This is a genomic window from Streptomyces sp. NBC_00249 (genome assembly GCF_026342355.1).
Classification (GTDB): domain Bacteria; phylum Actinomycetota; class Actinomycetes; order Streptomycetales; family Streptomycetaceae; genus Streptomyces.
This window is the reverse complement of sequence record NZ_JAPEMV010000001.1, coordinates 1,021,449-1,133,606: the sequence shown is the minus strand read 5'-3', so window position 1 is coordinate 1,133,606 and position 112,158 is coordinate 1,021,449. Positions and strand designations below refer to the sequence as shown.

Here is a 112,158-nt window from a genome sequence, read left to right as displayed (position 1 = left end):
AGTCCGACGGCGTCGGCACCCTCGGCCAGTTCATCTACTACGACGCCATCGTCATGCACGGCGACGGCAGCGACTCCACCAGCTTCCGCAACATCCGCAAGCGGGCCCTGTCCAAGGCCAAGCCCCCGGCCCAGGGCGGCAACGAGACCGCCTGGCTGAACGCCTTCCTCGACGCCCGCGTCTGGGCGATGAAGCAGGAGGAGGCGCACAGCGACACCAGCCGCGTCGACACCGCCCAGCGGGTCTTCCTGAAGAAGGGCAACCTGAACCTCGACACCCCGCTCGACTGGAAGGTCTACGGGGACTCCTTCCACATCGGCTGAGCCCGCCCCACGCGCCCGGGACGGCCCCCTTCGCCGTCCCGGGCACCGGCGCGGCGGCGCACCGCCCAGCCCGCGAGCACCGCCGCGCCCGCCAGCCCGTACGCCACCTCCACCGTCGCACCGCCCAGCGCCCGCCCCGACACGTACGCCGCCGCGCCCGCGACCGCCACGCCCAGCCACTCGGCGCGCCCGTCCAGCGCCACCAGCGCGATCAGCAGCAGCGCGTACCAGGAGTACCCCGGGGTCGTCAGCAGGAAGGCCGTCCCCGTCACCAGCAGGGCCCCGCTCCACGGACGCAGCGGATCCCCGCGCCGCCACACGTACGCCACCACCGCGAGCACCCCCACCGCCACCGCCGGCACCGACCAGGAGTCGGGCAGCACCAGGCGCAGCAGCGCGTAGCGGCCGCCCGCGCCCGGATCCTCGTACCCCTCCTCCTCGGCGTAGCCCCCGAGGTAGCCGAACACCGAGGAACGGGAGGCCAGGACGTACGGCAGGTACGTCAGGCCCACCACCGCGGCCGCCGGCAGCAGCAGCGCCGCCGCGTCCCGCCACCGCCGGACGCCGGCCAGCGCGCCCGGCAGCAGCACGGCGGGCAGCAGCTTCGCCGCGACCGCCAGCCCGAACAGGGCGCCGCCCAGCGCCCGGCGGCGCACCACCACCCCCAGTGCGGCCACCGACAGCAGCACCGCGAGCACGTCCACGTGCGCGTTGCCGACCGCCTCCACCGCCACCGCCGGACACCAAGCCCAGTACGCGACCGTACGGGGATCCGCCCGCCGCCGCTGCACCAGCAGCAGCGCCCCGGTCACCCCCAGCGCGAGGAGGGCGCCGCCGGTCTGGAAGGCCTTGTGGCGCACCCCGGGCGGCGAGATCCGGTGAACGACGGCGAAGTACGCCTCCGCGACGGGCGGGTAGACGGTGTGCACGGTCGGCCGGTTGATCCGCGTGCACACCCCCGGTTCGACGGCGACCCGGTCCTGCCCCGCGCACTCGGCCGCGGTGCGCGGGAACAGCCAGTCGTCGCGCAGGCCGCGCAGCGCCGGATCCGCCGGGGCGTGGTCGTACGGGGAGATCCCGGCGGCCTGCACCCGGCCGTCCCAGGCGTAGCGGAAGGAGTCGGTGCTGGTCAGCGGCGGCCCCGCCAGCCCGGCGGCGGCCACCGCCAGCGCCCCCGCGAGGACCAGCGGTGTGACGTACCGCCCCGGGACCCGGCGCAGGGCCAGCGCCGCCGCGCCGAACAGCACCCACACGGCTACGTACCACGAGGTCAGCCCGCCGGGATCGGTGAAGTACCCCGGATGGCGCACGGTCGGTACGAGCGCGGCCGACAGTGCGGCGAGCAGCAGCAGGGTCACGGCGACGGACCACCCGGGGCGGTGCGTCCCGGGCGGGGGCGGGGCCGGGTTCTCGGACGAGGCCGCGGGCGGGACCGCAGCCGGAGTCACGGACGGGTTCTCGGGCGGGGGCGGGGTCGCCGGCCGGGCCTCGGGTTGGAGCTCTTCCATGGCCGCCAGCCTGGCAGCGCACGGCGCCGTCACCGCCCCGACCCGGCCCGGCGTCCGCGTTTCGTAAGGTGTCGGACGGCCCGCCCGGCGCCGCACAGCGGTGAGATGGGGAGCATGACTCCCGACCCCCCACCCCAGGACCGCCCCCGGCGCGGACCCTTGCCCCGGCTCCCGAGACCGTCCCTGCGGCCGCCCGCCTTCTCCGGCCGGCTGCACGACGCCCGCACCGCCACCGCCGTCGGGCGCTGGCTGGGCGCCGCCTTCGCCGTGTGCTTCGTGACCGGGCTGATCAGCCACTACCTCCAGCACCCGCCGTCCTGGGCCGCCGACGCGCTGCCCGCCCGGCCCGTCTGGGGCTACCGCCTCAGCCAGGGCCTGCACGTCGCCACCGGACTCGCCGCGATCGTGCTGCTCCTCGCCAAACTGTGGACGGTCTACCCGAGGCTCTTCGTGTGGCCGCCCGTGCGCGGGATCCGGCACGCCCTGGAGCGGCTCTCCGTGGCCGTGCTCGTCGCCGCCGCCGTCCTGCAGGTGTTCACCGGGCTCCTCAACATCGCCCAGTGGTACCCTGGCCCTTCGGGTTCATCCAGACCCACTTCGCGCTCGCCTGGGTGGTGGCCGGGTCGATCCTGCTGCACATCGCCGTCAAAGCCCCTGAGATCAGGGCGCATTGGAGCCGGTCCTCGCCCGGCACCCTGGAACTGCCCGCCGAGGACGGCCCCGACCGGCGCGCCCTCCTCCTCGGGGTGGGCGCGGCCGTCGGCGCGGTCACGCTGACGACCGTCGGACAGTCCTTCACCCCCCTCAAGGCCTTCGACCTGCTCGCCCCGCGCCACCCCGACCACGGGCAGCAGGGCCTGCCCGTGAACCGCACCGCCGCCGCGGCCGGCGTCGGCCCCGACCGGCTGCGGGACTGGCGCCTGGAGGTGCGCGGCCCGGCCCCGTACTCCCTGACGCTCCCTCAACTCCGTGCCATGCCCCAGCGGACGGCCCGGCTGCCGATCGCCTGCGTGGAGGGCTGGAGCAAGACCGCCGACTGGAGGGGCGTACGGATCCGGGACCTCCTGGAGCGGGCCGGCGCCCCGCCCGGCGCCGCGCTGCGCGTCACCTCCCTGGAAGTGGGGGGCGCGTACCGGGTCATGGAGATGGGCCGCGAGTACGCCGAGGACCCGCTCACCCTGCTCGCGCTGGAGCTCGGCGGGCAGGTGCTCTCGCCCGACCACGGCTACCCGGCGCGGATCATCGCCCCGAACCGGCCCGGGGTGCTCCAGACCAAATGGGTCACGCTGCTGGAGGTGCTGTGAGGGTCTTCCGTTACGCCGTGGGCGCGCTCGGCCTGCTGCTGATCGCCGTCGGTGCCCGCCTGGTGGCGGGCCTGCCCGACCCGCTGGACGTGCTCGTCTGGCTCGGCGGGGCCCTCGTCCTGCACGACGGGATCCTCGCCCCGCTGGTCCTGGCCGCCGGTCTGCTGATCGCGGCCGTGCCCGCGCGGGGACTCCTGCGCGGGGCGCTGGTCACCGGCGGGGCGCTGGTCCTCGTGACCCTGCCGGCGCTGCTGCGGCCCGGCGCTCCGGTCAACCCCTCGGCCCTGCCGCTGCCTTACGGACGGAACCTGCTGATCGTCCTCGCCGTGGTCGCGGCCGTCACCGCCGCCGTGTGGCTCGCCAAGACCCGGCCGCGCGGCCGTCCGCGCCGGTAAAGAGCGGGCGGCCGAGGGCGCCGGCCGCCTACGCTCGCTCCATGCCGAGTAGTGAACTGACCGCCGTCAAAGCCTTCTTGGTGTCCTTCGCGCGCCGCCAGGCCGCCCGAACCGTCGACTTCCCGGGCGGATTCGCCGCCCTCGACGACGAGTTCGCCCAGGCGTGGTCCGCGAACCAGGTCGTCGTCGAGCGCGCCGCCGACCCCGAGGCGCTGCCCGCCCTCGTCGACCGGCTCCTCGGACACCTGGACCACCGGACGGTCTCCGTCTTCGACGAGGGCGCCGCAGCGGCCTGCGCCGGGCCGCTGACCCGCGCCGGATACACCCACTGCGCCTACCTGGTCATGCTGCACACCGGCCCGGTCCCCACGGGCGGCGGCGCCGGGCCGGTGGACCTCGACGCCCTGCGGGCACCGCTCACCCAGCGCTGGCGGGGTTTCCTGCCGGAAGCGGGGGAGGACACCGTGCGCATCCTCGTCGACCAGCGCGGGACCCGACGCCGCGGCGCCGCCCTCGTCGAGTTCGTCGCGGCCCGCACCGGCGACGGCGAGATCGCCTCCTGGGCCGACCTCTACGCGGACCCCGCCACGGGGACGGCCCAGATCGAGGACCTGGTCACCGCCGAGTCCCGGGTGCGGCGCGGCCACGCCTCCGCGGTCCTGGACGCGGCGCTGCGCCGGGCCGCCGACGCCGGCTGCGGCACGCGCTTCCTGATCGCCGACACGCAGGACTGGCCGCGGTACTGGTACGAGCGGCGCGGCTTCACCGCCGTCGGCCGTGTCCACGGGTTCGAACGCGTGTGAAGGGGTGCGGACGGGTGGCAACGGGTGGGAACGCGGCCCGGGTTCAGGCCCGCCGCAGCTCCACGAAGACCCGCCCGGACGCCGTCCACCGGTCCGCGCGGACCCAGCCGGACTCCCGCGCGTACGCGGTCAGCGCGCCGGCCCCGACACGGGCCCAGGTGAAGGGGGCGCCGAGCCCGCCGCGGCCGTCGGCCACCCGGACCTCGCAGCGTTCGTCCAGCTCCACGTCCGCGCACTCCACCACCAGCGCACCCGACACGGCGAGCACCTGCGCCATCCGCCCGAGCAGCGCGGCCGGGTCACCACCGATGCCGATGTTCCCGTCGATCAGCAGGGCCGTCTCCCAACGCCCCTCACCCGGAAGGGAGTCGAAGACCGACCGGTGCAGGGCGCTGCCGCCCGAGCGGGCCGTACGCGCCACCGCCTCCGGGCTGACGTCGATGCCCAGCGCCCGGTGCCCCCGCGCGGCCAGCGCCGCGACGAACCGCCCGGGACCGCAGCCGATGTCCAGCACCGTGCCCCGGCAGCGACCCAGCACCGTCCAGTCCGCGCTGTCCGGCGCCTCGCACCAGCGCTCCACGTCCAGCGGCAGCAGCCAGCCGTCGCCGCGCCGCAGGTAGAGGGGGCCCCGGCCGCGGCGCAGGGCCACGGTGTACGGGTCGGCCGTCCAGGCCGGGGCGGCGGTCACCGCCGTACCGCCGTCGCCAGCGCGGCCAGCCGCGCAGCGAACGCCCCCTCGGGCGCCCCGGCCGCCACCAGCCGGGCGTCCTCGGCGGTGTCCACGTCCCGCAGCGCCGGCAGCCGGCCGATCCGCAGCCCGGCCGAGCTCAGCCGCCCGTACTGCGCGGCCCCCGTCGTGGGCAGCGACATCGGGACCCCGCGCAGCAGCTCCGGGTCCGGCTCGGCGAGGCCCAGCGCCCAGAAACCCCCGTCGACGGCGGGCCCGAACCAGGCGTCGTACCCGTCCCAGCCGACCGTCAGCAGCTCCGGCGTGACCTGCGGGGTGTCCATCCCGATCAGCAGCGCGGGCCCGGCGCACGCCCCGAAGGCCGCCGCGAGCCGCTCGTCCAGGGTGCCGGCCGACTGCGGCAGCACCTCGAAGCCCGGCGGCAGCCAGGGCCCGGGCCGCCCGTCCAGGACCAGGACCCGCCGCTCGGCGGGGGCCGCGGCGACGGCGGCCAGGGTGTCGGCGAGCGCCGCCTCGGCGAGCGCGGCCGCCTCGACGGGGGTGAACGGCGGGGTGAGCCGGGTCTTGACCCGGCCCGGCAGCGGCTCCTTCGCGATCACGAGCAGGGTGGTCACCGGGCGCCCCCGGTCCCGGCCCGGCCCTGGCCGGCGGGCGGGGCGGGCTCCGCCGGCTCCGCGAGGACCCGGCTCATGTCGCGCACCGCCTGCCAGGTGCCCCGCCAGGTGCCGGTCACCTTCGACTTCCCCGCGCGCGGCAGGTACGGCACGTCCACCTCCCGTACCCGCCAGCCCGCGTCCGCCGCGCGCACCACCATCTGGAGCGGGTACCCGGAGCGCCGGTCGGTCAGCTCCAGCCCCAGCAGATCGCTGCGGCGGGCCGCCCGCAGCGGGCCCAGGTCGCGCAGCGCCAGCCCGGTGCGGCGGCGCAGCAGCCGGGCCAGCGCCAGGTTCCCGGCGCGGGCGTGCGCGGGCCAGCCGCCCCGGCCGCGCGGCCTGCGCCGGCCCAGGACCAGATCGGCCTCACCGGCGGCCACCGCGGCCACGAAGCCGGTCAGCAGCCCCGGGTCCAGGGAGGCGTCGCAGTCGCAGAAACAGACCACGTCCGCGTCGGAGGCGAGCAGTCCGGCGTGGCAGGCGGCCCCGAACCCGCGACGGGACTCCGGCACCACCGTGGCGCCCAGCGCGCGGGCGATCCCGGCGGAACCGTCGGTGGACCCGTTGTCCACGACCAGGGCCCGCCAGCCGGCCGGGATGCGGGCGAGCACCCAGGGCAGGGCCTCCGCCTCGTTCAGACAGGGGAGGACGACATCAACACTCACGGTCACGGTCACGGGATTCACCGTAGGAATCACGGGCGCGGAAAAGGGGCCCGGACTCCTTACGAAACGCGGACGTCGACCCCGACGGCCCCGGCGCGGGGATCCGCCCGACGCCGGGAAATGGGAGGCTGGAGGGCATGAGCAGCAGTGTGGAAGCACCCCCCGCGCGGATCCTCGTCGTCGACGACGACCCGACCGTCTCCGAGGTCGTCACCGGATACCTGCGGCGCGCCGGCTTCGCCGTGGAGGAGGCCGCCGACGGCCCCGCGGCCCTCGCCGCCGCCGGGCGCGCCCGGCCCGACCTGGTGGTGCTCGACCTGATGCTGCCCGGCATCGACGGCCTGGAGGTGTGCCGGCGGCTGCGCGCGGCCGGCCCCGTCCCGGTGATCATGCTGACCGCGCGGGGCGACGAGGACGACCGGATCACCGGCCTGGAGGTCGGCGCCGACGACTACGTCACCAAACCCTTCAGCCCCCGCGAGCTGGTCCTGCGCGTCACCTCCGTACTGCGGCGCAGCCGGGCGGTGGCAGGCGTCCCCGTACCGCGGCAACTGACCGGCGCCGGGCTCTCGCTCGACCCCGCGACGCACCGCGCCACCCGTGACGGCCGCGAACTGTCCCTCACCCTGCGGGAGTTCGACCTCCTCGCCCACTTCCTGCGGCATCCCGGACGGGCTCACGGGCGGGAGGACCTGATGCGGGAGGTGTGGGGCTGGGACTTCGGGGACCTCTCCACGGTGACGGTGCACGTACGCAGGCTGCGCGCCAAGATCGAGGAGGACCCCGGCCGGCCGCGGCTGATCCAGACGGTGTGGGGCGTCGGCTACCGCTTCGAGCCGACCGGGACGGAGGAGTCCGCGTGAAGGACGTCCTGCTCATCGCCCTCTTCGCGCTCGGCGGGGCCGCCTGCGCCGGGCTGCTCGGGGCGCTCGTACTGCGCCAGGTCCGCCACCGCTCCGTGGCGCTGTCCCTCACGGTGATCGCCGCCGTCACCGTCACGGCCATGCTGGCCGGCACCCTCGCCGTGGCCCAGGCCATGTTCCTGTCCGCGCACGACCTCGGCGTGGTCACCCTCGTCGTCGCGATGGCGGCGGTGGTCTCCCTGGCGACCGCGCTGCTCCTCGGCCGGTGGGTGGTCGCCCGCAGCCGCGAACTCTCCCGCGCCGCACGTGACTTCGGCGACGGCGGCAGCTTCGCGGCGCCGCCCGGCCAGACCACCGCCGAACTCGACGCGCTGTCCCGGGAACTCGCCGCCACCAGCGACAGACTGGCCGCCTCACGGGAACGCGAACGGGCCCTGGAGGCCTCCCGGCGCGAGCTCGTCGCCTGGATCTCCCACGACCTGCGGACCCCGCTCGCCGGGCTGCGCGCGATGTCGGAGGCACTGGAGGACGGGGTCGCCGCCGACCCCGGCCGCTACCACCGGCAGATCCGCACCGAGGTGGAACGCCTCGACACGATGGTCGGCGACCTCTTCGAACTCTCCCGCATCCACGCCGGGGCGCTCGCGCTCAGCCCGAGCCGGATGTCGCTGTACGACCTGGTCGGGGACGCGCTCTCCGGGGTCGACCCGCTCGCCCGCGAGCACGGGGTGCGGCTGGTGGGGGAGGGGGTCGAACGGGTCCCCGTGGAGGTCGACGGCAAGGAGATGACCCGGGTCCTCGCCAACCTCCTCGTCAACGCGATCCGGCACACCCCGGCCGACGGGACGGTCGCCATCGCGGCCGCCGCCGAACAGCCCGCCGGGGTGGTCGTCCTGTCCGTGACGGACGGCTGCGGGGGCATCCCGGCGGACGACCTCCCGAGGGTCTTCGACACCGGGTGGCGGGGGGCGGCGGCCCGCACCCCCGTCCCCTTGGCCGCCGGTGCCGGGGCGGGCCTCGGCCTCGCGATCGTCCGGGGCATCGTGGAGGCCCACGCCGGCCGCACCGCCGTCCACAACGTCCCGGGCGGCTGCCGCTTCGAGGTCACCCTCCCGCTGCCGGCCATTTCTTGACGCGCCGCAGACGCCGAGCGGCGCGTCACAAGGGGGTGCGGCGCGTCAAGAAGCAATGGCGGGGCGCTGGGGGGCGTGGGCGAATTCGCGCATGCCCGTCGGGAAGTCCGTGCGGGGGTGCCAGCCGAGGTCGTGGCGCAGGCGCGCGGAGTCGGCCGTGATGTGCCGGACGTCGCCCAGGCGGAACTCGCCGGTGACGACCGGGGCCGGGCCGCCGTGGGCGGTGGACAGGGCCGCGGCCATCTCCCCGATGGTGCGCGGGTCACCGCTGCCCGTGTTGTACGGGGTGCAGATCCCCGGCTCCAGGCCCCCGAGGGCCTCCAGTGCGGTCACGTTGGCCTCCGCCACGTCCCGGACGTGGACGAAGTCCCGCCGTTGCCTCCCGTCCTCGTAGACCCGCGGGGCCTCGCCCCGGGCGAGTGAGGAGCGGAAGAAGGAGGCCACCCCCGCGTACGGGGTGTCGCGCGGCATGCCCGGCCCGTACACGTTGTGGTAGCGCAGCGACACCGCCCGGCCCTCCGTGCAGCGGGCCCACGCGGCGGCCAGGTGTTCCTGGGTGAGCTTCGTCGTCGCGTACACGTTGCGCGGGTCGGTGGGGGCGTCCTCGGTGACCAGCCCCGGGGACAGCTGCGCCCCGCAGTCGGGGCAGCGCGGTTCGAACCGGCCCGCCTCCAGGTCGTCCCGGCGGCGCGGCCCGGGGCGGACCACCCCGTGGCGGGGGCACTCGTAGCGGCCCTCCCCGTACACGACCATCGAGCCGGCCAGGACGAGCCCGCGCACCCCCGCCGAGGCCATCTCGGCGAGCAGGACGGCCGTCCCGAGGTCGTTCGCGGCGACGTACCGCGGCGCGTCCGCGAAGTCCTTGCCGAGCCCGACCATCGCGGCCTGGTGGCAGACGGCGTCCACCCCGCGCAGGGCGGCCCGTACGGTTTCGGGGTCCCGGACGTCGCCGCGCAGGAAACCGCTGTCCGGCGGTCCGGGCGGCGGGGTCGGGTGGGCGGCCGGGAGCAGGGCGTCGAGCACGAGCGGGTCGTGGCCGCGGCCGCGCAGGGCGGTGACGATGTGGGAGCCGATGAACCCGGCCCCTCCGGTGACGAGTACGCGCATGCACCGGACGCTACGGACCCGCGCCGCCGGCCGGGGCCGGCCACGCCCTTCCGTAAGACTTCCGTCATCCCCTGCCCCCGCCTTCTCTCTGGCCCCAGGAGCGCTCAACTCCCTTTGAAACCAAGGCTGATGGCCCAATTCAGGCACTCGGAAGTGGCTTGAGGCCGACCCGCCGAGGGCATAAGTCCGGCCCGGCCCCTTTCTGGCCGAAGGGCCGTCGATGCCGTCCTTAGGGGGACTCGTGCACTACTACGTCGACGTCATCAAGCGCTACGCCGACTTCTCCGGCCGCGCGCGCCGCCAGGAGTACTGGATGTTCGTCCTGTGCAGCATCCCGATCATGGTGCTGCTGCTCGTGCTGGACTTCGCGCTCGGGAGCTACCCGGTCCTCTTCTACGTCTACAACCTCGCCGTCTTCCTCCCGACCCTGGGCCTCAGCGTCCGCCGCCTGCACGACACCGGCAGGTCCGGCTGGTGGTACCTGGTCAGCATCATCCCGTTCGTCGGCTGGATCGCGATGATCGTCCTGATGGCCATCGAGGGCGACGCCGGCCCCAACGCGTACGGACCGAGCCCCAAGCAGCAGCTCGCCGCCTGAGCGGCCGAGCACGCGACACCGGCGACACCGCCGGCGACCCCACCAGCAGCATCAGCGCCGCCGTCGGCCCTCGTGGCCGGCGGCGGCGTTTTCGCGTTCCCGGCGCCCGCCGGGGGTGACACGTGTCTCGTAGGACTTGCGGCAGGGGGCTGTCCAGAGTGGTCCGATCACGAGATATCTTGATGTCGAGCAATGTTGCAGACGAGAGACGCAGACTGTGGAGCGGAGCATCCGGTGACTGACTCGACCATCATCTACACGCACACTGACGAGGCCCCGGCCCTCGCGACGTATTCCTTCCTGCCTGTCATCCAGGCGTACGCGTCGACGGCCGGTGTGAATGTCGAGACCCGTGACATCTCCCTGGCCGGTCGGATCATCGCCAGCTTCCCGGAGCACCTGGAAGAGGGCCAGCGGATCGCGGACGCCCTCGCCGAGCTCGGCGAGCTGGCGAAGACCCCCGAAGCCAACATCATCAAGCTGCCCAACGTCTCGGCCTCGATCCCGCAGCTCAAGGCCGCGGTCGCCGAGCTCCAGGGCCAGGGCTACGCCCTCCCGGACTACCCGGACGACCCGAAGTCGGACGAGGAGCGCGAGATCCGCGCCCGCTACGACAAGATCAAGGGCAGCGCCGTCAACCCGGTCCTGCGCGAGGGCAACTCCGACCGCCGCGCCCCCGCCTCGGTGAAGAACTACGCCAAGGCCCACCCGCACCGCATGGGCGCCTGGTCCCCCGAGTCGAAGACGAACGTCGCCACCATGGGCGCGAACGACTTCCGCTCCACCGAGAAGTCCGTCGTGATCGCCGAGGCCGGCACCCTGCGCATCGAGCACGTCGACGCCGACGGTGCCACCACCGTCCTGCGCCCGTCCGTACCGGTGCTCGCCGGTGAGGTCGTGGACGCGTCCGTCCTGCACGTCGACGCCCTGCGCACCTTCCTGAACGACCAGATCGAGCGCGCCAAGGCCGAGGACGTCCTGTTCTCCGTGCACCTCAAGGCCACGATGATGAAGGTCTCCGACCCGATCGTCTTCGGCCACGTGGTCCGCGCCTTCCTCCCGAAGACCTTCGCGCGCTACGGCGAGACCCTCGCCGCCGCCGGCCTGTCCCCCAACGACGGCCTCGGCACGGTCCTGAACGGCCTGGGCGCCCTCGCCGACGGCGACGCGATCAAGGCCTCGATCGACGCCGAGATCGCCGAGGGCCCGGCCCTCGCGATGGTCGACTCCGACAAGGGCATCACCAACCTGCACGTGCCGTCCGACGTCATCGTCGACGCCTCGATGCCGGCCATGATCCGCACCTCCGGCCACATGTGGGGCCCGGACGGCGCCGAGGCCGACACCCTCGCCGTCCTCCCGGACAGCAGCTACGCCGGTGTCTACCAGGTCGTCGTCGACGACTGCCGCGCGCACGGCGCCTTCGACCCCTCCACCATGGGCTCGGTGCCGAACGTCGGCCTCATGGCCCAGAAGGCCGAGGAGTACGGCAGCCACGACAAGACCTTCGAGATCGCGACCGCGGGCACCGTCCGCCTCGTCGACGCCGCGGGCAACACGGTCCTGGAGCAGGAGGTCGCCGCCGGCGACATCTTCCGCGCCTGCCAGACCAAGGACCTGCCGATCCAGGACTGGGTCAAGCTCGCCGTCACCCGCGCCCGCGCCACCGGCGTCCCGGCCGTCTTCTGGCTGGACGAGGGCCGCGCGCACGACGCGCAGCTCATCGCGAAGGTCAAGACGTACCTCGCCGACCACGACACCGAGGGTCTGACCATCAAGATCCTCTCCCCGGTCGAGGCCACCGCCTTCTCCCTGGAGCGCATCCGCCGCGGCGAGGACACCATCTCGGTGACCGGCAACGTGCTGCGCGACTACCTGACCGACCTCTTCCCCATCCTGGAGCTGGGCACCAGCGCCAAGATGCTGTCGGTCGTCCCGCTGATGAACGGCGGCGGCCTCTTCGAGACCGGCGCCGGCGGCTCCGCCCCGAAGCACGTCCAGCAGCTCGTCAAGGAGAACTACCTCCGCTGGGACTCCCTCGGTGAGTTCCTCGCGCTGGCCGTCTCCTTCGAGCACCTCGCGACCACCACCGGCAACGCCCGCGCCCAGGTGCTGGCCGACACCCTGGACCGCGCGACCGGCAGCTTCCTCAACGAGGACAAGTCGCCGAGCCGCAAGCTGGGCGGCATCGACAACCGCGGCAGCCACTTCTACCTCGCCCTGTACTGGGCGCAGGAGCTGTCCCGCCAGACCGACGACCCGAAGCTGGCCGCGGCCTTCGAGCCGCTCGCCAAGACGCTGGCCGAGTCCGAGGAGACCATCGTCCGCGAGCTCATCGCGGTCCAGGGCTCCCCGGCCGAGATCGGCGGCTACTACCAGCCCGACCCGGCCAAGGCCGCCGCGGTGATGCGTCCGTCCGCGACGCTGAACCAGGCGCTCCAGCTCCTGGGCTGATCCACCCGCGCATCGCGCCCCGCGATGCACGCTCCGCGATCAGCGGCTCCGCCCCGGCCGGCCTCGTGCCCGGCCGGGGCGGAGCCGTGTCCGGCGGCGGAAACCCGGTTGTCGGCGGCGCGGGCAGCGGCTAGGAAGGCCCGGTGATCCTAGGACCCCTGACCGGGCTGCGCGCCCGGCTCCCCGAAGACGTACCCGTACTGCACGGCGAGCTGTACGAGGACGTGGCCACCCGCTCGCGCGCCGACTCCCGGCCCTGGCGGCCGCTGAGCCCCGCCGGCGGGCACTCCCCGTACGAGCCGTCCGCGCCCGCCGAGGACGCGGCGCTCTTCTCCGTCGTCGACCGGGCCACCGGCGAACTGGCGGGCGAGGCCCTGCTGTGGGGCATCGACACGCACAACCGCTGCGCCCACCTCGGGATCTCCCTGCGCCCCGGCTGCCGGGGCCGCGGCTTCGGCGCGGAAGTCGTCCAACTGCTGTGCCACTACGGGTTCACCGTGCGCGGGCTGCAGCGCCTCCAGGTGGACACCCTCGCCGACAACACGGCGATGACCGGCGCCGCACGCCGCGCCGGGTTCGTCCTGGAGGGCACCCTGCGCGGTTCCGCATGGGTGAGCGGGGCCTTCGCCGACGAGGTGATCCTCGGGCTGCGGGCCGCCGAGTGGAACCGGCCCGACTGGCAGGACTGAGCGCTGGCACGGGTGTTGACGGTGCGTTAGCCTTCGCGCGGTGTCCTTCGGGGGGAGAGCGGATGGCAGGTCGTGGCGCGGGGTACGGCGGGGGACGCCGACATGAGCGACGCGGGAACGCCCGCCGGGGCAACAGGTCCTGCGCGGGCCTCGGCTGTCTGGGCTACCTGCTGCTCAACGCCCTCCTGATCACCGGCATGCTGCTGGCCGCCCCCGTGGTGCTGCCCGACCTGATGGCCGGGCAGACCCCGCCCGTCCGGGTGGAGGGCGCCGGGCAGTGGGCGGTGCTCTACGGCATCCCGGTGGTGGCGGCGCTCGGCGTGGCCGCCGTGGCGGGGCGCCGCCAGAGGTTCGTCCTGTGGCTGCTGCTCGTCAGGGCCGCCGCGCTGCTCGCCGCCGTGGCCGTCGTCGTCCCGTGGACCAGGAGCGCGGTCGCCGGGGACGGGGCGGGGAACGTCCGGCTCTTCGCCGGGAGCGGTACGGCGGCCGTCGTGGTGCTCGCCGCGTACGGGGCGATCCGCTGGTGGGACGACCGGCGCGGGGCCCGGCCCCGCGCGGGGGAGATCTGGCTGGCGATGGTCCCGCTGCGCGAGGACCCCTCGCAGGAGCTGCGGCACTACTGCGTGGTGCTGGCCACCCGCCCCGGGCACGCCGAGGTCGCGCAGATCACCAGCAAGGACAAGGACGGACGCCGCGACCACCTGCGGATCCCGAACGACGGCTGGGACGAGGTCTCGGGGCGCTCCCACTGGGTGGAGGCGGGCCGCGAACCCCGGGCCGTGCGCTACCGGTCCTTCCTCAGGCCCCGCCCCCAGGGCCGCTGTCCGCGGGAGGTCTGGGCGCAGCTCCAGGAACGCCGGCCGGGCTCGTAGGGCTCAGGCCGGGTGGGTACCGGGTGCCGGTCCGGCCGCCACCCGGAAGCCGATGTTGCCCGCGGAGCTGTCCGGGGTGTTGCGGGTGCGGGCCGCGACCCGGTAGCGGTTGCAGTACGAGTCGTGGCACATGTGGGAGCCGCCGCGCATCGCCCGTTCCGGGCCGGCCGGCCCGAAGCGGTCCGCGCACCACTCCCACACGTTGCCGACGGTGTTGTAGAGGCCGTAGCCGTTGGGCCGGAAGGACGTGGCCGGAGCGGTGCCCGCGTATCCGTCGGCCCGGGTGTTGTGGCGGGGGAAGTCCCCGTTCCAGATGTTGCACATGTACCGTCCGTCCGGCCGCAGTTCGTCGCCCCAGGGGTAGCGCCGCTGCTCCAGGCCGCCGCGCGCGGCGTACTCCCACTCGGCCTCCGTGGGGAGCCGGGTCCCCGACCAGGCGCAGTAGGCCTGGGCGTCGTTCCAGGACACGTGCACCACGGGATGGTTCTGGCGGTCGGCGAAGGAGGAGCCCGGCCCTTCGGGCCGGCGCCAGTCGGCGCCGGAGACCGCCCGCCACCACGGTGTCCCGGCCACCGCCGGTGAGACGGCGGCGAGTCGGGCCTCCAGGAACCCGGCGAAGACGAAGCTGAAGCCGAAGGACTCCGCCTCCGTGACATGGCCGGTGGCCTTCACGAAGGAGGCGAACCGGGCGTTCGTCACGGTGGTCGGGGCGATGCGGAACGCCCCGACCACCGCTTCGCGTACCGGCCCCTCCCCGTCGGCCGGGAACCCGTCCGCGTCCTCGGTCCCCATCAGGAACCGGCCGCCCGCGACGGGGATCAGGTCGCGTGCGGCCCGCCCGGCCGCCGGGTCCGCCGGCGCCGGCGGGGGCGTCGGCGGGGCCGGGGTCAGCAGGACCGGCGCGGTCTCCCGGACGGGGGTGCAGCAGGCCTTCTGCTTCGGCTTCGGTGACACGGGTCTCTCCTGGGGTGGGGGCCGGTACGGGGATCAGCCGGCGCGGTCTGCGGCCAGCTGGGCGGCCAACGCCGGTATGCCGAGGGCCTGTTCCTGCGCCGGGGTGGCCTGGTGCAGCAGGTTCCGCAGCTGGTAGGGGTCGCTGACCAGGTCGTAGTACTCGCGGAAGGCGACCTGGCCGGTGCCGGAGACCGCGCCCGTGGCGTCGGTGTGCAGGTCGTAGTACTCGGTGTACTGCTTGTCCTTCGCCACGTACGAGGCCCAGGTCTTCGGCCCGGTGCCGCCGGTGCCCTGCTTCCACCACTGCACCAGCAGGTGGTCGCGGGAGGCGGCGCCGAGCAGCGACTGGCCGTCCTGCCCGGCGGGCCGGGGGATCCCGGCCGCGTCGAGGATCGTCGGGGCGATGTCGATGTTCGCGACGATCCGGCCGTCGGTGGTGCCGGAGGCGAGGCCGCCGGCCGGCCAGGACAGGTAGAAGGGCACCTCGTGGGCGGGGGAGTAGGGCACCGACTTCTTCAGCCAGCCGTGGTCGGCCCAGGTGTAGCCGTTGTCCCCGGTGAAGATGACGAGGGTGTTCTCCAGCTGGCCGAGGGCCGTGAGCTTCTCCCGGATGGCCGCGACGGCGTCGTCCACGGACAGCAGGCTGCGCAGCTGGCGGGTGCGCAGCTCCTGGGCGTCGGCGAGGGTGGCCGTGCCGTTGCGGATGTAGGCGGGCTTGTCCGAGCGGTCGGCCTCCGGGACGGAGGGGCGGCCGTTCCAGGGCGGTACGGGGGTCTCCGCGTACTTGGGGGCCGGTGTGTTCGGCTCGTGGGAGGCGTACGGGGTGACGTAGGCGAACCACGGGCGGGTGTCGGTGGCCGCCTTGTCGAGGAAGGCCAGCGTCTTGTTCTTGATGATGTTGGTGGTGTAGCCGGGGAGTTCCTGGACCGTGCCGTCGATGTTCCAGCGGGCCGCGTTGAAGGCGGGCTGGAGCAGCGCCCACTCCTCGAAGTGCGGCGGATTGTCCTCCAGCGTCCAGGAGTTGAGGTACTTGCCGAAGAGCCCGGTGCGGTAGCCGGCCTGCTTGAGGTGGCGCTGCACGGTCGTGGACTGGTCGAGGCTGTGCGAGGCGGCGTTGTTGCGCACGCCGTGGTGGTGCGCGTGCCGGCCGGAGAAGACCGAGGAGCGCGAGGGCGCGCACAGCGGGGTCGCGGAGTGCCCGTGGGTGAAGGTGACGCCGTGGGCGCCGAGCCAGTCGATGGTCTGCGGGAGGGCCCAGTCGGTGTGCTTGGGCTGGTCGTCGGTGACGATGAGCAGGATGTTGGGCCGGGAGGCGGCTGCGGAGGTGCTCGCCGAGGCGGCCTGGGCGAGGGCCGGGGTGGCGGCCGCGGCCGCCACCGCCGCCGCGCCGGTGAGGAAGCCGCGTCTGCCGACGGAGCCGGCGCGGGACGTGCTGGGGTGCTCGCTCACGAGAGGTCTCCTGTACGTGCGGGGAAGGTGACGTACGTACCGGGGCCCGGGGCCTGCTCAGGAGGCCGTCGAAACCCGCAGGTCAGACCCTAGGAGGCGGGACCGCGTCACTCAATGACCCGCGGATGGCAGTGCCGTGGCAGTGCTGTGGCGCGCGTGTACCGGGTCTGTGAACGGCGCGGGAGCGGCCCGCGGCCGCTCGGCGGCGGCCCGTGGCGGCGGCCCGTGGCGGCGGCTCATGGCGGCGGATCGTGGCGGCGGCCCGTGGCCGGTGTCAGAGCCGGTGCACCCGGCCCTGGCCCACGGGCAGGGGGTGCCGGCCGGCGGCCAGGATGCGCAGTCCGGGAGCGGCGCGGAGCAGCCCGCACAGCCACTCCAGGGCGGCCGCGCCGAGCCGGTCGCTGTCGTCGAGGACGAGCAGCATGTCCCGTTCGGCGAGCCAGGAGGCGGCGTTCGCGGTGCCGGCGGGCAGGAAGGGCATGCCGGGTACGCCGCCCAGCGCGGACACCAGCTCGCGCACGCTCCCCTCGGGACCGACGGTGACCACCGCCGTGCCGTCGCAGAAGTTGGAGGAGAGCCGCCGGGCGATGTCCCGTACGAGCAGGCTCCGGGGCTCGCGGAAGCGTCCGGTGACGGTGAGGACGCGGCCCCGGCGGACGGCGGTGAGCAGCGTCGACAGTTCGGTGGACGTGGCAGGCAGTGTTCGGGTCGGTCGGGAGTCCCCCGTCATCACGATGCCCCCCTGCATGCGTGACCAAGTGCGGCGCCAGGGTTGTTTCGGGCCGCATGACGACGATTATGCGCCAATTCCCCTGCATGACCAGGGGAATGTCGCATTCCGGCGAAAGGCCCGTACTGCCCGGTGATCACCCCAGGTCAGGCCGGCCGTTGCGGTTCAGCCGATGCCCTGCCGGTCGGGCTGCAGGGCGAAGGCCGCGCGCTGCGGGGTCGGCGCGGTGGCCCGTACGGCCTCTTCGAGCAGGTCCCGGTGGCGGCGGACCGGTTCGCGCCGGTCCGCCGGGGCCAGCCGCTCCAGGTCGTCCAGGCAGGCCGCGAGGCGCCGGGTGACCTGCACCGAACCGATCCCGTAGTCCCGGATCTCGGTCAGCCCGAGGTCCAGCAGCTCCGGCCAGCTCGGCAGGGTCTCCACCAGCCGTACGACGCCGTCCGCGTCCCGGTGGTGGGCCCGCCCCAGCGGCTGGTCGGCGAAGGCGGTCAGCAGCACCTGGATCCGGTCGAGGGCCTGCACCGCCGTGGTCGGGTCGTTGACCGCCGGGGACAGGGCGCGCGAGGAGATGTCGGCGAGCTGGCGGATCCCGAAGGCCAGGTCCTGTTCGGTGGTCCGCTCCACCCCCAGGTCCAGGGCCGCCTGGAGTTCCGCGTCCGAGGGGGTGGGCGCGCCCGAGACGCGGAACAGGGGGGTGTACGGGACCAGGTAGTCCCCGATCCGGGGGATCAGGTGCAGCACGAGGTCCTCCCGCCGGGCGAGCCCCACCAGCCGCCGTACGTCCACCGTCTGCAGGACGCCCGGCCGCCAGGTGTGCGGTACGAGGGTCCCGCCCGGGTCCGGCTGCGGATCCGGATCGGGGCCGCGCAGGCCCTCGGGGGCGGCGCTGTCGCGGATGAGTTGCAGGCTCTCCTCCCCGACCCGGTCCATGACGTACGTGACCCTCATCAGCCGGATGGTCGAGTGCACGTAGACGACGAACAGGACGAGGCTGAGCACGACGAAACCCATGGCCAGCGAAGCACCCAGGTAGGGCACCACCGCGTCCTGCTGGTCGGCGGCTCCCGTGTACTCCTTCTGCACCCGCAGGGTGTAGAGGAAGGTGCACAGGAACACCGCCAGCGTCAGCTTGGTGACCCGGCTCTCCACGTAGATGCGAAGGACGCGCGGGGAGAACTGGCCCGCCGCCATCTGGAGTGCGACCAGGGTGATCGAGAAGACCACACCGATGAAGGTCAGCATCGCCGAGCTGATCGCCGCGACCGCCGACTTCGCCGAAGCCCCGAAGTCCTTGGCGGTGCGCAGGAACCACAGGTCGGCGAGCTCCACCGACTCCCAGCGCGCGTCGAGGTCGTGGATGAAGGTGTCCGCCTGGACCACGACCGTGGCCAGCAGCCACCCCACCACCAGACCGGTCAGCGGTACGAAGAGGAAGGAGTTGCGCATGCGTTTGCGCAGTCTCGGGAAGAGCCCCCGGTCGCGCCGCACCACGGTCATCGCCATGCACGCCAAGTTAGGCCGTCCCCGCCGCATCCTGCCTGACCCGCGCCGCCGGGCCTGACCGGCAAGATGCGAAAGAGACGGCCCTAGGCCAATCCGGCCGGAGTGGTCCTTCCCGCGCGGCCGCGGCCCCTGCATCATCCGGAAGCGAAGCCGTCCGCGCGCGCCGCACCGCGCCGCCCACCCCGGAGGTCCCCGTGACCCAGCCGCCCGTCCCGTCCGCCCCGTCCGTGTTCCCCGGCGGAGCCGGCCTCTTCGGGCTGGACCCCGCCGTCGCCCACCTCAACAACGGCTCCTACGGGGCGGTCCCGATCCCCGTCCAGCAGGTCCAGGAGGTGCTGCGCGCCGAGGCGCACGCCGATCCGGACGCCTACTTCAACGGCGTCGCCGAGCGGCTCACCGCCGCCCGCGCCCGGATCGCCGCCCACCTCGGCGCGGACCCCGACGGCATCGGCTTCATCTCCAACGCCACCGAGGGAGCCAACCTCGCGCTCGACGCGATCCCCCTCGCCGACGGCGACGAGATCCTCGTCACCGACCACGGCTACGGCACCGTCACCGCGGCCGCCGCCCGCCGCGCCCGGGTCACCACCGTCGCCCTGGACCCGTTCCTGCCCGACGAGGACGCCGTCCGCGAGACCGTCCTCGCCGCCCTCACCCCCCGGACCAAGGTGGCCCTCCTCGACCAGGTCAGCTCACCCACCGCCCGGATCGTCGCCGGACCCCGGCTGCTCGCCGACCTCGCCGCCCGCGGGGTCACCACCGTCGTCGACGGCGCCCACACCCCCGGCATGCTCGCCGACCCGGTGCCGGCCGGCGCCGACTTCTGGTTCGGCAATCTCCACAAGTGGGGGTACGCCCCCTCCGGCAGCGCCCTGCTCGCCGTCGCCCCCGCCCACCGGGCCCGGGTGCGGGCGCTCGCCCCGTCCTGGGAGGACCACCACGGCTTCCCCCGCGCCGTCGAGTACCGGGCGACCACCGACTACACCGGCTGGCTGGCCGCCCCCGAGGGCCTCGACCTGCTGGAGCGCCTCGACGCGGCCAAGGTACGGGCCCACAACAGCGACCTCGCCGCCTACGGGGCCGGACTGCTCGCCGCGCTGCCCGGCCTGACGGCCCTCCCGCACACCCCCGGCCTGCCCCTGCGCTCCCTGCTGCTGCCGCCGGGCGTCGCCCGGACCCAGGAGGAGGCCCGGGTGCTGCGCGAGGAGATCGCCGCCACCCTGCGCACCCGCGTCCTGATCTGGCCGCGGCCGGGCGGCGGCGGCATCCGCGTCTGCGGCCAGATCTACAACCGGGCCGAGGAGTACGAGCGCCTCGCCGCCGCCCTGCCCGCCCTCCTGGGACGAACGGGCTGACGCAGCGGCTGAGGAAGGGGCCGAGGAAGGGGCCTCAGGGGCGCCTGAGCAGGTAGGTGTCCATGATCCAGCCCTTGCGGGCCCGCGCCTCGGTCCGCAGCTCCTCGATGCGCCCGGCCACCTCGGCGAGCTTCCCCGAGACCAGGATCTCGTCCGGGGTGCCCACGTAGGCGCCCCAGTAGATGAAGAGGTCCTGGTCGAGGTGGGCGGTGAAGGCGTGCCGCGCGTCCAGCATCACCACCACGTCGTCCACGCCCTCGGGCCAGCCCTCCGCGAGCCGCCGCCCCGTGGTGATCTGCACCGGCCGCCCGACCCGGTTCAGATTGGTGCGGTGCCGGGCCAGCAGCGCCGACACGCTGCTGATGCCCGGCACCACCTCGTGCTCGAACTCCACCCGCCCGCGCTCCAGGACCTCGTCGAGGATGGCCAGGGTGGAGTCGTAGAGCGAGGGGTCGCCCCAGACGAGGAAGGCACCCGTCTCGCCCTCCGCCAGGTCCTCGGCGACGAACCGCTCGAAGATCTCGGCGCGCGCACTGCGCCAGCCGTCCACGGTCGGCGCGTACTGGTCCGGAGTACGGTCCCGGTCCGGGTCGCGGCCCTCCACGAGCCGGTGACCGGGTCGGGCGTGCGCCTCGAGCATCGCCCGCCGCAGCCCCGTCAGGTCCGACTTCTCCTCCCCCTTCTCCAGGATGAGGAATGCGTCCGCCGCGCCGATCGCCTTGACCGCCTGGAGGGTCAGGTGGTCCGGGTCGCCCGCGCCTATGCCGATCACTGAGAACTTCTTCACCCCGCTATTCTGCCCGTCATGCGCGTCGCCCTGTTCGTCACCTGCGTCAACGACGCGCTGTACCCCCGGACGGGCATCGCCGTCGTACGCCTCCTGGAGCGGCTCGGCGTCGAGGTGGACTTCCCCGCCGCCCAGAGCTGCTGCGGCCAGCCGCAGTACAACACCGGCTACCGGCGCGAGAGCGAACCGCTGCTCCGGCGGACGGCCGAGGCCTTCGCCGGACACGAGTACGTCGTCACCCCGTCGGGTTCCTGCGCGGCCATGATCCGCGCCCACTACCCCCGGATCGGGCGGGCGGCCGAAGCGGAAGGGCGGGGCGCCGGCCTGGCCGCGCTGGCCGAAGGCCTCGTACCGCGCGTGTACGAGCTGACCGAGTTCCTGGTGGACGTCCTCGGGGTGACGGACGTGGGCGCGTACTTCCCGCACACCGTCACCTACCACCCCTCCTGCCACGGCCTACGGGCCCTCGGACTCGGAGACCGCCCCCGGCGACTCCTCGCAGCCGTGCGCGGACTGGAACTGCGCGAGCTGCCCGGAGCCGAGGAATGCTGCGGCTTCGGCGGCACCTTCGCCGTCAAGAACCCCGACGTGTCGGCCGCGATGGGCACCGACAAGATCGGCAACGCGGTGGCCACGGGCGCGGACGTGCTGTGCGGGGCCGACAACTCCTGCCTCGCCCACCTGGACGGCATCCTGCGCCGCGAGGCCGCTCCGCTGCGGGCGCTGCACCTCGCCGAGATCCTGGCCGCGACGGAGGAGGAACCCCTGCGATGACGGGCACGTATCTCGGAATGCCCGCCTTCCCCGACGCGGCCCGCGAGGCCGTACGGGACGAGGTGCTGCGCGCCAACCTCCGCCACGCCACGCACACGATCCGCGACAAGAGGGCCCGCGCGGTCGCCGAACTGGAGGACTGGGACCGGCTGCGCGCCGCCGGCAAGGCCGTCAAGGACCACACGCTGCGCCACCTCGACCGCTACCTGCTCGAGCTGGAGGCCTCCGTCACCGCCGCCGGCGGCACCGTCCACTGGGCGGCCGACGCCGACGAGGCCAACCGGATCGTCACCGGCCTGGTGCGCGCCACCGGCGAGCGGGAAGTGGTCAAGGTCAAGTCGATGGCCACCCAGGAGACCGGCCTCAACGAGGCACTCGAAGCCGCCGGGATCGCCGCCTACGAGACCGACCTCGCCGAGCTCATCGTCCAGCTCGGCCACGACCGGCCCTCCCACATCCTGGTCCCCGCCATCCACCGCAACCGTGGCGAGATCCGCGACATCTTCCGCTCCGAGATGGGCCGTTGGGGACGCCCGGCCCCCGAAGGCCTCGGCGACGACCCGCGCGAACTCGCCGAAGCCGCCCGCCTGCACCTGCGTGAGAAGTTCCTGCGCGCCAAGGTCGGCGTGTCCGGGGCGAACTTCATGGTCGCCGAGACCGGCACCATGGTCGTCCTCGAATCCGAGGGCAACGGCCGCATGTGCCTGACCCTCCCCGAGACCCTGATCTCGGTCGTCGGCATCGAGAAGGTCGTCCCCACCTTCCGCGACCTGGAGATCTTCCTCCAGACCCTGCCGCGCTCCTCCACGGCCGAACGGATGAACCCGTACACGAGCATGTGGACCGGCACCACTGAAGGGGACGGCCCCTCCGCCTTCCACCTCGTCCTCCTCGACAACGGCCGCACCGACACCCTCGCCGACGAGACCGGCCGCCAGGCCCTGCGCTGCATCCGCTGCTCCGCCTGCCTCAACGTCTGCCCCGTCTACGAACGCGCCGGCGGCCACGCCTACGGCTCCGTCTACCCCGGCCCGATCGGCGCCATCCTCAGCCCCCAACTACGCGGTACCGGCAGCGAGATCGACGCCACCCTGCCCTACGCCTCCACCCTCTGCGGGGCCTGCTACGAGGTCTGCCCCGTCGCCATCGACATCCCCGAGGTCCTCGTCCACCTGCGCGAACGGGTCGCCCAGGGCGGCCCCGTGACCCGGGACGGCATCCGCGTCCGCATCCGCCCCGCACACGGCCACACCGCCGAACGGGCCGCCATGCGCGCCGCCCGCCTCCTCCTCGACCACCCCGGAGCCCTGCGCGCGGGGGAGCGGCTGCTGTCCAGGGCCCGCCGGCTGCGCCCGCGCCGCCTGCCCGGACCCGGCCGGGCCTGGACCGACACCCGCGAGCTGCCCGACGTACCGGCGGAGTCCTTCCGCGACTGGTGGACCCGAGAACGGGGGACCCCGCAGTGAGCAGCAAGGACCGCATCCTGGCCCGGATCCGCCGGGCCGCCTCCGGCCCCGACGCCGAGATCCCGCGCGACTACCTCACCGTCCACGGCTCCCGCACCCCGGCCGAGAGCGCCGACCTGCTCGCCGCGAACCTCACCGAGTACCGGGCGACGGTCCACCGCACCGACGAGGACGGCCTCCCACTGCTGCTGGCCCGGCTGATCTCCCCGCACGACACGGTCCTCGTCCCGCCAGGCCTGCCCCCGCACTGGCTCTCCGCCGCCGACACGACCCGGATCCCCGACCGCGCCGCCTCCACCCCCGCCGAACTGGACCGCGTCGGCGCCGTGGTCACCGGCTGCGCGCTGGCCGTCGCCGAGACCGGCACGATCGTCCTCGACGGGAGCCCCGACCAGGGCCGCCGGCGCATCACCCTGGTCCCGGACCACCACGTCTGCGTGGTCCGCGTCCCCGGTCAGGTCGTGGACTCCGTCCCGCAGGCCCTCCTGCGCCTGGACCCGGCCCGCCCCCTCACCTGGATCTCGGGCCCCTCCGCCACCAGCGACATCGAACTGGACCGGGTGGAGGGCGTCCACGGCCCCCGCACCCTGGACGTGGTCCTCCTGCACACGGACGCACAATAGGGGGCATGCCCTCGCACATCGCCCTCACCGCCCTCGTGGTCCACGACTACGACGAGGCCATCGACTTCTACACCCGCGCCCTCGGCTTCGAGCTCGCCGAGGACACCGCCCGCCCCGACGGCTCCCGCTGGGTCGTCGTCCGCCCGCCGGGCGCCAAGGAGTCCGCGCTGCTGCTGGCCCGCGCCAAGGACGAGGCCCAGCGCGCCCGCGTCGGCGACCAGACCGGCGGCCGCGTCGGCTTCTTCCTCTACACCGCCGACTTCGCCGCCGACCACGCCCGGATGACCGCCGAGGGCGTCCGCTTCCTGGAGGAGCCGCGCCACGAGCCGTACGGCTCCGTCGCCGTCTTCGAGGACCTCTACGGCAACCGCTGGGACCTGCTCCAGCCCGCCTAGTGCTGTGACCGGAAAGGTTCACCGAGTCGCGGCGCCCGGCACGGCACCTCGCCGCGTTGTCGGGCCACCCGAGTACGTCCAGTACAAGCGGTGGCCCTCCGCCTTGCGAGGCACCGCACCGGACACCGCGACCCGGCAAACCTTTCCGGCCACAGCACTAGACCCGCCGAGGCCGGCCGTCGAGCAGGGGAGCCTCGGCCGCCGCGTCGACGTGCTCCCCGGCCTCCACCCGCCGGGCCAGTTCCCGGGCCCAGCCGACCAGCTCCGCCACGGCGATCCCGTACGCGTCCGCCCGCCCGGCCAGGGCATCGGCCCCGCGCCGCAGCAGCCGGGCCCCGCCGACGGCATTCCCCCGGGCGGCGTGCGTCAGCCCCACCGCCAGCTGCGCCAGCGCCCGCCACAGGGGCGCGTCCGCCGCGGGCCCGGACTTCCAGGCGTCCTCGAACACCTCGTGCGCGTGGAAGGGCATCCCGGCGTCCAGCAGCCGCTGCGCCTCCGCCACCGTCCCGGCCGGCTCGCGCACCACCCCCTCGGGCTGCCGCTCCACCCCCGCCGCCCCGTAGGGCAGCGGCCGCCCCAGCCCGTCCCGCGGCCGCGCACTGCGCGCCCGCCCCTCACCGTCCCGATCCCGTCCGTTCACCCGGCCATCCTCCCCCGCACCCCTCACCCGTGCACGCACACCCCTCGACGTGGGGTAATGTTCTGCATGTGCCCGGCGCGAGGGGGAAACCCCGCCGAGAAGCAACAGCGGCAGGCACAACGGGACGTGGCGCAGCTTGGTAGCGCACTTGACTGGGGGTCAAGGGGTCGCAGGTTCAAATCCTGTCGTCCCGACTCGAAAGAGTCGCAGGTCAGAGGCCGTTTTGGAGCAATCCGAAACGGCCTCTTGATCGTTTTTGGGGACCAGTTGGGGACCAGCGCGGTCAGTGCGGGTCAGACGGCGATAACGGCCGTGACTGGCAGCGAACGAGGTGCACGGAGCACCATGAGGTGCGCAGACAGCGCGGCACCAGCTGCGGTGATCTGGCCGGCGTCGGGGTGCAGGTAGCGCTGAGTGGTGGTCAGCGAGCCGTGTCCGGCGATCTTGCGGAGGACATGCAGGGGGACGCCTGCGTCGGCGAACCAGGTCAGGCCCGTGTGGCGCAGGTCGTGTCGGCGCAGGTGCTCGAAACCGAGCTCGGTGACGACGTTGTCCCAGTGAGTGGCGTCGCGCAGGACGGCGGTGGATATGCGTCCGCCGCGGGGGCCGAAGAAGATCCGGGCGTCGGGGCTGTTGCCGGCGGCGAGCAAACGTTGGGCCACCATCGGCCGTACCTCTTCGATGAGGGGTACCTTGCGGGCGCGCTTTCCCTTGGTGGCCTTGTCGACGAGCCCGCCTCGGGCGGGGGTGGTCTGCCGCCGTACGGTCCAGATCCAGTTGTCGGTGTCGATGTCCTTGACGCGGACTCCGGAGACCTCACCGATGCGGGCTGCCGTGGATGCGGCGAAAGTGACCACGTCGCCCCAGCCCTGGTACTGGCCGTATGAGCGAGCGACCAGAGCTTTGGCGAGGGCCTGCAGGGTCTCCCAGTCGGGTAGGGCGAGCGCACGCGGGTCGTTCAGCTCGTCCTCGACTTGCTGGTACTGGCGCTGCCAGCCGCTGACCCGGGCGGGGTTGACCTTGATGAGCCCGTCTCGAACGGCCTGCTCCATGACGCGAACGAGGACGGCGATGGTGTTCTTCACGGTGGAGCGGCTGTACTCGTCAGCGATCCACCGGTAGACGGTGCGGTCCACTGCACCGTTGGTGATCATCCGGACCGGTAGGTGCCCGAGGGAGGGCACTACGCGCAGACGCCAACCGGCCATATAGGGGTCGAGCGTCTTGAGTTCCAGCCCTCGAAGCGCGAGGTCCATGTTCGCGGTGCCGTAGTCGGCCAACGGCATGGTGGCAAGCGACGGGTTGATGCCGGCCTGGGCGGCCTCGACCAGGGCCGAGATCCACTCCTGGGCTTCGTCCTCGGTCTCCTTGGCCTCGGAGATGGACTTGCGGGACTTTGTCGCGGGGTCCCACCAGCGCACCCGAGCTCGGTAGGGCGAAGGCCGGTTGGGTCGGTATTCGACATCGGCGGTGAGGCGGACGCCAACCGGCACGGCTTCGACGGCGGAAGGGGGTGTCGCTATCGCCATGTCAGGCCGCCAGCGTGGGATCGACGCGGCGACTGCGGAGCCAGTGCTCGATGTCGACCGCGCTATAGAGGGTGACGCGATCGGACACCGGAACAAACGGCGGCCCTTGTGGAGGGCGAGCTGTGCGCCATCGTCGGAGCGTGGAGGGGTCGATGTTCAAGATGCCCGCGAGCTCGTCGGTCGTGAGCCATTGGCCCGTGACCAGTGTGGGCGAAACGTTTCGTCCGCTATTCGCGGATTCCTGGAGTGGCATGAGGTCCTTGCGGTGGCACACAGTGCCGATTGGGCGAGTCGGTGCAAGAGGCAGGTCGGTCACGCTCCCTGGCCGGAGTAGGGGTGGACGACGACCATAGGGGGAACGTGGGAAAAGTCCAGTGAAAGACCGTCGGATTCGCGCACGGAGAACAACCTCCCGGACGAGGTCGGCGAGCGGCCAGGCGCTCTGAACCACCGCTCCGCGCTCGGAATGCAGGTCACGTGGTCGCTATGTCTAACAAAGTCAACTCTCCCTCTAGTCAAAGTAGGTGAAGTGCGCAGATCGAGCTGTGACCCGATGGCTCGTCACGGGGAGTGGCGCGATGGGCTGGATGCGTGCCTTTCAACAAGCGGGCATTGGCGGTGGAGGTTCGATCATCCAGAGGATCCCCGGTTTCGGAAACCGGGAACGGGCGGCTATATTTCGCCCGATGACTAGGCTGTGGGTCGGTAGGCGCTGGGAGTTGGCGGACTCGAAATCGGCTGCTGGTTCCTGGGGAACCGTGACTCGGGCCCTGGTAGCTCGCTGCTTCCAGCTGGGCCGCACTGCCGCGGCCTCTCGGGATAGCTGGCCGTCCTTGCTGTGAAGATCGCCCCGTTATCGGAACGTTAATTCGAAGAGCTCCCACCCTGAGCCGGAAATAGTCGCGAGCTCTCCTGTGTTGAGTCAGTTCTACAGAGGGGGTGGCGGGGGCTGAAGCTGTTCAGCATAAAGGGCGGCGTAACGGAGGTTGCGCCGAGACTGGCCGACGAAGAGGCGGAGGTGCAGGGTCTCGTCGAGGCCCACATGGAGGCCATGCTCGGGGTGCGGTTCCTGGCGAGCGAGTACAGCACCGGCCCGGTGCACGGTGGCAGGATCGACTCCTTGGGCTTGGACGAGAACGGTGTGCCGGTGATCGTGGAGTACAAAAGGGCTACCGATCCAGGCGTGATCAACCAGGGCCTTTTCTACATGTCGTGGCTGGTGGACCATCGGGACGCGTTCCGGCGCCTTGTCCGCGACCGGCTTGGACGCGAGGCGGCTGCCGGAGTGCTGTGGAGCGCTCCGCGGCTGATCTGTGTGGCTGGCGACTTCACCCGCTACGACCTCCATGCCGTCCGTGAGCACCGGCATTTGATCGACCTGGTGCGCTATCGGATCTTCGGTGACGATCATTTCGGCCTGGAGACCATCGCGTCGGGCGGCGGAGGCCAGGCGTCGTCGAAGCCGTGGCGCCGGCGACCGGCCTCCGAACAGCGTGCCAGCGGACAGGAAAAGGTGACAGCTGAACTGGCCGCTGCTGCTGACGAGGTCCTGCTTGGGCTAGGCGAGGGCATCACCAAGGTCGAGAATCAGACCTATATCGCGTACCAGCGGCTCCAGAACTTCGCGTGCTTGGTGCCGCGGAAGGCCAGGCTGCTCGTCTATCTCAAGGTCAGCCCGGCCAAGGTCGACCTGATCCCCGGGTTCACCCGGGATGTGACAGGGCTCGGCCATCAAGGCACCGGCAACCTGGAGGTGCAACTGCGCTCCGTGCGCGACGTGGAACGGGCTCAGGAGCTGTTCCGGATGAGTTACGCCGCCGCGTAGCCATCAAGATCTCGCAGCATCGGTCTTGACTCGGTAGGGCGCCACCTGCACCGTGCCATGGGTGCCGGGATCAGCGGACTCGGGCGCGCGGCTGAGGAGGGGGCGGGGGAAGACGGGGAAGGGTAGGTGACCGCCGCGCTGCGGAAGGTGGAGGCGAAGCCAACTCGGCGGCTGCGGCGGCGAGCTGGATGAGGATGTCGTGGGGCGCGCCTGCGGAGAGGCGGATGGCCCAGGCGGGTCGGTTCGCGTCGTCGCCGCCGAAGGCGGTCCATCGGTCGTCGGCCGCGTGTGGCAGGTGCTCGAAGGCAAGGCTGCGGTTTGGGGCTTGCCACGTCGTGCGGGCCGGGTGGCTTGCCGCGGACCAGCCAGCCTCCTCCAGAGGAGTGTGGGGCTCCGCTGCGTCTATCGGGAGCGGAGTGTCGAGGTGGTCGATGATCGCGTGGATGAGGCGGACGGGGGTGCCGGCGGTGATGGTCGCCCGCCAGAGCCTCTCGCCCACGGGCCCGTCGTACTCGGCGATCGTCCAGGCGATGTCGGTGCGATGGCGGGCCTCGTGGTCGAACTCGGCCCGAACGGTGAGGCTCTCGTGCGCGGCGATGGTTGTCTCGTCACTCCAGGTACGGTACTTGGCCCACTGCTGCCTCGACTCGAAAAGGGCGTTGAGGAACTGCTCGTGTTCGCCGGGAGCGGCGACCGTCGGCAGGGCCGACTGCGCTTTCGTGAGCTGGAGCCTGGGCGACGGTGCGCTCTCGCCGCGTAGGGCTCGGTGGACGCTCTGTTCGACGTCTGTGAGCGGGGCGGGGCCGGGGCGGACGGCGACGGTGTACAGCCTGTGGAACTCTGCCACGGCCTCAGTCTCGTCCTCGTAGGCCATGGCGACTTGGCGGACGTGGTTCTCTCCGTGAAGGTGGACGTGGCGGCGAACGCCGCTGGCGTACGTGCCCACGGCGACGGTCGTGTGCCCGTCGTTGGCGTGGGCGTGGATGATCAGGCGGCCTTCGGCGATGTCGTCGTGGATGCGCTGGGCTTCGGCACTCACCTCGCGGACTTCGTCGCGGGTGCACCAGGGGAAGGGATAGTTGCCCCAGGTCCATTCCGTTTCGATCTCGTCCTGGAGGGCCGTCTCGATCTCGACGGTGAAGCCGTACCGACTCAGTTGCTCGGCTGCGGTGTTCGCGTAGTACGGCTCCTCATGGTCGATGCGGGCGAGGACCATGGCGTCCGGTCCGATGCTGCGGAAGCCGAGGTCGTGCAGGTGAGAGCGGGCGGCGTCACTCGTGGAGCCGGAGGTCGTGGCGATGACGGCCGGGTGGTGGTCTGGGCGGAGGGCGAAGCGGATGTGCGCGTCGGCGGGGGCGTGAGGCATGAGGGGCTTTCGGTCGCGGCGGGAATGGCTATCGGCCTGGCCGGGCTGGGGTTCGTGCGGCGGGGCCAGCTCGTACGGCCGGAGTTCGAGGGGCGGCTGACGGGCGGGACGGGGGCTTCTCGCCAGGGTCGTTGGTGGCGTGGTGCCAGCGGGTCCGGACGGAGGACAGTGCGGAGAGTGCCCGGCGGCTGCCGGTGGCCAGTTGGTGGACGGAGGTTGCCTCGTCCGACGTCAGCGTTGCGATCCGGGCAGCAACCGTGACGGCCTGACTGAGCAGGGCGCGCTGGAGGATCTTCTGGCCCCAGTGCTCGGGAGCCCCGGCGGGATGGGAGACCAGGCCGAGGACATCCTCAGGGCCGAACCCCGCGTGAAGCAGGCCGTGTTGCTGGGCCTCCCAAAGGAGGGTGACGGGGTCCACGGGCGCCCCTCTGCGGGCGAGGGCTGTCAGGCAGGCGAAGAGGGCGGCGTGCACGGGGACGGTGAAGTCGCTTTCGTGTAGCCAGCGCATCCGCGGCAGGTCGTCGGGGCGTGCGGTCGCTGCGGCCAGCAGCATCCGTTCCTCGTCTTCCGCCTCCGCCGACGTCTCGACTGCCGGGTCGGGTGCCGCCGGGGTTCGGGGCATCGACCCGGGGTGAGAGGGGAAGGCCGTGGCCAACTCGTCGAGGTAGACAGCGAGCTGGTCGGCGCGGGCCAGTACCGTTCCGGCCGGGTCGGGCCCCGGGGCGCGGGCGGCCTGGGAGAGGAGCCCGGCGTGCCGGCGCAGGAGGCGGCGGGCGTGTCCGGAGCGGACCATCTGGGCATAGGCCGGGGCATGGGCGTCTGTGGGGCAGTTGCTGATGAGGATGTGCAGGTAGGCGGCTGTCAGGGCGCGGGTTTGGGCGGCGGCGAGGAGCTGGTTGGGCCATACCGGGCTGGTGCGGTGGACCTCGGGCGTGGGCGGGGACACCGTGCGCATCGCCGCGAACAGGCTGCTGTGGGCGGCGCTGGCGAAGTGCTCGGGCTCGAGCAGGCCGATGGTCTTCAGGCGGTCGGGTACCAGGAGCAGGGCGCCGAGCAGGGCCTGCTCGGCGTAGTGGACCACAGGCAGTGGCGGCGGATCGCCGAGGGGCTCCTCCTCGGATGCGGCGTGGGCGTGGTCGACCATCACGCCGCCAGGACGAAGTCGTCGCGGTTGAGCGTGCGTTCCACGTGCGGGGCGATCAAGTGCCCTGCGAGCAACGGGGGGACGGCGTTGCCGATCTGGGAGAAGCGCTGGCCCTTGTTGCCCTGCCAGGGGTAGGCCGCCGGGAAGGATTGCAGGATCCCGGCTTCCTCGGCGGTGATCCGGATTGCCGGCGCCGCGGCGGAGCCCAGGGTCGTGGTGGAGCGGGTGGTCCAGATGCATTCGTTGGCGCGATTGCCGAAGAACAAGGTGGCGGCCGGCTCGGTCACGGGGCGGACGGACGCGTTCGCCTGGCTGTTGCTGCGCAGCACCCAGTCCGGTCCGGCCGTGCAGCGCGGCGACGGCCGGGCCCCTTCACGGCACCTGCACGGCGAGCCGGTCTTGGAGCTCCGGGAGGGGGCCGTGCGGGGCGGGGGGTTTTGCCAGGCGCCGCGGTCGCGGGCGTCGGACAGCGTCTTGCGTGAGCCGGACGGGAAGGGTTCGGGTCCGCCCCCGGGTCCGCCGCCGGCGCACACAGTGGGCACGGGCCCGTCCGTGCGGCCCCAGCCCAGGGCTTCGGCCATGGACACCCATCGCTGGCGGCCGGGCCCGAAGAGGGATTCCTGCTCGCCGAGCTTGGCGTGCGTGGGTTCGGGCGGGGCGGCCCGACGGGTGCGGGAGGCGATCAGGATCGCCCGCCTCCTGGTCTGCGGTACACCGTAGTCGGCCGCGTTCAGGATGCCGCTCCAGGTGGAGAACCCCCAGGTGCGCAGCACGGCGGCGTACTGCTTCCACAGCGGTGCGACGTCGGGCACCTCCTCCATCAGTACCCACTCCGGCTCGCCCACGGTGTGGAGGGCATGGAGGTATCGCATCGGCTCGGCGGCCAGTAGCGACCGCGGGTCCTGGCATGCGGCAAGTAGCTGGGGCCGGGTGTCGCGGCCGACCGCGAGGTCGGCGACCGCCTGGTGGACAAGGGGCTGGTCGACAAGCCCGAGGCGTTTGCCGGCCATGCTCCATGCCTGGCAGGGCGGGCTCGCTATCAGCCCGCGGGTCCGCCCCACGAAGGGCCGGACCGGGTAGAGCGCGATGTCGGTGCGGATCGTGGTCTGCCCGGCTGCGGCGCGGGTCTTGCAGGCCCATTCGTCCCACTCCAGGCCGACGTCGCGCACACCCAAGACGTGCAGGGCGTGCCCCCAGCCGCCCGGACCGGCGAAGAGGTCCACGATGAGGTCTCTCATACGGCCAGCCCGAAGTCGTCCTGGACCGGTTCGGGCTGCTCACCCCGGCAGGCCCACGGCGAGCATCCGTCCACGACACCGGCTTCGAGAGCCTCCGCGTCCGGAGCGTCGTTCTCCTGTTGGAGGGCGGCCCATTCTGCTGCGGTGACATGGTCGATCGGCGCCTCGGAAAGGGGTACCCGGGACCGGTGCAGAAAAGCCTGGCTGAGGAGCGGGTTGCCGCTCGCGGTCGCGCGGGCATTGCCCTGGCGGATGGCCGCATCGAAATCGACTACGTCATCCCATTCGCTGGGCGAGCTGTCCCTGATGCTGCGCCATTGCGCATTTCCGTGAAATGGGCAAGTTATTGAGAATCGAGACAGTGTTGTGACCTTTCTGGTGATGTGTGTAGGCCGCTCTATAGGGCCTGGGATTTCTGGGCTGTTGCTGGCCTCGCCGTGTGCGGTGCAGCCGTCGGGATCGCGACCGGACCGGGCCCGCTGAGGGGCTGCGGTCCGGCCACCCCTGCTGGACACCTTCTTCGGCTACCGTGCGCCGAGATCGACGGCTGGTGCAGTGAAGGAGCAAGTGATGAACACGGTGGGGGCCTCGACGGGCTCGGATGAGCTGAAGCGCCGCCTGGGGGTGTCCGACGCGGTGATGATCGGCTTGGGGTCGATGATCGGGGCCGGGATCTTCGCCGCGTTCGCCCCGGCAGCCGACGCCGCCGGATCCGGACTCCTGCTCGCCCTGGCGCTGGCCGCGATCGTGGCGTACTGCAACGCCACGTCATCGGCCCGGCTGGCGGCCTGCTACCCCGAGTCCGGTGGGACCTACGTCTACGGCCGTGAGCGCCTGGGCGACTTCTGGGGCTATCTGGCCGGCTGGGCGTTCGTGGTCGGCAAGACCGCCTCCTGCGCGGCGATGGCCCTGACCGTCGGCTTCTATGCGTGGCCGGACCAGGCGCACGCAGTCGCGGTCGCCGCCGTGGTGGCGCTGACAGCCCTCAACTACAGCGGCGTGCAGAAATCAGCGTTGCTGACTCGCGTCATCGTCGCTGTCGTTCTCGCGGTCCTGGCCGCCGTGGTGACCGCCTGCCTGACCAGTGACACCGCCGACTTCGCGCGCCTGGACATCGGCGCGGACATGACCGTCGGCGGGACACTCCAGGCGGCCGGCCTGCTGTTCTTCGCCTTCGCCGGATACGCCCGGATCGCCACACTCGGCGAAGAGGTCCGCGACCCCGCCCGCACCATTCCCCGGGCCATCCCTCTCGCGCTGGGCATCACCCTGGTCGTCTACGCGGCTGTCGCCGTGGGCGTCCTGGTGGTGCTGGGGCCAGAGCGCCTCGCTCAGAGTGCCGCGCCGCTCGCCGAGGCGGTGCGTGCCGCCGGTGTCCCGGAGCTGGCCCCGGTGGTGCGGGTCGGGGCGGCTGTCGCGGCGCTCGGGTCGCTTCTCGCGCTGATCCTCGGGGTCTCGCGCACCACCTTGGCCATGGCGCGTGACCGGCACCTGCCGCACGCGCTGGCGGCGGTGCACCCTCGATTCCAGGTTCCCCACCGTGCCGAACTGGTCGTCGGTGCCGTGGTCGCCCTGCTGGCCGCGACGGTGGATGTGCGGGGCGCGATCGGCTTCTCGTCCTTCGGGGTCCTGGCCTACTACGCCGTCGCCAACGCCGCCGCCTGGACTCTTACCCCTGGAGAGGGGCGTCCGCCTCGCCTCGTGCCGCTCGTCGGTCTCGCCGGGTGCGGGGCCCTCGCCTTCGCTCTGCCTGTGGTCTCGGTGATCTCCGGCGCCGCCGTCCTCGTACTCGGCGCTGCCGTGTACGGCGTGCGGAAGGCCGTGGCCAACGGCTCCCGCAGCTGAGGATCCTGCCCGAGGCTTCACTGCTCCCGCTCTTCGGTGCGTGCCGGGACCGTGCCCATGAGCGAGGTGAGGGGGATGAAGGCGTTGTCGGTCCCGAGCTCTTTCGGGGTCGGGCCGGCAGGGGTGGGGATGTCGGCGAGCCGCTGGGTGAGGGCCGTGACCGCGTCGCGGTCCCCCTCGAGGGCCTCGCGCTCGTCGTCGGTCAGGTCGAGCTGTTCGAGCATGGGGTTGATGCCGTCCTTGACGGCCAGGAGCTGGCCCTTGGTGGACTCCTTGGGGACGTAGAAGGGGCAGCGGGCGCAGGCCATGCGGTGGGGGCACTTGGCGAAGAAGTCGTAGCTGCAGTAGCCGTCGCCGAGGTCGTAGTACTTCCAGGGCTGTTCGCCGCCGGCGGCGGCACCGGTGAGGATGCTGTCGCGGTCGATGAGGACTTCGATGGTGCGCATGTTGCGGGCGAAGTAGTCGGCCTTCCGGTAGGCGGCGGTCAGGGTTCGTTGGAGGATCTGGGCGTAGTAGCGGGTGCTGGCGGGGTGCTTGTGGCCGAGCCATTGCTGCAGGTCGCCGAGGGTGAGGGGGGCGCGGGCGTTGAGGAGCTGGGTGGCGATGGTGCTGCGGGCCCGGTGGCTGGTGAGGGCGCCGCGGGAGTCCTCGGTGGGGATGCCGGCCTTCTGGCAGAGGGCTGGGATGATGTTCTCGTTGAGGTAGGCGTTGCCCACCAACTGGCCGCGGTGGCAGAACAGGTGCTGGCGGGGCAGGCCGGTCTTGCGGTCCGCGAGGTCGGGCTGGGGCGAGCGGACCAGTTTCCAGGCGTCGATCAGTTCTCCGACCAGCGGGTCGACGGGTTTGGCGAAGGGCCCGCTGGTCTTGTTCTGCGGGATGTGCAGCAGGCAGATCGGGTACGTCTCGCCGGTTCGTTCGTCGGTTCCTTCGTCCCAGGTGATGCATTCCAGGTCCAGGCGGCGTAGTTCGTCGATGCGGCAGCCGGCGAACAGCCAGACGCCGACCATGGCCCTGACCATCTCGAAGACACGCGAAGGATCGGAATTCCGGCCGGTGCGGCGATCTCGCGTCGATCAGGTCGGCGCTCGCGTACAGCTGCTGGTCCTGGACGGCCTTGACTGCCGCGAGGGACTCGTGTGCCAGCTGCGCCGCGGAGTTGGCGTGCGCACCCAGCTCTGGACCAGAGGCGTGGGTGGGCCGGAAGAGGGCGAGGGCGTCGTTGTGCCGGGTGTAGTTGCCAGCCAGGGAGAGGAGGAGTTCGACGGGTGTGCGGGGCTCGGGCACGTCGAACAACTGGCCGTCGGTGGGCTCGGTCATAGGCAGGGAGGGCCTTCGGGTGGGGCCGGGTGCCGAAATGCTCGGGACGCGGCGGGGCGGGAAGCCGGGAAATCCGGGAGGGGCGGGGCGGGCCTCAGCAATGCGCGGGAAGTGCCACGTTCAGTGCTGCCGCCGAGGTCGGCTTCAGAGCCGGGATCGTGCAGCTGATGCGGCAGGCGCAGGGAGGCTGGGTGCCGGCGCGGCGGGCGTGCCGGGCTGCGTGAAGGCAGGCGCCAACTGTTGGAGTTCGCTGGCCAGGTGCTGGGCGAGTGCCTGGCTGGTGACGAGACGGGCGTGCACCGTCTCTGGCAGCCGGTTCCAGCGGGCCTGGAGTCGGGCCCGTTCGATGAGCGCGGCGGCGGCCTCCAACTGGGCAGAGACCAGGCCGAGCACTGCCTCCTGGTCGTCGTCGTGACCGGTGGCCTGGAGCAGCTCGTCCAGTGCACCTGGCAGCGGCGGGCGTTCGAGCGGAAGGCCGTACAGCTGGGCGTGCAGTGTGTTGGCGAGGCCGAGCACGGGTCCGCCGGAGGAACGGAAGTCGTAGCGGGACTCGGCGCTGCGCAGCAGGCCGAAGCTGACGGTCACGACGTGCGGCGGAGGCGGCGGGTTGGTGGAGATGCGGGTGGCGAGGGCGCGTGCGATGTCGGCGGGGGTGGGTGCGCCGAAGTGGTTGGTGGGGGGCGTGAGATCTCCTTGGGTGGGTACGGGGCGGTGGTGTGGTCCGGCCGCTCAGCGGCGGGCAACCGCCGGGCCTGCTGAGTTCGTTCTTGCCGGAGCGGGGGTCGTGGCGGTGACGGAGCGGACCCGACGGGTGCTGGCTGCGAGCAGGGCCTGGACGCCGGTGGTGGTGAGCCGCAGACCGAATCGGTCCTGGTGTTCCGGGAGCGGTGTGACGGTGATGAGCTGTTTGGTGGCGAGGGTGTCGACTGTGGCCGGCAGGACGTGCGCGGACAGGGGGGATACGACCTCCCGGGTGCCGTAGCGCTCGCGGAATACGCCGTCGCCCCGCGCCAGGGAAGCGAGCCCTTTGCGTTGGGCGTCGCTGATCGTGACGGTCTTGCCTCCCGGGCTCAGGCCCGCCCGCGCGGCACGTATCTGGGCGCAGATGAGTCCTTCGTGCCGCAGCAGGGCGGCGCGGATCGGCTCGACGGCCGAGGGCGCTCGGGACAGCGGGGCGCGGGTCTGTTCCAGGAGGCCGCCGGCAGAGGCGGTGTCGTCGTGAGCGAGAGCCGAGATGGTGTCCGCCGCCCGTGCGGCGGCGGTCGTGGTGGCCTCGGTCAGCTGGCGCAGGAGGGCGACGGCCTCGCGGCCGTCGAGGGTGGTCGGCGCGTCGCTCAGCGCCGCCTTGGAGAGCAGCTTGCCGCAGAGCAGCGAAGTCCGGTGCAGGGTGCCGCTGATCCGCACCATCTTCTCCAGCTGTCCCTGGCCCGCGCTGCGCTGCTTCTTGAGGTCGTCGAACCCGTACGCGGCATCGAGCAGCAGGTTGGTGAGGAGCAGCAGTTCCTCGTTGCTCGGGCCGAGGGGGAAGGATTGGGGCAAGGGGTCTCCTGGGATAGGGGAAGGCGGATGCCTGATGGCGCAGGTGCGGGCGGTGGGGCGGCCCACCGTGGCGGTCGGTCGCCGTAGCCCGGTCTCGGCGGCGGCGCTGACGGCAAAGGCCATCCAGGCCGGTGGCGGGTGGCGGCGGCGTCAGGCACGGATGAAGGCATTCGTGTAGCGGAATCGCACGGGTGTGAGGTGCGGTATCACGCGGCCTTCTTGAAGTCGGCCTGCGTAGGGGCGGCTTTGGCGACGGCCCGCGCGGTGATCGCGTCCGAGGCTGCCTTGGACGCGGCGGCCAGGTCGCCCGCGCCCGGTTCGAGGTACCAGGGGCGCAGGTCGAGCGCGGCCGGGCGGAGCCCGGTGGCGAAGAGCAGGGCGGTGCCCTTGGGCAGCGCGCGGATCCGGTCCGCGGGCAGGATCCGCTCCTGCCGCATGCTGATCGAGGTGGACTTGCCCGAGTCGGAGATGGAGGTGGACTTCGTCTCGACGTCGTGGTCGCCGATCAGCCGGCTGAGCTTGTCCGCGAAATCGGGATCATCGATACCGGCACCGATGACCTTGATCGTTGCCGCCGACCACATGGCGTCCATGCCTGCGTCCGACCACACTTTCTGGCCCTGCCGGTAGCTCTGCAGGATCGTGATCGGGATGATCCCGCGGGAACCCAGGTGCGAATACAGGTCGGGCAAATCGCTGATCTTGCACACGTTTGCCGCCTCGTCGAGGATCGCGAGCATGGGCGGGTCGAGACGTCCGCCGCTGCGTTCGGCTCGGGAAGTCGCCGCCCGCATCACCGAGTCCGCGCACGCCGCGATCAGCGCGGAGGCTCCGCCGCCACCGTCCTTGGAGAGCAGGAACAGCGTGTCGGTGGAGGCCACGAAATCGGCCGGGCGGAACTCCGGGACGTCCTTCTGCGGGGTCACCCAGGTGGCGATGTCGGCGCTGAGCAGGGCGGACGCGTACTGTCTCGCGGTCTCATACACACCGTCTCTGGTTTCCGGCGGGCCCTCGACCGTTCCCTTCAACTGGGCCGCGACAGCGGTGAATCCGTGGTCGCGCAGGATGTCGAGGGGGCGCCGGTCGGCGGGGAAGGCCAGCCACTGCATCACGTCCGTGATCGGACGGTTGTCGAGGGCCGCGGCCAGGAACAGCTGGCTCAGGACGTTGCTGCCGGCCTTCGACCAGAAGTCCCCCTGCTGGCTCGCGTCCACGGACGCGGAGAGGAAGTGTCCCGCCAACCGCCCCGCGCCCTCCAGAGACTTCGCGTCCGCCAACGGGTTCCACCACATGGTGCGCGGTGCGTGGGCGATCTGCTGAGGGTCCATCGACCACACCCGCCCTACCTTGCTGCGGGCGTCGAAGCAGGTCGTATAGGCGTCACCGGCCGCTTTGTTGCTGGTGAGGAGTACGGCGCCGGGCGCGGCCAGGATGGAGGGAATCGCCAGCGAGGTGGTCTTGCCGGAGCGGGGGGCCATGATCGCGACCGCTACGTCCTCCCACCCCATCCGGACTTCGGTCTTGCTGCCCTGGAGATTGCCGAGGAGGATCCCGGTGTCGGACGGGGCGATGCGTTGGGCGTCCTTCAAGCTCGGGCGCAGGCTGCGGGCTTTGTCGGTGATTGCGGCGGCCAGGACAGGTGCGATGTCCTTGGCCTTCGCGGTGCCCTCGATGCGGCGCTTCCCGTTGCCGCCGAGCGTGCCCTTGTGGCGGCTCCACCACAGGCCGCTGGCGGCGGCAAGGGCGAGCATGGCCAGGACGGGCAGGATCCGCGCACCGATCAGCAGGGACGTTTCTCCCAGGCCGGGCCAGAGCTGGTCGGGGCGTATGAGGGCGTCGGCGGGCCGGTAGGCGGCCCAGGGGTTGCCGGTGGCCAGGGCGGTGATGTTCCCGCCGAGCCAGGCGAGGTGGGCGAGGGGGATGGCGACGGCGAAGGCCCCGAGGAGGGCCTTGAAGGCTATGTCGTAGCCGTCGGAGGAGGAGCTGGGCTGAGACAAGGGCGCGCGATTCCATGGAGGGGTCGGGGACGAAGGGGGTCAGCGGGAGCGGCGCGGCAGCGATCCGCCGGGTGGCTGCGGCGGCAGCGGTGTGCCGGTGCGGTGGGCGGCGAGGCGGTCGACCCGTTCCCACAGGGCGTACTCGGCCTGATGGGCGGGAACGCGTTCGCGGTCGATGCGGACGCTGTAGCGCAGGAAGGGGGATATCTCTTTCTCGTCACGCAGCAGCGGCTCGGTGGAGACCATGCCGGCGAGGACTGCGGCGGCCAGGTGGGGCGGGGTGTGGTCGGAGAAGTACGCCCGCCAGGCCGTACGGGCAGTGGGCTCGGAGGTCCAGGGGCCGTCGTGGGCGGTGACCTCGATGTGCAGCGCGCCGAGAGGGTGCCGGGAGACGGTGACGAATCCGTCGGGCGAGGAGATCTGGTGCTCCAGGACGGAGCGCTTCCAACCGGCCTGCTCCAGGACCTGCATCGGATCGGCCGCGCTGTCGGCCGGGCCGGTGGTGAGGGCGTCGGTGGCGGCGGCGATGATCTCGGCCGGGGTCCGGGCGCCGAAGCGCATGGTCCACGCCTTCTCGCCGGCGGTGGTCCCGGTGTGGTGCAGGGTCCACCAGTGTTCGTCCGGGTCCGGTGACAGCAGCAGCTCGGCCTGCCGGTCGCGGCGGGTGAGCCGTACGACCGGGCTGAGGGGGATGTGCGCGGGCTGCCAGCGGAATGCCTTCTGCAGCGGGGCTGTCACCCAGCGCGGGTCACCGCCGCCGGCCAGATACCGGGGGGTGACCTGGGCGAGTACCGGCGGCTTCTCGGGCTCGTTCACTCCCGCCCGCTGTCCGTGACGGTGACGGCTATGTGGTTCGCGGTGACCGTGCGGCGCGCGACGGCGAGTTCCAGGGTGTCGGCGTGGGTGGCGAACAGGCCGATGCGGGCGGAGTCGAGGTCGCCTGCGGGCGGCAGCAGGACCTCGTCGCCTTCCTCCATCAGCCAGGCCGGGCCGTGCACCCACCCGGCGGCCCCGGTGAACCCGCCGACGATGGCCCGCTCGGCGAGGGTGCCGGAGGCGGGGGCGTAGAGGACCTTGATGGCGACGGCCTGGTGCCGGGCGGGGGTGAGGTCGGGGGCCCAGCCGACGGCCAGGTCGGCGGCGATCCGCGGCAGGGACAGTCCCGTTGCCCGCCAGACCGCCCAGCCGATCCAGTCCCCGCCGATCCTCGCGTTGACCTCGATTACGCGCGGTCCGGAGGGGGTGAGCCGCAGTTCCACGTGCTGGATGCCGTTCATGGTGCCGGTGGCCTTGACCGCCGCCGAGGCGATGGGCGCGACGGTCTCCAGCAGCGGGTCGCTGGCGGTGAGGGTGTGGCCGATTTCCTCGAACAGCGGCTCGGCCCCGAGTTCCTTGCGGGTCACCGCGACCGCGGTGGTCACGCCCTGGTACGTCACGCACTCGACGCTGACTTCCTCGCCGGACAGGTACTCCTCGACCAGGACGACGGTGTTGTCTCCGCCGTGGAGCTGGACCCCGCGGGTGGCGAAGGCGTAGGCGTCGGCCAGGTCCTCTTGCGTCTCGGCCTTGATGACGCCGATGCTGCCGCCGACCGAGGCGGGCTTGACGACGACCGGATAGCCGATGGCAGATGCTGCCGAGAGGGCCTCGTCCAGGGAGTTCGCCGCGGTGGACCGGGCCGACGGAACACCGTGGGCAGCGAACGCGGCGCGGCTGGCGGCCTTGTCCCGGCAGGTGCGGACCGACTCCACGCTGGTAGTGGCGAGACCGAGGTGCTCGGCCAGCCGGGCCACCGCAGTCAGGTGGGCCTCGGCCCAGGTCACCACGCCCGCGATCGGTCGGCGCTCGGCAAGCGCCTCACCAGCAGCGAAGAGGCCGGCCTCATCCTCGATGTCGCTGACGATCTCATGGTCGACCACGTGGGGTCCTTCCCAGGTGATCGGACCGGTCGTGATGACGGCGACGTCGTAGGCATCGGCAACCTGGCGCAGGCAGTAACCGCGATAGATGTCGTCACCCGGGGCGACGACGAGGACGAACGGACGCAGGGACAAGCGGACTCCAAGGCAGAAGGGAAGAGAGGTTGGTTCAGCGGCGGGTCGTGCGACCGGCGGTGGCCGGCGGAGCAGGTGGCGGCGGGGTGGTGGCGTCGATCCGAGGGCCCGCGGCGCTGCCTACGGCGGAGGTGCGGATCTCCAGGACGGCACGACCGTGGACGAACCAGCCGTACAGGGCGTTCCACGCCTCCGCGTTACGGGCGTCAACTGCAGCGTGGCGGGCCTCCGCGCTCGCATGAGGATGGGCAGCGAGGAGGGTTCGGCACTCCGTCCTGATGGCCGCTATCTGGTCGAGCGCATCGCGCAGTTGAGTCAGTTGCCAGGCCCAACGGCTCTGGACGGAAGAGGAGGGGACCCGTTCGAGGTCGGCCTCGGCGGCGTCGAGCAGGACGCCGGCCTCCTCGCTGACCGGTTCGAACGCCTTCCACACCACGTGGTCCCGGACGGCCTTGCGGTCGTCGTAGCTCTCCGGGTCGTACGGCCAGCCATCGAGATCGGTCTGCTCGTCGGAGTACAGGTCCCAGGCGTCGACCGCCGCATCCGCCGCGCGCAGGAAGGTCGCGAGACGGCTGACCATCGCCTGAAGGCCGGGGACGCCAGTGCTGCCGGAGGGGGCGGATTGGGGCAAGGGCGGGCCTTCTCGGGTTTCAGGAGCGGGATGTACGGGAGTGCGCCGGACTTGCCGGGGCGGCGGCCGGGGCCGGTAGGCGGGTGGTGAGGTGGGTGCGGCGCTGGGAGCGGGCCTGTGCCCGGGCGGCGTCGATGCGGGTGAAGTGGGCTTCGACTGCCTGCTGGGGAGTGAGCGGGCTGGGGTTCTGCCGGGCGCTGTAGTGATCGAGGTCGTACATGCCACGCAGGACGGGGGCGGCCGAGACGAGCTGTTCGGCCAGGCCGGCCATGAGGTGCTCCGGGACCGGGCCGCTGATCCACATCTTCCAGATCGGCGCACCGATGTGGTCGGGCTGGACGATGCGCCAAGCCAGGTGGTCGGAGGAGTCGTTGAAGATCGGACGCAGTTCGGCGCGGATCGGCAGCTCCGGTGCAGGCGAGCGGGCCTGGCCGGTGCCGCCCGGCTGGCGCTCCACGGCCCAGCCGGCCTTCTGCATGTGCTCCCACGGACTGCTGTCGCCCCGGCGCGGTCCGTGGAGAAGGCCGTCGGTGAATCCGGCGATGATCTCCGCCGGCACCATCCGGTCGAAGGAGGCGTTCCACGTCCAGTCGACGGACTGGATCCGCCACGGCGAGCCGGAGGCGAACGGATCGATCACCATCTGGTGCCGGGCCTCGTCGGGGCCAGCCAGGGCGATCCGGAGGTCGCCGGGGGCGGAGGTGAGGGTCCAGCCGGCGGCGAGCAGGGCGTGGGTGACGTGGCGTGGGTCGCCGGGCCCGGCGAGGGGGCGGGGCGTGGTCTCGAAGGGGATCTTCGTGGCGTGGTCCTCGGCGTACGAGGCCCGCTGGGCGGGGCTTACCGCCACGGGACCGCCTGGGCGGGTGCCCTGCTGACGGAGGCAGTCCGCAGGGGTTCCAGGGTGAGGTCGAGCAGCCGCAGGTCCTGCAGGAGGGATGCGGCTTCGATGTACTCGCCTAGGGTCGCCTCGACGGTGTCGGTGCGGGGAACGGTGGTCTCCTGGGCGAGGTAGCGGGCGATGCCGCGCAGGGCTTCGCCGAGGCGGGCTGCGGTACCTGTATCGGCGTTGACGAGCGCGGCGATCAAGGGAAGGGCATCGGCCAGGCTGGGACCGGTCCGCAGGTGGGCGGCGAGGCGGTGCAGGGTCTGGGCGGACGCGCGGACCTCTTCCGCGGTCAGCTGGGTGGTGGGTTCGTCGGTCATCGAAAGCTCCGGGGAGAGGGGAAGGCGGTTCAGGAGCGTGGGGGTGTCAGGCCGTGACCGGGCGGTGGAGGCGCCGGGTGGCGGGCCGGGCCTGGTGGTCGGGGTGAGATGTCGCCCAAGGGCGCGGCCGAGGAGGGGCGACGATGGACCGGGCCGGTCATCGGGTTCTTGCATAGCCGGGTGCCTTGCTGGTCCGGGCACGGGATGAGACCCAGTTGCGGCCCCAGGTGGCGGCGCGGGCGGCGGAGAGGCGGGCCTGGTGCCAGGCGCCGAGCTGGTCGGGGCGCACGGACACGGAGGTCACGCGGATCCGGTTGCTGAGCGGGACGTGTCCGCGCGGGCGCATCACCGGCTCCGGGTCGGCCAGGGCCGTGGTCAGGGACTGCATCAGGTTCAGCGGGGTGCTCGCGGTGGCCTGCACGTTCCACACGGGCCCGTGCTCGTTACGGGCGCCGACCCACCAGTGGTCCTGGCTGCCGTCACCGCCGGCTTTGACGTACTGCACGACGGCGTGCCGGTCGGGGCTCTGGGCTACGAAGTAGTCGTCCTGCTGCATGCTCCACGACTTCTCGGTGAGCGGCGCCCACACGTTCGGGGCGTGCGCCGAGCGCGGCTTGGTGAGTGCGTCGGTCAGGCCCGCGACGATCTCCACCGGGGTCTGCGGGGTGAGGGCGACCTGCCAGGCCGGCTGATGTCCCTGGGCGGCGCCGTGGATCTGCCAGCCGCCCGGCGGCTGGTAGGCGACGCGCACCATCTGGTCGGGCGAGTCGAAGGCGAGCGTCGTGCCGGACTTGCGGGTGATGTCCTTCCAGCCCGAAGCGCGCAGGAACTCGCTGACATGCCGCAGGTCTCCGCCGCCGGCCAGGTAGCGCGGTTCGATCAGGTAGTGCTGCTCAGCTTGCTGGGCCTGACCCCAGCCGGTCCACTGCTGCTTTCGGCTCACCGGTGCCTCCCGCGCGCCACCAGGGCGGTGGCCTGAGTGGTCGGAGGCGACGTGGTCAGGGGGCGGCGCGTGGCGATCTCCTCGAAGACTTCCTGGTGTTCGTCCAGGTCGAGGGCGAGGTCGTACAACGTGTTGGCGGTGCGCCCGAGAGCCAGCCACATCTCCGCCGGGAAGACGCCGCTCTGGGCATGGTGCTTGGTCACGTAGGTACCGGTGCCGACCAGGGCTGACAGCCTGCCGAGGACGCCGCTGTCGGCATCCAGGACCTGCCGGAGGATCTGGGCGGCCTGCTGCGGCCCGGCCTGGGACAGCCGCTCGGAGAGCTGGTCGAGCTGCAGGGTGATGCCCGCCGTGAGGGCGTCGGCGGTGACGGGTGGGGTCATGGGCGGTCCAGGGGGCTGTGCGTTACCCACGACGGCGGTCAGCGGGTGTGGCGGTGGATGGAGGCGGCCGGTGCGCCAACGTGGCGCGTCGGTGACATCGCTGGCCGGGGCCGCTCGGTGCCTGCGGCTTTGACGACGACGGCGCGCAGGTAGCGGCGCAACAGGAAGCGGGCGAGCACCGGTCGGCGGGCCGCTGTGAGCAGCGGGACACGGGGCCGACCGTCAGGAGTGTCAGCCGATGGCTGGGGGCGGTTGGTCTGGCGAGGGTCGGGCACGGTCACCGGGTTCGGGCGGTGGTCCGGGCACCGGGCTGGGGCGTGGGCAGCGTGGCCTCCGCGGCCGGGCGGGCGGCGGCGCGCAGCACGGTGGCGACACCGAGGCGGGCGAGGCGGGCGCCGGCGGCCCGGACGGCGTGGGCCTGGGACCGGGTGTCGTCCCCGCCGAGCACGTACGCCTTCGCTGCGCTCTCCCAGACGAACCCTTCAGCGAGAAGGACCTCGGCTGAGGGACGGGTGGTGGTGACCGCGGCGAGGGAACCGTCCTCGAGCCAAGTCATCACCACCTGCTCCTGCTGCGCACCGGGCCCGGGCTGCGGGGGGTTCATCGCGTTGTGCCGGACCTGGGCCTGAGCGATGTCGTAGCGCGGCAGCAGATCTGCCGTGACGGCGCGGGCGGCGCGCTCGGCGTCGGCGGGCACGGCGATCCCGTCAGGCTCGCGTACCCCGGCGTACGCCTCGGGGGCGACGCCGGCCGGAGCGATGGCGGCGACGAGGAACTCCTCCTCATGCCGGGGGTGGACGGTGACGTACAGGCGCATCCCGTCGTCGCGGACGAGGTGGGCGTCGGCGCCCAGGGCGTACTCGGCGAGCGCGGCTGCTACCTCGTTGAGGTCCCATACGTTCTCGGCGTGAGTGAACTGCTCCTCGTGCCGGGCGTGCTGGTGGTACTGGATGGTCCAGTGGCCGGGGAGTTCCTCGGAGAGGACGGTGGCGAACGATTCGACGTCGCGGCTGTCGTCGGCGGGCAGGGTATGGGGGGCGGGCATGGGCTCCTCGAACTTGGGGCGGGGGTCATCGGGTCCGTCCGGAGGCGGTAGAGGCGGGTGAGGCTGGCAGGGCGGCAGCGGGGAGGGCTGTGCCAGGCCGGGCCGGGGCCGTGGTGCGGTCGGCGAGTTCGGCGCGGGTGTGCAGCAGGTCGGCGGTGATGGGACCGAGCCGGTGCTCGGCCAGGTAGCGCATCCGGGCCGCGACGTGCCGGTCCGCAGGTCCGCCGAGGCCGTCGTAGACGGAGGCAAGGGAGTGGAGAAGCTGACCCAGAGAGGCGAGGATGCCGTCGTGCGCGGCGGTCACCTCCTCCAGCCGGTCGGACACCTCGGCCGGGCTGCCCGCTTCGCGGATGGACTCTGCGAGGTTCGCGATCGACCGGCCCGTCGTCACGTAGCGGGGATCGGTCGTCGAGGTCGCGAACTGCGGGTCGGCCTGTACCCGGTATCCGGCGGCCTGGAGCCGGGCGACGGCGAGCTTGGCCACAGCCGCCTGGTCCGCCGACTCGACGGTCGGCGACATCCGGTGCCAGGTGCCCCCGCGAACCTCACGCAGGAAGAACGTGCGTTCCAGGATGCCCTGGGCCAGCCCGTCACCGCCGCGGGCGGTGATCCGTCCGGTGTCCGCGTCCCTGGTGACCGTGATGGGCGGCGCCTTGCGCGGGTTGGCAGGCTCGTTCACCGGGCCATCGCACGAGCCGAGGTGGCTGCCTGCACGGGCAGTGTCGGCGCAACGGGGGCCGGAGGTGCGGGAGGCTGGAGTCGCGAGGCGATCTCGCCCAGCTGCTCCTGCAGCCAGTACAGGCGGCGGGCTGCCCAGAACAAGTCCCGTGCGGCGGCGTCCGTTTGGTTGTCGGGCAGCGCGGCGGCCTGCCGACCGACCTCCTCCACGAGCTGGCGCACGGTGGCGATCGGGCCGGACTGCTCGGCGGCGAGCTGTCGCAGGATTCCCGCGAGCGGGCCGGTCGCGGTCGGCACCCGCGGGGAGACGGTGACCGCCGGACCGGCCGACGGGTCCTGGGGGCCGGAGCGCTGCTGGGGGCTGGAGTGCAGAAGGAGGTCGGCCGCGATGTTCCGCGCCTCGGCGACCAGGGCCTGCAGGAGCCGGTGGGGAGGGGCACTCCAAGTGCCGTCGGCACGGACCAGGTTGGCGATCACGTCCAGCCGGCCGGGCTGGCCCTGGACGGCGATCCACCGACCTGCCGCGTCGTCGCCGGGTGGCGCGATGCCGGCGACACGAGCGATCCGATAGCCGATCTCGGACCACTCGGCGTGGTTCAACTCCCGGTCCAGCGGATGCAGGTGTGCGGTGATGTGGAGGATCGCGCGCCGGTCGCCGTCGGGCCCGGAGGCGAGTGGGTGCTCCAGCGACGGGTCGGCGAGATGGTCGGCCCACGTCGCAGACCCCCATATCCGGTCGTCGTCGGTGTAGTGGTCCAGCCGGTTCCAGTGGGCCACCACCGTGCCGCCGGGCTCGGTGGTCAGGCCCTCGGCCATGCTGATCTCGCGGCCGAGCGCCTCGGCGAGGGCTTCGTCGGCGGTCACGTCACGGGAGTGGACTTCAATGATCATGATCTCGCTCGGGGTCGGGCTTTTCGAAGGGCGGCTGCGGGCCGGCGGCTTCGCGCAGTGGCAAGACGGCGGTGATCACCGGCCGGTGCGGGCGTCGGCGATGTGGAGGAGCTGGTTGGCGGCGGTCAGGGAGTACCAGCTGCAGTCCACGGCCTCCTCGGCGTCCCCGAGGCGCTTGACCAGGTATTCCCGCAACGCCTTCTGGTGCATCAGGCACTCCGGGCACCGCTTGGACAGGTGCACCAGGTAGCGGGGGTGGGCGGTGACGTAGGACCGGTCGCCGCCATTGGGGTCGAGCAGCCTCCATCCGTTCTCGTCGGTCGGGGTGTGCCAGGAGGGGACCACGATCTTCATCGCGTCGCCCCACAGCTCTCCGCCGGCGGCGCCCTTGAGGACCACGACGTGCTCGCCGGGGCGGAAGTGCTGATGGGTGATGTCCCGGTCGGGGGTGAGCGGGTCGGGCGGGAGGTAAACGGGGCGGGTCTCGGGCACGGAGGTCCTTCCACGAAGACGCTGGGCGGCGGTGGAAGACAAAGGGTCCGGAGAATCCCCGGTTTCCGAAACCGGGGGTCGGCGGCTATATTGCGCGCCGCCCGGCCTACCGGAACGGATTCTCCGTGGGCCGGTCGCGGTCATCGGCGGCCTCCAGCAGCTCGGGCAGATCGGTCCCTTCGGCCTCGCGCTGGTCGACCCACCACCCCGCCCTCGTCAGCAGCCGGACCTGCTCCTCCAGCTGGGCCCAGTCGGCTCCGTCCCAGGTGCCTTCGGTGACCAGCGCGGCGTACGCGCGGGTCACCAGCTGGTGGCGGGTGCGCTCGCCCCAGCCCAGGATCTTTTCGGGTCCCTCAAGGGGCGGCATGTCGAACTGGGTTGCCCAGTCCGCAGCGGCGGTCTGTTCTTCGGCGCGCTTGGCGGCCAGCCACTCGGCCGTGCTGGCGGCATCCGCCTGGTGATCGGCCCGCCAGCAGTCGGTGCACTGCCGGGCGGCGAGCCAGCGGGCGTATCCAGCGCGCTGGTCCGCCGAACGGCTCGACAGATCAACGGTGTTGCTATGTCCACAGCTGTGGACGATCTCGAAAGATATGGGTACGGGCATGGCGAACTCCTTGCGTAGCAAGAGGGATGGAGGTGGGTGGGGTGACGCGGCCGTGCGGCGGTGGAGGTGAGCATCTGCCGGTGGCGGCGGGGAGTGGATCCGGGACCCGGTGCAAGTCGGGACGGAGCAGGAGCCCGGCGGGTTTGTCACGGGCGGTGATCACCGGGCCGCCGCCGGGCATGGAGGGTTGAGCGACGTCACCGCTGCGGCGTGATCCGCCACCGGCTCGGCACTAGGGCTGAGGACTGGTATCGGGCTGGCGGTTCTGCCGTGAACGCTCTGGCGCGGTCGAGAGCGGTGCGCGGCGGTGAGGGTGAAGGTAAGCGTCCGGCGGTACGCAGGCGGCGGTCAAGAAGGGCACGTTCGCCCGTATTGTGATGCCAAGCAGAGCCGCGGGCTCTGCGGCGGGGGTTGCTACTGCCGTACTCGCGTTCAACGTGGTGGCCATAACCGATGCATCCATCAAGGCTGTGCAGGCCGAGGTCTCGGCATGGTCAGATCTTCAGGGCGTAGCCCTTGGTGACCTTGTCGACTTGATCAGCCAGAGTGCGGAGGTCGATCGAACCCGCCTCGCTCCAGTCCTTGATGGGGCACTTGAGATCAACTCCCAGGCTGGAGAGCTTTTCTACCTGCCGCCGCAACTGTTCGATGACCGCGCGGTGATGGTTGAACTTCTCGCGCTCGGCGTCGGCTTCGGAGCTGGACGCCAGGTTCGGGAAGCTCTGGCTCGCACCTGCCAGAAACCTGACAAAGTTGCTGGTTGTGTGGGTGTGCACTGCCTCGTTCGCGAGTGGGAGTGTCCTCGTTAGTTCCGAGTGCGCGCGGCGAACCCTCTTTCGCTCCGCCTCTAGGGTTGCGGCTTCTGCGGCGAGTTGCTGGTCAAGCTTCGCGTGATTGATCGCCTGCTTCTTGCGGCGGTCGGCCTTGCGTACCTTGACCCGATCGCGAAGATCCTCCAGCCAGGCATAGGCGGCCCCTTTGGCTACGATTCGCCATGCTGTCGTCAGCCCCGTTAGAAAGCCGACCGCTGCCCCGAGCAAGAGTTCCATCAGCACTGCCAGGCCCCCGACGTAACGTGTCCACGTGAGCGCAGAGTGTAGCCAAGGGGGGCTGTGGGGTGGGGGATGGACGTCAATTCGACTACGCGGTAGGGCGGATGGCAGGTGGGTGTCGCGTGGCGCGCTCAACTCTGGCCTGGGTTTGAGAGGGTGCTACTCAGCTGCACGAGGGCTTGGGTCAGTGCTTCTATTTGCTGCCGAGGCTGTGGCCCACTGGGTCGGGTGTCAGGCATGGCTACCGTGTTCGTGCGGCGGCCGGGGAATGGATAACGGCGGCGGTCGCGGGCGGGGTGGTGACTTGGGGGGTGCCAGTGCGGTGCTGAGGAGGCCGGGAGGCGGCGGCCTGAGCAATCCGAGCCCGCCGGTCTGTCAGGCTGTTGTGCTGGGCTGGACTAACCGGTGTGGCGGGTTCTTCCGGATCGATGGAGTGGTCCGCGTGCACTGTGAAGCCGTGACGGCGGAGGTCGTGGACGGTCTGCCGGGCCCGGCGCCGCGGGTTCTGGTCAGGATGGGTGAGCTGGTACAAGTCCGGTCGGCCGGGGACGGGCTCGAACTGTTCGTGCTGGAGGTACCAGTCGGCGAGGTGGGGTGTGATGGCCGCGGTAGCGCGGGCGACCACCCCGTGCTCGGGGTGCACCCCGAAGTGGAAGTGCGGTTGCATGGGTGTCCTGGTGGTCGGGGGAGGTCATCGGCTGCGCGGCGCCCGCCCGAGGGCGGATGGCGGGGCTTTGCCGACGGCGGGAATCGCAGGCCAGACCGTGGACGCAGGGCCGATGGGTCGGGCGGCGCGGGCCTGCCGCAGCAGGGCCGGCGCGTCGGTGCGCCATCGGCGGAGGGTCTCGGCCGTGCCGGGTGGCAGGGCGGCAGGCGAGGACGGTGCCGCCGGCCACGAGGGTTCCGCCGCGTCCGGGTGAAGGAGCTGGTGCAGGCGGTCCAGGGAGGCGGAGTCCTCGGCGCCCGACACTGGGCGCACATGGGAGAGGAGCTCAGCGGCGTGGGGTCGCAGGCGGCGCCACTCCACGGAGCTCTCTTCGAGGTACTGCTGCTCGGTGTGTCCGAGCGTGGCCGGGTCCAGGAGCGTGCCGTCGCTGTAGCGGCCGGACTGCTGGATTGCCGTCCACTCTGCATGGAGTTCCTCGAGCCTGCCGTGCGCCGCTTCGATGGCGGCCAACAGCCGTTCGTGGACGGCCCGCTCGTACGAGGGCAGGAACGTGCCGGTGACTAGGCCGGCGGCGTGGGCCGCTTCGGACGGCAGCACGACCGAGCTGGGGGCGAGCGGGTCGGCGTAGTTGTCGTCGAAGGGGGTGCTCGCGAAGCAGCCGAGCAGGTATTCGTGTGCGCTGCCGGGCCGTTCGACGAGGAGGAGTTCGATGCCCGCGCCGTTGGTGAGGTTGGCGGCGTACGGGATGCGGCTGTGCTCCACGGCGCCGATGAGTTCGCCCGAGTCCCAGAGGAGGGGGACGAGGTCTCCCTGCCACACCGGGTGGGCGTAGACCTCGACCTTCACTGTCCATGCGCCGGGCAGGCCGTCGGCCAGCGCGGTGGCGTAGTCGCCCAGGTACGGGCGGGCGCCGCCGAAGAGGTGGACGCGGTGTCGGCGCGCGTTCTCTGCGAGAGCAAGCAGGTTGGGCTTTGCGGTGTCTACCTCGTGCAGGGCGTACGTGCCGTCGGGGCGCCGCTCGAATCCGGGCGTGAGCCGCAGGGCGGTGTCGGCCCACCGGTACTGCTCGCCCACGGGGACGGCGACCAGGCCGTCGGCCGGGCTGAGGGCGAGGATGATCTGTGCCAGGCCCCTGGGGCGGGGCGTCGTGCGGTCGTCCATGCTCACGCCCGGCTGGCGAGGGCGTTGCGCAGGCCGTGCCCGAACGCGTGGGCATGGCGGCGGGCGGCCAGCTCCAGCTCCTCGTACTGCTCGCCGCGGGTCATCTGACCGTCGTGCTTGCGGTACCGGTAGACGGGCAGCGGGAGCAGCACGCCGGGGGCCAGGGCGGTGACGCCGACGGCCGCCATGTAGTCCTCGCCCTGGACGAGTCCGCCCATGCCGCCCGCCGCGCGGACCAGGCGGGTGCGGGCCAGGATGGTCGTCGGCCCGACGGGGATGGTGTCTTGCGGCCGGGGCCAGTACGTCACCACGTCGCCGGCGGCGTGATAGCCGGGCGGGGCCGGGCATTCCCACAGGCGCCGGGAGCCGTCCGGCAGCCAGTCTTCGCTGTATCCGGCGACCCACCCGAGCTCGTCGGTGAAGGCCTCCAGACGTATGCCCAGGCTCCAGTCGGGGAAGACATCGTCGTCGTCGGCCCAGTTCACGAACTCGGTGCGCACCTCGTTCAGGCCGAGGTTGCGGGCGCAGGCGGCGCCGACCGGGCGGGGCAGGGCGACGGTACGGATGCGCGGGTCGGCGGTGATCGGGGCAGGCACGAGGGCGGGGTCGGCGCCGTCGAGGACGAGGACTGCCTCCCAGGGCACTGTCTGCCGGGTGAGGCTGGCGTGCATCTCCTGCAGGTAGGGCAGGCGTTCGGGGCGGAGCTGGGTGGCGATGACGACGGTGATCTGCGCGGCGGACAGAGAGTTCTCCGGTGTGGGGTCCATGGGTGGGGCGTTCAGCGGGTGATCCGCGGTCGGGCGGGTGCGGGTGCAGGGGCGACCGGCTTGGTGATCTTCAGTGGGGCGGCGGGGGCCTGGATGGGCGCGGGCCGGTTCGAGTCCCACAGGGAGGGGGTGCCGGAGATCCGGGAGAGGGGGTCGGTGTCCCAGGGCACGATGGGGCCGATGTCGTACCAGGTCAGGGCTATGACCTCGATGCCGTGGTCGTGCAGGACGTAGCCCCATTCCAGGCCCATGGCATCAGCGTTGGCGTTGGTGACCGGGATCGGCTTCGCGGGGGTGCCGTCAACGTTGAACACGTTGTCGAAGGGTGCGCTCGGGCCGCGGTCGCCGTCAGGGTCGAGCCGCTCCCGGACGTTGTCGGGGGCCCTGTCCAGGAGGTCCATGCCGAGCTGCTTCCAGTCGTGGGGGCCATCGATGAGGTGCCGACGCAGGGCGTCGAGGTCACCGCCGAAGCGGTAGCGGGCGGCACCGAGAAGGAGGGGAAGCTGGTTGTCGGGATAGCCGTCGTAATGGCAGTAGATGCCCTCGTAGCCGGTACCGGTGGGGCGGGCGATGAAGCTGCGGGTGCTGATAGCGGTTTCCTTCTTGCAGGTGGTCAGCGGGCGCGGGCGGCAGGCGCTGCGGGCAGCGCGGGTACCGGCCGGGCCACGGCCGGTGGGCTGGGTCGCGTGGCGGTGGGCGTGGCGTGACGCAGGTTCACACCGATCCCGGCTGCGGCGAGCCGCAGTGCGACGGCCTGGATGCGTACGGCGCGGTCGGCCTCGCCGTAGGAGGTGGAGAGGAGGAACGCGGCCTGGTGGGGCACGTACTGGAATCCGTGGACATACAGCACTTCCCTGGCTTCCTCCAGGACGTCCTCGTACGGCGCCCCCACCACCCCGTCCTCGTACCAGGTCAGGGTGAGGGTTCGGTCGACCTGCGGCGGGGCCTTGCGGCGCGGGGGTTCGGGCCGGTCGACGAGGCTGCGGCCTACCGCGTCGTGGGCGGCTTCATATCGGGGGAGCAGCCGCCGGGTGATGCGGGCTGCGGCCCGGACGGGATCGTTGGGGACCGCGATCCCGTTGGGTTCCTCGATGCCCACGAAGTGGTGCGGTTCGACGTCGGGGCCAAACGGAGCAACGACGAACTGGCCTGGCCGCAGAGGCCGGTCGGTGACGTAGAGGCGCTGGCTGTCCGGGCCGTGGAGTACGGCCTCGTGGCCCAGGACGTACTGGCTGACGATGTACTCGACGTGGCCGCGGTCCCAGAGACGGTCGATGGTGGCGCACTGGTCTTCGTAGGTGAGGTGCTGCCGGTAGTTGCTCGTCCACTGCCCGGGGAGACGGGCGGCGAGCGCGGAGGCGAACAGGGACAGATCGGCGCGTGCTGAGGGCATGGGTTCCCGGGTTGCTTGAACGATTCTGTGGTCAATGCATGCGTGCGTCTGTGTCGAAAAGCTGCAGTTCATCGGGGTGTAGCTGGTGCTGGACCACGAAGCTGCGGCCTGCGACCTTCCACAGGCCGCGACCCCTGGTGAGGTGGGAGAGCGCTCCGGATTCGACGTTGGTCAGACCGAGGAGTCCGGCGGCGGCTGCGAGCTGGTCGGTCTCTTGGCGGTAGATCACGCGGGTGGAGCAGTCGGCCAGCAGGCCCTCGGCCAGGGCCCGGCTCTGGCTGCCGGCGTCGCCTGCGGTGAGCAGGTCGGACAGCCGGTGGATCACCATCAGGTTCGCGATGCCCAGGCCGCGGCTCAGCTTCCACTGGGCCTGCATGCGCATCAGGAGTGCCGGGTGCCTCATCAGTCTCCACGCCTCGTCGTAGACCACCCATCTCCGGCCGCCGTACGGGTCGGTGAGGGCCGCCTCCATCCAGGCGGAGGCGCAGGTCATGGCGAGCACGAGGGCGGCGTCGTCGGTGCCGCCCAGGCGTGAGAGGTCGATGGACAGCATGGGCCGGTACGGGTCGAAGGCAGTGGTGGAGGGAGCGTCGAACATCCCGGCCAGGTCACCGAAGACCAGTCGGCGCATGGCGTGGGCGAGGTCGCGGGCTGCGTCTCCGAGGCGCCCGGCGAGCAGGCCGCCGGCCAGGTCGAGACCCGGCCCGTCGGCGAGGGCGTGGGCGGCGTCGCCGAGTAGCGGGGGCCTGCCGGACGCCGCAGCCCGGGCGACGGCGGTGCCGAGCGCGACGTCCAGGACGGTGTGCTCCATCGGCAGCAGGTCGCGGCCGAGGACCGTACGCGCCAGGGAGCCGAGCAGCAGCAGGCGGCGCTTGCGCACCTCCCCCTCCCACTCCGCCTCCGGTACCGAGGGAGGCCGGGGAGGCGCGTCCAGCGGGTTCAGCCTGCCGGGGAGCCCGGGTCCGAGGGCGATGGACGCACCGCCCAACGCGTGGGCGACGGCCGTCCATTCCCCCTTCGGGTCGCACGGCACGTACACCCGGTACCCGAAGGCGACGCTGCGCAGCGCCAGGCTCTTGGCGAGCGCGGACTTCCCCTGCCCGATCACACCGGCCAGCAGCACGTTGGGATTGGTGAAGCCCTCGACCTTTCCGTACAGCTCGAAGGGGTCGAACGTGAAACTGCCCTCCGCGTGGAGGTCTTTGCCGATGTAGATGCCGTCGGCGCCGAGTCCGCCTTCGGCGAGGAAGGGGTAGGCGGCGCTCGCGACGGCGGTAGTCATGCGGTGGGCGGAGAGCTTGAGGCGGCTGCCGCGGGCGGAGGAGGGGCCCGGCCGCCCGGCGGGAGGGTAGACGGCCTCGGGGTAGACGGCCTCGGCGGGCTGCTGCTCGGAGCTGGGGCCGGCGGCGGCACGGGCGCGGGCCTCGGCTCGGGCGGTCTGCTTGCGCAGGGCGCGGCGCTGGGCCCGGCCGATGCCTTGTGGCGTGAACAGGGGGGTCGCGCTGGCTTCGCGGCGGTGGGACAAGAGGACGCTTCCGGGGTGGTGGCGGTCAGGACGCGAGGTCGGCGGGGGTGGTCTTGCGCCGCACTACGTGGGAGGCGGCGAGGTGCCGCTGGCAGATGGTCAGCACAGGCGGGCCGTCCGGGAGCCGCTCTGGGTGGCAGCCGGTGCCGTCAGACGCGGCGGGGAGCAGGTGGAAGGCGGCGTGGACGGCGTCGGCTGCCTGCCACAGGCGGGTGTGGGCCGTGGCCAGGTGCCGTCCAGAGGCGGGTCGTTCGGGCCGGGTGTGCTCGGCGAGCTGGTCCAGGAGGCGGTGCAGGTCGGTGAGGTGGGCGTGGAGGGTGTCGAGGTGGTGTCGGTCGCTTGGCTGACTGGCACGGGTGGCGAGGAGGCGGGTGTGGTGGCGAAGGCCGGCGGTGGCCGCCCGGAGGTACGGGTGGGCGTCGCCGACGGGGTGTTCGTCAGGGGACAAGGGGCTCCTCGTGGAGGGGGACGCCGGGGGCGGCGGGTGGATGGGACTAGAGGGTGTTGCGGGCGAGGGGGAGGGCGCAGGCGGTGAAGGCGTCGGTCTGCTGGAAGAGCAGGCGCCGCAGGTCGACCTGAGCACTGGCAGCGGCGGTCTCCAGCTGGGCGCAGGCGGCGTCCAGGGCCTGGTCGGTGTCCGCGGAGACGGTGAGCAGTCCGGTCAGGGCGACGTCGGCGTGTCCGGAGATCAGTTGCTTCTCGCGGGTCTTGACGTCGGCGTACTCGACGTTGTCGGCTTCGGACTCGACCTGGCCGCGGCGCCGTCGCTCGGAGGCGTCCGAGATGATCGCGGACTTGCGCCGCTGGACGTCCCGCAGGGCGGACTCGATGCCCTGCGGCGCGTATATAAGGGAGAAGCTGCGGCGGACGCCGGTGCTGAACATGATGCCGTGCAGGAAGCCCGAACTCGTCTCGGTCCTCGGCCAGTTCTCGATCCAGTACGTCGCGTGCCGGGCGCTGTCGGTGATGACCCGGTCGTTCTCCTCGACCTGGGCGACAGGGCCGGCGGCGGCCGGGTCGGCTTCGGCGCGGCCGGTGGAGGACCACTGCTGCAGCCGGGCTGTGGCGGCGGGGTCGTACGCGGTGCGCAGCACGGCGGCGATCTCGCGGGAGCCGAGCCAGCCGGTGACGGTGAGCCCGGCGCCGCGGGCGGCCTGGGCGACGGACGCGGTGGTCTGCCCCATGACGGTGAACGCGCCGTGGAGCCCTCCGCCTGCCTGGCCGATCAGGCGCTTGGCGGCCTTGAGGTCCAAGGCGATGGCCAGGTACGCCTCGTGGGGCGCGGCGGCGGGGCCGGCGGAGTCGACGAGCGCGGAGTAGATGTGTCCGGCCACGGGGGCCTGAGGATTGCCGTGCTCGGTCCAGTGCCGGGCAAGACTGTCGCCAGAGTCGGGCACGGTGCGTTCCAGGACTTGGACGGTGGCGACGTGCCCGGTGCGGGCGATGCCGGCGAGCGCCCTGCCCCAGGCGCTCACGTTGGCGTTCTGGGTGGCCGGATCGAGAAGTGCGAAGGCGCGGGAGCTGACCCGGGCGACGGCCGTCAGGGTCTGGCGGTGGGGGTCGTGGATCGCGGAGGCGCCGGAGCCGGCGGTGGCCACGCGCAGGGAGGCGGTGGTGCCGGGCAGGTGCAGCAGTCCCTCGACCTGGGGGCGGGAGACGGGCCGGGCCCGCCACATGGTCTGGCCGGTACGGCGGCGGTGGGCGTAGCGGGCCACCAGCGGCGCCCAGTCGATCAGGGACCGGCCTTCCCGGCGCACCCCGACCAGGACGGCGGTGGTGATCCAGACGGGGGCCAGTGCGACGGCGCCCATCAGGCCGACGGTCAGCACGGCCACCAGCAGCAATGCCAGGGTCGAGGAGACGAGGACGAGCTGCGGGAGGGAGAGGCCCAGCAGGATCCCGCGCCGTGACCGGGTGGGGAATTTGACGGTGAGGGGGAGGACTTCGGACAAGGACGGTTCCCGGGGCGGGTCGGCCCGGGGCAGGGAGTGTGGTGGCCCTGCCCCGGGGTGGGCTGGCGGAGGGACTACAGGCCGGTCGGCGAGCCGGACTGGGAGGCGCTGTCACCGTTGGCCGGAGCGCCGTGGGCCGAAGGCATCGGATCGGCGGGCGCACTGGTGCTCCACCCGCTCTGCTGGGACCCGGGGCCGCTCCAGCTCGGCGGACCGTCTGCCTGGCCGGTGTCCTGGCCGCCTCCGGTCCGGGCCTGCGGGGGCGCGGCCTGCTCCATCAGGTCGTGGAAGCCCCCGCCGGAGCTGCCGCCGGAGTCGCCCTTGCCCATGTCCATGCCGCCGGTCGGGTTGGACGCGATATCGCCGGGGAACCCCCCGCCGCTGCCCGCAGCCTCGGCACCACCACCGGCAGCACCGGCTCCGGCCGCCGCACCGCCGGTGGCCGCCGCAGCAGCCTTGCGCGCCGCGTTCTCGGCGTGCTGACGGGCAACCGTCGCGCCGGCGCCGCCAGCGCGGTGGAGGGACTCGCCGTCAGTTCCCTCAGCGGCCCAGTGCACGAACTTGAACGTCATGTACGGGCACAAAAGGATCATGAGCATGATCACCATGCCTGCGGCGACGTCCGCGAGGGCGGCAACGCCGTCCTTGGCTTCGGTCTTGCCCATGGCTGCGATGCCGAGCACGAAGATGATCGTCATCAGCAGCTTGGAGACGACGAGGGTGGCGGTGGCCTCGATCCAGCCGCGGCGCCACCGACGGGCGACCTCCCAGCCGCCGCCGGCTCCGGCGAAAATGGCCAAGGTGACGAGGATCAGGATGCCGACCTTGCGGACCATCATCACGCCCCAGAACAAGAACGCTCCGATCGCGCTGCCGAGGGCCGCGACGACTGCGACGAGCCAGCCCATTCCGGCGATGGAGCTGATCTGCTGGACCTTGACGATCCTGCGCACGGCGGAGGAGATGTCCGTCCCGGAAGCCGCGAACAGCCCGTTGGACAGGGCGTCGACGACTTCGATGGCGACGGTGGTGAAGGCGATGGCGCAGAAGGCGAACAAGACGCCGGAGGCCGTTCCGGTCACCGCTTGGGCGAGGGCTTGGCCGTCGCGTTTGATCGCGGCTCTCACCAGCTGCGCACAGAACGTCGCGACGAGCATCAGCAGGCCAATCGGCAGAATCGTCTCGTAGTTGTCGCGGAACCATCCCGCGCCGAGGTCGATGTTGGTGGTGCGGTCGATGGCCTTGGACGCGAGGTCCGCCGCGGCGGCGGCGACGTCACCGGCGCTTTCCGCCATCCACTTCCCGATCGCGCCGACGGGATCGGAGGCGAAGTCGATCACATCGCCGGCCTTGCAGAGGTAGCCGGCGACAGGCAGGTCACAAAAGCCCACGTCGGGCGTCCTTTCGGGAGGTACAGGCGGTGGCTACGGGGCGACGCGCGGGGCTATAGCGACCAGGCGGCAGTCCTTGCCGGGTCGGCACTGGACGGCGAGGGTGATCTGCCGGTCTTCGGCACCGCCTCCGCCTCCGTTCCAGGCGAGCTGGGTTTTGCCGCGCACCGTGACGGCGTAGATGTACGCCTCGGTGATGGCTTGCGGGTTGTCGGCCAGGGCCTGCTTGAACGCGGACGGAAAGTGCGCCTCCGACGTGGTGGCGCTGGCGTGCTGGCCGTTGTCCTTCAGCCGTGACCACAGCACCGGGTCGGGGATCTGGGCCTGGACGGAGTCCCAGTCCGCGTATGCGGACTCGCCGGTCAGCCAGCTGTGCATGCCGGCGAGCTGGGCGTCGCGGCTGGTAGTGCGGGCGTCGAAGGTCCACAGCATCACCGCGCTCGCCCGGGCGAACGCGAGCGGATCAGAGATCGGCGGCGGCCCGGCGACCGTGGACCCTCCTGCGGGCGCTGTCGGCACGGGAGCGGAGGAGGCCTTCGGTGCACCGGTCGGGCTGGTCTGCTTGCCGGATGCCTCGGGGCTCTGGTGGCTCCCGGTCCACCAGGCGACGGCGCCGGCGAGGACCAGCAGCGCGGCCAGTACACCGGCGAAAAGCAGGACGCGCCGGGGTGGCTGCCAGCCCAGGCCGAGCACGTCGAGGGAACGTTTCCTCATCGGACCTGCTGGCCGAGCGCGCTGAAGAACGCCACGATGCCGTTGGCCGCGCCCAGGCCGAGAGCCGAGGCCGCGGCTACGACCGCGCCCTTCTTGCCGTTGGCTTCGGCCTGGTGGCCGCCGGAGTGGTGGCCCCAGGCCCAGACGCCGAGGCTGACGGCCAGGGCGCCGACCACGGCCACGATCCCGAACAGGTTGATCGAGTTCACGACGGTGCGCAGGACGTCGAGGCCGGGCAGGCCGCCGCCCTTGGGCGAGACGCCCGGATCGTAGGCAAGCAGGGTGAGGCGTTCGGACAGGGGTGGAGTGAGATTGGCGGGGGAGATGGTGGTGCGCTCCTTGCATGCGCAGGACCCGACGGGCCCTGCCGGGGAACAGGAAGGAAAGGGGGGAGAGGGGAGGGGGAAGGGGCGCTCTGCGGCGCGAAGGTGGTCCGGTCCGCCCGGTGCCTCAAGGGCTGGCCGGGCGGACCGGTGTCACGGGAGACGGCGTGCGCTGTGGGCGGCGTAGTCGGCGAGGGTGCTGAAGCGGACCGGCTTTGTGGTGCGCGGGGCCTCGATGACGTAGCCGTGGCCGGCGTAGATGCCGACGTGCTCGGGGACCGCCGGGGTGCCGCGGCTGAACACCAGGTCGCCGGGGCGAAGTTGGTTCAGCGGGACGGCGTTGCCTTCCTTGACCTGGGTGTACGTTGTCCGGGTCAGGGTGATCCCGGCCTTCTTGTACGCCTGCTGGGTCAGCGAGCTGCAGTCGCACCGGCCCATGGGGTCCGGACCGTGCGGATCCAGGCACGAGCCGCCCCACTGGTAGAGGGTGCCGAGCTGGTTCATGGCCCAGGTGATGGCCGTCTTGGCGCGGGGGTCGGCGTCGGCGGGGATCGAGTACCCCTTGGGGACCGCCCCTTCGGGGATCGGTCCGGAGCCGCTGCCGTCTTCGCCCGGGGTACACGGGTCTGTCGCAGGGAGGCGCGGGGTCTGGCCGTCGGCGGGCGGCGCTGAGCCCTTCAGCGTCGGGGCGATGGCCTGCTGCAGAGCGCGGGCGAGAGGTTCCCACTGGGCGTAGGCGCCGGGGAATCCGCTCAGTTGGACGGCCTGCGCGGCTTGGGTGATCGTCATCTGCTGCCAGCCGGGGACCTTCAGCAGGCCCTGGTAGAACTTCGCGCTGGCGTAGACGGGGTCGCGGACCTGGGCGGGGGTACCCCATCCCTGGCTGGGTCGCTGCTGGAAGAGGCCCAGCGAGTCGCGGTCGCCGTAGCTGAGGTTGCGCAGCCGGGATTCCTGGATGGCGGTGGCCAGGGCCACGATCTGGCCGCGCTCGGGCACTTCGAGCGTGATGCCGGTGGCGACGATGGTCCGGGCGTGGGGAATCTGCTCGGCGGGGAGGTCCAGGCCCTCGACGTGGACGTTCTGAGCACCTGACCCGCCGAGGACGGCGGCGACCTGGCGCCGTACGGCGTCGGTGTCGACCGAGTCGGTGACGCAGGAGGTGCCCGGGCTCGAGGAGTGGCTCGCGGCTGCGGCGAGGACGGCTGTGCCAGCCAGCAGCGCGGGGGAGAGGCAGAGCACGCCGATCGCGGCGGCGATGCCTTTCACTCCCGGGCGGCCTCCGGCCGGCGGGCTGCGGGGATGTCACGTGGCGATGGAGAGGAAGGGGTCACGGGGAGGTCCTCGGGGTGGGCCCCGGCCGCACGGTGTGAAAGAGGAAGGGCCGTGCGGCCGGAGCGGTGGAGGTGGGCGAAGAGCCCCGGCTCGGGTGCGTGTTGCCTCACACACCCGGTGGGACGGGGGAGGTTACGGGCGGAACATGGGTGTACCTCCTGGGACGTTCAAGGAGTGGCCCGCAGCGGCGGGCTGGTGAAGAGCGGGACGGCGGGGCGTCTTACGGGCGGAACATCAGCGAACTCCTGGAGGGGTGCCGGGGCGGGTAACCCGGGATCGAACTGGGGTGCCTGGTGAGCGTTGCCTCGCCCACCAGGGCAGAAGGGGATTACGGGCGGAACATGAGCGGCACCTCCTCGGCAGGCGCAGTTGCGGGGAACATGGGCGAGGTCAGCAGGGGCGGTACATGGGCGGCCTCCCTGTCAGGGTCTGCGGCGGGCGGGCGGGCAGGGAATGGCGAGGTGGCAGCGATGGCTGCGTGCGGGGTCACGGACGGAACACAGGGGCCTCCTGCGGGAGAGGGGAAACGGGGAAGGGTCGCCATCAGCGGTGTCCGCCGGGCAGTGACAAGACAGTAAGCCCGAATCCCCGGTCACCGAAATCACGGGCGGAATCCGCTTGATTTCCGGGGTTCTTGGTCGGCGATGCGTCTCAACCGGGAATCGTCACCTACAGTTTGGGACCTCCCCGCGCCGCCTGCCCGCATGTCTTGCGATGGCCGCCGCACGGTCTGGAGCCTTCCCGTCTGCATCCCTCACCGAATTGGGGTTCCCCTTTGTCGTTTTCCCTTCACCAGGGCGACGCGCTCAGCGTGCTCGCGACTCTGCCCGACGGCTGCGCCGATTCCGTCATCACCGACCCGCCGTACAACAGCGGCGGCCGAACCGCCAAGGAGCGCACGAGCCGCTCTGCCCGCCAGAAGTACGTCTCCGCGGACGCCCAGCACGCGCTGCCGGACTTTGTCGGCGAGAACATGGACCAGCGCTCGTACACGCTCTGGCTGACCCAGATCATGACCGAGGCCCACCGGGCCACCAAGGTCGGGGGCACGGCGCTGCTGTTCACCGACTGGCGGCAGCTGCCGGCGACCACGGACGCGCTCCAGGCCGCCGGATGGCTGTGGCTGGGTGTCCTGACCTGGCACAAGCCGCAGGCCAGGCCGCAGAAGGGCAAGTTCCGGCAGGACTGCGAGTTCATCGTCTGGGGTGCGAAGGGCAAGATCGACGCCGCCGCAAACCCGGTCTACCTGCCGGGCCTGTACAGCGCCTCGCAGCCCTCAGGCAAGGCTCGCCGGCACATCACGCAGAAGCCGGTCGAGGTGATGCGGGAGCTGGTGAAGATCGCCCCGCCCGGCGGTACCGTGCTCGACTTCTGCGCCGGATCGGGCAGCACCGGCGTCGCCGCGCTGCTGGAGGGACGCGACTTCATCGGCATCGAGAAGACGAAGGAGTACGCGGCTGTTGCCTCCGAGCGCCTCACCGAGACCGCCCGTCAGGTGCATTCCCAGGACGATTTCGACCTGACCTCCTGACCGAGCTGCGCCACAGCCCGATCCCGTGGCAGGCGGAATATAGCGGCAGATCCCCGGTTTCCGAAACCGGGGATTCTCCGGACCATCAGGGCCATCGATTTCACGGCCCTGGCTGCAAGGAGAACCCTTTTCGTGTCCGAATCTGCTGAGCCTCGCCATGGCGGGGAAATAGAGCCGGTCCGTCTGCCGGACGCTGACCTCGAATCGATCGAGGCGTCCGTCCGCAAGCTGCTCGACCAGTCGGCCGAGCAGGCCCGCATGATCGACACGCTGGCCTCCGTGCCGCCTGCGGACCCGATGGCCGCGAGCATGCCCTTCGCCGGGTTCCCCGGCATGCCGTCGTTCACCGCCCCCGCCCCGCCGCCGGACCCCAAGCCGATCTTGGAGCTGGAAGGCGAGGAGTACGAGGACGAAGTCGCTGCGCTGACGGACTGGGTGGACGACCACCTCATGGACGTCTACGGCGCCGAGATCACCACCGCGGCGCCATGGTGCGAGCAGTGGCAGGAGCACCTCGACGTCGTCGCGTGGCTGCACGCGCTGTGGATGGCCTACCAGCAGCACAAGGACCCCGAGGCCGGCCCCAGTGGCATGTTCGTGTGGCACCGGGACTTCCTCACCCACTGCATGGCCTACGTCCGTGCCCCCGACGGCCCCCTGAGCGCCTGCCAGACCGACCCGGACCGTGCCGAGCATCGCCTGCTGCGCGGGCCGGGCCCCTCCACGCGGTCCGCCGCCCGCGAGTTGGAGGCCCAGAGGACCGGCGGCACCCTGGCCCCGGACGGGGCCGCGTTGTGACGCACCCACCGCAGCCTCCGCCAGCGTTCGGCCTCTCCTTTCACCCCGAAGCCCTCAACGACCTGCTCGCCGCTCCGGGCGACATGCGCGACCTCGGGCTCGCCCTCATCCAGGACGTCGTGCGCGCCCAGGTGAGAGGGCCTGAACTCACCGCCGAGCTGACCGGCTACCGCAAGCTCTACCTCGGCTCCCGGGTGCAGTACCGCATCGTCTACGACTACCGCCCGGCCCCGCCCGGCTCCAGCCACCGCACCAACGTCCACATCGTCGCCGTACGCCCCCGCGCCAAGCACGACATCTACGACACCGTCCGGGCCCGTGTCGGCCGCCCCCGCCCCGCAGCCGGGCCCCGCGCGTACGCGGCTCGCTCCCTCTCGCCACAAGTCCGGCCGCGCCCTGCCTGCACGCCGACGCCTCCAGCCGCAGCGTTCCCGGTCCCCGGACTCCCCGCACCCGCCCGCATCGCCACCACGAATTCCCCGAAGGGTCCTTCGCGATGACCAACCTCACCGCCCAGTCCTCCTCCCTGCTCCAGGCTCTGATAACGGCCCTCCTCGAGCCCAGGCCGGCTCCGCACCCGCGCCACCAGGCCCTGCTGGATGCTCGCGAGCGTCAGCTGGAGGTGGAGGCGGAACTGAGCGCCTGGTCCAGCCGACCGCAGCCCACCACCGAAGCCGCCCAGGACAAGGAACTCGACGACCTGAACAATCTGCTGGTTGAGCACGCCAAGGCGGGCCGGCAGGTCTCGCACCTCCTGGGCGCCGACACCTGCTGCCCGCCGTGGGCCGACTCCGAGCAGCCGCCGACCGTCCTGAGCCGCCCCGCCGAGAACGCGGTCTCCGCCTTCGTGGCCCCGTGCATCCTGGCCGCCTGCCTGGACGCCTTCGCCTTCCGCGGCAGTTCGGACGCGCTGTCCTCGGCCGACCTCGTCGCGGAGCTGCGCACCCTGCCCGGCATCGCCGAGGGGCGCTGGCCGTACGCGGAACTCACCCAGACCCGCCTGGCCACCCTGCTGCGCCCGTACGAGGTGGCCAGCCGCGACATCACCCACGGCGACGGCCGGCGCCGCAAGTCCTACCGCCGCTCGGCACTTCTGGCTGCCATCCCGGCCGACTGCGACTGCCGCCCGTCGTGACCGCCCGCGAATTCCCGGCAACCGCCCTGGACACCGTCATTGAGCAAGTCGTCGGCGACCTGACCGTCCTGCATCACGACCACCTCCGCGGGCTGCTCCTGGCGGAGCGGGCCGCGCTCGCTGCCGTACACCGGGAACTGATGAATGCAGAGGGCGCGGTCGCCTACCACCGCAACGTACTGAAGCGCCTGTCCTCCGGCAGCTACCCCGTGGATACCCCGCTCCTGGACCGCCTGCGCCGGACTGTGCACGACCTGGCCCAGGCCACGGCCGCCCGCGACCGGCTGCAGGAGGGTGTCGCTGCCGCCTTGGATGCGGTCAAGGCCGCAGCCCCGGCCCTCGTCCCCGCTGATGACGAGCTGACGGCGCACGACTTCGCGGCACTCCTCTCGCTCGCCGGCGGCGGCACGATGCGCGAGCACCTCCTCACCCACCGGGTCTCGGTCCGAACAGTCCAGGGCCGTCTCATCGACCTTCCGGCATTCCAGCGCCTGGAATCCCACGGACTCGTCACCCGGGACACGACCCGGACGCTAACCGTCGGCCAGCCGGTCGCCTTGACCGACACCGGCCGGACCGCGCTGCTCGGCACCCGCCGTCCACCGGCCATGGCCACGCCTGTGCCTGCCCGCCCGGCAGGGGCCTGGCCGGCACAAGCCCGACAGCACTGACCCAAGGTGCCCCGGGGTTCGTCCCCTTCCGCCCCTGAAGAAAGAAGCTCGCCACACGTGCCTCTTCACCAACCCGACTACGAACTGGACGGCTTCGAGCCCGCCGATGACGGCCATCAGCAGCACTACGAAGATCTCGACATCTCTTCCTTCAAGGTGCTCGGCGAGTACCGCACGTACACCGACGCCTACTTCGTCCTCCTCGACGAGGGAGCCACGTACGGCATTCCGGGAAGCCCGCAGCTCCGAGCCGTTCACGTTTCCCGTGACCTGCGCGCCCGCACCTTCGAGGTCGACTCCAAGGGACTCCCGCTGTACGCGATGGCACAGTCGTACCTGATAGCCCGAGGCTGTCCCTCGGACGCGCTCGACGCACCGGAGGGTGTGCACGATCCCGCAGACGACCGCACCAGGGCCCTGGAGGCGCGCGTCCGCGGAGATGGTGACCACTTCGCCCTGCTGGCCAGCTACACCGACGACATGCGCGACCCCGTACAGACGGTCGTGATGCTGCGCTCCCTTGACCCGCAGGCGGCGCCGGAATTCCGGATCCTGCTGGAGCAGTTCGACTGGGACTCCAACAGCCACACCCTCCGGGAAGGCGGGTTCGAGACCTACGCCGCAGCGGTCGATTGGTGGGAGGCATGGTCGGACGAGGAGGCCCCGGCGCTACCGCCGCCGGCTCCGACCGCACGCCGCAGCCCGGCCCAGACCGCCCCGGCGACACCCGTGCCGCCGGTCTCCCGTCGGCCTCAAGGACGCTGAACACGGCTTTCGCCGAGCCCGCTTCGGCGGACCGGCGGCGCGCAATATAGCCGCCGATCCCCGGTTTCGGAAACCGGGGAATCTCCGGACCCTTTGCAACACCACCGCCCCACTGAGGGCGGTCACTTCCTGTTGTTCTGCCTGGTCTGGAGCCATCCGCTGTGTGCCACACACCCGCGTCCATCACCGCCACCGTCCTGAGCGGCACCCCATCCCGTTCCGCCGCCACCGCCGTACTCAGCCCCGTCACGCCCCCTACGGCTCGGCGGGCCGAGCCGGTGCTCGCCGTCGCCGTCCATGCCCGTGCCGACGGTGACTCCACGGCTGTCGGTGTGCTGCGGCGCGGAGAGCCGTTCACGGCTTCGGTCACCGACGGCGCCTGGCTGCACATCACCACCGCCTCGGGCATCACCGGCTGGGTTGACGACGGTGACCTCCGTCGCGACGGCAGCCTTCGCCCCAACTGACCCACCCGTACGTTCCCTTTCTTCCAGGAGCCCCCTTTCGTGTCCGACATCCCCGACGTCTTCGACGGCGACGTGCTCGGCTTGTTCGCCGAGCGGATCGAGGCCCAGTTCAGCCTGGGTCTGCCCGAACTGGCCCAGGCCGTCCAGGCCGCTCCGCACGCCTACCCCAGTGCCACCCAGGTGGTCCGCTGGTACGCGCTGCTCACCGAGGCGCAGCAGGGAGTGGAGACGGCCGAGGACGCTCTGGTCTCCGCGCTGGAGACGGCGCCGGGGGACGTGCTGGACGACCCGGTGATGGAGTTGGCCCACCGTGTGAACTACGCGGTTGCCGCCCGTGACGGTCGGGCGCAGGTCCTCCGGTTCCTCTTGGAGTCCCCCGTCGAGCAGGCCCGCATCCAGCGGCGCTTCGGACCCCAGGTGACAACGACCCTGCCCACTGCCGTCCCGGCACAGCCCGCGCGGATCAGGGGCGGAGCCCGATGAGCGACGCTCGCAAGCCCAGTACCCAAGACGCCCGCCTGGAGCAGGTGTTCGGCGGACCCTTGGACCAGCTGCACCAGCGCGCGGTCCGCCCCGGCAGCTCGCCCGCCCTGGTCCGGGCCCTGGAACTGCGCGCCTTCCTCGCCTTGGCCGAGGCCCAGGTCGTACGTGTCCGCGACCGTGTCCACGCAGCCATGGCCCCCGACGCCGAGCTGGACTCGCTGTCCTCGGACACTCTCCGGTTCGACGCCGAGTGGCTGGAGGCCGCACTGGCCGGCCGCACCGGCTACCGCATCGCGCTGGAGAAGCTGCTCTCCGCGATGCCGCCGCCAGCCGCCCGTCCGCCGGCCGCCCCCCTCCAGGTCCGGTCCGCCGTCGTGGGCAGCGGCCTACGGCCCGCGCCCACCGGCGTCGAGGGCGTGGCGGCGGCCCGGGGGCGCTGAGTGCCCGATCCGTACGCCGCCTCCCGGGCGGCGGGCGCGCAGATCGAAGCGCTCTACGGCCGCCCGGTCACCGGCCTCGCCACGGACGCCGTGCCCGGCAGCATGCGCTACGCCCTGCTCAACAGCTTCGACGCCCTGCAGTACGCCGACCGCGCCGTCGCCTTCCACACCGAGCAGCTCCACCGGCTGACTCACCCCGACCGCACGATCGAATCCGTGGATGTCGGCCACATCTCCGATGCCACCCGCCGCCTGGCACACGCAGTCACCGTCCGCGACTCCCACGCCCAGGTTCTCGGCGACGTTCTGAACAGCCTGGCTCGTGTCCCCGACACCGAGTCCCCGGCGCCCGCCTCCCAGGCCGCGGCCGTCACACCGGCCATGCCGCCGGTCGCGTCTGACGGGCCCGCCCGCTCGCGCTGACCCCCTCCTTTCTCCTTTTTCTCGTCCACCCCGCGCCGTCTGGAGTCACCGCCTTGGCTGCTGCCCGCCTGCCTTCCAACGACCTGCCCCGCGTTGCCGAAGCGCTGGAGATGATCACGCCGCGCTGGAGCGTGTGGGTGCTGATGACGCTGGCCTCCCAGCCCGGCCCGCTGCGCTACACCAAGCTCAAGGAGCACCTGCCGTGGCTCGGCGACGGCCAGCTCCACCCGCGGCTGCGGGCGCTCTCGGATGCCGGGCTCGTCGAGCGCACTGCCCAGACCCGACTGCACGTCACCTATGGCCTGACCGCACGCGGACGGGAGCTGATGCCGTCGCTGACCGCCCTGGCGGGCTGGGGCGACGGACACCTGGAGAAGAACCTCGTCCTCAACCCCGTCACCGGGAAGACGGAGCCGGAGCGGATACCGGCTGCGCAGAACGCCGAGGACACCCTCGCCGTGATCGGTCACCGCCACGCCACCGTGCTGCTGTGGACCCTCAAAGCCCGCGGGACCTCGACCATGGCCGCACTCTCGGCCGAGGCGATGCCAGACCACAGCCCCAGCGCGATCTACCCGCCGATCCGCCGGCTCATCGACGACGGCCTGGTGGCCGTCACCCGCGATGACGCCGCCTCGCTGCAGCTGACCGCCCCGGGCCAGGCCCTCGCCCCGATCTACCTGGCTCTTTCGACCTGGGCCACCGCCCGCCCGCTTCCCGAGGCCCAGGCACACCCCGTCTGGGGCGCACCCCGCATCCCGGCCGCCAACCGCTCCGGGCAGTGGGCCGCCCACCAGGCCCGCAAGACCAGCCCGGCCGTGGCCGTAGCCCAGCCGCCGGCCCCCGCCCCGGCCACCGGGTGGCGGCCCATGGACCTGTTCTCCGCACCGACCAGCGGACCGAGCCGGTGAACCCCAACCGACCACTGCCATGTTCCGGCCGCCCGCCGCCGGTATCCCCTCGCTCCCGGCGCCCTGGCGCTGAGCCCTGACGGAAAGCCCCCCCGTTGACCGCTCGTTCGACCGCCACCGCCCCGTCGGCCACGTACGGATCCGTCCTCGGCAGCCGCTACGTTGCCCGCCTGCTCGGTGGCACCCTGATCGGGCGCCTGCCCAACGGCATGGTCCCCGTCTCCCTGGTCTTGTGGGTCACTGCGGGCGGCGGGACGCTGGCGTTCGGCGGACTCCTTGCCGCGCTCTACGGCCTGGCCTCGGGCCTCTCCCAGCCGGTCAAGGGCCGGCTGATGGACAGGTACGGGCAGACCCGGGTCTCCATCCCGGCCGCCGTGCTCAACTCCTCCTGCTTGCTGGCGCTCCCGTGGGTCGGTGCCAACGGACAGCAGGTGGTGGTGACCGCAGTCGTGGGGTTCGCCGGGCTGATCACCCCGCCCCTGGAGGCCGGACTGCGGGCTTTGTGGCCGACGGTCCTGCCGGATGCGGGGCGGCGGCGCGTCGTGCAGGCCCTCGATACCGGCTCGCAGGGACTGCTCTACGTGGTGGGCCCACTGCTCGCCTCGTGGCTGGCGACCACTCATGGCTCCGATACCGCTCTGCTGGCGACCGCGGCGCTCGGCCTGACGGGCTCGGCGATCGTCCTGACCGCCGGTCCGTCGAGGACATGGCGGCCGACCTCAGAGGGCGGCGCGGGTACCGGACGGCTGATGAGCAGCGGGCTGGTCATGCTGTTCGCCGGCCTGGCGGGGACCGGGTTCACGCTCGGCGCGATGAACGTCTGGGCTGCGGACATGGCCGCCGTACAGGAGCAGCCGATGCTGTCCGGGCTCCTTCCCGCCGTGTTCTCCACCGGCAGTTTCCTGGGCGGCCTGGTCTACGCCCGCAGGACCTGGCCCGGCACCACGACCACGCAACTTCTCTGCACCAGCGTCCTGTTCCTCCTCGGCTGGCTTCCCCTGCTGGCTGACCCAGGACCCCGAGCGGCCGTCGGTCTTGTGGGGATACCGGGCCTCTTCCTCACCTTGATCATCACCAATGGGTTCCACACGGTGGATGCCCTCGCCCCGGCCTCCCGCACGACCGAGGCGTACGCCTGGCTGATCCTCGCGGTCGGCACTGGGCAGGCCGCCGGTACCGCGCTCGCTGGAGCCCTCTCCACCAGCCCGCAGATCCTCGCTGCCCTGCCCGCGGCCGGCGCCGCAAGTGCGCTGACCGTCCTGACCGCCGCCCGGCCCAAGCTCGGCCCCGGCCGACGCCTGGGCCGCCACCGCCGCCCGCGCAACAGCCACCCGCGTCACTCGGTCTCGACGCCCCGCTAGCCGCTGTTGCCGCCCGCTCGGACTGTCGTCACCGTCCAGCCGGCCTGCTCCCCGAACGTATCCGCCCCACCCCGGAAAGACGATGTCCCCCAAGCACGCTGCCGTCCTGCGGCCACCCACCGGCCGACATGTCCGCACCCCCGACTTCGGACCCGTGCGCGGCGTCTACGTCCCGCGCACCGCCGATGCCGGCGCCTTCGCGATGAGCACGTACGGCATCCCGCTGCTCGTCCTGGGCGTCACCGACTCGGCCACCCTGACCGGCTTGGCCTTCATGCTCGAATGGGTTCCCCGCCTCGGGGCGTTCGCCCTCGCGGGCGCCGCCGTTGACCGGTTCGGCAGCACCCGGGTCCTGCGCATCGCCTCGGTCCTGCGTGCGGTGGTCGTCCTTGCCGCAGCCGCCGTTCTGCCTTCCGTGGGCGAGGGAACGAGCGCCGTGATCACCGTCATGACGCTGGCCGCCACGACAGGCGTCCTCACGGAGTTCTCCTACATCGCGGCCGAGACCGCGGGCGGCGCCGCGAGCCGGGACGCCGGAGGCCATGCCCACCGCGTCCAGGCCGTCCTGCTGGGCATCGACCAGGGCGCCACCCTGGCTGGCCCGGCCCTGGCCGGTGTGCTGCTCCAGTTCAGCGGCGCCACTGGCATGCTACTGATCATCGCCGCCTGCTCCCTGCTCGGCGCGGCCCTGGCCCCCCGTCAGCGTCCCGTCTGGCCCCAAGAGGCCCCGGTCCCCGTCGCCCAGGGCCTCAAGATCGGATGGCGGACCCTGCGGTCGCTCCCCGCCCTGGGGTGGTTGTGCGTCGGGCTGGTGCTGTCCAACTGCGCGATCGGCCTCGTGCAGGCCGCCGGCCCCGTCCTGGTCATCAAGCAACTCGGTGGCACGAGCAGCCAGGTCGGCCTCGTCTGGTCGGCCGCCGCCATCGCCTCCCTGGCCATGGTCACCCTCGCCCGCTTCGCGATCGACCGCGCCGGGCTGTGGCCGGTCGGGGCTGCCGCAGCCGCCCTCGCCTCCCTGGCCTGCCTGGCTCTGGCCGCCGCCGACACCTACACCGTCTTCCTGGTCCTGGTGGCGCTGCTGATGGCCGGCGAAGCGGGCATGACCGTGGTGCTGCGCACCCTGCGCGCCCACCTCGTCCCGGCCGATGTGTTCGGCAGCACCCTCTCTCTGATCATCCTGCTGCTCCTCGCGCCGTTCCCCCTCGCCGGAGCCCTGGTCGCGCTCACACCACCGGACCTGCTCGGCCACGCCATCACCGCCTGCGCCGTCCTGCAGGCCGTCGGCCTGGCCGTGGCCTTCGCGAAACTCCGCACCCATCCGGCCACCCGCCTCCCGGCCTCCGCCTGACCTCCCCTGCCCCGCCATTCCGAACAGGATCACCATGCCCGAGCCCACCGACTCTCCCCAGCCGCAGCACCTTCGCCTCCGCCTGCGCGAAGTGGCTGCCCTCGACGACGAGGCGTTCGCCCACTACCTGCAGGAGCGCTTCGAGCACCTGGTGACGGCCGCGATAGCCGATGCCGGCGGCCACCTCCGCCCCGCCCAGCACGACCTGCTCCACGCTCCCGCCCGCCTGCAGGAACTGCGTGACGCCCTCACCTTCGCCGAGGGCGACCTCCAGGTCGCCGTCGAGCGGATGACCTACCGCCAGGACCCGCGCACCAGCCGCACCGCCCGCCAGCTGCGGCAGGTCCGTACCGCCCGCCACCAAGTCCACCGGGAAACCGCCGCGCTGCGCCGGTCCGAAGACCGCACGCGCGAATCCGAGGAGACTCCTCCGACGGACACGGTCACCACGACCCGGGGCTGGCTCTCGCAGGCGTATCCCGTCCTCTTCGCCCAGCTCCTCGCCCAGGCGCACGCCGCCGCAGGGCTGCCCGCGCGCCCGCTGGCCAAGGACATCTTCGACACCGTCGAGGAAGGCTGGGCCGATGGCTACCTCCCCGCGCCCCGCACAGCGGAGGTCGACCGGCTGCTGTCCATGGGAGCCGTGGCCTTCCGCAGCGCTGTCGCCGATGACGCCCGCAATCAGAACGACCGCGACCCGGCGCTGCGCCACCCGCTGCTGCAGCGGCGCTGGAACACGGCACTGGAGGAACTGACCAGCCTGACCGTGCCGGTGGCCCGCGCCTCCAGCTCCTCGGCCCTGGGCTCCCTGCCCAACGGGTTCGCCGACATCCCCGAACCCGACGCCTTCAAGGTCCTCAACGCGCGCCGGTTCCTGGTCGCGGCCTGGCAGCGCCGAGCCGAACACAACCGCCTGATCCACCAGTACGCGATCACGGTAACCGACCGGCGCCGCGCCGCCCCCGACCACGATCTACGGCGCCAGGCCATCGACGCGGCCCTCGACCGCCTCGTCGCCGCGCAGCCTGCCGCCGCCGCCCGCATCCTGGCCCGCCTTCGCCCGTACGCCACCGCGGACGGAAGGCTCGAGCCGGACACCTTCACCCCGGCCTTGCGCGCCCGTGCCAAGCGCGAGGTCCTCGCCGACCTCGCCGCCATCCGGAGGCTGGACACCGTGTTGCCCTCCGCGCTCCCTCCCCGGCCGGCCCTCGCCGCCCCGGCTGCCCTGACCGCCACGCTCTGACCGCACCCCCTTCGTTCGTGGAGACGCCCTTGCCTTCATCCGCCCCCCAGGCCGCCGCCACCGTGGACGGCGACGTCTACGTCACCCCCCGCTACCTCGCCGGATCGCCCGGCTACGGCGATGCCGGCTTCGCCCCCGTCAAGCATTGGCCCCACCATCACCTCGACGAGGGCCCGCACCAGCTCGTCGTAACCAGCCCGGACCACCGCATCCGGATTGGCTGGGCCGGAGACGACTACGACCTGTGGACGATCAGCGCCGCGCCCGACGCGGTCTCCGGACCGCAGTGGACCGCGATCGTCAACCAGAACACCCCGCCCGAGCTCGTCGCTGCCCTCACCACCGCCCTCGCCCGGGACTGGGCCGACGGCCAGGACCGCTTCCTCGCGGCCCCGTCGGCGTACTGGGCCGACAGCCTGGCACCGCTGGTCGCCGCCGGCTGGCAGCGCACGGGCGCCGAGGTCGGCACCGTGGAGCTGACCGCCCCCGACAGCAACGCGGGTGTCTACATCAACTGCTCCCGCCGCGACCTGCCGGACGGGACGGAACTGTGGGCCGGCCCTCCCGGCTGGGGCACCCGCGCGGAGATCACGTTCAGCCCCCGTACGCCCTCCCACCTCATCGTGGCCACCGCGGAGGCGTTCACCGACACAACTCCCGTGGCCCGCTGGCAGCAGGGCCTCGACCGTCAGCTCGCCGCCCTCGCGCAGCTCATGCCCGTCGTACCGCCCCGCCCTCCGGTGCCGACTCCCCGCGATCTCCGCCCCCGCATCGGGGTCCGCCCGCCCGTCGCGGTCGGCAGCGTGCCGCGCTGGAGCACCGCCACCACCCCCTCCGCTGCCCTTCCCGCCCGCGGCGCTGTACGCCGCTGACCGACAACGAGGAACCCCTTTGGCCCTGTTCACCGAACAGTTCTTCGCCGACCACCTCACGCTGCCCTACCCCGAGACCGCCGTCGTCGGCCATGCCTACTACGCCGCCCCCGCCCCAGACCTCCCGCTGCGGCTCCGCGTCGACTTCGCCCCCACGATCTACGCCGACCGCTACAACGGGCTGCGACTGCAGATCGTGCACCTCGACAAAGGACCGATCGACACCGCCGTGCTGCGCTTCGCCGACCACGGCGCCTTCGACACCCGAGACCGGCGCCTCGGACACAAGCCCGGCCAGGGCGAGTACGGCACCTTCAACGACTGGAACCACAGCGAGCACCCCCCGTGGGTCGGCATCGGCGTTACCCGGCTGCGGGCCGCGATCGACCAGTACGTACGCCTGTGGATCCCCGGCGCTCCACCGGTACGGACCAGCCAGCCCCCCGCCGCCGCGGCCCGGCAAGTTCGGACCTCTGCCGCCCGGGCGCGGTGACCACCCTCCTGCCGTAAAGCCCCGCCCCTCGGCCGTCATTGGCCCATCGCGCCTACTGACTCACCGCCGCCCGCACCCGACTTCCCCTCTCCACCGACAGGACCCTCTCCTCCTTATGCGCCTTCGCCCCGCCCACCCCGCCCACCTGGCCGTCGCCGTCGCCGCCCTCGCGGCAGGCACCCTGCTGCCCGCGACGGCCATGGCCGCCCCGGATGCCTCCGTGGTGCTGGGCCCCGGCTACACCATCCCCGACTCCGAGGGACACGCCGCCTCCAGCCACATCGGTGCCTACGGCCCGCCCGGACCGGCCGTCCACGGCGACACCGAGACCTACTGCGCCGACCCTGAACGCAAGGGCCCGGCCGATGCCGGAGGCTACGGCGACCCGCAGCCGGTCCCGTCCTGGACGTCGTCGGTGACCGGGAAGCCCGTCACCAAGGAGAACCTGGCCCAGGCCGCCTATGTGATCGGCAAGTACGGGCAGACCCGCGACAACGCCCAGGCCGCCGCGGTCGACGCCGTGGTGTACGAGTACCTGGCCGGCGGCACCTACGCCCTCGACGGCGACCGAGGCAAGCAGCGCCTGGCGTACCCGGTCGTCTCCCGGACCGCCCGCACCCTCGCCCAGGGCTACGTCGCCGAGGCCAACAAGCTCGCGGGCCCCTACACCCTCCAGATCACGCCGTCGGTGAAGACCACCACCGCCGGGACGAAGGTCACCGTCGCGGTGAAGGTCACCACCACCGCCGGCACGCCGGTCCCGAAGGTCGCCGTCACGCTCGCCGAGTCAGGCTCCGGCACCGCCTCCGGCAAGGTCACCACGAACGAAAACGGCACGGGCTCCTGGGAGTTCACCGCTGAGAAGCCCGGGACCGCCAGCGTCACCGCGACGGCCGAGGGGCTGCCCGCCATCGGGCTGCAGGTCCTCACGCCCAAGAACCCGGCCGCCCAGCGGATGCTGCTTGCTGGGGGCACCACCAGCGTCAAGGACTCCGCCGCCATCACCGTCGGCGAGGCCACCGGCGGTGTGACGATCCGCAAGAAGGACCCCGAAGGCACCCGCCTGGTCGGCGCAGCGTTCCAGCTCCTCGACTCCGACGGCAAGCAGGTCGCCGCAGGCAAGACGGACGAACAGGGCAACCTCGTCTTCGACAAGCTCCCTGCCGGCACCTACCGGCTGCGCGAGACCTCCTCCGGCAGCCCCGTCCACGACTTGATCGCCGAGCAGACCATCACGATCACCGCCGGACGCACAGCTCAGGCCAACGCCCTCGACCTCGTCGACCCGTTCAAGAAGGCCCGCCTGTCGGTGAAGAAGACCGACAAGAACACCGGCAAGACCCTGCCGGGCGCGGTCATCGCCATCCGCGCCGATGAGACGGACAAGACCGGCAAGCACACCCCCGGCAAGGTGATCACCAGCGTCACCACCGGGACCGACGGCACCGCGACCGTGCCCCTTGACGTCACGCTCAAGGCGGGTACCCGCTACTGGGCCGGCGAGACCAAGGCCCCCGAGGGCTACCAACTCGACGCCTCACCGGTCGCGTTCACCGCTCGGCCCGGCGCCGACGTCACCGTCACCCTCGCCGACAAGCCCACCGCGACCACGCCGCCGAGCCCGAGCACCCCGCCCGCGACACCCCCGGCCACCACCCCGCCGACGACGCCGCCCGGATCCCTCGCTCACACCGGCGCCGACGCCACCACCTGGCTGGCCGTCGGAGCCACCGCCCTGCTCGCCGCAGGCGGCGGCCTCTACCTGTTCAACCGCCGCCGCCGTACGGGACACGCCCCCAGCTGACCCCTCGCGCTGCCGGGCCCCGATTTCGGAGCCCGTGCCACACCGTCCCGCACCGCACGATCCCGCCCGGAGCACCCCTGATGAAGCACCGCCCCTTCCTCTTCACCGCGCTTGCCCTGACCGCCGCCGCCGTCCTGACCGGCCCGGCCACCATCGCCACGGCAGCCCCCTCCCCGTCCGCCGAAGCCCCCAAGGATCAAGGCGGCCCCGCGCCGGCGGACAAGGCCGGCCTGCGCATCGTCAAGACGGACCCCGAAGGCCAGCCCGCCCCCGGAGCCGCCTTCCAGCTGCTCGACTCCGCGGGTAAGACGCTCGCCGAGGGCAAGACCGGAGCCGACGGCACCCTGACCTTCTCCGACCTCGCCCCCGGCGTCGTACGCCTCAAGGAGACCTCCTCCGGCAGCCCGCTGCTGGGCACCGTCCCCGACCAGGACGTTGTCGTCGCCCCCGGCGAGCCCAAGGTCCTGGCGATCACCGACCCGTACAAGTCCGCCGGCCTCACCCTCAAGGTCACCGACAAGGCCACCGGCAAGGGCCTGGCCGGAGCCATCGTCAACATCGCCCCGAAGGACGCCAAGGACGACAAGGGCGCCTTCACCCTCACCACCGGCCCGGATGGCACCGCCAAGGCCCCGCTCCCCGTCGGCAAGAAGACCGGCAGTGCCTACACCGCCACCGAGACCAAGGCCCCGGACGGCTACCGGCTGGAGACCACCCCGGTGGAGATCACGGCCAAGCCCGGAGCCGAGACCACCGCGGCCTTCACGAACGCGGCCACGGCCAAGCCCACCGAGGAACCGACGGGGAAGCCGACGGCCAAGCCCACCGGCGATCCCACCTCCCAGCCGACGCCGACCGGCTCGTCCGCGACCGGCACCGGGGAGCCGACCGATGCTGCATCCCCCTCCAGCAGCCCGGAGATCGGCACCGCTACCGCGACCCCCACCGCACCTGACGTCAAGCCCGAAGGCTCCCTCGCCCACACCGGCGCCGACAGCACCAACGGGTGGCTCCTGGCAGCCGGTGGCCTTCTCCTCGCCGCCGGAGGCGGCGCCGTCTACGCCGCCCGCCGCCGTAAGAACGACGAGAGCGACACCGGCACCGGCCAGCACCGGCGTACCGACGACAACTGACCTCACCACCACCGGCCCCGGGAACCAGACAGGTTTCCGGGGTCTCGGCGTTGCGCCCGTGCCGCTGATTCGGGTGCATTCGGGCAACGCGCATGTCCGGAACGGTCTGGGACCGCACCTGCGCTGGTTCGGTGCCTCGTACGCACTGGTTCCTTCCCGAGGGACGTGACGCGTGCCGCGTCTGGGCCAATAGGCTGTGGGACGTTGTGTTGATGAAGTGACGATGCTGAGCCGCTCGCACTACGACTCAGCAGGGGGACGGAGCCGCTCGTGGCGTTCACACGCAAGTCCACTGACCAGAGGCTGCCCGACGATCCGCTGCAGCTCTATCGGATGCTTGCAGTCACCAACCGTGGACCTGCAGCCGTGTGGGGGCACCAACAGGACGTACTGCGCTCCTGGCACCAGGAGAAGTCCGAGGCATCCGATGTGGCCATCGAACTGCCCACCGGTGCTGGCAAGACCCTGGTTGGCGGCCTGATCGCCGAGTTCCGCCGACGCACGTCTCAGGACCGGGTCGCATACCTTTGCCCAACCCGGCAACTGGCCCAGCAGACCGCTGCTGCCTTCGACACGTACGGCATCCCGAACGCCTTGCTGATCGATCGAGTCGTTTCCTGGAACGCAGCCGATCGTGCTCGATATGAGTCGGCCGAAGCAGTCGCGGTCAGTACGTACAGCCACGTCTTCAACTCCAACCCGGCACTCGGAAACTCCAACTTGCTGGTGCTGGACGACGCACACGCTGCCGAGGGCTACGTGGCTAGCCCCTGGCGCCTCACGATCAGCCGGCAGGATGAGAGCGCTTACCTGGACGTGCTGTCCGTGCTCGAACCGGCACTCGACCCCCTCGTCTTCCCACGGCTGAAGAGGAAGGAGGCCGACAGCACGTTTTGGTCCTACGTCTACCTCGCGTCGCCAATCGGAATCACAGACCGCGCAGTACAGCTCGAGGAAGTGATCGGCTCGGCCATCAACGGCGGCAAGTTGGAAAGGAAGCGTGAAAAAGTCGCACGAAACGTCTGGAAATTCCTCCAGGGACACGTTGACAGGTGCTTGTTCTACGTCGCACATCGCCAGATCGTGATCCGTCCGTTCATCCCGCCGACCATGCAGCATGCCCCCTTCAGCGATCCCGCACGCCGGATCTACATGAGCGCCACGCTCGGCGCCGGCGGTGAGCTTGAGCGAGCCTTTGGCTGCAAGAAGATCGAACGCATCCCAGTCCCCGACGGCTGGGAGAAGCAAGGGACGGGCCGACGCTTCTTCCTCTTTCCAGAGTTGGCCACAGATCTGGCAGCCGATCCCACCCAGCTGTCAGCGTTTGTGTCCAGCACCATTGCCGAAGCGGGACGCGCCATCGTCCTGACCCCTGACACCCGCACCTACGAGTCATTCGTCGAGTCCAAGCTGCCGGACGGGTACCCCGTCCTCAAAGCCGATGACGTCGAGGACGATCTGACAGAGTTCACGTCCAAGCCCAGCGCGGCACTCGTACTGACCAACCGCTACGACGGGATTGACCTCCCCGGCAACGACTGCCGCCTCGTCGTCCTCGACGGCCTCCCGGCACGGGGTGATCTGCAGGAGAGGTTCCTGCACGAGTCCCTCGGCGCGGTCGAGGTACTGCAGGAACGCATCCGGGCCCGCATTCTGCAAGGGTCAGGGCGAGCTACCCGTAACACTCAGGATTTTGCCGCCGTGATGATCCTCGGACAGGCCCTGACGTCCTACCTTTCGGGCCGCGACGTCCAGGCCGCCATGCACCCCGAGGTTCACGCGGAGCTGGAGTTCGGCTGGGAGAACAGCCGGAAGTACGACTCCGCGAACATGATCGAAAACCTTCGCGTCTTTCTCCGGCATGATGAGGAGTGGGCCGAGGTCGACGGAGACATCGTCCGAGAGCGTGAGAAGTACGCCCGAGCCATGGCCCCCAGCTCGCGCGAGCTGCAGCGGTCCGTCAAGCATGAAGTCGACGCATGGCAGGCGATCTGGAGCAACCAGTGGGACTGGGCCTTGAAGGCCGTTCGTAGAGTCCTTGACCAACTCCAGGGCGAGCGGACGCCCCGGCGATACGCTGCCTTCTGGAACTACATCGGCTTTGGCATCACGCAACGCCTCGCCCAGCAGACCGGCGACCAGGCATACCTCGCCGCCAGCGCGGACTACTTCCGCGACGCCCAGCGGATGAGTAGGGGGACGTCGTGGCTGTCACATCTGGCGTCACCCAGCGACAAGGCCAAGGCCCCACTGGCTCCGCAGCTCGACGAACTAGACGAAGCGGCGATGCGTGGCATCGGAGTTCAGGAGGCCGGGTTCGCCAGCGCGTTCGAGGAGCGCGTGGCCACAGCCCGTGCCGGGCTCACAGGCACGGAGTTCCGGGCGTACGAGGCAGGTCTCGTCGTGCTCGGGCAACTTGCGGGTGCTTCGGAAAGCTACGGAAACGACAACGACGAGGACCCGGCAGCTCCCGACGCGGTGTGGATCTTCAACGACGCTCGCTGGGTCACCTGGGAAGCCAAGAGCGAGGCTGAGCCGAAGGGTGCGGTCGGTCCCGGTGATGTACGGCAGGCTGGATCGCATCTGCGTACTACCGAGACAGAGCGGGGCACCTCGGCACCGAGCGACTCGGTTTGCCTGCTCATGTCACCCAAGCCAGCAGTCATGCCGGCTGCACGCGCCTTGGCGGAGGAGCAGCTCTACCATGTCGGCCCAGAGCAGGTTCTGGATGCCTTCGACCGACTCCTGCGTGCCTGGCGCACGGCGCGTGGACGCGTGATCTCGTCACTGACGTCGGCAGAGCTGGCAGAGATCTTCCAGGCCGAAAAGGCCCTCCCGTCGCAGTGGTTGCCCGTGTTGCGAATGGCGCCGGTCAGGCAGCAACGGGATTGAGTTTGCATTGAACTGGCGGTAGTGCGCTATCCGCGTTGAATGAGGGATCTGTTCAGGGCGCAATTCGCAGCCTTCGAGGCGTCGAGTTCCGTCTCGGGTGCGACTTGAGACGTGACCGGCGCCATGCCCGAAGGCCGAGTTTGTCCTTCGATAGCGAAGCTAGTCGTGTGTAGCGGGCTGACCTGCGCCGACTGGGTTGGGTGTCAACGGTGATGAGGCTCCTTGAAACTGGATCAGGCACCGATTCCGTGAAGTTGATCGTGCATGAGGGCCAGCGGAGTGCCAGGGCACGTCGGATTCGACCGGTTGGGTGTAGTCGACGCCTGGGACGGCGAAGTGGTAGAGGCTGCGGGCCTTGGTGTGGAACAGGCGAGGCCGGCCAGGTCGGTGACGGCGTGGCCCTCCTCGACATGGCGTAGCTTCCGCGGAGACCGGAATCAGACGAACGACCAGCCCGAGCGCCCGCCGCTGCGCTGGGCCGTTGTCATCCTCACAGCGCTGGGGCTGGGATGGTCGGCTTCGTACTGGCCGGGCAGGGTCCCGGGTCCTGTCCGGGGACCCGGGGCCCTGGTAGCCGGTGACATCAGGTGGGGGCCATGGGCAGTCACATCTGGAGCAGCAGGTCCAGGGCGTACCGCAGGATCTCCCGTGCGGCGCCGGACGAGGCTCCCTGCACAATCCACTCGCCCAGCTTCCTTGCCGCCAGGACGATCCGGCGCCCCCGCGCTTGGGGCCGTCGGTCCTGCCCCCGCTTCGTGGTGATCTTCATCTTCTGCTCCCTCGTGTCGTTCTGGGTGACGACGACAAGGGGGCCGGAGCGCCGGCGTGTTCAGCGAGGGGCCTGAACCCCTGAACAGGGCGTCAGGCCAGGCCATCACGGGTGAAGATAGTGTTCAACGGTTGGTTCAGACTGAACAGGGAGACCCATGGGGGAGTCGTCGGCACGTGACCGGCTGGCCGCGAACCTGCGGAAGCTGAAAGACGCCTCGGGCCTCTCATTCACCCAGATTGAAACGCAGGGTAAGAACCAGACACCGATCGTGAGGCTGGGCCGGGGCAAGCTCAGCGGCTGGTTCCGAGGCGAGTACGTCCCCGAGGACGACAAGCCGTTCAAGTACCTGATCGAGCTACTCGAGGCGCGGGCGAAGAAGAACGGCGTCCCCCCGAGGGGTATCGGCTGGTGGCGTGCGCTGCGGAAGGAAGCGGCCGACGAACGGGACGCGTCCGCAGCACCGAAGGAGCCGGCGGACACCTCCGCGCAGTTCGTCGCCGCGGCCGTGGTGACGCCGCATGTCGGCGACGTGGCCAAGGCAGCGCGGCTGCTGCGCCTCCTCCCGCTCGACGGCTCATGGCTCCGTTGGCTCGAGAACGCCGAGACGATGCTCAAGGTCCCGCTGACGGTGAGCGACACGGTGTGCGACGCTCACCGTCCCCTGGAGACCGACCGGCCCGACTACGTCGACCCCGAACTGCAGGAAGCCCACCGCGAACTCGTCGAAGCCCTTGGCGCCCTGTGCTTCGAGCTCAACGGAATGAACGACATCTCCGACGAAGGTCAGGATGTGCTGGAGATCAGCTATCCCGGTACCAGCGCCGAGCGCAACGAACTCAACCGGCAGGCATGCCGAGCGCGAGACGAGTTCATCCCCGCCTACACCAAGGTGATCAACCTTCTCAACGCCAGGGGACTACTCCCTCCCGTGCCTACTGGCCCCTCGACATCGCTGTCGGGTTCCGTGCCAACCGCTGGGTCCCGGGGCGGGACGCCCAACATGCCCCTCACGCTCATCGAGGAGGCCCAGCCGCACGACGCCCCGGCCGACGGCTGGGGGCAGCAGACTGCCGTCGCGCCCCCTGCCGGTGCAGCTGTCGGCGCAGCGACTGTCGTCGAGGGCCATCGCGCCCAGCACGATGCCCCCGCCCAGCACGCCCCCGGCACGCCCCTCGACAAGCTCGACCCCTTCGGGCTGGAGGTCCACCGCGCGGTCACAGTCGACAAGATTGTTCCGCTGGACCTTCCCCCGTTGCCGCTGTACGTGCCGCGCGCCCATGATCAGGAGCTGGCGGACATCGTCCAGAGGGCGGCCGACGGGATGAGTGCCATGGTCACACTGATCGGCGGGTCCTCCACCGGTAAGACCCGCGCCTGCTGGGAGGCAATCCAGGCACTGCCCAGCCACTGGAAGGTCTGGCATCCGCTCGCACCCAGCCGCCCCGAAGCTGCGCTCACCGGCCTGGAGTCCGTGGGGCCGCACACTGTGATCTGGCTCAACGAAGCCCAGCTCTACCTGCTGGATTGTGCGCCGAGGACCGCAGAGAACATCACCGCGAAACTCCGCGTCCTCCTCGCCGACCCGGCCAGAGGACCCGTCCTGGTGCTGGCGACCCTGTGGCCGGACAAGTGGCGCACCCTCACCCGCCGCCCGCCAGCCGGCAAAGAAGACGTCCAATCCCAGCAGCGTGAACTCCTGACAGGAATCGGCACCAAGCTCACTCTGCCGGATTCGTTCACCAGCGACGAGCTCATCACTCTTCGGCAACTCGCCGCACAGGACCCCCGCCTCGCCCAGGCCCGCGACCAAGCAGCGGGCGGAGCCATCACCCAGTACCTCGCCGGTACGCCCCAGCTGATCGACCGATACGACCACGCGTCAGCTGCCGCCCGGGGGGTCCTGCATGCCGCTGCGGATGCCCGGCGATACGGCCACAGCCCAGATATTCCGCTCGCCCTGCTGAAACACGCAGCGGCGGACTATCTGACCGACAGCGAGTGGAACCGCCTCTCCAGCACCTGGATCACCGATGCCCTGGACGAGTGCAACGAGCCCTGCCACGGCGCCCTCGCACCACTGGAGGCCATCCGCCCCCGGCGTGCGCTGCGACCGGGCGCTCCGCACTACCAGCTGGCCGACTACCTCCAGCAGCACACTGCCCGCACCCGCCGTGGCGTCCTTCCACCGGACAGCTTCTGGGAGGCCGCCGCCGAGCATGTCACCGCTGTCGACGACCTGATCCCCCTGGCCGAAGCCGCTCTCAACCGAGGATTCCTGCGCCAGGCTGCCACGCTCTACCTCCGGGCCGCGGAAGAAGGGCACAGCGCCGCGCTGTGTGAAGTGGCTGTTCTCCGGCGCCAGGCCGGCGATGATGCGGGAGCCGACGAGCTGTACCACCAAGCCGCCAATGCCGGGAACACCACCGCCCTGTACCAACTGACAGCCCGCCGGGAGCAGTCTGGGGACAAGGCGGGCGCCGAAGAGCACGCCCGCAAGGCTGCCACGCTCGGAAGCACGGCCGCCCTGGGCGTCCTAGCCCAGATGCGAGAGGCCGCAGGCAGGGGAGAAGAGGCCGAACGCCTGGCCTGCGAGGCCGCCGACGCCGGCGATACCCACGTACTCATGCAAGTCGCCGCGCGGCGCGGAAACACGGAGAGTGCTGAGCGCCTGTACCTGCTGGCAGCTGAGGCCGGAAACGCCGCCGCGTGGTTGGAGATGGCCGCGGTGCGCGTCCTGAGCGGGAATGGTGAGGGCGTTGAGCTTCTGTACCAGCGGGCTGCTGACGCTGGCGATCCTCGGGGGCTGAGGATACTGGCGGTGGGATTGGAGCGCCGTGGCTACGGCGATATCGCCGAGCGCCTTGCCCGGCAGGCTGCGGCAGCGGGGGACCGTGGGGTGTGGGGGGCACTGGCACAGGTACGGGAGAGACGTGGCGACGGTGGCGGCGCTGAGCGTCTGTACGAGCTTGCTGCCGACGCCCGGGACATCGGGGCAATGCAGGCATTCGTTGGGCGGCGTCTGCGAGCCGGAGACCTCGTTGGCGCGGAAGTCATCGCTCGCAAGGCGCTGGAAGCCGGGGACCCTGGCTCGTGCCTCGAACTCGCGAAGCGTTGGACGATGCACGGGGACCGTGAGGGTAGCGACCGTCTGTATCGGTTGGTCGCCGAAGCCGGGCACGTTGTCGGACTCAGGATCATGTCGGAGCGGTGTGCTCGGGACGGAGACAGCGAGGGCTCCGAGAGCTTTGCCCGAGAAGCCCTGGAAGCCGGAGATCCCGGCCCGTTCCGTGACCTCGCGAAGCAGCTCTGGCGTGCTGGCGACGGCGAGGGGGCCGAGCGCCTCGCCCATGAAGCCGCATTCGCCGGGCACCCCATGGTTCTCGTGGAACTGGGGCAATGGCACGAGGAAGCCGGCAACCTGGAGCAGTCCAAGCGCTTCTACCAGGAGGCCGAAGCCGCCGGAGACGGCGACGTCATGCTGGCACTGCAGCGGTCACGGGAAGCCGATGGGGACCTAGCAGGCGCCGAGCACCTCGCCCGGACATCCATCGCATACGGGCACCCCAGCGCGGTACAGGAGCTCGCACGACTGCGAGAACTCAACGGTCATCGTAAAGACGCTGTGGACTTGTGGCGCTTCGGCCTGAACACGGACGGCACCACCGCACAGCCTTGGTAATTGCCCAGCGCGTGCCTCTGTGCGGCGGAGGCACCGCTGCCTTCTCCCATCGACTTGCGCGACCTGTCCGCCGCCACGCCGCCAGCGATCAGCTCCTGACAGCGCGTCCGGGGCCGTCACTTCCACGGCGGCCCGCGGCTACTGGCTGGAGGCGGCGTTCGAGGCCGAGGCGAGGCACCCGTGCGGCCTAGTCATCGTCCCGCGCACTGACCAGCCAGCGCCGTGCATAAAACCGCTGCCGCCGCCGACGGTCGACCTGCCACCATTGGGCAAGGCTTCAACCAGGCGAGGAACGATGGCCAACTTCCAATTCGGGCCGAACGGCTACAACGTCAACATCCGGGCGCAGCCGTACGTCAACTTCTTCCCAGGCTGGGACGTGCACCGTCTCGCCCTGAGCTTCGAGGTGCACCCCCATGGCGACTACGCCGAGGACGCACCATTCCTCGTCTCCGGCACCCTCTGGACGCACGACATGCCCAACCCCGCGAGCTGGATCGGCGCCCTGCACGCCACGTCGGGGCCGATCGGACTGAAGTCGTTCGGGACGATGCTCACGCTCGAGACCGTTGTGACGGACCAGCAGCTGCGCGGCCTGGAGAAGATGCGGGCGGGCGCCGACCTGACCCTGCGCGCCAATCTCACCCTGACCGCCCTGGCGGAGGTGGAGCACTGGCCCGTCTCCTCCGACCAGGAGGTCATACGCATCCCGCACGCGACGTGGAGCAATGCGATCACCCAGCTCAACGCTGGCGCCTTCGTCGACGTCCTCATCCCGATCACCGAGGTGGAGGACCGTGCGACCGCGGCCCGACGGATCCGCGAGGCGAAGACCGCGATCCGAGACGGCCGGTACGAGCACGCCGTGACGCTCACCCGCCAGGCCCTCGATGCCGTACGCGAGGCATGCGACACCATGAACGTCAATGCACGGGCGACGCCGAAGAGGCCCGCGGACCGGGACCAGGAGGAGCGCTGGGCGGTGCTCACCCAGAGCGCCTACAGCCTCTTCAGCGGCGCCCCGCACGACGACACGGGCACCACCGAGCACTTCACCTGGACCCGCGCCGACGCCGTCGCGGCCGTCGCCACCGCCGCAGGCCTGCTCGCCCGGCTAGAAGACCTGCCGTAAATCCCCCGAGCGCGGACGCGAGCAGCTTGCCCCGCCGGCTCCGCACCCGGACCCGTGGTGACGTCGGCAACCCCTCCCGCTCCGAAGATGGCAGGATGTACAGCCGCACCACGGACTCGTTCCGCTCCCAGATGCAGTCGGCCAACTTCCGTTTTCGCAAGCGGCCGTTGGCATAGTCGGCGAGCTACCTGAGAAGCTCCCACCGATCACGCCATTCGGTCACATGCTCGGGCTGTATAACGGTGTTCCTGGAATCGGGGTTTCGCGGGCGGGTGCCTCCTACCCGCTCAAGGAACTTCAGGTGGCGGGTACGCACCTCAGCTCGCAGCTTGTCGCCGTCGGCGATATAGAAATCGCGACCATTGGTGACGTTGACCAAGACCACTCGGTCGCTCGTGAGGGCAGTGAATTTGTCGATGTCCGCGATGATCCAAGCACCCTTGGCTGCCACGATCACCTGTGCAACATGTTCACCAACCTCAATGTAGGTCTGAGCTCCCCGTGGCTTCGCTGGGAGTCCGCGCAGCAACGCCTCGGCAACAGCAAGGTGGCGTCCTGCCTGGTGCGTTTGCGAGTTGGTGGGCTTCGTCAGTGACATGTCGGCATCATGCCGTGTCGCCTGCCTTGCGCAGAAGGTGCCTGATGGAGTTTATGCAGCCTTCTCAAACGGCACACGGCAGAGCACGTGACTGAACTGACGTGCTGTGCCGACGGCACCAGCGCGTTTCTAGGCCGGAGGCGGTGGTGAGGGCGGCGATTGCGTAGATGGCGGTGATCAGGCTCGGCCTGCCACAGCGGCGAGCACACCCCCTCGCCGGCACTCACGGCGATGGGCCTGCCGCCGGAGCGGGCCCTGAGCGCGCTGCGGCTGTCGCTGGGCCGCTGGAGCGCACCGCAGGAGATCGAGACCGCGTCCCGCCTGATCGCCAAGGCGGCAGCCGCCGGGGAGCATAGGGCCTCGGGCCACCCTTTGATCACCTAGGTTCATTGTCATAGAAGCTGCAATGGCTGGGGTCGCTGTCAAACGCCTCGATTCGATGACAAGGGACAGAGTTCGCTGGTGGCAGACAGGAAAGAGTCTGTAGGGACTGGCGCAACGTCGCAGTGCATGTCAACCTAGACGACCTTCCCCAGAATCTCGAATATCCGCAGGTCAGAGAGGTGATGCTTGTGACGGTCGAGCTGTCGAACGCTGGGTTTCGCACCACGATCGAGAAGTTGCGACTGCATAGCTGGCTTCTGGGGCCCGGCCAGCCGACCGAGGTCATCGACTGTTTCCCCGAGGCGAACGGCGACTTCACCCTCATCGTCGACGACCGGGCCGACACCCATATCTCTTCGGCCGACGGCAGGCTCTACCTCGGCTGGTTTCCCGAAGGCCGGCCCGGAGCCGAGGACGAGGGCTGGGTGCTGGCCGTCACCGGCACTGCGAAGGTTCCCGGCTACCGCGTCGTCTTCGATCCGCAGACCCCGGCACGGCTCGTGGCCGCTACCGTTTCCGAGGTGCTCGCCACCGCTCGCCGGCAGCACTGACCATGCCGTCGCCTCCCGTCCTCCAGCGGCTTGCCTGTCTTCCCGTAGTCCGTCCCCGCAGACCGCGCGGTGCATTCCGTATCCGACACAGCGCTTTCCACCCGTGAGGAGAACCGTGGCCCCCCAGCCCGAGCCCGGCGCCGAGATGACCGTCGCCGACCTGATCAAACACCTGTCCGCGGTAGACCCCTCCGCCCGGGTCCGGCTCGCGATCAACCCTTTCTTTCCCATGGCCCACAAGATGGGTGCCGTGACCGTAGCCACGGACCCGGACGGGCGACCGATCGTCCATCTCGCCGAGGATGCTGAGGCTGTGCAGTACGGGTACCTCCCCAGGCCGGTCGCCGAAGCCCTTACCTGGATGCCGCCGGTCGAGCCGCCTGCACGGGGACGGCGGCTGCGCGCCGTTTCCGACGACGATACGAGCCGTGACGCCCCCTGACGACAAGGAGCACTTCTGCCCCCGTCCCCTGATTTCCCTTCCCTTCCCGCGTACTGGGTCACCCCGCGCCATCTCGCCGGTGACGATGGCCTCCTTGCCGACCAGGTCGGCTCCCACCTCACCGCGGCGGGCTGGACCAGCCTCACCCTCGTGCGAGGCCGACGTGAGCCCGACGAATCGGACGACGCCCGGCAGGTTCTTCGCAGCACCGTCCTGTACGTCGCTCCGGATGCGCTGAGCTGGGCGCAGTGGGTGCTGGCCGACGAACCCATCCTCCTGGGTGATCAGCCGGTGGCATGGACGGTCTCTGCCCGCGCCACCCCCGCCAGCCTTCCCCAGTGGAATGCGTACTTCTCCGCCGGCACTCCGCCCGAGGCTGTCACCGACTTCCTGCTCGCCCTGGAGGATCGCCCGGATCCCGCCCACGGCTACGCCGGACCGCAGACGGTTCTCGACGCGCTGGCCGGCAGTGGCTGGATCCGCGACATCGACACCCCCACCGCCATGTCCGACCCGCGGCTGGCCGCCACCATGGCCTTGACCGCTTTGCCGGACGAGGGCATTCAGGACGGCGACCCGCTCGCCCTCGATTCCGAGGCGGAAGCGGCGGGATGGCAGGCATGGTGCGAACCGAGGATGGGCGGCGGGCTCCTGTGGGCCGCCATGTTCTCCGCCAGCACGCCACACGATCTCGTTGCGGCCTTCGCCGCCTCTCTGGCCTCACCCGCACCGGTGCTGCGCCACACCTTGCCGGAGAGCAGCGAGGGCCAGCTCACTGTGCAGCCGACTGTCTGATATGCCGACGGCCGGACCCCCTTGGGTCCGGCCGTCGGCCTTTTGCGTCGCATTACAGTCATTGATCGATGTGCGCCTCAGGAGGTGGTCGCGATACCTGCCGACGACCGACACCCCGCCCGGCCTCAGCGTTTGTGCGCGAGTCGGGCGGGGCGCCAAGCGAAGGCGGTCGCCTTTGGCCACCGGTCAGAGGCCGTGGCCCGTGGTACCTCCGGGCGGCTGGCCGCCGGGCTTGTGCCAGTGCACAGCCGGGAGACCCCCGTCTGCGGCCAGGTTCTCCGTGAGATGCGCAGCACGGGCACGGATGCCGGAACGGTGCACCGCCTGGGCGTTGGCTGTGCCGAGCAGGGACTGCCTCTCGGCGAACGCCGCCGTGGGGCGGCTCAGCGGGCTGTTGCCTTGGCCAGGGCGGTCTGCCCGTGGACGGCGACTTCCGCTGGGCTGCCGGAGATGACCAGCAGCACGGCTCCGTCGCGAATCACGGTCTGCTGGACGACGGTGCGCCGCCCGCCGGCGATGACGGTGAGGACCTGCCCCCACTGCTCGACACCGAGACGGGGCACCGGCACCGTCTGGGTGCGGACCTCCGCCACGGTGGTGGCGGTGACCAGTTGGTACGACGGGCAGGCACCCATCGCGGTCATGATCCGCCCGACCCCCGAGGAAGGGTCCTTGGGCGGCGCGGAGTACAGCTCCTCGGTCAGCTGGGTGCCGCCGGGGCCGGTGAGGACCCGCTTCCCCTGGTTCGGGAACATTGCGTACGGGTTGTCCGCGGCGCTGCCCAGCTGCTCCAGCTGCGGGCAGCCCTCGACGGACGCCTCGGGCGAAGCCGTGGATGCGGCGGGGCGGGCAGTGTAGCCGGGGCCGAGATCGTCGGCGGTGAGCAGCCGGTCCGCCAGCCGATCCGACGGCAGCACTTCGTGGTTGCCGGTGGTGGGCATGGAGGTCTCCGCCCGAGGCGCTGCAGACGCCGTGTCGGAGGGCGGGGCGGAACAGCTGGTCAGCGCCCAGAGGGCGAGGCAGGTGCTGGTGAGGACGGTGGAATGGCGCAGGCGCATGCGGGTTCCCTGGGTCGGATGCGGGTGTGCTGACCGTGGCCGCCTCCTCGGAGCGGCAGGGAAGGAACACAGGGGTCCAGGGGCGCGGTACCCGATCAGTGGCCGATGGAGCGCAGGCCCTCCTCGAGCGTGCCGAACTTGCCGTTGCTCGGTCCGCTGTTGCGGTTGTACCAGGCCACGTCCAGCCGCGGCTCCAGGGTCTCGTGGCCGTCGCGGCAGCGCAGCCAGATCCGCCCCTCAGTGCACAGGACGACCCAGTCCCGGTACGCCTCGCACTGTGGGCAGGCACGGACATCGCCTTCGATGACCAGGGGGCGCGGCCATGGCATGAGCCGGCCCGCCAGGTCGTCATCGGTGTCCATGCGGAAGTCCGGCGGCAGGAAGTCGTCCACCACCGGGGCGACCGGAGCGGGGGCGGGCGTCTGCTGCACCGGGTCGGGCCACTGCGGATCCGGGTGCGCCAGCCACGGGACGCCCGCCGGCCCCAGCTCCGTAGGATCCTGCTTGGCCTTCCTGCGACCGAACACTCGGGCTCCCCTCCCAGTCGGCTCCCCGCACACGGCGGTGGGTCAAGAAGCGTGCCCCATGGGCCCCACCTGCGGCAACTCGCAAACTCCTGAAAGCCTGGTCACCTCCGGCGGCGCTGCGTGCCCTTCGCTGCCGGGCTCTCGGCCTTCGGTCCGGCGGGGCCCGACGAGGCGGTGGCGCCGTCGGGCAAGGGCATCGCCTGGGCGTCGGCCGGCAGGTCCGCAGCGCGGCGCAGCCGCCACACCAGCACGTCGGACACCGACTCGGCGCTCCCCAGCTCCCGTCGGGCGGCGGCGTCGGCCAGCAGGGCGGTGGCGTCGTATCCGGCTGCCTCGGCATCGGCCAGGGTCGCCGCCAGCGCCGACCATCCGGCTTCGGCAAGGACCCGCTCCGCCAGCTCCGCCGGCAGCGCTTCCCGGACCCGGAGGACCTGGCGGCGCAGCACCGGAAGAGCCAGCGATCGGCCCCGTACGGCCAGCACGCCCATGGGCTGCGCGGCGGCGGCTCGGTAGGCGGTCCGCAGGTGTTCTGCCGCCAGGTGGGCGGCGGCGGACTGCTGCGCGTGTGCCTTCTTCGCATGCCAGTGCCCGGCCACGGTCACAAGGAAGAACACGGCGTCGATCACCATCGCAGTCGTCGCCCCGTCCTCCCCGCGCCCCAGGGCGGGACCGCTGTAGACGAGATCGCGAGCGGCCTGCCGCAGCGCCCGGTCGTGCCCGCGCTCGGCTCGTACGTGAGAACGGGATGCCCGCTCGAATACGAAGGCGGCATCACGCAGTTCACGGCGGGTGTGGGCGGCACTCGTCTTCGCGAGCGCGTCAAGGATCTCGCCGGCCGCGGCGATGTACGCAGCCGTCGCCGCGTCGTCCGTCCCGTCCATGACGAGGATCGCCTGCCACACCGCCGCGCTCGCCCGACGCCGGGCCTGTGCAGGACCCGACGCGGCCACCGGCTCGACGATCCGTTCACCCTGGCTGCGGTCGGACCAGCGCTCGCGGATCCGGGGCAGTGACAGATCCGCGGCGAGCTTCGAGCCCGGGTAGAAGATCGGTTCCCCGTCCTTGTTGAGGTCCCCCGGCAGGGCGACCGTGTAGCCCAGAAGGTCTCCGGAGGGTGCGACGCGCTTGCGGACCAGCACCCCGGAGGCGCCCAGCCGTTCAAAGAACTCCTCCTCACTGGCGACGCCGGCCGCCGCGCGTCGTACGGTCTCCCGCAGTTCCTCCCTGGGCGTGCGCTCGCGTCCCATGCGATCGGCCTTATGGCGTTCGGCGCTGGTGGGCCGCTGGGCGGCGGTGCCGTCACCCGGGTTGAGCTGGCGCAGGCCCAGTTCCTTCTCCAGGAGCCGGGCTTCGGCCTGGACGCGGACGGCGTCGAAGTCGAGGTCGGGCCGGTAGCCGTCCTCGCGGACCAGGGTGGCCAGGATGTGGATGTGATCGTCGGCATGCCGGACGGCGACCCAGCGGCAGCCGGAGCCCTGCTCGGGGTCGTCGATGCCCGCGGCGGCGACCATCCGGCGGGCAACGTCGCCCCACTCCTGGTCGGACAGGGTCCGGTCGGTGGGCGCGTTGCGTACCGACAGGTGCCACACATGCTTCGTCGGCCGCTCGTTCTCGTGGAGGTTGGCCAGGGGCTGGTCGAGGAGTTCCTGGAGCTGCTTGTAGGTGACTGCGGGGTCGCGGCCGGGGTCGGGGGCGGCGTGGTCCCAGGAGGCCACCAGGTGCGGGTCGATGTGTTCCTCGGCCTTGCCGGGCCCGTACAGGTAGTACAGAAGGCCGATGGTGCGCGTCCCGCGCTTGTGGATCTTGGGGACCATGACGGGTGGGGGTTCCTAGCGGTGTTCGAGGAGCTGGTCGGTGGCGGTCTGGACTCGGCGGATCGCCCGCTGCACGGCCTCCAGCACGGCGTCGAGCTGGACGTCCGCAGGCTGGCCACCGGAGTTGACCGCGCGGGCCAGCTGGTTGAGGTTGTTGCCGACGTGGCCGAGGTGCCGGCGGGCGGCGAAGAGCTCCGCGATCACTTGTCGTTCACCGGCGATGGCGGCGGCGGCACGGTCTGGGTCGCGGGCGGCGGCAAGCCCGCTGCGGGCGAGGAACGCAGGCAGGCTCGTACGGGATGCAGCTGCTGCGGTGGCAAGGCGGTTCTTCTCGTCGTCGTTGAGGCGGACGCTGCAGACGTGCGAGCGCTTGTTGGCGGCGGTCTTCGGCGAGCGCTTGCGCGAGGCGTTCTTCGTGGGGCGGCGCTTGCGGCGCGGCGTGGGCTTCTCCTCCGGCTGCGATCCGCCCTCGGTCACTGCCTCGTGGACCGGTGCCCCCTGGCTCCGGTCCGCTCCCGCCACCCCTGGGGCGGGATGGGCCAAGACGCGCTTCCCCGACGGGGAAGAGTGTCTTGGCCGATAACTTGCTCCTTCTGGGAGCGAGTTGACGTCGGGAGAACGGTTGTCACGGGCCCAGGATTCGGCCGACTTGACGGTCCTGTTCGGCGCCGGTTCGGGTTGGGTCTCAGCGGACTGCATGGGTGCATTGGCTCCTTCCGGGAGGCCAGGTGTTGGGGGAACGGGACGGCGGCCCGGGTGCTGGTCCGGGCCGCCGTAGGGGCAGGGTTCGGTCACCGGCACAGGGGGCAGCGCTCGAAGTGCCGGGCCAGGGCCCTGGCCATGTTCTGCTTCACGCCCCAGGCGTGCCGGGTACTCGCCTTCGCTGCGGTGCTGCCCTCGTGACGGGCGGCATGGCCGCGCAGGAAGGCGATGTCGCGCTCGTAGCCGGCCTTCATGTCGGCGAATCGGGAGCAGGTCTTCATCGGTGGGTGGCTCCTTCGTGGGATTTGGGGGAGTCGGTCGCAGAGCGAAGTGCGGTTAGGACGGGGCCGATGTGCTCGTTGCCGAGGGGGATGCCGCGGGCGCGCATGATGCTCCGCAGCTGGGTTCGGGTGATCTGCTCGTTCCCGTCCGCCGCCAGGACTGCGGGGACGTCCGGGAGGACCAGCTCGACAACCTCTTCCTCGGACAGGCGGCGCGGTCCGGTCCGGCGCTCGGACCGTCCGGCGTGGACCTTCGCCCGGACGGTCCGGGGACGTACCGGTCCGGTCCGAGTCCGCCTCGGTCCGGGTTTCGGGCTGGGGCGGTCCGGTCCGGCGGGGGTGTCGGTCCGGGTTTCGTCGTGGTCCGGGTTCGGTCCGGTCCGGGGCTCCGTCGTGTCCGGGGGTGCGGTGGTTCGGCTTGGGTCCGGTCCGGGTTTGGGGCTGGGCTGGTCCGGTCCGGTGGCGGCGCCGGTCCGGGTTTCGGTCGCGCCGTTCCGGAGGGGCCGGGCGATGCGCTGGTGGATCTGCCGCATCAGGACTCCGAAGGCCAGCATCGCGCCCGTCGGCGGGACGGCGGCGACCACGTAGTCCAGGACCGGGACCGGACTGCCGGTGGTACCGCTGACGCCGGCGACGTTCAGCGCGATCGATCCGGCCGATCCTGCGGCCGTCAGCCCGATTGCCCACCAGTCCGTCACCCGGCGCAGACCCGCTCGCAGCATCAGCAGCTCGCCGGCGACGATGAACATGTCCAGCGTGGCGGGCCAAGCCCACTGCCGGATGGGCGAGCGGTCCAGGCCGTGCCTCCCAGCGACTTCGGCGAGGTGGGCGTAGGAGAGCCAGAATCCGGCGCCAGTCAGGACGATGATCACCGTCCCGGCAGCGATAAGGGCGTATCGGTCGGCGGTCTCCTCGGTCAAGGGCTCCCTTTCTCCGGGCTTGTTGTGGGGCGTGGTGTGTGGCCGCCGGCGGCGCGCATGGTCGACCGGTCGGGAGGTGGCGCCGGGCAGGTCATGCCGCCTTCCGCAGAGCGTCGTTGAGCTCGCGTGTCTCGGCCTGGCGCGGTACCTGGCAGAACGTTTCCTCGGGTGCGCTTCCGTCGTCGCTGCCGGCGGGGCTGGCCTGGCTGTCCGCGGCGGGGACCTTCCAGTACCGGTCGCGGTCTGCCACTGCGTGCGCAGCCCGGCGCAGGAGGTCGCGGGCGTGGTCGAAATCGACCCCGAGGACGTAGGCCAGCCGTGAGGTGCTCCAGCCGCGTACGTGGGCGGCGCGGGTGACGGCGTCGCGCTCAGCGGAGGAAAGGTGGACGTCCCGGCCCATGAGGGCCGCGCGGACCCGCTCGTAGTCGAGTCGCTTGGCGACCTTGGCGCGCCAGGGCTTCCGTTCCGCCTCGGTCAGTCCGCCCCACAAGCCCCAGCGGATGTCGTTGTCCATGGCGTGCGTGAAACAGTCCTGCCGCACGGGGCAGGCGCCGCACAGGGTCTTGGCCTCGGCGATGTCGGCGTGGGCCCGCGGCGCGGGGAAGAACATCCGGTCGGCTTCGGCAGTGTCCAGGTTGTGGCAGTTCCCTCGGTCGTGCCACGAGATGTCGGCGATGCCACGCAGGTCGGGCACGGGCTGGGTGTTGGTGGTGATTTGGCGCATGGGATGGGTCTCCAGGGCATGCCGGGCAGCGGCGAGCGGGTGCGGCACGCAGCGGGGGTGCCAGCTGACCGGCTCGCTGGCCGGGCGGTGGAAAGTGGTGGGCGCAGGTGGTCAGGCGGCGCGGAAGCGGCGGTCGGGGCCGTCGAGGTGGACCGGGGTGCACATGCCGGACAGGCGGGAGATCACTCGGTCGCCGACCTTGTCCCGAAGCACCGGCTGCCCGGTCGCCATCCCAGGGGTACGCACCGGCGGCAGGTTCGAGGTGACGATCGTCGGCAGCTGGTTCTGCGCACGCCAGTTCAGCAGCCGGAACGTGATCTCCTCGTTCCACTCGGACGCCTTCGCAGCCCCGAGGTCGTCCAGGAGCAGCAGCGGTATCCGCACGATCCGCCGCAGCAGGTACTCCGGATCGCCACCGCCCCGGGCCCGCATCTCGCCGTACAGGTCGGCGGCGGTCGTGGCGTGCCAGCGCACCCCGCACCCGGAGGCGGTCAAAGCGCGGATTGCGGCGTACGCCTGGTGCGTCTTGCCGGCGCCGGTCGAGCCCCACAGCAGCAGGCTTCGGCCGTGGGTGATCTCCCGCTGCCCGGCAGTCCCGAAGTGCGGGTTCAGCGGGCTCGCCGCGTGGCCGACGGCGCTGCCGGCGATGGTGCGGACCCACTCGGCTACGGCCGGGTGCTCGACGCGAGCCTCGCGGTAATCGCGCGGGATTCGCAGCTGAGCGGCCTCAAGCGCGGGGATCGCTTCCGGGGTGTCCGCGATGGCGCCGGTGGGGTCGATGCCGCGCTCGGCGAGCTTGCGCCGCATCCAGGCCATCGCAGCGTTGTCCGCGGCGGTCTGGGGGTCGGCGAGGCTGGTGCGGTTCACAGGGCGACTCCGAAGATTCCGGCGGGCTCGGTGGGGTTGCGGTACGGCGTGTAGGCGGGGGAGGCGCTGGTCCAAGGCCCCGCGCCGGAGGCGGAGGACGGGTTCGAGCTCGACGACGGCGCTGGCCCGGAGTTGAGGAACTCGTTGACCAGGCTCGGCAGGACGCTGGGGTTCAGCCCCTTGGCACGCAGCCGTTCCAGTGCCGGCCTCAGGACGTCAGGGCCATAGCCCTCGTCCAGCAGTGTTCGGATCTCTTTGCCCAAGTGCCCGAGGACCTTCTTCGGCGGACGTCCTCCGGGGCAGCCGCGCAGGTAATCGGCCATCAAGACCTTCGCCGACCACTCGGTCGCGTCGGCCGCTTCCAGCACCGTTTCCGGGGAGGAGCCGAGTGCGGGCGCCTCGCGCTCCCTACAGGAAGATCCAGGATCCAAGATCCTAGATCCAGACCGTGAGTCCTCACTGAATGTGGCGCCCATTACGCCGTTTACTCCGGCTGCACCGCCCTGACCTGCGGATTCCCTCGCGGGTGTTACGGGGGGCGGGCAGGGGGGCGATGTGGCCTCGGTCTCACGCTCCTGGGTGGGAGTGGCGTGCATCACGGTGGGGGTGGAAGCGGGTGAATCGGACGGAACCGTTCGCGTGAGTGCTCCGTGAGCGTTCGCGGAATCGCCTCCGCCGACGATGCCGGCGGGCGCCTGTCGTGGGCTGGCCGCCGCAGGGATCTGGGTGTGGCACTGGGGACGGTCACACTCGCCGCACGCCTTCGCCGCCTCGTGGGTCGGGCAGCGGGGCAGTCGCGAGTCAGACGCACGGTTGATCTTCTGATGCCGGTCCCAAGTCACGATGTGCAGCCAGGACTTGCCGTCGCAGCCGGTGTACCGGCACACCAGGCCGGCCCCGGCCAACTGCTCCAAGTCACGGGCGACGTGCGTGGGGGTGTGCTCCGGGCGAAGCGCCCACAGCCGCCCCGCGATCACGGCCGGATGGTCGCGGAACCGGCCGGAGTCGTCCGCCTGGGTCAGCAGCCCGAAGAACGTGAGCACCGCGGTGACATCGACGGCGGCAAGGTCCTCGGATTCGAAAGCCTCGGGCTTGATGGTGCGAATGCGTGCCATCAGCTTTCACCCCCGCACCGGAGGCCCGAAATGGGCGGGTGAGCGGTGTTCGCTGCACAGTCCGCGGCGGCGGCCCGAGGGTCCGGCCTTTCGCGCAGGGGCGTGCCCATGCAAAACTCTCCCTGAGTGATGCCGCAGCCGGTGTGCCCAGTTGGAAGGGCCGGCGCGGTGATGACGGGTCTCTCCGGCCGTTGCCTCGGCTGGAGATAAGACTCTTCGCGTCTGGCGCCCGGGAGTTGCCTCTCCCGGGCGCCGATTGCTTTTACGGACTAGCCGCTCGGTGCGTCCTGCATGCGTTCCAATCGCCGGTCACCGGGTTGCCTCCCGGTGGGGGACGACGAACATACGCAGACGCCCGCACAAGATCCAGACCTGGCTCTACGGACCGTGAAAAGATGTACACGCCAAGCATTTTGCTGCCGTGCCAGCGCGTGCGGATGTGAGCCGCTGTTCGGTGGCGCCGCCCATGCGCACTTCCGGCGCCGCAATAAAGATCTTCAAAAGAGCCCCCACGTTCATGAACCGGCAGGCTGTCGCTCTGTACCGGCTGGTCAGGTTTGGATTTAAGCCCGCAGGCAAAGGCTTCGTCAACGGCATCTCAAGAGTGAATCCACGCGCGTAGATGGATGTGTGGGATGTGTGGAGGTCGCATAGGGAGTCCTGGTAACGTCCCTTTTTTTCAAGGGGGTTGGAGAGCGCCATCTAGCTTGCTTCGGTGATCGTCTGTGGCATGGATGATCATTCACCACCTTGCAAGAAAAACCGGCAAGGATTTGCCGCTTTCCCGATCATGGAAAACCGCAGTGAGGGAATGTCCGGATTCGTCATGCAGGTCGGCCGGGTGTCGGCGGGCATGGTTGCGCGTTTAACCAACCGCCCTGTGGTCGAGGCCACAAATTACTGATCGGTACTACTTGGGCGTATCGTCTTTGTGGGAGACACCAGGCCGGGGGGCCAGCATTCACGCTGCCCCCCGTTTTTCATGCCCTCAGGCAGGTGCCTCCCGTGTAAAACACGGAGACAAGGAAGAGCCTCATGGTTGCTCAGGGGATAGTCCCCTTCGGCGATGACCGCGCCGAGAACAAGGGCGCACGCGGCGGAGAAATCGCCGGTCAGTTCATGGGGTTCGGTGGCTGGCTGAAGCGATGGCGCCAAGCGGCGGGGATCACCCAGGCTCCGGTGGCGAGGGCCCTCGGTATGGGGGTGCGGACCTACCGCAACGTGGAGAAGGGGGCCGTTCCGCCCCGGTTCACCAAGCCCCAGTGCGAGGCGCTCGCGGATCTGCTCGGGCTCGACAAGAGCGAGCGCCACGCCCTGCTGCTCTACAACATCGGCACCACGCTCGACGGTGACCCGCAGATCGACGCCAGTCCGGAGCTGCGCCGGGCACTTCGCCTTCTGATCGACAGGCAGATGCCCTCGCCTACGTACCTGACCGACCGTAACTGGAACATCTTGGCGTTCAACGCGGCGATGGCCGAGTGGTGGCCCTGGGTCATGGAGCCGCGCGCCAACCTCATGCGCTGGGCCCTGACGAACCCCGAGGCCCGCACCCAGTACCACGACTGGGACATGCATGCCGCGGCCTACATCCGTTTGTTGAAGTTCGCCCAGGCCACCCACAAGGACAACGTCGAGCTCGTCGAGCTGATCGCCGAGGTTCGCCAGAACCCGGACGTCGAGCGGATCTGGCGCAACGAGGCAGATCTGGAGGCCGATAGGGACGGCCATGTCTTCCGGATGATCATCCCCGCCCTAGGCTGGGAGACCGTCGAAGTCGTCTCCCACGTCCTGTACCCGGCGTCGATGCCCCACTGCCGGTTCGTGGTGATCACCTGGGTCGAAGCCGAATCCTCCGATGACGAGACCGACGCATTGGGAGGCAAGCGCAACGCCTGGGCCCATGCTGAGCCCAGCGCGCCCACTCCGCAGCCCCCCGCCCAGGCCGAAGCCGATGCCGCCCGCCGTCGCGCGGCCCGAGCGCTCACCGCCCGCCTCGTCGTCGACAGCGCCGACGAGGCTGCAGCACTCGCCGGCCCCGGCGGCGTCCCGCTCCCAGCACTCAGCGCGCTGGCCGGGCCGGAGTGCCGACTCACCCTGTCGCCCGAGAATCACTCCGTGGTGTGGGCGATCCAGGAAGTCCCTGGGGAGTGGGGCATCACGCAGCTGGGTGCCGGAGCCGTCGTCGACCGCATCCACCGGCCGATCGTGGACCCCCAGGCCAGAGCGGAGCTGAAGCTACTTCTGCGCGCCTCGCTACCGGACTCCGACCAGGCGGCCATCAGCCGGCTCCACGGGCAACTGCCCCAGGTCGACCTCCGGGCCGCCCTCCTTCGCGAGATCTTCAACGACCTCCAAGAGGGCGAGGGCCCGCCCCGCTAGCCGGTGTGGTTAGCCCGCCGACCAAGGAACGTCACTTACTGTCACGTCTGCTGTCTCCGTTTGGGGGCCTGGGGGTCGGGGCGCGGTCGTCCGGACGACAGAGAGCGTCCGGACGGCTGATCCCCGCAGCTTCTGGGCCGTAGACGCCGGAGGGTGCGCCAGTCCGTCCTCGGATCGGCCGAGCGCCTCGAAGGGACGGCAGATCCCACAAATCTCAGGAGTCACTGTGTCCCGACACATCTACGACTGCCCCGTTCGCTGGTCGGACCTCGACGCGAACGGACACCTCAACAGCTCCCGTTACGGCGTCCTTCTGGAAGAGACCCGCATGCGCATGTTCAGCATGCTGGTCCCCAAGGACCCCGCCGAGCGCCTGGCCCGCAACTTCCTGCTGCGCGAGCAGACCATCCGCTACCAGCACCCGCTTGAGACCTGGGAGACTCCGGTCCGCATCGAAGCCTGGGTGGCTGACGTCAAGCGCGTCTCCCTCACCTTCCACTTCGAGGTCAAGGGCGACGAGCATGTCTACGCCACCGCGACCTCCGTCGTGGCCGGTTACGACTCCATCCGGGGCGGGATCCGCCGCTTCGAGCAGGATGAACTCGACGTGTTCAACAACTACGCCGACGCCACCCAGGCCGCCAACAGCTGAACCGCCGACGAGACAACGGGTGGTCCTCTTTGTGGTCTGCTCGAGGTACGCGGACGAGGGCGAGCCAGCGGCCTTTGGCCGTGGCGGCCCTGCCCGAGGCGTAGATGACCATGGTTGCGGAGGCTCGGACCAGGTTCAGCAGCATGGTGGCGGCCCGGAGCGGACGGGGTGGCGAGTGCTTCGATGTCGCTAGCCGCGTGTCGTAGGGCGGGGCCTGCCCGAACCGCCGGGTGTACCAGTCCTGGCAACAGCCATAGCAGTCGCCCCACCACGGGTCACGTCAGCCTGACGAGAAGTGGTGGGCGAGTCCGTCGGAGATCGAAAGGGACCTCGCCGACGGGGGTTGCGGCGAGGTCCCGATCGAACCGTACCCCTGCGGGCGGGGTCGGGTCGCACTATGTGCGAATTGCAGAAGTATGCAATTTCATAGATGCTGTGATTGCTGTGTCCATAGGTAGCCGCGGCACAGCACAGGCATTTGCCCCGCTCGGGGTGGTGAGAAGGGTGCGCGGCCATGACGGTTCCGCTGTATCAGGCCAAGGCCGAGTTCTTCCGGATGCTCGGGCACCCAGTGCGGATAAGGGTTCTGGAGCTGTTGCAGGACGGGCCGATGCCGGTACGGGACCTGCTGGCCGCGATCGAGGTCGAGCCCTCCGCCCTGTCCCAGCAGCTCGCGGTCCTTCGGCGCTCGGGGATCGTCACCTCGACCCGCGACGGATCGACCGTGGTCTACGCACTGGCGGGCGGGGACGTCGCGCAACTGATGCTGGCGGCGCGGCGGATCCTGACCGAGGTCCTGACCGGGCAGAGCGAGCTGCTGGAGGAATTGCGCGAGTCCGAGGTTCCGGCCTCGTGAGCGTGAACACTGCGCTGACGGCCGTGCTCGGCCGGGTGCGCTCGGTGCTGCCGGCCCGGGCCGACTACGCGGTCATGGCCCGCAACCCCCGTCGGGATCTCCTGGCCGGCCTCACCGTGGCGATCGTCGCCCTTCCCCTCGCCCTGGGGTTCGGGGTCTCTTCCGGCCTGGGTGCTGAGGCGGGGCTGGCCACCGCCGTGGTCGCGGGCGCGCTGGCCGCGCTGTTCGGCGGGTCGAACCTCCAGGTGTCCGGCCCGACCGGTGCCATGACCGTGGTCCTGGTGCCGATCGTCGCCCAGTACGGGCCCGGCGGCGTCCTCACCGTCGGCCTGATGGCCGGTGTCCTCCTGATCGGCCTCGCCCTGCTACGGGCCGGTCAGTACATGCGGTACGTGCCGGCGCCGGTGGTGGAGGGCTTCACCCTGGGGATCGCGTGCGTGATCGGCCTCCAGCAGATACCCAACGCACTCGGGGTCGACAAGCCCGAGGGTGAGAAGGTCCTGCTTGTGGCCTGGCGGGCACTCGTGGAGTTCGTGGCCTTCCCGAACTGGACGGCGATCGGCCTCTCCGTGGGTGTCGCGGTGGTCATGCTGGCCGGAGCGCGGTGGAAGCCGACGATCCCGTTCTCCATCGTCGCGGTGATCGCCGTGACCGTGATCGTGCAGGTCTTCCGCCTTGACGAGGCGGCGCCGATCGGGGACCTGCCCTCCGGGCTCCCCGCCCCTTCCCTCGCCTTCCTCGACGCTTCCGCGCTCGGCTCGCTGCTGGCCCCGGCGGTCGCGGTCGCGGCGCTCGCCGCGCTGGAGTCCCTGCTGTCGGCGACCGTGGCGGACGGGATGACGGTGGGCCAGCAGCACGATCCGGACAAGGAACTGTTCGGGCAGGGCATCGCCAACCTCGCGGCCCCGCTGTTCGGCGGAGTTCCCGCCACCGCGGCCATCGCCCGTACCGCGGTCAACGTCCGTACCGGTGCCTCCTCCCGGCTGGCCGCGCTCACCCACGCCGCGATGCTTGCGGTGATCGTGTTCGCCGCAGCACCCCTCGTCTCTAAAATCCCCCTCGCCGCCCTGGCCGGCGTGCTGCTGGCCACGGCGATCCGCATGGTGGAGGTCGGCTCGCTGCGCGCGATGGCGAAGGCGACCCGCTCGGATGCCGTTGTCCTCGTCCTGACCGCCGCCGCCACCCTGATCCTCGACCTCGTATACGCGGTGATCATCGGCCTCGTCGTCGCCGGAGCCCTCGCCCTGAAGGCGGTGGCGAGCCAAGCGCGGATGGAACAGGTCGACTTCCGCCCCGATCTGCCCGGCGAGCACAGCGACGAGGAACATGCCCTGCTCGCGGAGCACATCGTCGCCTACCGCATCGACGGACCCCTCTTCTTCGCCGGCGCCCACCGCTTCCTCTTGGAGCTCTCCGAGGTCGCCGACGTGAAGGTCGTCATCCTGCGCATGGCGAGGGTGACCACCCTGGACGCCACCGGCGCCCTCGTCCTCAAGGACGCCGTGGAGAAGCTGAACCGGCGCGGCATCGCCGTGATGACCTCCGGCATCCGGCCCGGCCAGCGCCAAGCCCTGGACGCCGTAGGCGCCCTGGAGCTGCTGCGCCTCAAGGGCCGCGAGTACGCCACCACCCCGGAGGCGATCGCCGGAGCCCACAAGCACCTGGAGCAGGCGGGCCTGCTGCCCCGGACGCACCACCTACCGCACCGCACCCGGAAGGCCGCTCGATGACCGTCCCCGCCGACCGCCGCATGATCGAGGTCTCCGGCACCGAAGCTCTGTGGCTCCTCGAAGGCTCCGCCCAAGGCCGCCTCGTCTACGTCCAGCGCGAGCTGGCCGTCGTCCGCCCCGCCGCACACGTAATGGAGTACGGACGGCTCGTCGTCCGCGCCCCCGTGCAAGCTGCCACGATTCCTGGACGCGCGTTGCTGACCTACCAGGTCGATGAGATCCGAACACCGGCCGGCACCGGCTGGACGGTCAGCGCGCACGGCCCGGCGGATGTCATCGCCGACCCGGATGAGGCCGCCCACTACCGGCGTACCCTGCCTGGCTGGGCGCACGGCCCCCACGACACCCTGCTGCGCCTGCATCCGCAGTCCGTTTCCGGATTCCGCCTGGCCCGCACCGCGACGGAGGCGGGCCGGTGATCGTCCGGGTCGAGACGATGCCCTACCGGCACGTGCTGGACGTGCCCGCCATGGGCTCGGCCGTCCGCATTGCCCGCGAGACCACCGAGCTGGTCCTCGTGGAATGCGGGGTGGGCCTTCGCCATCCGAGCGTCGGGCCGGCGCTGCTGATCGTGGCCGAGCTGGTCACCAACGCGGTCCGCCACGCCGCCGTGTCCTCACCGATGATCACCGTGACCTACGCGCACGGGCCGGGGGCGTTCGCGTTCGCCGTCCACGACCGACACCCCTACCAGCCTGCCCTGTTCGGGGCGCTCGGCACCGCACCGGGCAGCGGTCTGGCCATGGTGGTGGAGATGACCATGGAGCTCGGCGGCACCGCTGTCGTACGGGCGGATGCGGACGGTCGTGGCAAGGCCATCTGGATCACCCTTCCCCTGTGAAGCCGAGGAGCTGACGATGACGATCGAATGGCGCTACACGACCCGTCAGGACCTGGGGGTCCTGTCCCTGGCCGGGTATCTCGGCGCGGATGCCACCGACCGGTTCACCGGCGCGATCGGCTGGGCGCTCGCCCGGGGTACCGGGCCGGTCATTCTCGACCTGACCGGTCTGCTGGGCTGGTCGGCCGGCGGGCAGATCGCGGTCGCGCAGGCCGCCCGTCGCCTCGGCGAGAGCGGGCGCCGACTCGAGCTCGCCGCGATACCCGCGGACGGATCTCTCGTCCCGGATGCCACCTGCCCGCCCGTCCCGGTCCACTGCGACCTCGCCGCCGCCCTGGCCGCCCACGGCGCCCACGGCACGGTCAAGCAGTGGACCACCGATGACTGGCCCACCTCCCCCGAGGAACCTGCCCTCACCTGAGACCAGCACGACCATCCACGAGAACGACGAAGGACACCTGCACCATGAGCGACATCATCTTCAAGGACTCCAACGGCACCGTCCTGGAGGACGGGGACTCGGTCACCCTGACCAAGGACCTGAAGGTCAAGGGCACCTCCGAGACCCTCAAGCGCGGCACCCTGGTCAAGAACATCCGCCTCACCTCCCGCCCCGGCGAGGTCGAGTGCAACACCAAGAAGGTCAAGGGCCTGGTCTTGAAGACCGAGTTCCTCAAGAAGGCCTGACCGGCGAAGGACCCGCCCTGGGGGTCCGAACGTCACGAAGGTGCCCCGCCCAGGTCCCGTGAGTTGCAGGGATCTGCAATTGTGGAGGTCACAAGGTGTGAAGAGGGGCGAACGGATGCCCCTGCGAAGGAACGGTTCCGGGTGGATGAGATGGGCAGTCAGGACAGAGGTACGAAGGTGAGCACACCGCTGTACCAGCTGAAGGCGGAGTTTTTCAAAACGCTGGGGCACCCGGTCCGCATCCGTGTCCTGGAACTCCTGGCCGTACGCGAGCACGCGGTCGCCGAGATGCTGCCCGAGGTCGGGGTGGAGGCCGCGAGCCTCTCCCAGCAGCTCGCCGTCCTGCGCAAGGCCAACCTGGTAGTCACCCGCCGGGAGGGCTCGAACGTGTACTACAGCCTCACCCACTCCGAGATCGCCGAGCTCCTGCGGGTCGCCCGTGGCATCCTCTCCGGCGTCTTGGAGGGCCAGGCCGAACTTCTGGCCGACCTCAAGGCCAGCCGCCACGCCTGAGCGGTGCCCCACGGTGCCGGCCCTGCGGAGCCCGCACCCCACATACTGCGGCCGTCTTCCGTTAGTGCGGGTTCAACGCGCTTCTGACACCGGAAGACGGCCGCTCCCTCTTGTGTTCTGCACCGACCGCTCGGTCTCGGATACCGCTGGCCCCGAGGGTGGCCCGCATTCAGCTGTGCGCGCTCGGCGGACGGACCGAGACGGAACCTTCAACCGCCCTGCCGTCCATGGATCCCGCTGGGCGCCGCTTCAGCCCTGGTCTCATTTCTGGGCGTGTTGGCCCAGGTAGAACAGCAGCCAGATGAACCCGGCGAACACGTGCGTGCCGAAGATGTAGAAGAAGGCGCGCAGGGCGACGCCCTTCTCTTTCCATTTCTCCTGGTCCGCCGCCGTGTTCTTCTCGGGCGGGTTATCCGTCATGATGCGTCTTCCTTCCCGGTGTCCGGCTCCTGGAGCAGGTCGGTGCACGGGCGGACGAGAACCTGCATGCCGTGCTCGCCGGCGTACTTGATGACGGCCGCGACTTCCCCGGCCTCGACTGTGCGGACGTCCTGCTTGGGGCCGGTGCCGAGGTAGGTGATCTCGTACAGCGGGACGGCCCGTTGGGTGATGTTGGTCAAGGTGTGCCTTCCGGCAGGATGAAGCGGACGATGATCGTCTTGCCGCGCCCTCCGGAGGAGGGCTCGATGCGGACGTCGCCGCCGAAGGCACGCGCAAGGTCAGCCACCGCGCGCAGCCCCTGCCCGGAGGTCCGGCTGGCATCGGCCAGCGTTATCGGGCGCGAGTCCAGGTCCCCGACGGATACCACGAGCAAGTGCTCGGTCAGGTGGAGGGTGACCTCCGCATCCGGGGAGTGCTGGGCGTGCCGGATGGCGTTGGTCACCAGCTCGCTGACCACCAGGAGCACGGCCCCGAAGAGTGTGGAGGAACTATCCAGGCCAAAGAGGACCAGGGCGCGTTCGCTGCGCTCGCGCACGGCTCGTACGGAACCCGGCGCCAGCGGCACCGTCCACGCGTGCTTGCGCCCCTCGACGGCCTGCTGCCCGCCGGGGTGCCGGCCCATCACCGACGCCTCAGACCGGCCGGTGACACTGTCCGGTTCACCGGCTGTCCCCAGCGTCGGTGGCGACGCCGTGATCGCGGGCCACGCGCAATGCGTCCTCCAGCTCCTCCGCGGCCTGCGCCTCCTCGAAGGCGTCGTCAGCCTCCTGTGCAGCCTGCAGACGAGCCCGCGCCACACGGACCCGTTCCAGCGCTGCTTCCTTGAACCCGGCCACACTGCGACCCCCGTTCACCGTTTCCAGAATTAGTAAATTGCATAACTCTGCAAGTCTACCGGGTGTGGGTCCGTCAGGAGGTTCATGGTGAGTGGTGAGGCCGGCTACCCGATCTCACCTGCCCCGGCTGGTCAGGGAACCTTACGTACCCGCTGGCTGGTCAGCTCGTAGCGGGCGCCGACCACGGCCAGGCGGCCGTCCGCGACCCGGGCGGCGAGGTCCGGCTCGTCGGCAAGGCGTGCCCGGACCCGGCGCACGTTCTCGGTGACCGCCGCGTCGATCCGGGCCTCGCCTTGAAGCCGGTGGTCGATCGCCGGTCGGATCCGGTCCGCCAGGTAGCGGATGTGTGCCGGGAGCTCGCCACCGGCCTCGGCGTGCACGGCCGAGGCGACCGCCCCGCAGCCCTGATGGCCCAGGACGACGATCAGCGGGACGCCGAGCTCCAGCACGCCGTAGGCGATGCTGCCCAGGACCGCTTCGTCCAGGACTTCGCCCGCCGATCGCACGGTGAGCAGATCACCCAGCCCCTGGTCGAAGACCAGTTCCGGCGGCACGCGTGAGTCCACGCACCCCAGGACCACCGCGAATGGGTGCTGCCCGTCCACCAGCGCCCGGCGCACATCCCCGGCGCGGTCCGGATGGCTCTCGTGGAACGTTCGCCACCGGCGGTTCCCCGCCTCCAGCTCACTCCACGCACGCCCCGGCCCCAAGGGTCGCGGCCTGCCGCCGGCTGCCGCCTGGGTCCGCGGGCCTGAGGCGGCTGACGACCCGCACACCAGGCCAGCCGCTAGCGCCGCCGCCCCGCTCAACCCCACACGCACCAGTCGGCGACGTGCGACGACCACCTCGGACCCGCAGTCACGATCGACACTCATGTCCGGACAAACTAGACCCCGCTCGCGCCTGGATGCCCGGCTCCAGCCCGGCCTTGAGCAAGATTTGGGGTCCGCTCCGCTGCAGGGTCTCGGACGGCGATCTCCCGTTGACCTTATTACTCCCGAGGGGCGAGCCGGTACATCGGTGCCTGGTCAGGCGAGGGACCGTGCCGGGGTCTTGATGAGCTGGAAGGCGATGAATCCGCGCTGTCGGCTCAGTTTCTCGTACGGGACCGGGTGCTGGTGGGGCGTTGAGGCGGCGGATCGGTGTTCGACGAGGCGGTCATAGCGAGGCCGGCTGCGGAGAACTCGGTCACCCACGCTTGGAGGGGCTGGCGGCAGTAGCGGTGCCCAGATCACTGCCCGACGCCCCGCAGATTGGCAGCAGCCCGGCTGGTGAGAAGGAGCACCGCGGCCGGCGCAGGAGCTGCTGGTCACCTGTCCTCGACGGCAGGCCGCCCGGATCTGGCGTGCGGGAACCCGTCCTGTCACGGTTTCTGGCCGGCGGAAGTCGGGTTCATGATGACGGCTCGGGTGGCGTGGGCGAGGGTGGACTGTGCGCGTGCGGTGAGACCGTGACGGTTCCAGTGGAAGATCACGTGGTGGGCGAGGATGTCGCGGGGTCCGCGTTGCAGGATGCCGCTCTGGGCAGCGTTGCCGATGGCCTGCCCGGCAGTCGTGAACGCGGCGAGCCACGGGGCGGCTGCTTCCATCGTGCCGCCGGGGCCGCTCAGGGTGCGGGTGTCGAGGGCCAGTAGCCGCCGCAGTCCGTCGCCCATGCCGTTGAGGCGGTCGGGGGTGATGTCCTCGGGCAGGGGCCGCATCCGGGCCACCCGGTCCCACACGTCGCCCTGTTCGTACCAATCCAGCCCGGCCGACCGGAACAGGGCGGTGCACAGCAGCATCGACATCTCGCGCCGCCCCAGGCCCGGGGGCTGGTGGGTGCGGGCGAGGAAGTGGCGGCTGTCGGCGTGGAAGAGGCTGTGGGCGGTGTCGATGCCCTCCAGACCGCCGAAGGCGAGGACTTCCGGCTCGTAGACGGTCGGCCACCAGCGGATGATCTCTGCGGACTGGACGAGTGCACCGAGCAGTTCGGAGGTGGCGAGGTGGAGGCGGGCGGGGTCGGCGCCCGGCGCGGGCAACAGCCGCAGCCGCCAGCACGGCGCTTTGCGGATGTACCACCACGCGGCCAGGAGTCCGCTGTCCTCCAGCATCCGCAGGCGGGGGGCCAGGTGGGTTGCGGCGGCGTCTTCGGCGCGGTCGAAGTCGGCGAACTCGATGCGGACCTGGTGCCAGTCGCGGCGGGCGGCCTGCTCGGCGAGGACGGCTTGCCCGGCTGCCCGGTACAGGGTGACGGCGTCGCCGAGTTCTTCGGCGTCGATGCCCGCACGGGCGGCGGTGGCGGCGAGGGACTGCCCGGACAGGACGGCGAGGACGGCGTGTTCAGTGCTCTGGGGGGCATGCGGGGCGTTCATCAGGGGTGGTTCCTCTCCGCGGAAGGTGACGGGAAGCACGCGGCCGGCGCGTGTGCTCTGGAGCACCTGGGCCGGTGCGGGGGTCAGGTGATGAGGAGGCAGGCGTCCCAGCCGGAGGCGGGCGGCCGGTCGTAGAGGGCCGTGGCCTGGGCGAGCGCCTGTCCGGCGGCGCCTTCGAGGAACCCGGTGTCCTCGGGCGCGTGCTGGCCGGTGAACGTGTCCGCCAGGCGGCGGGCGGCGGCACCGAGGCCCGGCGTGCGGGCGTCGCGGGCTGCCCGCCATACGGTCTGGAACAGTCCGGCCGCACCGTGGCAGAGGCCGGCGTCGGTGACCTTGGCAAGCTGGCGGGGGTCGGCGAGGCAGGCGGCCAGCGTGTGTTCGGCGGCTTCCTGCCGGCGGGTATCGGCGGTGGCGATGGCGGCGAGCTGGAGAGCGCGGGCGATGCCGGGGGTGCCGTAGCACCACGACGGCCGCCATGGCCCAGTCGCGTTGGGGCGTCCGGCCGCCGCTTCTTCGCGGGTGATCGTCTCCGGCCACCACGGGCCGCTCTCGCCGTCCTGGCGCCACTGGCCGAACCAGGCGGTGATGGTGGCGATGGCCTCGCCCTGCCCGTCCACGGCGACGCCCCTCCGCTGGGCCTGGGCGAGGAGGGCGAGCGGGCCGGTGATGCCGTGGGCCATGCCGAAGTTGCCGTGCCCGCCCGGGGTGTAGAAGCGGTGCGGGTCGTGGGCGCACCACCAGCCCGGCAGCGTCTGCCCGTGGACGGTCAGGGGCCGGGTGAGGGCGACGAGGTAGGTGAGCACGGCGGCGAGGGCGTCGCTGCCGGGGGTGTGGAGCAGTAGGTGAACGCCGATGCCGGTCAGGCCGTGCAGCAGGTCGTATTCGGCGAACGCGGGCAGCTCGCCGCGCCGGATGCGGGCGTGGGCGGCTTCGGCGCGGCGGTGCGCGAGGGCGGCGGTGGCCGCATCGAGCCGGTCCCGGGCGGTGCGGTGGCGGTCGTTGCCGTCGGCTCCGGCCGCGTGCAGGACGAACGCCAGGCCGGGGGCGCCGTAGCTGAGGCAGGCAGTGTCGGCTGCGGTCACATCCGCGTGGGTCGCGGCCGTCAGCCATGCTCCGACCGGCTCCCAAGTACCGGCCCCGGTCAGGGCGCGTTCGATGTGCCATAGAACGACCCCGGCCGCACCGGTCACGAGGGACTGCCCGAGCGCGGTGTCCCCGACCGGGTCGGGGGCGGCCAGACGCGGGCCGAAGCGGGTCTCGAGGACGGTGGCGGCGTTCACGGGCGGGCCTTGCGGCGGTGGGTGTGCGGGAGGGCTGCCGTGCGGGCGAGGCGATGGGTGACCCGCTCGGCGTCCGGGCCGCCTCCGAGGGCGCGAACGTGGTGGAGGTGGAGGAGGGAGCGGAGCACGGTCATCGGGTCCCGCTGATCGGCGAGGGTGTCCCGGTAGGCGGCGAGGGCGTTGGTGCGGGCGGCCCACGCCCCGGCCACGGCGGAGGCGTCGGGGGCGTGGCGCCAGACAGAGCCGGGGGCAGTGAGAGCGAGTGTGTGCCGGGTCAGGGCGGCTTCGACGGGTCCGCTCTCGCGCGGCAGGGTTGTGGCGAGCCACGCCCAGCCGTCGGCCGGGCAGGGGGCGAAGCACGTGGCGAGGTCGGCGAGCGAAGCGGCGGTGACCGCTTGGGCCGGAATGCCGGTACGGAGCGAGTACGCGATCTGGGCGAGCGCGGCGGCGCTGTCGGCGGCGAAGACCCGCTCGGCGGCCTCACGCGCCGCCCCGTGCCCGTAACGGCCGTCCTGCGGCCGGTAGGCGATCAGGTCCAGCCGGGAGGCGAGATGGAGGCTTCGCAGCTCGTCGGCCCAGGTACCGAGCCGTTCGGCGGCCTGCCCATAAGTGGCGGCGCCGTCCAGGCGGAGGTTGAGGACCAGGGGGCGGTCGCGGTTGGGGTGGGAGGCGTCGTGGTGGCGGGTGAACCACCAGCCTGGGGCCGGTTTCCATCCGTCGAGCAGGCGGGGCAGATGCTCGGTCAGGATCTCGTCCTGCCGGGCGGGGTGCCCGTGCAGGTGCGCGCACACCATGGGGGAGACACCGGGCGTCTGTGGTACGGCCGCTGGGACGGCGGGTCCGACCGGGGCGGGGGTGGGGGTAGTGGCGTGCAGGACGGTCAGGAACTCGTGGGCGCGGCCCATGAACCCGCCCGCGTCAGGTGACGTGGAGCCTGCGGCCGGCGAAGGTGCTTCACGCACTTCCACCTCCCCGGCCCGATCCAGGCGGGCCCGGAGGAGTTCGCGGTGGAGCGGCACGTCCAGATCGAGGGGCAGCCGCATCTCGGTCTCGGCCAGGACCACCTGCGCCGGGACGCGCTGCCGGTTCCGCCACCGGGCGAATGCCTCCTCCCACTCGGAGCGCGCGGCGGCCGGGCCGGGTAAGACGCTTGCGGCCAGTAGCCAGCGGGCCGGGGCCAGGACGGTCCGGCCGTGGCGGAGCCGGGGCAGGAACGGGAGGCGGGAGGCGGCGCCCCAGTCGGGCAGCCGCCAGACGGTACGGCGGGCGCCTGCGACTTCGGCGAGGAACCGAGCCAGGGGCGAGGTCTGCACGCGCGGCTCCAGCGCGTGCAGCACGCGGGGCTCAAGGACTTGTCCGGTGGAGCAGCGGATCAGGTACAGGTGGCGGGCGTCGCAGGTGACGGCGAGATCATCGAGCGGGATGTTGCCGGGCCCCTGTTCGGGCCAGCCGAGGGAGACCGTGTGCTCCAGCAGGCGCGGGGTCCGGACGACGTTGGAGCTGCGCCGTCTGCGGGCCGGGAAGACGAGCTGGGCGGGCAGCGGCCCGGCCGGGCCCGCCAAGGCGGTGGCCAGCGCGGCGGCATCCTGCTCGGGCAGGAGGTCGGCGAACCGTCCGGCCATGGACGACGAGGGCCGGGCCGCTGCCGTCAGCCACAGCTCGAACCGGCCCCGCCGCACGGCGTCCGCATCGTCGGCGGAGAGCTGGAAGGCGAGCTCCACCGAGGGGAGCAGCGCCAGCTCGTCGGCGTCGACCACGGCCAGCGAGGCGAGGAGGGGCTCGGTGAGGGCCACCTCGCGGGCCCCGTCGAGGGCTGCCTGCTGGGCGAGTGCGAGGAACGCTTCGTCGCGGGCGGACAGCATCCGGGCCGGGGCCTGGCGGTCGGCCCCCAGGAACCCGGGCGGGAAGCCGAGCCCCCCGTCACCCACCAACTCCATGACGGGCACGGCAGCACCGGCCCCGTACGTCTGACGGAATCGCTGGTGGAAGTCACGCCAGACCGGATTCCCGAACGGGTACGGCGAGAGCCGGGCCAGCACCGACGCCGCCGACTCGGCCTCGGACAGCACGCCGGCGGGAATGGTGACCTGGGCGTCGAGGACCGTGTCCGGCCAGGCCGGCGAGGTGCTGCCGGTCACCTCCGCGGTGGGGGATAGGAGCGGACCGGGCGTGACGGTGGGGTCGGTGAGGGTACGGAGCTGGGCGAGCGGGTCGGCGGCCGTGGCCGTGGCATCCAGGACGGACAGCAGCACGCCATGCTCCAAGAGCTGGACGAGGAGGCCGTGGATGCTCTCGTTGTCGGCGTGCGGGTAGTCGGCGGCGACGGCCCGGGCGACGTCCGGGAACGAGGCAGGGGCGGTGGCGGCGGCCAGGGCGGTACGGACGGGCCCGGTGGCCGCCACGGACACCTCCAACGGGGCGAGGCTGTCGGCGGGCGTACGGCCGGGCCCCACGATCCGGCCTCCCCGGGCACACGCGGCTGGGTTCGCCACGACGAGCAGATGTTCGCGTATGCCAGCGTGTGAGGCGAGCTGGTCGGTCACGGCGCCCAGCCAGGCGGCGTCCGGCCGCAGCACGGCCCGGTGCCCGCTGCCCCACAGGGCCTGCGGGGTGGGCCCGGTGCGGGCGGGCGCGATCCCGGCGAAGTGCCCGAACGGGGTGGCCCGTCCCTGCCAGCGCAGCAGGTAGGCCGCGGTGGAATGCACCAGCCGCCGGACCTCCTTCGTATACGGCACGGGAGCGGTGAGCAGGGCCGTGGTCTGCGCGGCCAGAACGGGGCTTGCGGCCTCCAGCGCCTGCCGGGCCTGAGGGTGGCTCCAGACGGCTTCCAGCCAGGCCCTTCCGCGTTCGGGCCCGCCGGGCCCGGACAGGTCCACGTCGGACGCGGGAACTCCTGTGCCGGGGTGCGTGGTGGCCCGCACCATCAGGGCCTGCGTGTGCCGGTACAGCCGTGCTCCGCGCCCCATAACTCTTCGCCCCCTGGCAGTTGTCGTGGTGTGGTCGTGGTGCCGCCGGGCACACACGTGTGCCCGGCGGCGGGGATGGTGCAGGTGACGGGGAGCACGGCGGCCGGCCACCCTGCTCCGCCTCACCTTCGCGGCGGTCCGGTCAGGAGGGGTCGTTGACGGACGACGCGCACGCAGTGGAGCCGTTGGAGCAGGTCGAGCCGCAGCCGTCGTCGGTGCTGCGCAGGAGGCTCGCGACGGGCGCCCCGGCCTCGACCACGCGCACGTCCAGGTTGAATTCGCCGCTCAGGCCGGTCGTTGCCGTGGCGATCTGCTTGGTCATGATCACTTCTCCTTGTTCGCGGTGGTGCTCTGGTTGGCCTGGTCCTCGCGGGGCCAGGAGATGACGATGCGGCGGTGCCGCTTGGTGATGACCCGGCCGGCGGGCAGCTCGGTCTCGGGGGTCGTGGCGGGGTAGGCGTAGATCACCGGCTCGCTGCGGCGGTGGTCGCGGTCCCAGACGCGGATCTCCTCCACGAGGGCCTGGGCCACGGCCTTGGCGTCGGGGCCGTAGCCGTGCGCCCCGAACTCGGCCCGGTCGCCGTCGCGTCGGATGGTCATGTAGGCGAGGGAGGCCCCGTCGAGGAGGGACAGGCAGGCCGACTTGTTCTGCGGGGCGATGAGACCGGTGTCCAAGTCCCCGTCCACGGACATGAGGCAGAAGCCGTCCAGGGCGGTCGCCAGCCACATCTGCAGGCCGGTGAACGGCTCGCTCATGGCCACGGTGACCCCGGACCAGAGTTCGGCCCGCTCGGTGTCGAACACCCCGTTCAGGGCATCCGGGTCCTCGGGCCAGCCCTCGTCGAAGCGCAGGGCGATCTCCTTGCCCCGCAGCAGGAGCAGGCGTTCCTGGTGTTCTCCGGCGCCCTGCATCGTGACGAAGCCGCACATCTGGGCGGACCGGGAGACGAGCCGGTCGCCGTCGCGGTCGAAGGCCACCGACCGGCTCAGGCCCCGCATCCGCAGCGGGACGACGAGGCGCCCGCCGTCGCTCAACTGGTCGGTCCAGGCGGGCGGGATGTCCCAGGCCCCGGCGGTGACGATCAGCCGGTCGAGGGCTCCGGTATCCGGGATACCGCCCTCAGCATCGACGGTGTGGACCTTGACCCGGGCGTAGCCGTTCTCGTTCAGGAGCTTGCGGGCCCGCGCGGTGACGTCGGAGTCGATGTCGACGGTGGTGACCACCCCGTCGTCGCCGACGAGTTCGGCCATGAGCGCGGCGTTGCAGCCGCCCGATCCGACTTCGGCCACGTCCTGGCCGGGCTTCAGGTCGGCCTGCTCCAGCATCATGGCTTGAATGCGCGGCGCCGATACCGAGCTGACGGCGATGCCGTGCTGGTCCCTCTTGGTGGGGACCGCCGACTCCACCTCGTAAGCCTTCTCGGGCGTCGCTTCGGGCGCGAACCGGTGACGGGCGACCGTCAGGAACGCGGCTTCGACCCGCTCGCTCGTGATCATTCCGGCCTTGACCATGTTGCTGGTCATCGCCAGGCGCAGCGCGGTCGCGTTGTCATCCGTCGTGTCGGTCAACGTCTCTCTTCCTTCTTGTCGGTCTCCGTGGCGGGTCCCGCCCCGGGAGCCCGTGGCGGGGGTTCAGCTCACACCACCGGCCGTACCTGGGTGTGGTGTTGGTGGGGACGCGCCCGGCGGAGATGACCGGGAGCACGCGCGCCGGCGTGGTGCTGTTGAGTACCTGCCGCGGGTTCAGGTGCCGGCGAGTTCGGC

At 71.4% G+C, this 112,158-nt stretch carries 117 protein-coding genes, 1 tRNA gene and 2 pseudogenes (2 of these 120 running past the window's edge); 53 read left to right on the top strand and 67 right to left on the bottom strand.

All coding sequences use genetic code 11. The annotated features are described in order from the left end of the window. Window positions 1-323, top strand: partial view of a chitosanase gene (locus tag OOK31_RS05095; RefSeq protein ID WP_267011835.1) — the final stretch only. It extends 505 nt beyond the left edge of the window; 323 of the gene's 828 nt are visible here — the last part of the coding sequence; its start codon lies beyond the left edge, outside the window; its stop codon occupies window positions 321-323. Here the strand turns inward: OOK31_RS05095 and OOK31_RS05090 are convergent. Next, window positions 296-1,831, bottom strand: a complete 1,536-nt coding sequence (locus OOK31_RS05090) for a glycosyltransferase family 87 protein (RefSeq protein ID WP_267011110.1) — start codon at window positions 1,829-1,831, stop codon at window positions 296-298. The genes OOK31_RS05095 and OOK31_RS05090 overlap by 28 nt on opposite strands. 105 nt (window positions 1,832-1,936) lie before the next feature. Between OOK31_RS05090 and OOK31_RS05085 the strand changes: the two are divergent. The 3 genes and pseudogenes from OOK31_RS05085 (at window position 1,937) to OOK31_RS05075 (ending at window position 4,333) form a co-directional block, all read left to right on the top strand. Next, window positions 1,937-3,135, top strand: a pseudogene (locus OOK31_RS05085) (molybdopterin-dependent oxidoreductase). Next, complete coding sequence (locus tag OOK31_RS05080) at window positions 3,132-3,530, top strand: hypothetical protein (protein WP_267011109.1); 399 nt, start codon at window positions 3,132-3,134, stop codon at window positions 3,528-3,530. Before OOK31_RS05085 ends, OOK31_RS05080 begins: the two are co-directional and overlap by 4 nt. A gap of 41 nt (window positions 3,531-3,571) precedes the next feature. Next, window positions 3,572-4,333 carry a GNAT family N-acetyltransferase gene (locus tag OOK31_RS05075; RefSeq protein ID WP_267011108.1) on the top strand — a complete coding sequence of 254 codons (762 nt, stop codon included), beginning with the start codon at window positions 3,572-3,574 and terminating at the stop codon, window positions 4,331-4,333. Between the two features lie 43 nt (window positions 4,334-4,376). Here OOK31_RS05075 and OOK31_RS05070 read toward each other — a convergent pair whose 3' ends face one another. Genes OOK31_RS05070 through OOK31_RS05060 form a run of 3 tightly spaced genes read right to left on the bottom strand, consistent with a single transcriptional unit; the run spans window position 4,377 to window position 6,351 of the window. Next, the gene (locus tag OOK31_RS05070; RefSeq protein ID WP_267011107.1) at window positions 4,377-5,021 is read right to left on the bottom strand and encodes a bifunctional 2-polyprenyl-6-hydroxyphenol methylase/3-demethylubiquinol 3-O-methyltransferase UbiG; all 645 of its coding nucleotides are present in this window, start codon (window positions 5,019-5,021) and stop codon (window positions 4,377-4,379) included. Further along, entirely contained in the window at window positions 5,018-5,635 is a 618-nt protein-coding gene (locus OOK31_RS05065) for a DUF2064 domain-containing protein (RefSeq protein ID WP_267011106.1), read from the bottom strand. Before OOK31_RS05065 ends, OOK31_RS05070 begins: the two co-directional genes overlap by 4 nt. Beyond that, complete coding sequence (locus OOK31_RS05060) at window positions 5,632-6,351, bottom strand: glycosyltransferase family 2 protein (protein ID WP_267011105.1); 720 nt, start codon at window positions 6,349-6,351, stop codon at window positions 5,632-5,634. The genes OOK31_RS05065 and OOK31_RS05060 overlap by 4 nt, the downstream gene beginning before the upstream one ends. Before the next feature lie 125 nt (window positions 6,352-6,476). Here OOK31_RS05060 and OOK31_RS05055 point away from each other — a divergent pair, with 125 nt between their 5' ends. Both OOK31_RS05055 and OOK31_RS05050 read left to right on the top strand, forming a co-directional pair. After that, the gene (locus OOK31_RS05055; RefSeq protein ID WP_267011104.1) at window positions 6,477-7,202 is read left to right on the top strand and encodes a response regulator transcription factor; all 726 of its coding nucleotides are present in this window, start codon (window positions 6,477-6,479) and stop codon (window positions 7,200-7,202) included. After that, entirely contained in the window at window positions 7,199-8,335 is a 1,137-nt protein-coding gene (locus OOK31_RS05050) for a sensor histidine kinase KdpD (RefSeq protein WP_267011103.1), read from the top strand. The genes OOK31_RS05055 and OOK31_RS05050 overlap by 4 nt, the downstream gene beginning before the upstream one ends. A 45-nt stretch (window positions 8,336-8,380) precedes the next feature. Here the strand turns inward: OOK31_RS05050 and OOK31_RS05045 are convergent, their stop codons facing one another. Further along, on the bottom strand, window positions 8,381-9,442 hold the full coding sequence (locus tag OOK31_RS05045) for an NAD(P)-dependent oxidoreductase (protein ID WP_267011102.1): 1,062 nt from the start codon (window positions 9,440-9,442) through the stop codon (window positions 8,381-8,383). Window positions 9,443-9,662: 220 nt separating this feature from the next. On the opposite strand from OOK31_RS05045, the gene OOK31_RS05040 reads away from it, so the two are divergent. From OOK31_RS05040 to OOK31_RS05025, 4 genes are all read left to right on the top strand, one after another. Continuing rightward, window positions 9,663-10,040, top strand: coding sequence for a DUF805 domain-containing protein (locus tag OOK31_RS05040; protein ID WP_267011101.1), 378 nt, complete (start codon window positions 9,663-9,665; stop codon window positions 10,038-10,040). A 234-nt stretch (window positions 10,041-10,274) separates the two neighbouring features. Then, window positions 10,275-12,494, top strand: coding sequence for an NADP-dependent isocitrate dehydrogenase (locus OOK31_RS05035; protein WP_267011100.1), 2,220 nt, complete (start codon window positions 10,275-10,277; stop codon window positions 12,492-12,494). 143 nt (window positions 12,495-12,637) lie between these two features. Continuing rightward, a complete protein-coding gene (locus tag OOK31_RS05030) occupies window positions 12,638-13,183 on the top strand; it encodes a GNAT family N-acetyltransferase (protein WP_267011099.1) in 546 nt (181 codons plus the stop codon). A gap of 62 nt (window positions 13,184-13,245) precedes the next feature. After that, the gene (locus OOK31_RS05025) at window positions 13,246-14,055 is read left to right on the top strand and encodes a type II toxin-antitoxin system PemK/MazF family toxin (protein ID WP_267011098.1); all 810 of its coding nucleotides are present in this window, start codon (window positions 13,246-13,248) and stop codon (window positions 14,053-14,055) included. A gap of 3 nt (window positions 14,056-14,058) precedes the next feature. On the opposite strand, the gene OOK31_RS05020 is transcribed toward OOK31_RS05025, so the two are convergent. The 4 genes from OOK31_RS05020 to OOK31_RS05005 all read right to left on the bottom strand — a co-directional run bounded on the left by OOK31_RS05020 (window position 14,059) and on the right by OOK31_RS05005 (window position 18,688). Continuing rightward, window positions 14,059-14,877 (bottom strand): formylglycine-generating enzyme family protein, encoded by an 819-nt coding sequence (locus tag OOK31_RS05020; RefSeq protein WP_267011834.1) that lies wholly within the window; start codon window positions 14,875-14,877, stop codon window positions 14,059-14,061. A gap of 165 nt (window positions 14,878-15,042) precedes the next feature. Further along, on the bottom strand, window positions 15,043-16,458 hold the full coding sequence (locus OOK31_RS05015; RefSeq protein ID WP_267011097.1) for a sulfatase: 1,416 nt from the start codon (window positions 16,456-16,458) through the stop codon (window positions 15,043-15,045). Between the two features lie 274 nt (window positions 16,459-16,732). Beyond that, window positions 16,733-17,188: a hypothetical protein gene (locus OOK31_RS05010; protein ID WP_267011096.1), complete on the bottom strand. Its 456-nt coding sequence runs from the start codon at window positions 17,186-17,188 to the stop codon at window positions 16,733-16,735. A gap of 165 nt (window positions 17,189-17,353) precedes the next feature. Further along, window positions 17,354-18,688, bottom strand: a complete 1,335-nt coding sequence (locus tag OOK31_RS05005; protein WP_267011095.1) for a DUF2254 domain-containing protein — start codon at window positions 18,686-18,688, stop codon at window positions 17,354-17,356. A 194-nt stretch (window positions 18,689-18,882) separates the two neighbouring features. On the opposite strand from OOK31_RS05005, the gene OOK31_RS05000 reads away from it, so the two are divergent. Then, on the top strand, window positions 18,883-20,043 hold the full coding sequence (locus OOK31_RS05000) for an aminotransferase class V-fold PLP-dependent enzyme (RefSeq protein ID WP_267011094.1): 1,161 nt from the start codon (window positions 18,883-18,885) through the stop codon (window positions 20,041-20,043). 34 nt (window positions 20,044-20,077) lie between these two features. On the opposite strand, the gene cobF is transcribed toward OOK31_RS05000, so the two are convergent. Next, complete coding sequence (gene cobF, locus OOK31_RS04995) at window positions 20,078-20,830, bottom strand: precorrin-6A synthase (deacetylating) (RefSeq protein WP_267011093.1); 753 nt, start codon at window positions 20,828-20,830, stop codon at window positions 20,078-20,080. Window positions 20,831-20,848: 18 nt separating this feature from the next. Here cobF and OOK31_RS04990 point away from each other — a divergent pair, with 18 nt between their 5' ends. From OOK31_RS04990 to OOK31_RS04975, 4 genes are read left to right on the top strand one after another with little or no spacing between them, the layout of a single operon-like run. Next, a complete protein-coding gene (locus OOK31_RS04990; RefSeq protein WP_267011092.1) occupies window positions 20,849-21,604 on the top strand; it encodes a (Fe-S)-binding protein in 756 nt (251 codons plus the stop codon). Beyond that, complete coding sequence (locus tag OOK31_RS04985; RefSeq protein ID WP_267011091.1) at window positions 21,601-23,070, top strand: lactate utilization protein B; 1,470 nt, start codon at window positions 21,601-21,603, stop codon at window positions 23,068-23,070. The genes OOK31_RS04990 and OOK31_RS04985 overlap by 4 nt, the downstream gene beginning before the upstream one ends. Further along, complete coding sequence (locus tag OOK31_RS04980) at window positions 23,067-23,693, top strand: LUD domain-containing protein (RefSeq protein WP_267011090.1); 627 nt, start codon at window positions 23,067-23,069, stop codon at window positions 23,691-23,693. Before OOK31_RS04985 ends, OOK31_RS04980 begins: the two co-directional genes overlap by 4 nt. Window positions 23,694-23,698: 5 nt before the next feature. Further along, window positions 23,699-24,088, top strand: a complete 390-nt coding sequence (locus OOK31_RS04975) for a VOC family protein (RefSeq protein ID WP_267011089.1) — start codon at window positions 23,699-23,701, stop codon at window positions 24,086-24,088. A 157-nt stretch (window positions 24,089-24,245) separates the two neighbouring features. On the opposite strand, the gene OOK31_RS04970 is transcribed toward OOK31_RS04975, so the two are convergent. Further along, window positions 24,246-24,728, bottom strand: a complete 483-nt coding sequence (locus OOK31_RS04970; protein WP_267011088.1) for a DUF309 domain-containing protein — start codon at window positions 24,726-24,728, stop codon at window positions 24,246-24,248. A gap of 120 nt (window positions 24,729-24,848) precedes the next feature. On the opposite strand from OOK31_RS04970, the gene OOK31_RS04965 reads away from it, so the two are divergent. Beyond that, a tRNA-Pro gene (locus tag OOK31_RS04965) sits at window positions 24,849-24,922 on the top strand. Between the two features lie 99 nt (window positions 24,923-25,021). Here OOK31_RS04965 and OOK31_RS04960 read toward each other — a convergent pair. Next, entirely contained in the window at window positions 25,022-26,257 is a 1,236-nt protein-coding gene (locus OOK31_RS04960) for a site-specific integrase (RefSeq protein WP_323188181.1), read from the bottom strand. Between the two features lies 1 nt (window position 26,258). Continuing rightward, complete coding sequence (locus OOK31_RS04955; protein WP_267011086.1) at window positions 26,259-26,510, bottom strand: AlpA family transcriptional regulator; 252 nt, start codon at window positions 26,508-26,510, stop codon at window positions 26,259-26,261. A gap of 765 nt (window positions 26,511-27,275) precedes the next feature. On the opposite strand from OOK31_RS04955, the gene OOK31_RS04950 reads away from it, so the two are divergent. Continuing rightward, window positions 27,276-28,082, top strand: a complete 807-nt coding sequence (locus OOK31_RS04950) for a DUF5655 domain-containing protein (RefSeq protein ID WP_323188180.1) — start codon at window positions 27,276-27,278, stop codon at window positions 28,080-28,082. Window positions 28,083-28,152: 70 nt separating this feature from the next. On the opposite strand, the gene OOK31_RS04945 is transcribed toward OOK31_RS04950, so the two are convergent. The 4 genes and pseudogenes from OOK31_RS04945 to OOK31_RS04930 form a co-directional block, all read right to left on the bottom strand. Further along, window positions 28,153-29,448: a DUF317 domain-containing protein gene (locus OOK31_RS04945; protein WP_267011085.1), complete on the bottom strand. Its 1,296-nt coding sequence runs from the start codon at window positions 29,446-29,448 to the stop codon at window positions 28,153-28,155. Between the two features lie 28 nt (window positions 29,449-29,476). Further along, entirely contained in the window at window positions 29,477-30,592 is a 1,116-nt protein-coding gene (locus OOK31_RS04940; protein WP_267011084.1) for a DnaB-like helicase N-terminal domain-containing protein, read from the bottom strand. After that, entirely contained in the window at window positions 30,592-31,830 is a 1,239-nt protein-coding gene (locus tag OOK31_RS04935; protein WP_267011083.1) for a DNA cytosine methyltransferase, read from the bottom strand. Before OOK31_RS04935 ends, OOK31_RS04940 begins: the two co-directional genes overlap by 1 nt. Further along, a pseudogene (locus tag OOK31_RS04930) lies at window positions 31,827-32,171 on the bottom strand (hypothetical protein); the annotation flags it as partial. The gene OOK31_RS04935 and the pseudogene OOK31_RS04930, both read right to left, overlap by 4 nt. A 229-nt stretch (window positions 32,172-32,400) precedes the next feature. On the opposite strand from OOK31_RS04930, the gene OOK31_RS04925 reads away from it, so the two are divergent. Next, on the top strand, window positions 32,401-33,675 hold the full coding sequence (locus tag OOK31_RS04925) for an APC family permease (protein ID WP_267011082.1): 1,275 nt from the start codon (window positions 32,401-32,403) through the stop codon (window positions 33,673-33,675). Window positions 33,676-33,692: 17 nt separating this feature from the next. Here the strand turns inward: OOK31_RS04925 and OOK31_RS04920 are convergent, their stop codons facing one another. The 28 genes from OOK31_RS04920 to OOK31_RS04785 form a co-directional block, all read right to left on the bottom strand. Further along, window positions 33,693-34,682: a tyrosine-type recombinase/integrase gene (locus tag OOK31_RS04920; RefSeq protein WP_267011081.1), complete on the bottom strand. Its 990-nt coding sequence runs from the start codon at window positions 34,680-34,682 to the stop codon at window positions 33,693-33,695. A gap of 454 nt (window positions 34,683-35,136) precedes the next feature. Further along, window positions 35,137-35,577 carry a hypothetical protein gene (locus OOK31_RS04915; RefSeq protein WP_267011080.1) on the bottom strand — a complete coding sequence of 147 codons (441 nt, stop codon included), beginning with the start codon at window positions 35,575-35,577 and terminating at the stop codon, window positions 35,137-35,139. A 144-nt stretch (window positions 35,578-35,721) separates the two neighbouring features. Continuing rightward, window positions 35,722-36,531 (bottom strand): hypothetical protein, encoded by an 810-nt coding sequence (locus OOK31_RS04910; protein WP_267011079.1) that lies wholly within the window; start codon window positions 36,529-36,531, stop codon window positions 35,722-35,724. A gap of 206 nt (window positions 36,532-36,737) precedes the next feature. Beyond that, complete coding sequence (locus tag OOK31_RS04905; protein ID WP_267011078.1) at window positions 36,738-38,528, bottom strand: type IV secretory system conjugative DNA transfer family protein; 1,791 nt, start codon at window positions 38,526-38,528, stop codon at window positions 36,738-36,740. Window positions 38,529-38,567: 39 nt separating this feature from the next. Then, complete coding sequence (locus OOK31_RS04900) at window positions 38,568-39,344, bottom strand: DUF317 domain-containing protein (protein ID WP_267011077.1); 777 nt, start codon at window positions 39,342-39,344, stop codon at window positions 38,568-38,570. Beyond that, entirely contained in the window at window positions 39,341-40,582 is a 1,242-nt protein-coding gene (locus tag OOK31_RS04895; RefSeq protein WP_267011076.1) for an acetyl-CoA carboxylase biotin carboxylase subunit family protein, read from the bottom strand. Before OOK31_RS04895 ends, OOK31_RS04900 begins: the two co-directional genes overlap by 4 nt. Window positions 40,583-40,616: 34 nt before the next feature. Beyond that, on the bottom strand, window positions 40,617-41,162 hold the full coding sequence (locus tag OOK31_RS04890; RefSeq protein ID WP_267011075.1) for a hypothetical protein: 546 nt from the start codon (window positions 41,160-41,162) through the stop codon (window positions 40,617-40,619). A gap of 70 nt (window positions 41,163-41,232) precedes the next feature. Beyond that, entirely contained in the window at window positions 41,233-42,060 is an 828-nt protein-coding gene (locus OOK31_RS04885; protein ID WP_267011074.1) for a DUF317 domain-containing protein, read from the bottom strand. Beyond that, a complete protein-coding gene (locus tag OOK31_RS04880; RefSeq protein WP_267011073.1) occupies window positions 42,051-42,416 on the bottom strand; it encodes a hypothetical protein in 366 nt (121 codons plus the stop codon). Before OOK31_RS04880 ends, OOK31_RS04885 begins: the two co-directional genes overlap by 10 nt. 157 nt (window positions 42,417-42,573) lie before the next feature. Continuing rightward, window positions 42,574-43,359 (bottom strand): DUF317 domain-containing protein, encoded by a 786-nt coding sequence (locus OOK31_RS04875; RefSeq protein ID WP_267011072.1) that lies wholly within the window; start codon window positions 43,357-43,359, stop codon window positions 42,574-42,576. Further along, window positions 43,356-43,742 (bottom strand): hypothetical protein, encoded by a 387-nt coding sequence (locus OOK31_RS04870; RefSeq protein WP_267011071.1) that lies wholly within the window; start codon window positions 43,740-43,742, stop codon window positions 43,356-43,358. Before OOK31_RS04870 ends, OOK31_RS04875 begins: the two co-directional genes overlap by 4 nt. Window positions 43,743-44,019: 277 nt before the next feature. Next, complete coding sequence (locus OOK31_RS04865) at window positions 44,020-44,787, bottom strand: hypothetical protein (RefSeq protein ID WP_267011070.1); 768 nt, start codon at window positions 44,785-44,787, stop codon at window positions 44,020-44,022. A gap of 25 nt (window positions 44,788-44,812) precedes the next feature. Next, entirely contained in the window at window positions 44,813-45,466 is a 654-nt protein-coding gene (locus tag OOK31_RS04860) for a hypothetical protein (RefSeq protein ID WP_267011069.1), read from the bottom strand. Continuing rightward, a complete protein-coding gene (locus OOK31_RS04855) occupies window positions 45,463-46,356 on the bottom strand; it encodes a hypothetical protein (protein ID WP_267011068.1) in 894 nt (297 codons plus the stop codon). The genes OOK31_RS04860 and OOK31_RS04855 overlap by 4 nt, the downstream gene beginning before the upstream one ends. A gap of 75 nt (window positions 46,357-46,431) precedes the next feature. After that, complete coding sequence (locus OOK31_RS04850; protein ID WP_267011067.1) at window positions 46,432-46,848, bottom strand: hypothetical protein; 417 nt, start codon at window positions 46,846-46,848, stop codon at window positions 46,432-46,434. Window positions 46,849-46,954: 106 nt separating this feature from the next. Continuing rightward, a complete protein-coding gene (locus OOK31_RS04845; protein WP_267011066.1) occupies window positions 46,955-47,452 on the bottom strand; it encodes a hypothetical protein in 498 nt (165 codons plus the stop codon). Window positions 47,453-47,946: 494 nt separating this feature from the next. Next, window positions 47,947-48,507, bottom strand: a complete 561-nt coding sequence (locus OOK31_RS04840; RefSeq protein WP_267011065.1) for a hypothetical protein — start codon at window positions 48,505-48,507, stop codon at window positions 47,947-47,949. 688 nt (window positions 48,508-49,195) lie between these two features. Next, complete coding sequence (locus OOK31_RS04835) at window positions 49,196-50,332, bottom strand: hypothetical protein (protein WP_267011064.1); 1,137 nt, start codon at window positions 50,330-50,332, stop codon at window positions 49,196-49,198. Window positions 50,333-50,334: 2 nt separating this feature from the next. Then, window positions 50,335-51,099 carry a glycosyltransferase family 2 protein gene (locus OOK31_RS04830; protein ID WP_267011063.1) on the bottom strand — a complete coding sequence of 255 codons (765 nt, stop codon included), beginning with the start codon at window positions 51,097-51,099 and terminating at the stop codon, window positions 50,335-50,337. A gap of 11 nt (window positions 51,100-51,110) precedes the next feature. Then, window positions 51,111-51,500 carry a hypothetical protein gene (locus OOK31_RS04825; protein WP_267011062.1) on the bottom strand — a complete coding sequence of 130 codons (390 nt, stop codon included), beginning with the start codon at window positions 51,498-51,500 and terminating at the stop codon, window positions 51,111-51,113. 212 nt (window positions 51,501-51,712) lie between these two features. Next, window positions 51,713-52,492 (bottom strand): hypothetical protein, encoded by a 780-nt coding sequence (locus OOK31_RS04820; protein ID WP_267011061.1) that lies wholly within the window; start codon window positions 52,490-52,492, stop codon window positions 51,713-51,715. Window positions 52,493-52,523: 31 nt separating this feature from the next. Further along, window positions 52,524-54,017: an ATP-binding protein gene (locus OOK31_RS04815; RefSeq protein WP_267011060.1), complete on the bottom strand. Its 1,494-nt coding sequence runs from the start codon at window positions 54,015-54,017 to the stop codon at window positions 52,524-52,526. 25 nt (window positions 54,018-54,042) lie between these two features. Beyond that, on the bottom strand, window positions 54,043-54,465 hold the full coding sequence (locus tag OOK31_RS04810) for a DUF6238 family protein (protein ID WP_267011059.1): 423 nt from the start codon (window positions 54,463-54,465) through the stop codon (window positions 54,043-54,045). Window positions 54,466-54,511: 46 nt separating this feature from the next. After that, window positions 54,512-55,969, bottom strand: a complete 1,458-nt coding sequence (locus OOK31_RS04805) for an SCO6880 family protein (protein ID WP_267011058.1) — start codon at window positions 55,967-55,969, stop codon at window positions 54,512-54,514. 74 nt (window positions 55,970-56,043) lie between these two features. Further along, a complete protein-coding gene (locus tag OOK31_RS04800; RefSeq protein WP_267011057.1) occupies window positions 56,044-57,360 on the bottom strand; it encodes an ATP-binding protein in 1,317 nt (438 codons plus the stop codon). A gap of 33 nt (window positions 57,361-57,393) precedes the next feature. Beyond that, entirely contained in the window at window positions 57,394-58,074 is a 681-nt protein-coding gene (locus tag OOK31_RS04795; RefSeq protein WP_267011056.1) for a hypothetical protein, read from the bottom strand. After that, window positions 58,071-58,400, bottom strand: a complete 330-nt coding sequence (locus OOK31_RS04790; RefSeq protein ID WP_266820609.1) for a hypothetical protein — start codon at window positions 58,398-58,400, stop codon at window positions 58,071-58,073. The genes OOK31_RS04795 and OOK31_RS04790 overlap by 4 nt, the downstream gene beginning before the upstream one ends. A 150-nt stretch (window positions 58,401-58,550) precedes the next feature. Next, complete coding sequence (locus OOK31_RS04785; RefSeq protein ID WP_267011055.1) at window positions 58,551-59,663, bottom strand: C40 family peptidase; 1,113 nt, start codon at window positions 59,661-59,663, stop codon at window positions 58,551-58,553. 841 nt (window positions 59,664-60,504) lie between these two features. Between OOK31_RS04785 and OOK31_RS04780 the strand changes: the two genes are divergently transcribed. From OOK31_RS04780 to OOK31_RS04690, 19 genes are all read left to right on the top strand, one after another. Then, window positions 60,505-61,260 (top strand): site-specific DNA-methyltransferase, encoded by a 756-nt coding sequence (locus tag OOK31_RS04780; protein WP_267011054.1) that lies wholly within the window; start codon window positions 60,505-60,507, stop codon window positions 61,258-61,260. Window positions 61,261-61,392: 132 nt separating this feature from the next. Further along, window positions 61,393-62,058 carry a DUF4913 domain-containing protein gene (locus tag OOK31_RS04775; RefSeq protein WP_267011053.1) on the top strand — a complete coding sequence of 222 codons (666 nt, stop codon included), beginning with the start codon at window positions 61,393-61,395 and terminating at the stop codon, window positions 62,056-62,058. Then, window positions 62,055-62,558 (top strand): hypothetical protein, encoded by a 504-nt coding sequence (locus OOK31_RS04770; protein ID WP_267011052.1) that lies wholly within the window; start codon window positions 62,055-62,057, stop codon window positions 62,556-62,558. The genes OOK31_RS04775 and OOK31_RS04770 overlap by 4 nt, the downstream gene beginning before the upstream one ends. Beyond that, window positions 62,555-63,193: a DUF3631 domain-containing protein gene (locus tag OOK31_RS04765; RefSeq protein WP_267011051.1), complete on the top strand. Its 639-nt coding sequence runs from the start codon at window positions 62,555-62,557 to the stop codon at window positions 63,191-63,193. Before OOK31_RS04770 ends, OOK31_RS04765 begins: the two co-directional genes overlap by 4 nt. Further along, window positions 63,190-63,864 carry a hypothetical protein gene (locus OOK31_RS04760; protein WP_267011050.1) on the top strand — a complete coding sequence of 225 codons (675 nt, stop codon included), beginning with the start codon at window positions 63,190-63,192 and terminating at the stop codon, window positions 63,862-63,864. Before OOK31_RS04765 ends, OOK31_RS04760 begins: the two co-directional genes overlap by 4 nt. Before the next feature lie 57 nt (window positions 63,865-63,921). Then, window positions 63,922-64,629 carry a hypothetical protein gene (locus OOK31_RS04755; RefSeq protein ID WP_267011049.1) on the top strand — a complete coding sequence of 236 codons (708 nt, stop codon included), beginning with the start codon at window positions 63,922-63,924 and terminating at the stop codon, window positions 64,627-64,629. A 161-nt stretch (window positions 64,630-64,790) separates the two neighbouring features. Continuing rightward, on the top strand, window positions 64,791-65,096 hold the full coding sequence (locus tag OOK31_RS04750; protein WP_267011048.1) for an SH3 domain-containing protein: 306 nt from the start codon (window positions 64,791-64,793) through the stop codon (window positions 65,094-65,096). Window positions 65,097-65,135: 39 nt separating this feature from the next. Beyond that, window positions 65,136-65,579 carry a hypothetical protein gene (locus OOK31_RS04745; protein ID WP_267011047.1) on the top strand — a complete coding sequence of 148 codons (444 nt, stop codon included), beginning with the start codon at window positions 65,136-65,138 and terminating at the stop codon, window positions 65,577-65,579. After that, window positions 65,576-66,019, top strand: a complete 444-nt coding sequence (locus OOK31_RS04740; RefSeq protein ID WP_266949416.1) for a hypothetical protein — start codon at window positions 65,576-65,578, stop codon at window positions 66,017-66,019. The genes OOK31_RS04745 and OOK31_RS04740 overlap by 4 nt, the downstream gene beginning before the upstream one ends. After that, the gene (locus OOK31_RS04735; RefSeq protein WP_267011046.1) at window positions 66,020-66,442 is read left to right on the top strand and encodes a hypothetical protein; all 423 of its coding nucleotides are present in this window, start codon (window positions 66,020-66,022) and stop codon (window positions 66,440-66,442) included. Window positions 66,443-66,495: 53 nt separating this feature from the next. Beyond that, a complete protein-coding gene (locus tag OOK31_RS04730; RefSeq protein WP_267011045.1) occupies window positions 66,496-67,353 on the top strand; it encodes a helix-turn-helix domain-containing protein in 858 nt (285 codons plus the stop codon). Window positions 67,354-67,448: 95 nt separating this feature from the next. Further along, on the top strand, window positions 67,449-68,714 hold the full coding sequence (locus OOK31_RS04725; protein WP_267011044.1) for an MFS transporter: 1,266 nt from the start codon (window positions 67,449-67,451) through the stop codon (window positions 68,712-68,714). Between the two features lie 202 nt (window positions 68,715-68,916). Continuing rightward, on the top strand, window positions 68,917-70,062 hold the full coding sequence (locus tag OOK31_RS04720) for an MFS transporter (protein ID WP_267011832.1): 1,146 nt from the start codon (window positions 68,917-68,919) through the stop codon (window positions 70,060-70,062). A 34-nt stretch (window positions 70,063-70,096) separates the two neighbouring features. Continuing rightward, window positions 70,097-71,305 carry a hypothetical protein gene (locus OOK31_RS04715; RefSeq protein ID WP_267011043.1) on the top strand — a complete coding sequence of 403 codons (1,209 nt, stop codon included), beginning with the start codon at window positions 70,097-70,099 and terminating at the stop codon, window positions 71,303-71,305. A 29-nt stretch (window positions 71,306-71,334) separates the two neighbouring features. Next, window positions 71,335-72,177, top strand: coding sequence for a DUF317 domain-containing protein (locus tag OOK31_RS04710; protein WP_267011042.1), 843 nt, complete (start codon window positions 71,335-71,337; stop codon window positions 72,175-72,177). A 19-nt stretch (window positions 72,178-72,196) separates the two neighbouring features. Further along, the gene (locus OOK31_RS04705; protein ID WP_267011041.1) at window positions 72,197-72,670 is read left to right on the top strand and encodes a hypothetical protein; all 474 of its coding nucleotides are present in this window, start codon (window positions 72,197-72,199) and stop codon (window positions 72,668-72,670) included. A 115-nt stretch (window positions 72,671-72,785) separates the two neighbouring features. Further along, entirely contained in the window at window positions 72,786-74,474 is a 1,689-nt protein-coding gene (locus tag OOK31_RS04700; protein ID WP_267011040.1) for a SpaA isopeptide-forming pilin-related protein, read from the top strand. Between the two features lie 80 nt (window positions 74,475-74,554). Beyond that, window positions 74,555-75,607 (top strand): collagen binding domain-containing protein, encoded by a 1,053-nt coding sequence (locus OOK31_RS04695; protein ID WP_267011039.1) that lies wholly within the window; start codon window positions 74,555-74,557, stop codon window positions 75,605-75,607. A gap of 270 nt (window positions 75,608-75,877) precedes the next feature. Then, on the top strand, window positions 75,878-78,499 hold the full coding sequence (locus OOK31_RS04690) for a DEAD/DEAH box helicase (protein WP_267011038.1): 2,622 nt from the start codon (window positions 75,878-75,880) through the stop codon (window positions 78,497-78,499). Window positions 78,500-79,103: 604 nt separating this feature from the next. Here the strand turns inward: OOK31_RS04690 and OOK31_RS04685 are convergent. Continuing rightward, the gene (locus OOK31_RS04685) at window positions 79,104-79,268 is read right to left on the bottom strand and encodes a hypothetical protein (RefSeq protein WP_267011037.1); all 165 of its coding nucleotides are present in this window, start codon (window positions 79,266-79,268) and stop codon (window positions 79,104-79,106) included. 157 nt (window positions 79,269-79,425) lie between these two features. Between OOK31_RS04685 and OOK31_RS04680 the strand changes: the two genes are divergently transcribed. Further along, window positions 79,426-82,950 (top strand): transcriptional regulator, encoded by a 3,525-nt coding sequence (locus tag OOK31_RS04680; RefSeq protein WP_267011036.1) that lies wholly within the window; start codon window positions 79,426-79,428, stop codon window positions 82,948-82,950. Window positions 82,951-83,245: 295 nt separating this feature from the next. Further along, a complete protein-coding gene (locus OOK31_RS04675; RefSeq protein WP_267011035.1) occupies window positions 83,246-84,082 on the top strand; it encodes a hypothetical protein in 837 nt (278 codons plus the stop codon). Between the two features lie 184 nt (window positions 84,083-84,266). Here OOK31_RS04675 and OOK31_RS04670 read toward each other — a convergent pair whose 3' ends face one another. Further along, the gene (locus OOK31_RS04670) at window positions 84,267-84,680 is read right to left on the bottom strand and encodes a hypothetical protein (protein ID WP_267011034.1); all 414 of its coding nucleotides are present in this window, start codon (window positions 84,678-84,680) and stop codon (window positions 84,267-84,269) included. Between the two features lie 231 nt (window positions 84,681-84,911). Between OOK31_RS04670 and OOK31_RS04665 the strand changes: the two genes are divergently transcribed. The 4 genes from OOK31_RS04665 (at window position 84,912) to OOK31_RS04650 (ending at window position 86,852) form a co-directional block, all read left to right on the top strand. After that, a complete protein-coding gene (locus OOK31_RS04665; protein ID WP_267011033.1) occupies window positions 84,912-85,064 on the top strand; it encodes a hypothetical protein in 153 nt (50 codons plus the stop codon). Window positions 85,065-85,252: 188 nt separating this feature from the next. Continuing rightward, window positions 85,253-85,615, top strand: a complete 363-nt coding sequence (locus OOK31_RS04660; RefSeq protein WP_267011032.1) for a DUF317 domain-containing protein — start codon at window positions 85,253-85,255, stop codon at window positions 85,613-85,615. Window positions 85,616-85,760: 145 nt separating this feature from the next. After that, on the top strand, window positions 85,761-86,057 hold the full coding sequence (locus tag OOK31_RS04655; protein WP_267011831.1) for a hypothetical protein: 297 nt from the start codon (window positions 85,761-85,763) through the stop codon (window positions 86,055-86,057). Between the two features lie 150 nt (window positions 86,058-86,207). Next, the gene (locus OOK31_RS04650) at window positions 86,208-86,852 is read left to right on the top strand and encodes a DUF317 domain-containing protein (RefSeq protein ID WP_323188179.1); all 645 of its coding nucleotides are present in this window, start codon (window positions 86,208-86,210) and stop codon (window positions 86,850-86,852) included. 383 nt (window positions 86,853-87,235) lie between these two features. On the opposite strand, the gene OOK31_RS04645 is transcribed toward OOK31_RS04650, so the two are convergent. The 9 genes from OOK31_RS04645 to OOK31_RS04605 all read right to left on the bottom strand — a co-directional run bounded on the left by OOK31_RS04645 (window position 87,236) and on the right by OOK31_RS04605 (window position 94,860). Next, window positions 87,236-87,910 carry a hypothetical protein gene (locus tag OOK31_RS04645; RefSeq protein ID WP_267011031.1) on the bottom strand — a complete coding sequence of 225 codons (675 nt, stop codon included), beginning with the start codon at window positions 87,908-87,910 and terminating at the stop codon, window positions 87,236-87,238. A 95-nt stretch (window positions 87,911-88,005) separates the two neighbouring features. Further along, complete coding sequence (locus OOK31_RS04640; protein ID WP_267011030.1) at window positions 88,006-88,437, bottom strand: hypothetical protein; 432 nt, start codon at window positions 88,435-88,437, stop codon at window positions 88,006-88,008. A gap of 101 nt (window positions 88,438-88,538) precedes the next feature. Then, the gene (locus OOK31_RS04635) at window positions 88,539-90,251 is read right to left on the bottom strand and encodes a mobilization protein (protein WP_267011029.1); all 1,713 of its coding nucleotides are present in this window, start codon (window positions 90,249-90,251) and stop codon (window positions 88,539-88,541) included. 15 nt (window positions 90,252-90,266) lie between these two features. Then, window positions 90,267-90,728, bottom strand: a complete 462-nt coding sequence (locus tag OOK31_RS04630) for a MobC family plasmid mobilization relaxosome protein (protein WP_267011028.1) — start codon at window positions 90,726-90,728, stop codon at window positions 90,267-90,269. A gap of 314 nt (window positions 90,729-91,042) precedes the next feature. Further along, window positions 91,043-91,234 carry a hypothetical protein gene (locus OOK31_RS04625; protein WP_266820134.1) on the bottom strand — a complete coding sequence of 64 codons (192 nt, stop codon included), beginning with the start codon at window positions 91,232-91,234 and terminating at the stop codon, window positions 91,043-91,045. Continuing rightward, window positions 91,231-92,154, bottom strand: a complete 924-nt coding sequence (locus OOK31_RS04620; protein ID WP_267011027.1) for a DUF2637 domain-containing protein — start codon at window positions 92,152-92,154, stop codon at window positions 91,231-91,233. The genes OOK31_RS04625 and OOK31_RS04620 overlap by 4 nt, the downstream gene beginning before the upstream one ends. A gap of 91 nt (window positions 92,155-92,245) precedes the next feature. After that, window positions 92,246-92,878 carry a WhiB family transcriptional regulator gene (locus tag OOK31_RS04615; protein WP_267011026.1) on the bottom strand — a complete coding sequence of 211 codons (633 nt, stop codon included), beginning with the start codon at window positions 92,876-92,878 and terminating at the stop codon, window positions 92,246-92,248. Between the two features lie 111 nt (window positions 92,879-92,989). Then, complete coding sequence (locus tag OOK31_RS04610) at window positions 92,990-93,745, bottom strand: ATP-binding protein (RefSeq protein WP_267011025.1); 756 nt, start codon at window positions 93,743-93,745, stop codon at window positions 92,990-92,992. Further along, window positions 93,742-94,860 (bottom strand): hypothetical protein, encoded by a 1,119-nt coding sequence (locus OOK31_RS04605; RefSeq protein WP_267011024.1) that lies wholly within the window; start codon window positions 94,858-94,860, stop codon window positions 93,742-93,744. The genes OOK31_RS04610 and OOK31_RS04605 overlap by 4 nt, the downstream gene beginning before the upstream one ends. A 730-nt stretch (window positions 94,861-95,590) precedes the next feature. On the opposite strand from OOK31_RS04605, the gene OOK31_RS04600 reads away from it, so the two are divergent. The 10 genes from OOK31_RS04600 (at window position 95,591) to OOK31_RS04555 (ending at window position 102,521) form a co-directional block, all read left to right on the top strand. Beyond that, the gene (locus OOK31_RS04600) at window positions 95,591-95,764 is read left to right on the top strand and encodes a hypothetical protein (RefSeq protein ID WP_267011023.1); all 174 of its coding nucleotides are present in this window, start codon (window positions 95,591-95,593) and stop codon (window positions 95,762-95,764) included. Between the two features lie 131 nt (window positions 95,765-95,895). After that, on the top strand, window positions 95,896-97,242 hold the full coding sequence (locus OOK31_RS04595) for a helix-turn-helix transcriptional regulator (protein WP_267011022.1): 1,347 nt from the start codon (window positions 95,896-95,898) through the stop codon (window positions 97,240-97,242). Between the two features lie 226 nt (window positions 97,243-97,468). Further along, window positions 97,469-97,894, top strand: a complete 426-nt coding sequence (locus OOK31_RS04590; RefSeq protein ID WP_266444638.1) for a thioesterase family protein — start codon at window positions 97,469-97,471, stop codon at window positions 97,892-97,894. Between the two features lie 514 nt (window positions 97,895-98,408). Further along, complete coding sequence (locus OOK31_RS04585; RefSeq protein WP_033221504.1) at window positions 98,409-98,750, top strand: metalloregulator ArsR/SmtB family transcription factor; 342 nt, start codon at window positions 98,409-98,411, stop codon at window positions 98,748-98,750. Between the two features lie 74 nt (window positions 98,751-98,824). Beyond that, window positions 98,825-100,480, top strand: a complete 1,656-nt coding sequence (locus OOK31_RS04580; protein ID WP_267011829.1) for a SulP family inorganic anion transporter — start codon at window positions 98,825-98,827, stop codon at window positions 100,478-100,480. Beyond that, the gene (locus OOK31_RS04575) at window positions 100,477-100,899 is read left to right on the top strand and encodes a pyridoxamine 5'-phosphate oxidase family protein (protein WP_033221501.1); all 423 of its coding nucleotides are present in this window, start codon (window positions 100,477-100,479) and stop codon (window positions 100,897-100,899) included. Before OOK31_RS04580 ends, OOK31_RS04575 begins: the two co-directional genes overlap by 4 nt. Further along, window positions 100,896-101,321 carry an ATP-binding protein gene (locus OOK31_RS04570; protein ID WP_267011021.1) on the top strand — a complete coding sequence of 142 codons (426 nt, stop codon included), beginning with the start codon at window positions 100,896-100,898 and terminating at the stop codon, window positions 101,319-101,321. The genes OOK31_RS04575 and OOK31_RS04570 overlap by 4 nt, the downstream gene beginning before the upstream one ends. A gap of 16 nt (window positions 101,322-101,337) precedes the next feature. Continuing rightward, on the top strand, window positions 101,338-101,742 hold the full coding sequence (locus OOK31_RS04565) for an STAS domain-containing protein (protein ID WP_267011020.1): 405 nt from the start codon (window positions 101,338-101,340) through the stop codon (window positions 101,740-101,742). Window positions 101,743-101,786: 44 nt separating this feature from the next. Next, window positions 101,787-102,008, top strand: coding sequence for an alkylphosphonate utilization protein (locus OOK31_RS04560; RefSeq protein WP_030648694.1), 222 nt, complete (start codon window positions 101,787-101,789; stop codon window positions 102,006-102,008). A gap of 177 nt (window positions 102,009-102,185) precedes the next feature. After that, window positions 102,186-102,521 carry a helix-turn-helix transcriptional regulator gene (locus tag OOK31_RS04555; RefSeq protein ID WP_267011019.1) on the top strand — a complete coding sequence of 112 codons (336 nt, stop codon included), beginning with the start codon at window positions 102,186-102,188 and terminating at the stop codon, window positions 102,519-102,521. 261 nt (window positions 102,522-102,782) lie between these two features. Here OOK31_RS04555 and OOK31_RS04550 read toward each other — a convergent pair whose 3' ends face one another. From OOK31_RS04550 to OOK31_RS04500, 11 genes are all read right to left on the bottom strand, one after another. Beyond that, the gene (locus OOK31_RS04550; protein ID WP_167745551.1) at window positions 102,783-102,941 is read right to left on the bottom strand and encodes a DUF6126 family protein; all 159 of its coding nucleotides are present in this window, start codon (window positions 102,939-102,941) and stop codon (window positions 102,783-102,785) included. Further along, entirely contained in the window at window positions 102,938-103,141 is a 204-nt protein-coding gene (locus OOK31_RS04545) for a hypothetical protein (protein ID WP_267011018.1), read from the bottom strand. The genes OOK31_RS04550 and OOK31_RS04545 overlap by 4 nt, the downstream gene beginning before the upstream one ends. Further along, window positions 103,138-103,584, bottom strand: coding sequence for an ATP-binding protein (locus tag OOK31_RS04540; RefSeq protein WP_267011017.1), 447 nt, complete (start codon window positions 103,582-103,584; stop codon window positions 103,138-103,140). The genes OOK31_RS04545 and OOK31_RS04540 overlap by 4 nt, the downstream gene beginning before the upstream one ends. A 37-nt stretch (window positions 103,585-103,621) precedes the next feature. After that, entirely contained in the window at window positions 103,622-103,798 is a 177-nt protein-coding gene (locus tag OOK31_RS04535) for a hypothetical protein (RefSeq protein WP_267011016.1), read from the bottom strand. Window positions 103,799-103,929: 131 nt separating this feature from the next. Then, a complete protein-coding gene (locus OOK31_RS04530; protein ID WP_267011015.1) occupies window positions 103,930-104,673 on the bottom strand; it encodes a carbonic anhydrase in 744 nt (247 codons plus the stop codon). A 488-nt stretch (window positions 104,674-105,161) separates the two neighbouring features. After that, window positions 105,162-106,148 carry a thiopeptide-type bacteriocin biosynthesis protein gene (locus tag OOK31_RS04525; protein ID WP_267011014.1) on the bottom strand — a complete coding sequence of 329 codons (987 nt, stop codon included), beginning with the start codon at window positions 106,146-106,148 and terminating at the stop codon, window positions 105,162-105,164. An 83-nt stretch (window positions 106,149-106,231) separates the two neighbouring features. After that, a complete protein-coding gene (locus tag OOK31_RS04520; RefSeq protein WP_267011013.1) occupies window positions 106,232-107,428 on the bottom strand; it encodes a lanthionine synthetase C family protein in 1,197 nt (398 codons plus the stop codon). Then, window positions 107,425-110,394: a lantibiotic dehydratase gene (locus OOK31_RS04515; protein ID WP_267011012.1), complete on the bottom strand. Its 2,970-nt coding sequence runs from the start codon at window positions 110,392-110,394 to the stop codon at window positions 107,425-107,427. The genes OOK31_RS04520 and OOK31_RS04515 overlap by 4 nt, the downstream gene beginning before the upstream one ends. Window positions 110,395-110,536: 142 nt before the next feature. Further along, window positions 110,537-110,716 carry an FxLD family lanthipeptide gene (locus OOK31_RS04510; RefSeq protein WP_252310324.1) on the bottom strand — a complete coding sequence of 60 codons (180 nt, stop codon included), beginning with the start codon at window positions 110,714-110,716 and terminating at the stop codon, window positions 110,537-110,539. Between the two features lie 2 nt (window positions 110,717-110,718). Then, window positions 110,719-111,963, bottom strand: a complete 1,245-nt coding sequence (gene fxlM / locus OOK31_RS04505) for a methyltransferase, FxLD system (RefSeq protein ID WP_267011011.1) — start codon at window positions 111,961-111,963, stop codon at window positions 110,719-110,721. A 174-nt stretch (window positions 111,964-112,137) separates the two neighbouring features. Next, window positions 112,138-112,158, bottom strand: partial view of a hypothetical protein gene (locus OOK31_RS04500; RefSeq protein WP_267011010.1) — the final stretch only. 1,086 nt of this gene lie beyond the right edge of the window; 21 of the gene's 1,107 nt are visible here — the last part of the coding sequence; its start codon lies beyond the right edge, outside the window; its stop codon occupies window positions 112,138-112,140.

What these genes read in the sequence shown, in the direction of transcription:
- OOK31_RS04880 (WP_267011073.1), bottom strand. Translation starts at nt 42,416, where the DNA reads ATGACCGACGAACCCACCACCCAGCTGACCGCGGAAGAGGTCCGCGCG.
- OOK31_RS04675 (WP_267011035.1), top strand. Translation starts at nt 83,246, where the DNA reads ATGGCCAACTTCCAATTCGGGCCGAACGGCTACAACGTCAACATCCGG.
- OOK31_RS04700 (WP_267011040.1), top strand. Translation starts at nt 72,786, where the DNA reads ATGCGCCTTCGCCCCGCCCACCCCGCCCACCTGGCCGTCGCCGTCGCC.
- OOK31_RS04835 (WP_267011064.1), bottom strand. Translation starts at nt 50,332, where the DNA reads ATGGACGACCGCACGACGCCCCGCCCCAGGGGCCTGGCACAGATCATC.
- OOK31_RS04515 (WP_267011012.1), bottom strand. Translation starts at nt 110,394, where the DNA reads ATGGGGCGCGGAGCACGGCTGTACCGGCACACGCAGGCCCTGATGGTG.
- OOK31_RS04845 (WP_267011066.1), bottom strand. Translation starts at nt 47,452, where the DNA reads ATGCCCGTACCCATATCTTTCGAGATCGTCCACAGCTGTGGACATAGC.
- OOK31_RS04605 (WP_267011024.1), bottom strand. Translation starts at nt 94,860, where the DNA reads ATGGCACGCATTCGCACCATCAAGCCCGAGGCTTTCGAATCCGAGGAC.
- OOK31_RS04655 (WP_267011831.1), top strand. Translation starts at nt 85,761, where the DNA reads ATGACCGTCGCCGACCTGATCAAACACCTGTCCGCGGTAGACCCCTCC.
- OOK31_RS05075 (WP_267011108.1), top strand. Translation starts at nt 3,572, where the DNA reads ATGCCGAGTAGTGAACTGACCGCCGTCAAAGCCTTCTTGGTGTCCTTC.
- OOK31_RS04665 (WP_267011033.1), top strand. Translation starts at nt 84,912, where the DNA reads ATGGGCCTGCCGCCGGAGCGGGCCCTGAGCGCGCTGCGGCTGTCGCTG.
- OOK31_RS04680 (WP_267011036.1), top strand. Translation starts at nt 79,426, where the DNA reads ATGGGGGAGTCGTCGGCACGTGACCGGCTGGCCGCGAACCTGCGGAAG.
- OOK31_RS04920 (WP_267011081.1), bottom strand. Translation starts at nt 34,682, where the DNA reads ATGGTCGGCGTCTGGCTGTTCGCCGGCTGCCGCATCGACGAACTACGC.
- OOK31_RS04550 (WP_167745551.1), bottom strand. Translation starts at nt 102,941, where the DNA reads ATGACGGATAACCCGCCCGAGAAGAACACGGCGGCGGACCAGGAGAAA.
- OOK31_RS04985 (WP_267011091.1), top strand. Translation starts at nt 21,601, where the DNA reads ATGACGGGCACGTATCTCGGAATGCCCGCCTTCCCCGACGCGGCCCGC.
- OOK31_RS04855 (WP_267011068.1), bottom strand. Translation starts at nt 46,356, where the DNA reads ATGATCATTGAAGTCCACTCCCGTGACGTGACCGCCGACGAAGCCCTC.
- OOK31_RS05055 (WP_267011104.1), top strand. Translation starts at nt 6,477, where the DNA reads ATGAGCAGCAGTGTGGAAGCACCCCCCGCGCGGATCCTCGTCGTCGAC.
- OOK31_RS04830 (WP_267011063.1), bottom strand. Translation starts at nt 51,099, where the DNA reads ATGGACCCCACACCGGAGAACTCTCTGTCCGCCGCGCAGATCACCGTC.
- OOK31_RS04670 (WP_267011034.1), bottom strand. Translation starts at nt 84,680, where the DNA reads ATGTCACTGACGAAGCCCACCAACTCGCAAACGCACCAGGCAGGACGC.
- OOK31_RS04625 (WP_266820134.1), bottom strand. Translation starts at nt 91,234, where the DNA reads ATGAAGACCTGCTCCCGATTCGCCGACATGAAGGCCGGCTACGAGCGC.
- OOK31_RS04825 (WP_267011062.1), bottom strand. Translation starts at nt 51,500, where the DNA reads ATGGACCTCCTGGACAGGGCCCCCGACAACGTCCGGGAGCGGCTCGAC.
- OOK31_RS04695 (WP_267011039.1), top strand. Translation starts at nt 74,555, where the DNA reads ATGAAGCACCGCCCCTTCCTCTTCACCGCGCTTGCCCTGACCGCCGCC.
- OOK31_RS04615 (WP_267011026.1), bottom strand. Translation starts at nt 92,878, where the DNA reads ATGCGCCAAATCACCACCAACACCCAGCCCGTGCCCGACCTGCGTGGC.
- OOK31_RS04925 (WP_267011082.1), top strand. Translation starts at nt 32,401, where the DNA reads ATGAACACGGTGGGGGCCTCGACGGGCTCGGATGAGCTGAAGCGCCGC.
- OOK31_RS05025 (WP_267011098.1), top strand. Translation starts at nt 13,246, where the DNA reads ATGGCAGGTCGTGGCGCGGGGTACGGCGGGGGACGCCGACATGAGCGA.
- OOK31_RS04765 (WP_267011051.1), top strand. Translation starts at nt 62,555, where the DNA reads ATGACCAACCTCACCGCCCAGTCCTCCTCCCTGCTCCAGGCTCTGATA.
- OOK31_RS04560 (WP_030648694.1), top strand. Translation starts at nt 101,787, where the DNA reads ATGAGCGACATCATCTTCAAGGACTCCAACGGCACCGTCCTGGAGGAC.
- OOK31_RS04890 (WP_267011075.1), bottom strand. Translation starts at nt 41,162, where the DNA reads ATGGTCAGCCGTCTCGCGACCTTCCTGCGCGCGGCGGATGCGGCGGTC.
- OOK31_RS04740 (WP_266949416.1), top strand. Translation starts at nt 65,576, where the DNA reads ATGAGCGACGCTCGCAAGCCCAGTACCCAAGACGCCCGCCTGGAGCAG.
- OOK31_RS04525 (WP_267011014.1), bottom strand. Translation starts at nt 106,148, where the DNA reads ATGAACGCCCCGCATGCCCCCCAGAGCACTGAACACGCCGTCCTCGCC.
- OOK31_RS04585 (WP_033221504.1), top strand. Translation starts at nt 98,409, where the DNA reads ATGACGGTTCCGCTGTATCAGGCCAAGGCCGAGTTCTTCCGGATGCTC.
- OOK31_RS04720 (WP_267011832.1), top strand. Translation starts at nt 68,917, where the DNA reads ATGAGCACGTACGGCATCCCGCTGCTCGTCCTGGGCGTCACCGACTCG.
- OOK31_RS04510 (WP_252310324.1), bottom strand. Translation starts at nt 110,716, where the DNA reads ATGACCAAGCAGATCGCCACGGCAACGACCGGCCTGAGCGGCGAATTC.
- OOK31_RS04530 (WP_267011015.1), bottom strand. Translation starts at nt 104,673, where the DNA reads ATGAGTGTCGATCGTGACTGCGGGTCCGAGGTGGTCGTCGCACGTCGC.
- OOK31_RS04990 (WP_267011092.1), top strand. Translation starts at nt 20,849, where the DNA reads ATGCGCGTCGCCCTGTTCGTCACCTGCGTCAACGACGCGCTGTACCCC.
- OOK31_RS04685 (WP_267011037.1), bottom strand. Translation starts at nt 79,268, where the DNA reads ATGAAGATCACCACGAAGCGGGGGCAGGACCGACGGCCCCAAGCGCGG.
- OOK31_RS04600 (WP_267011023.1), top strand. Translation starts at nt 95,591, where the DNA reads ATGGATGATCATTCACCACCTTGCAAGAAAAACCGGCAAGGATTTGCC.
- OOK31_RS04580 (WP_267011829.1), top strand. Translation starts at nt 98,825, where the DNA reads ATGGCCCGCAACCCCCGTCGGGATCTCCTGGCCGGCCTCACCGTGGCG.
- OOK31_RS04955 (WP_267011086.1), bottom strand. Translation starts at nt 26,510, where the DNA reads ATGCCACTCCAGGAATCCGCGAATAGCGGACGAAACGTTTCGCCCACA.
- OOK31_RS05045 (WP_267011102.1), bottom strand. Translation starts at nt 9,442, where the DNA reads ATGCGCGTACTCGTCACCGGAGGGGCCGGGTTCATCGGCTCCCACATC.
- OOK31_RS04715 (WP_267011043.1), top strand. Translation starts at nt 70,097, where the DNA reads ATGCCCGAGCCCACCGACTCTCCCCAGCCGCAGCACCTTCGCCTCCGC.
- OOK31_RS04540 (WP_267011017.1), bottom strand. Translation starts at nt 103,584, where the DNA reads ATGGGCCGGCACCCCGGCGGGCAGCAGGCCGTCGAGGGGCGCAAGCAC.
- OOK31_RS05010 (WP_267011096.1), bottom strand. Translation starts at nt 17,188, where the DNA reads ATGACGGGGGACTCCCGACCGACCCGAACACTGCCTGCCACGTCCACC.
- OOK31_RS04575 (WP_033221501.1), top strand. Translation starts at nt 100,477, where the DNA reads ATGACCGTCCCCGCCGACCGCCGCATGATCGAGGTCTCCGGCACCGAA.
- OOK31_RS04935 (WP_267011083.1), bottom strand. Translation starts at nt 31,830, where the DNA reads ATGAGAGACCTCATCGTGGACCTCTTCGCCGGTCCGGGCGGCTGGGGG.
- OOK31_RS05005 (WP_267011095.1), bottom strand. Translation starts at nt 18,688, where the DNA reads ATGGCGATGACCGTGGTGCGGCGCGACCGGGGGCTCTTCCCGAGACTG.
- OOK31_RS04975 (WP_267011089.1), top strand. Translation starts at nt 23,699, where the DNA reads ATGCCCTCGCACATCGCCCTCACCGCCCTCGTGGTCCACGACTACGAC.
- OOK31_RS04565 (WP_267011020.1), top strand. Translation starts at nt 101,338, where the DNA reads ATGACGATCGAATGGCGCTACACGACCCGTCAGGACCTGGGGGTCCTG.
- OOK31_RS04960 (WP_323188181.1), bottom strand. Translation starts at nt 26,257, where the DNA reads ATGGCGATAGCGACACCCCCTTCCGCCGTCGAAGCCGTGCCGGTTGGC.
- OOK31_RS05090 (WP_267011110.1), bottom strand. Translation starts at nt 1,831, where the DNA reads ATGGAAGAGCTCCAACCCGAGGCCCGGCCGGCGACCCCGCCCCCGCCC.
- OOK31_RS04820 (WP_267011061.1), bottom strand. Translation starts at nt 52,492, where the DNA reads ATGCCCTCAGCACGCGCCGATCTGTCCCTGTTCGCCTCCGCGCTCGCC.
- OOK31_RS04795 (WP_267011056.1), bottom strand. Translation starts at nt 58,074, where the DNA reads ATGAGGAAACGTTCCCTCGACGTGCTCGGCCTGGGCTGGCAGCCACCC.
- OOK31_RS04645 (WP_267011031.1), bottom strand. Translation starts at nt 87,910, where the DNA reads ATGCGCCTGCGCCATTCCACCGTCCTCACCAGCACCTGCCTCGCCCTC.
- OOK31_RS05040 (WP_267011101.1), top strand. Translation starts at nt 9,663, where the DNA reads ATGCCGTCCTTAGGGGGACTCGTGCACTACTACGTCGACGTCATCAAG.
- OOK31_RS04865 (WP_267011070.1), bottom strand. Translation starts at nt 44,787, where the DNA reads ATGCCCGCCCCCCATACCCTGCCCGCCGACGACAGCCGCGACGTCGAA.
- OOK31_RS04940 (WP_267011084.1), bottom strand. Translation starts at nt 30,592, where the DNA reads ATGGTCGACCACGCCCACGCCGCATCCGAGGAGGAGCCCCTCGGCGAT.
- OOK31_RS04635 (WP_267011029.1), bottom strand. Translation starts at nt 90,251, where the DNA reads ATGGTCCCCAAGATCCACAAGCGCGGGACGCGCACCATCGGCCTTCTG.
- OOK31_RS04595 (WP_267011022.1), top strand. Translation starts at nt 95,896, where the DNA reads ATGGTTGCTCAGGGGATAGTCCCCTTCGGCGATGACCGCGCCGAGAAC.
- OOK31_RS04870 (WP_267011071.1), bottom strand. Translation starts at nt 43,742, where the DNA reads ATGACCCCACCCGTCACCGCCGACGCCCTCACGGCGGGCATCACCCTG.
- OOK31_RS04945 (WP_267011085.1), bottom strand. Translation starts at nt 29,448, where the DNA reads ATGCCTCACGCCCCCGCCGACGCGCACATCCGCTTCGCCCTCCGCCCA.